Genomic DNA, 87500 nt, shown 5'->3' with positions numbered 1-87500 from the left:
GTTGGTTAGAGCGCGCGCTTGATAAGCGTGAGGTCGGAAGTTCAAGTCTTCCCGGGCCCACCATTTCTCCACCGTTCGAAAGTCCGGTCGGGGGCGTAGCTCAGTGGGAGAGCACCTGCTTTGCAAGCAGGGGGTCGTCGGTTCAATCCCGTCCGCCTCCACCATCTTCGAAACACGAAGTATGGCAGGCGTTATCGGTTGACAGGACCGACCGCTCGACCTAGAAAGCCGCCCCGGCAAAAACCGGGCTGGTGAAAAGAGATGCGCTGCACAGCAGCGCGTCGGCGGATCTTCAGGAAGTTTCCAGATCCAGGGTAACCTGGTTAAGGAGTTGGCGAGTTCGCTCGCCGCTCCGGTGCTGTTTGACATGGTGAAGAGAGATATGTTGATACGTTCGCAAGATCGTATCTGCGCAATATGACGGGGTTCCCACCCCGTCGGTGAGAGGGTTCGCCCTTGAGCCGGTGTGCAGGTTCGTTTGCGACGAACGAGTTAACGTGTCTGATCGAGAATTCAAAAAGAGCGTTGGGTTGGGTTTCCGGTTCTAACCATTCCGGGAATTTCGACTCTGCGCGCGATACTGAGCGCCCTGGGCAAGTTGCCTAGACGAACCCAGGGTTGACGACGACACTGACTCTGACCGGCCGTCGCAAGACAGTCGGACAGCGTCGACAAAGACGAAGATCAAGTATGACAAGGGCATTTGGTGGATGCCTTGGCGGTAAGAGGCGATGAAGGACGTGGCACGCTGCGTTAAGCCGCGGGGAGATGCGAGCGATCGTTGATCCGCGGATTTCCGAATGGGGCAACCCCATCCGCAAGGATGATCCCATCCTGAATACATAGGGGTGTGGAAGCAAACCCGGGGAACTGAAACATCTAAGTACCCGGAGGAAAGGACATCAACAGAGACTCCGTTAGTAGTGGCGAGCGAACGCGGACTAGGCCAGTGATCACAGCATAAGAACCGGAACGCTCTGGAAAGGGCGGCCTCAGTGGGTGATAGCCCCGTACGGGTAGAAAATGCTGGGATCCTCGAGTAAGGCGGGACACGTGCAATCCTGTCTGAACATGGGGGGACCACCCTCCAAGCCTAAGTACTCCTTACCGACCGATAGCGAACAAGTACCGTGAGGGAAAGGTGAAAAGCACCCCGATAAGGGGAGTGAAATAGACCTGAAACCGGATGCCTACAAGCAGTGGGAGCGGGACACGCGGTTCGCCGTGTGGATCCGTGACTGCGTACCTTTTGTATAATGGGTCAGCGAGTTAGTTTCAGTGGCGAGCTTAAGCCGTTAGGTGTAGGCGCAGCGAAAGCGAGTCTGAATAGGGCGAATAGTCACTGGGATTAGACCCGAAACCGGTCGATCTAGCCATGGGCAGGTTGAAGGTGCGGTAACACGCACTGGAGGACCGAACCCACTTCTGTTGCAAAAGCAGGGGATGACCTGTGGCTAGGGGTGAAAGGCCAATCAAGGCCGGTAATAGCTGGTTCTCCGCGAAATCTATTGAGGTAGAGCGTCGAGTGATTACCCTCGGGGGTAGAGCACTGGATGGGCTAGGGGGGCGCGAGCCTTACCAAACCTAACCAAACTCCGAATACCGAGGAGTACAGCTCGGCAGGCAGGCAGTGGGTGCTAAGGTCCATTGCCGAGAGGGAAAGAGCCCAGATCGCCATCTAAGGTCCCCAAGTCCTGGCTAAGTGGGAAAGGATGTGGGACGGCTTTGACAACCAGGAGGTTGGCTTAGAAGCAGCCATCCTTTAAAGAAAGCGTAATAGCTCACTGGTCAAGCTGTCCTGCGCCGAAAATGTAACGGGTCTCAAGCCAGGCACCGAAGATGCGAGTGTGCGCAAGCACGCGGTAGCGGAGCGTTCCGTAAGCCTGTGAAGGTGGACCGTTAGGTCTGCTGGAGGTATCGGAAGTGAGAATGCTGACATGAGTAACGACAAACAGGGTGAGAAACCCTGTCGCCGTAAGTCCAAGGGTTCCTGCGCAAGGTTAATCCGCGCAGGGTAAGCCGGCCCCTAAGGCGAGGCCGAAAGGCGTAGTCGATGGGAACCTGGTTAATATTCCAGGGCCTGCTGGGTGTTGACGGAAGCGTAAGTTTGTTTGCGGTTATTGGATTCCGCGGGCGGATGATGCTTTCCAGGAAATAGCCCCAGCGTATAGACCGTACCCGAAACCGACACTGGTGGACTGGTAGAGTATACCAAGGCGCTTGAGAGAACGGTGTCGAAGGAACTAGGCAAATTACCCTCGTAACTTCGGGAAAAGAGGGACCCGCCTATGCGCAAGCATTGACGGGTGGCACAGAATTGGGGGTGGCGACTGTTTACTTAAAACACAGGGCTCTGCGAACACGTAAGTGGACGTATAGGGTCTGACGCCTGCCCGGTGCTGGAAGGTTAAAAGGAGAGCTGAAAGGCTTGAATTGAAGCCCCAGTAAACGGCGGCCGTAACTATAACGGTCCTAAGGTAGCGAAATTCCTTGTCGGGTAAGTTCCGACCTGCACGAATGGCGTAACGATCTCCCCACTGTCTCCGGCACCGGCTCAGTGAAATTGAATTCTCCGTGAAGATGCGGAGTACCCGCGGTTAGACGGAAAGACCCTATGAACCTTTACTGTAACTTCGCAGTGGTATTAGGAAATGGATGTGTAGGATAGGCGGGAGCCTATGAAGCTGGGGCGTCAGCTCTGGTGGAGGCAACGGTGAAATACCGCCCTTACGTTTTCTGATATCTAACTTCGTCCCGTTATCCGGGATAAGGACCCTGCGTGGTGGACAGTTTGACTGGGGCGGTCGCCTCCCAAAGAGTAACGGAGGCGCGCGATGGTGGGCTCAGGCTGGTCGGAAATCAGCCCTCGAGTGCAATGGCATAAGCCCGCCTGACTGCGAGACCGACAGGTCGAGCAGAGACGAAAGTCGGCCATAGTGATCCGGTGGTTCCACGTGGAAGGGCCATCGCTCAACGGATAAAAGGTACTCTAGGGATAACAGGCTGATGATGACCAAGAGTCCATATCGACGTCATCGTTTGGCACCTCGATGTCGACTCATCACATCCTGGGGCCGGAGCAGGTCCCAAGGGTTCGGCTGTTCGCCGATTAAAGTGGTACGTGAGTTGGGTTTAGAACGTCGTGAGACAGTTCGGTCCCTATCTGCCGTGGGTGTAGGAAGCTTGAGAGGATCTGTCCCTAGTACGAGAGGACCGGGATGGACGTACCTCTGGTGTACCGGTTGTCGCGCCAGCGGCATAGCCGGGTAGCTATGTACGGAAAAGATAACCGCTGAATGCATCTAAGCGGGAAACTTACCTCGAAACAAGGCTTCCCTGAGGATCGTGATAGACCATCACGTTGATAGGCCGGGTGTGTAAGCGCAGTAATGCGTTGAGCTTACCGGTCCTAATCATCCGAATGGCTTGATCTCCTTAGTCGTCGTTATATCGCGCGCAGCGTCGAGCTTCCCTTCGGGAACTCGAAAGCTCGCTTGAATTCTCGATGGCACGTAAATCTCGATCGAAAAACACGATCAACATATCTCGAAGCAACGTTCCGGTCGGACGGCCCGGTGGTCTTAGCGAGAGGTGCTCCACCCGATCCCATTCCGAACTCGGCCGTGAAAACTCTCAGCGCTGATGGTACTGCGTCTCAAGACGCGGGAGAGTAAGTCGCCGCCGGGCCTTCCGACCGGAACGTTGCTTCGATCTCTCTTCCATCCATGTCCAACACGCCCGCTTCGTGCGGGCGTTGTCTTTTGGGCAGCATCGAACGTCTTGGCGCGGGGTGGAGCAGCCCGGTAGCTCGTCAGGCTCATAACCTGAAGGTCACAGGTTCAAATCCTGTCCCCGCAACCAACACATCAAACCCGCCGACTCGCAAATGCGAATCGGCGGGTTTTTTTGTGCGCAACAATTCATCAACCGATTCATGAAGATTTAATAGTTACCTTGATATAACCAAAATACTAGGAAGCCCTTTTTCCTGGGGCCGCTGCCGCATTCGGCTGGTCGTTTTTCAATTAGATTTCCGAGGGAAATATGGATTGGTTCAACAACCTTCGCATCCGCGCAAAGATTTCACTGCTAGCGAGCTTCCTCGCATTGGTGTCATTGGGCATCGCGGGCTTTGCCGTCGATACGATGCGCAAATACAATGATTATAACGACGCGACCGTCGCGGCATCGCGCCGTGCCTTGAGTGCCGAACGCGTGAACGGGCTCATTAACGCCACTGTTATGGAGTCGCGCGGCGTCTATATGTCGCAGACCACGGCGGAAGCGACCCGCTTCGGACAAGGCATTGCTGCAGTGCTGAAATCGCTTGAAACCGAAATGGAAAAATGGCGGCAATCCGTCGAGCCGGAACAGCGCGCCATTTTCGAAAAGGCGCTCGCGGAGACAAAAAAGTTTATCGATGTACGGACGGAACTCGCCCGCCTTGGTCGCGAAGTCAGCCCTGCCGCTGCGCGCGTCTTTGGTGACAACGACGCGAATCGGGCGAATCGCCAAGCCTTGAACAAGTTCATTGAAGAAGTGGCGAGCGCCGACCAGATCCTGATCGCGAAACTCGACCAAGAGCTTTCCGATTTTTACCAAACTCGCTTTGCCCAGTTGCTCGTCGGTTCCCTCGCCTTGATTGCGATCGGTCTTGCTTTTGCCTTGTTCGCGGCCAGCCGGGCGATCGCGGGCCCTATCAATCGACTTGGCACGACGATCGAAAAGCTTGCAGCCGGCGACACGAATGTGTCCGCCGAAGGGATCGAACGGAAAGACGAGGTGGGAATGATCGCCCGAACCATTTCGGTCTTCCGCCAAAGCTTGATCGACCAACGCGCGGCCCAAGAAAAAGAGCGTGCCGACGTGGCCCAGCGCGAAGCGCGCACGAACAAACTGATGGTTATGATCGAACAGTTCCGCGCCGACGTTTCCGGCAGGCTCAACATCGTCGGCACTTCGGTCGAAGGCCTCAATAGGTCTGCCGAGGTGATGAATTCGACCGCTGGCGACACGCTCCAAAAAGCGGTCGCCGTCGCTGCAGCAGCCGAAGAGGCGTCCGCGAACGTGCAGACCGTCGCTTCGGCGACCGAGGAACTGACGGCCTCGATCCGCGAAATTTCAGGCCAAGTCTCCTCGTCGTCGGGCATTGCCCGCAAAGCCGTCGAAGAGTCCGAGCAGACGAATGCCAAGGTAAAGGGCCTTGCCGAGGCGGCGCAGCGCATCGGCGCGGTCGTCCAGCTCATTAACAACATCGCGAGCCAGACGAACCTGTTGGCGCTCAATGCAACGATCGAGGCAGCCCGCGCGGGCGACGCCGGCAAAGGCTTTGCTGTTGTGGCCTCCGAGGTGAAGAACTTGGCAAGCCAGACAGCCAAAGCCACCGATGAAATCGGCCAGCAGATCTCGGAGATTCAGGAAGAGACGACATCCGCGGTGGCGGCAATCGGCTCGATCGGCGGCACAATTCGGGAGATCGATCAGATCACCACGGCGATCGCAGCTGCGATCGAGGAGCAGACTTCGGCGACGCAGGAGATCTCGCGCAACGTTCTGCAGGCCTCGGACGGAACGCGCGAGGTATCGGTCAACATAACCGGGGTTAACGACGCAGCCGACAAGAGCGGCCGCATTGCCGACGAGGTGCGTTCGGCCGCCGGCGAGTTGACGCAGGAGGCTGTGGCACTCCGCCAGCGGATCGATACCTTCCTGACCGAGGTTGCGGCCGCCTAAACCCGCGTGGTCAGAGTCACGTCGACATTGCCCCGAATCGCGTTCGAGTAGGGGCAAATGGTATGTGCCCCGGCGGCAAGCGCCTTGGCCGCCGTCTCGGCGTGGCCTGGCAGATAGGCTTCGGGTTAGACGGCGAGGCCAAAGCCGCCGGCGTCGCGCTGGCCGATGCCGGTCTTCGCGGTGATGGCGGTGCCGGCGACGTCTATTTTTTGTCGCGCGCGACATAGTCAAGCGTACTGCCGAAGCAGGCCGCGTAACCAGTCGCAAAAAGATGCTCGGGCGTCGTTGTCCCCGGCTTGCCGGGGCCGACCATTTCCTTCGGGATCGACAGATCGACCGACCCGCTCTTGTCGGCTGCTTCGGAATGGCCGTTGCGGCCGCCAACGGCGATCGCCTGTGCCGTGAACAGAATTTTCATTGAAGCTACTCCGGAGTTTATTTGAGGACACTATCAGCTTGCGGGATAGATATTGCCGTTTGAAGTCGGCTGCGAATGATTGTTGGCGCCCGGCATTGCAGGATCGGAATCTACCCAGCTGGTCCAATCCGTATTGTGTCCCACGCTTGCATTGCGCTAGAGCAATGCGCCGCCTTCGCGAATTCGGCAAGCTTCACACGCTTCGCGCCGACATTTCGAAGGGACATTCCGCCCATGGCTGCCGCATCTGCCGCCGAACGTACCGGCCTTACGGCCGCCGAAGCCCAGCAGAGGCTCGCAACAGACGGGCCCAATGCCCTGCCGCAGACGGCCCGCCGAACCGCGCTGCGCATCGTATCCGAGGTTGTGCGCGAGCCGATGCTCGCCCTGCTTATCGGCGGCGGCGTGGTCTATCTGGTGCTTGGCGACGTCCAGGAAGCGATCCTGCTGCTCGTCTTCGCCGGCATGTCCGTGGTCATCACGGTGGTGCAGGAAGCGCGCACCGAGCGCGTGCTCGAAGCGTTGCGCGATCTCACAAGCCCGCGTGCCCTCGTGCTTCGCGACGGCACGCGCCAGCGCATCGCCGGCAGCGAAGTCGTGCGCGGCGATCTCGTCGTGCTTGCCGAAGGCGATCGTATCCCCGCCGATGCGCGGCTCGTCGAAGCGCAGGATTTGCAGACGGACGAGTCGCTGCTCACGGGCGAGTCGGTACCCGTGCGCAAAGTTCCGTCCGTGCAGGCGCAGGATGCGCCGAAGCGACCGGGCGGCGACGATCTGCCGTTCGTCTATTCCGGCACGCTCGTCGTTCGCGGCTTGGGCCTTGCCGAGGTTCTGGCGACGGGGCCGCGCAGCGAAATCGGCCGCATCGGACGTTCGCTGGGCGAGCTTGAAACCGCAGCCCCGCATCTGCAGATCCAGACGCGCAAGCTCGTGCGCGTCTTCGCGCTGGTCGGTGCCGCCGTAAGCGTGCTCGTGGTCGTGCTGTACGGCACGCTGCGTGGCGGCTGGCTCGATGCTGTCTTGGCTGGCATTGCCGTGGGCATGTCGATGCTGCCCGAGGAGTTTCCGGTCGTGCTCGCCGTTTTCATGGCGATGGGGGCCTGGCGCATCTCGCAAGTGCGCGTGCTCACGCGGCGCGCAAGTGCGATCGAAACGCTCGGGTCGGCGACGGTCCTGTGCACCGACAAGACCGGGACGTTGACCGAGAACCGCATGGCGATCGCCGAGTTGCGGCTTGCCGACGGGACGGTCGCGACACTTGCTGCGACGCCGGCAGCGCTCGGCGAGCCGTTCCAGCATTTGGTACGTGTGGGCGCACGCGCCAGCACGCCCAAGCCCTTCGATCCGATGGAAAAGGCGATTTTCGACATTGCCGACAACGCCGTCTTGGTCGCACCGCTTGCCGACGCAGCGGCCGTGTCGGCACCGCTGAAAAGCTATGCGCTGCGGTCCGAGTGCTTGGCCATGACGAATGTCTGGCCCGGCACAGATGCCTCTGCCCCGTATGTCGCTGCGGCAAAGGGAGCTCCGGAAGCGATCGCGGCCCTCTGCCGTCTCGATGCCGAGGCGCGCGCGCGTCTCGAAAAATCGGTCGAGGAAATGGCAGCGGCGGGGCTGCGCGTGTTGGGCGTGGCGCAGGCCGAATTCGCCGATGCCGCGTTTCCGGAGACGCAAGAGGGGTTCGCCTTCGTCTTTATCGGGCTTTTGGGCCTGTCGGATCCGCTGCGCGCGAGTGTACCCGCAGCGGTCAAAGAATGTCGGGCCGCCGGCATTCGCGTGGTGATGATCACCGGCGACTATCCGGCAACCGCGCTTGCGATCGCGCGGGCCGCCGGGCTTGAGGGTACTGATATCGTCGCGGGCGACGCGCTCGCAACGCTTTCGGACGCCGACCTCGCTAAGCGTGTCGCAACTGCCACGGTCTTTGCGCGCGTGATGCCGGAGCAGAAGCTGCGCATCGTGCGCGCTTTGCAGGCCAATGGCGACGTCGTGGCGATGACCGGCGACGGTGTCAACGATGCGCCCTCGCTCAAAGCTGCCAATATCGGCGTCGCGATGGGAAAGCGCGGCACGGACGTTGCGCGCGAGGCGTCGTCGATCGTGCTTCTCGACGACGATTTTGGCTCGATCGTCGCGACCGTCAAACTCGGTCGGCGCATCTACGACAATCTGCGCAAGGCGATGAGTTTCATATTGGCAGTGCATGTGCCGATCGCGGGTCTCGCTTTGCTGCCACTGCTTTTCGGGTTGCCGATCCTTTTGGGGCCGGTGCATATCGCGTTTCTGGAAATGGTGATCGACCCGGTCTGCTCGCTCGTGTTCGAAGCCGAGACGGCCGAGGACGATTTGATGCGCCGCCCGCCGCGAGATCCCGTCGAGCCGTTGTTCTCGCGCGCGATGGTGGTCTGGAGCGTGCTCCAGGGCGTCTTCGCGTTCGGGCTTGTGGCGGCCATCTTCGTCGTCGCGTTCAAGCGCGGCATGCCGGCCGACGAGGTGCGCGCCCTTGCCTTTTTCTCGCTGGTCACGGTGATTGTCGCACTCATTCTCGTCAACCGCTCGGCGAGCGCTTCGCTCTTGCAGGCGATCCGGCGGCCCAATCGCGCCCTTGCGATCGTGCTGCCTTTCGTCGTTCTGATGCTGGGGGCCACGCTGGCCATTCCGGCCCTGCGCGATCTGTTCCGCTTCGGCCCGCTGCATGCCGACGATCTTCTGCTGACCGTCGGTGCTGGGCTGTTGGTTCTGGTCGTGCTCGAGATCGCCAAGCCGCTGCTGCGCAGGGCGATGGTGCCAGTCAGGCGCGCTTGAGGAGGCCCGCCAGTAGATTCTCGGTTGCCGCCTCGATCGCGCGGGCGGGTTCTTTCCACGGAAATTGCGGCATCGAAACCGTCAGCATGATCATGCCGTGCCCAAGCATCCAGATCGTCTCCGCGATCGCCACCGGATCGCGTGCGGCAAAGGTGCCTGCCGCGACCAAGCGCTCGACCAGGGCGAGCAGACGGCCGAAAAGCTGCGGGCCGACATTGCCCGCAGCCTCGTTCGGGCTTGCCTCGAGATGCGTGGCTGCCCCAATTCCTTGGCTCTTGATCGAAAATACCATGCGATAGGCGTCGGGATGCGTTTGGCCGAACAGCACATAGGCGGCCATGAAGCCTTTGAGCTTTTCGAGATCGTTTGCGTGCGTGGCGTCGAGCGCATCGAATTGGACCAGCAACTCGCCCATCGTGCGGTCGCACAAGGACAGCAGGATCGCATCGCGCGTCGGGAAATAGACGTAAAGCGCCGTCGAAGACGTGCCGATTTCGGCAGCAATGGCGCGGACGGTTACGCGCTCGATGCCGTCGCGCAGCAAGATGCGCTGGGCGGCATCGAGAATCTCGGCTCGCCGCTCATGCCCGGAGCCTTTTGGCTTTCTTTGTAAAATCAATGCCTTGGACACTTCCTGCGCCTCGATCGATAAAACGCGCCTTGACAGATAAGTTATCAATGATAACTTATCATACATAAGTTAACAACGATCACTTTCTTCCGACTCCAGCCTTTCGCGAGGTCGAATATGCCACGGATTTTGTTTGCGCTGATGGGCTTCGCCGCAATGGGCACGTTGGCCGCCTGCGGCGAAGCACCGGCCCGGCCGGAGGAAATTCGGCCCGTGCGCCTGATCGATCTGCAGCAAAGCCCGCGCGAAACGACACTGCAGTTTTCGGGCGAGATCGTGCCGCGGATCGAAACGGCACTGGGTTTCCGGGTTGCGGGCAAAATGATTGAAAGGCGGGTCGATCTGGGTGCGCGCGTCGAAGCTGGCCAGATCCTGGCGCGGTTGGATGCGCGCGATCTTGCCTTGTCCGAACGCAGTGCCCGGGCCGGCGTCGCGGCGGCCCAGTCGCAACTCGAACTCGCAACGGCCGATTTAGCGCGCCAGCGTGCGCTGCTCGAGCGCGGCCATATCGCGCAATCCCAGTTCGACCGGTTCGAAACGCAGTATCGCGCCGCCAAAGCAGCACTGGACCAGGTCGAATCGCAAGCGCGCGAACGCGCCAACCAGACCGGCTACACGAATCTTGCGGCCGACGCTGCCGCGATCGTCACTTCCGTCGAGGCCGAACCCGGTCAAGTCTTGGGTGTCGGCCAAACCGTGTTCCGCCTTGCACGGCTCGATGGCCGCGAAGTGGCAATCGCGGTTCCCGAATCGCAGGTCGATCTGTTTTTCCCCGGCGCTGCCGTAAAGGTCGATCTGTGGGCCGCTGCCGGTGCTGCAATTGACGGGCGGGTCCGCGAAATCTCCGCGATGGCGGACCGGGCCACGCGCACCTATCGCGTACGCATCGCGATCCCCGATGCTCCGCCCGCCTATCGGCTCGGCATGACGGCGAACGTGTCGTTTGCCGTACCCGCTGCGATCAGCGGCGTGGAAGTGCCGCTGTCGGCCGTGATTGCCAAGGGACCCGAGAAATACGTCTGGATCGTGCCGGTCGGCAGCGACGTCGCAACGCCGCGCATCGTCGAGGTCGCGGGAACGCGCGGCGAAAATCTCGTTGTTGCGGGTGACCTTTCCGCCGGCGACCGGATCGTTGCGGCGGGTGCCCATCTGCTGCGCGACGGCCAGCGTGTGCGCGTGGCCGCGGTGTTGCCGTGAGCGCGCAACGCTTCAACCTGTCGGCCTGGGCGATCGCGCACGCGTCGTTCACGCGCTTTGTCGTGGTACTGCTGATGGCGGCAGGCATCCTCGCCTTCTTCAAGCTAGGCCAGAAAGAAGATCCCGATTTCACGTTTCGCGTGATGGTGTTGCAAACCGCGTGGCCGGGGGCGACCGCCGACGAGGTGCAAAACCAAGTCACGGCCCGCCTCGAGCGCAAACTCCAGGAAGTGCCCTATCTCGATTTCACGCGCTCCTCGTCGCGGCCGGGCGAATCGCTGATCTTCGTCAATCTGCGCCAGGACGTGCCGCCCAAACAGGTGGCCGACATCTGGTACCAGGTCCGCAAGAAAATCGGCGACATCCGCGCGACCTTGCCCGCGGGCGTGCAAGGTCCGTTCTTCAACGACGAATTCGGCGACACCTACAGCGCCATCTACGCGCTGACCGGCGAGGGCTACGGCTTCCGCCAGCTCAAAGACCAAGCCGATCTGCTGCGCGACGCGCTGCTGCGCGTGCGCGGCGTGGAGAAGATCGACGTGATCGGCGAACAGGCGGAGCGCGTCTTCGTGACCGTTTCCAATCGGCGTCTGGCGCAACTTGGCATCGACGTGGATGCGATCGCGCGCGCGGTCGGCGGCCAGAACGATGTCGAGCCGGCAGGTACGGTCAACACGGCGGCGCGCGACGTGCGCTTGCGCGTCGAAGGCGGGGTGGACCGCATGGCGGAGATCGCCGAGATCAGGCTGCGCGCGGGCGACGCCACAATCCGGCTCGGCGACATCGCCGAGGTTACGCGCGGCTATGTCGACCCGCCGATCTTCCGCATGCGTTTCCAGAATCGCGACGCGATCGGGCTGGGCGTCGTCATGGCGCGCGACGGCAACGTCGTCGAACTGGGCCCGCGCCTCGACGCCGCGATCGCCGCGGCAGGCGCGCAAATGCCGCTCGGGATCGAGATCGGCAAGGTCGCCGACCAGCCGCAGATCGTCGGTCGCTATATCGGCGAGTTTCTGACCACGCTGCTCGAGGCGATCGCGATCGTGCTGGTCGTGAGTTTTCTAAGCCTCGGGCTTCGCACCGGCATCGTCGTGGCGCTCACGATCCCGCTCGTGCTGGCGATCACGTTTCTCGCGATGGATTATTTCGGCATCGCCCTCCAGAAGATTTCGCTGGGTGCTTTGATCATCGCGCTTGGCCTGCTCGTCGACGATGCGATGATCGCAGTCGAGATGATGGCCCGCAAACTCGAAGAGGGCATGGACAAGGCGGCCGCTGCGACCTACGCCTTCACCTCGACCGCCATGCCGATGCTGACCGGCACGTTGATCACGGTCGCGGGCTTCCTCCCCGTCGGCCTCGCCAAATCGACGGCGGGCGAATACACGTTTTCGATCTTCGCCGTGGTCGGGATAGCCCTTGTCGTTTCGTGGTTCGCGGCCGTGTTTTTCACGCCGTATCTGGGCTACGTGCTGCTCGCCGAGCGCAAGGCGCACGGGGCGCACAACGTGTTCGACACGCGCTTCTACAAGGGTTTACGCAGCTTCGTCGATGGGTGCCTGCGCTATCGCTGGCTCGTGATCGGTGCCACGGGCTTCTTGTTCGCGGCCGGCATCGCCGGGCTCGCCGTCGTGCCCAAGCAGTTCTTTCCGGCCTCGAACCGCGCCGAGGCGATGGTCGAGCTTTGGCTCCCCGAAGGCAGCGGATTTGCCGCAAGCGAAGCGGCGGCCAAGCAGATGGAGCGCGCGCTCGCTGGCAACCCCGACGTCGTCAATATCGCGACCTATGTCGGCGGCGGCAGCCCGCGCTTCTATCTGCCGCTTGACCAGCAGCTGCAATCCTCGAACTTCGCCCAGCTTGTCGTATTGACGGCCGACCTCGAGGCGCGCGAGCGCGTGATCGCGCGTATTCGCACCGAGCTCGGCGCAAATGCGGCAGGCGTGCGCGGCCGCGTCGATCGCCTCAATAGCGGCCCGCCGGTCGGCTGGCCCGTGCAGTTTCGCGTGCGCGGCGACGATCCGGCGGTGCTGCGCAAATTCGCCGACGCCGTCAAAGACCAGGTGCGCGCGCATCCCGCGACGTTCGACGTGCACGACGATTGGCGCGAGGCTGTGTCGAGCTTGCGCATCGCGATCGACCAAGACCGTGCGCGTGCCCTCGGCATCACTTCGCAGACTGTGCGGCGCACGCTGGCAGGCGTGACCGCCGGTGTCGCCATCGGCGGCTATCGCGAAGACGATGCGATAATCCCGATTCTGCTGCGCGCACCAGCCGACGAGCGCACGGCCTTGGCGACACTCGGGCAGGTCTATGTGCGCGCCGCGAACGGCGTTTCCGTGCCGCTCGCGCAGATCGCGCGCCTTGTGCCCGACAGCGAGGCCGGCATTGTGTGGCGGCGCAATCGCATGCCGACGATCACGGTGCAGGCCAATCTGCCGGACAGCGTGCAGCCGCCCGACGTGTCCAAGGCGATCGACGCGGCCCTTGCCCCGCTGCGTCGCCAATTGCCGGCCGGCTACACGATCGAGGCGGGCGGGGCGGTCGAGGAGAGTGCCAAGTCGCAAGCCTCGATCTTCGTCAATCTGCCGCTGGTCGCGGTCGCGACCCTGGTGCTGCTGATGCTGCAGCTGCATCATTTCGGGCGCGCGATGCTGGTTTTCCTGACCGCCCCCTTGGGCATCATCGGGGCCGCAGGCGCCTTGCTGATTTTCCAGCTGCCGTTCGGCTTTACGGCGATCCTGGGCGTGATTGCGCTCTCGGGCATGATCATGCGCAATTCGGTCATTCTGGTGGACCAGATCGAGCGCGAAATTGCGGCCGGCCACGATTCCTGGACCGCGATCGTCGAGTCGACCGTGGCACGGTTCCGGCCGATTATGCTGACTGCTGCGGCCGCGATCCTGGCGCTCATTCCGCTTACCCGCAACGTGTTCTGGGGGCCGATGTCGGCCGCCATGATGGGTGGGCTCGTGGTCGCAACCCTGCTCACGGTCACGTTCCTGCCGGCCCTCTATGCGGCCTGGTTCCGCGTGAAACGGCCCCATCCCGTCGCCGAACCCCTCCCCCAACTGGCGGCTGCGGCAGCCGAATAGGGTTTTGGCGCCAAGCCCCCTGGCGGCAGCGCCATGGCGCCGCCATAATCGTTCGTAACTTGTCGCTTCGCGGTTGCGAAACGCCAAGGGGAATCCACGGGGGACCAATGGAATCGATCTACTACGTCGTGAGCTGGGCCTGCCATCGGCGCTGCAAACATTGCTACGAAGAGCGCTTCCGGCCCTACAATGCCGAGGAGATGAAGGGCGTTCTGGCCGAAGCGGTTGCGGCCTTCCCGCGCATCGTCGATGCATTGCCCGAGCGCCTGGTCTATCGCGACCGAACGGCCCCGAACGCCGACGGCAGCCTGCCCGAGAAAGTCGGCCGCGTGATTCTCTCGGGCGGAGAATCGCTGCTCGATCCGATCCGCGAGAACGTCACCTACAAGGTCATCGAGCGGCTGCAGGCGCGCTATCGCGACAATGGCGGCGTTAAGGTCGTCGTGCAGACGACCGGCGATCTCGTGACGCCGCGCATCCTCGACGACCTGCTTGAGCGCGGAATCTGGATGCTCTCCTGCGCTGGGCTCGACGATTTCCACGTCAATATCGATCCCGAACGCCTCAAGGACGAGCTCACGCGATTGTTCGAATCGCGCGGCATGGCGGTCTCGGGCCTTGCAGCCCAGAACCGCAATTGGCTCGACGAGACCGGGCCGCTCTTCAGCTTCTTCGGCGCCACACCCGATGCCTGGATCGGCAAAATCTGGCCGCGCGGCCGAGCGTGGACCAACGGACTTTCGACCGCAACGCTCGACGACAATTTCTGCGGCCGCTGGTCTGGCGGTCTCGATTTTCTGCGCCACGGCTATTCGGGTGCTGAAGTGTCGATCGAGCCCAATGGCGACGTCTATCCGTGCTGCATGAAAACCAAAATGCCGATCGGCAATCTGCAGCAGGACACGCTGATCGAGATACTCGACTCGCTGGCGGGCGATCCGGCCTTCCAGGCGATCTCGGCGGGCACGCCCGACCGCATGGGGCTCGCCGATGGCTGGTCGGTCGAAAAATTCCGCGCCAAATCCGCGACCACGACGCCGACTGGCAAGCCCTACGCCAATCTTTGCATCGGCTGCGATCGTTTCCATGAAGAAGTGCTCGCACCGCGCCTTGCGGCCGCCGCCGAACGCCGGCGCGTCGCACGGATGGCGGCAGCCCAATGAGGATCACGCGTCGGCATTTCGTCGCTGCGGCAGCCTCTGCTGCCGTTTTTCCGTCGCCGCGTGCAAGCGCGCAAGCGGCGTGGGGGCAAACGCTGGCCCAAGCGCGCGGCAAGCCAGTGTTTTTCAATGCCTGGGGCGGGGACGAGCGCACGAACGCCTTCATCGAATGGACGGCGATCCGCTTGCGCGCCGAATTCGGCATCGAGCTGCGCCATGTGCGTTTGCGCGACACAGCCGAGGCTGTGCAGCGCGTGATCGCCGAGAAGTCGGCGGGCCGCGATGCAGGCGGGGCGGTCGATCTTGTGTGGATCAACGGTCCCAATTTCGTCGCCATGAAAGAACGCGGCCTTCTGTTCGGGCCGTTTGCGCAGGAATTGCCGAATTTCCGCTATGTCGATACGGTCGGCAAACCCTCGACGATCGTCGACTTCACGGTGCCCGTCGAAGGTTATGCGGCTCCTTGGCGCATGGCGCAGATCGTTTATGTGTACGATGCGGCACGGCTCGCAAACCCGCCGCGTTCGATCCCGGCTTTGCGCGACTGGGCGCTTGCCAACCCGGGGCGCACCACGCATCCGGCTGTGCGCAATTTTCTTGGGGCGACGTTCCTCAAGCAGGCCCTGTTCGAGCTTGCACCCGATTCCGCGGTGCTGCAGCGCGAGGCAGGCGGCGAATACGAAGCAAGCGTTGCCCCCTTGTGGCGCTGGTACGATGCGCTGCGCCCGGCTTTGTGGCGCCAGGGCCGCCAATTTCCCGACAGCGGGCCCGCCCAGCGCCAGCTTTTGAACGACGGCGAGATCGATCTGATGGTGTCGTTCAATCCGGCCGAAGCGGCCGTGTCGATCGCCAACGAATTGCTGCCCAAAACCGCGCGCGTCTATACGATGGCGGCGGGCACCATCGGCAATACGAGTTTTGTGGCGATCCCCTACAATGCCGCCAACCGCGCGGCTGCCATGGTTGCGTCGGATTTTCTGATGGGGCCGGAGGCGCAGGCGCGCATGAGCGATCCGCGCCAACTCGGCAATCCGAGCGTGCTCGACATCGCGAAGCTGCCGGAAGAAGCGCGCCGTTTCTTCGCCGCCGTTCCGCCGATCGCCGGCATGCCGACGCAAGCCGAGCTTGGCCGCGTGTTGCCCGAGCCGCATCCAAGCTGGATGACGCGCATCGCCGCCGATTGGGAACGGCGCTATACCGGCTGACATGGCGCTTGGTGTCGTCCCTTATCTGACGCTTGCGTTGTTTTTGGGGCCGGTTGCGGCGGGTCTTGTTTTCACGCTGCTGCCTGCCTTCGGCTATCTGCCTGCTCTGGGCGAAACGCAAATCGGTTTCCGGGTTTTCGAACGCCTGTTCGATCAGCCGGGTTTGGCGGGCAGCGTTGTATTGACCCTCGGCACCGGGTTTGCCGCAAGCCTGATTTCGCTTGGGCTTGCCTTGGGCTTCTGTGCGGCGGCCCATGGAAGGCCAATCTTCCGCAGCGCCGAGCGATTGCTCGCACCGCTGCTGGCCACGCCGCACGCGGCGATCGCACTCGGCTTTGCGTTTCTGATTGCTCCCTCGGGCTGGCTCGTTCGGCTCGTGTCGCCGGAACTCACCGGCTGGACGCGCCCGCCCGATTTCGCGAGCGTGGGCGATTCAGCGGGGATTGCGCTCGTGCTGGGCCTGGTACTCAAGGAAGCGCCCTATCTGCTGCTGATGGCGGTTGCCGCCCACGGGCAGATCGCGGCGACAGCCACAATGGCAACGGCGCGCACGCTTGGCTATTCGCCGTTTGCCGCGTGGCTAAAGGCGATTCTGCCGCAGCTCTATCCGCAGATCCGTTTGCCGATCTACGCGGTGCTGGCGTTTTCGCTGTCTGCGGTCGATGTGGCGTTGATCCTCGGGCCGTCGAACCCGCCGCCTTTGGCTGTACTCGCCGTGCGTTGGGCCAACGATCCGCTGCTCGATCTGTTTTTGCCGGCAATGGCGGCGGCCAGTCTTCAGCTGTTGCTTGTTGCCGGTGCGATCGGCCTTTGGCGGCTCGGCGAAGCGGCAGTTGCGCATCTGGCACGTCCGTGGCTTGCCGACGGCACGCGGGGCCGCACCCTCGAACATGCGGCACCGGTCGCCCGTGCCACGCTGGTCGCCGTTGCCGCGATCAATGCCGTTTGCGTTGCGGCGATGGCACTGTGGTCGGTCGCAACGGCGTGGCGCTTTCCGCACGCATTGCCCGAACGCTGGAGCTTCGACAACTGGATGCGCGCAGCCGGACGCCTTGCCGAGCCTGCCGCCACGACCTTGTCGGTCGCGGCGGCGGCGACCGTCGCTGCACTCGTGCTTGTTTGTCTGTGCCTTGAAAACGAGACGCGCCGCCAGCGTGCGGCGGGGCCTTCGGCTTTGTGGGCGCTCTATCTGCCGCTGCTGGTGCCGCAGATCTCGTTCCTGCTCGGCGCGCAAAGCCTCTTGGTGCGGCTGGGCTGGGACGGCACATGGGCGGCACTCGTATGGTTCCATCTGCTGTTCGTGCTGCCGTATGTGTTTCTGGTGCTGGCCGATCCGTGGCGCGCACTCGATCCGCGCTACGCCAAGCTCGCCGCGTGCTTGGGTGCAGCCCCATGGCGCGTGTTTTTCGCCGTGCGCTTGCCGCTGCTGCTGCGCCCGCTCTTGGTCGCCGCCGCCGTCGGCTTTGCGGTCAGCGTCGGGCTTTATCTGCCGACTGTGCTGGGCGGCGGCGGCAGGCTCACGAGCCTTGCGACCGAGGCCGTGTCGCTCGCCTCGGGCGGCGATCGGCGCATCGTCGGCGTCTATGCGTTTTTGCAGGCCCTGCTGCCGCTGCTGGCTTACGGCTTGGCGCTGGCCGTGCCCGCGTTCTTGTTTCGCGATCGACGGGGGCTGAGATGAGCGGCCTTGTATTCGAACATGTGCGCTTGGCGGCAGGGCCGCGCGTGCTGGTCGCTGATTTCTCGCTCGCCATCGCACCCGGCGAAATCGCGACTGTGATGGGCGCTTCGGGGACAGGCAAATCGAGCCTGCTCGCCTATGCCTGCGGCACCCTGGCGCCGGGCCTTGCAGCGCGCGGCTCGGTGCGGCTCGACGGCGTCGAGATCAGCGCCTTGCCGCCCGAGCGTCGCCGCATCGGCATCCTGTTCCAGGACGATCTCTTGTTTCCGCATCTGTCGGTCGGCGCCAATCTCGGTTTCGGTCTGCGCGCCGACGCAAACGACCGCCGTGCCCGCATCGAAGAAGCGCTTGCAGCCGCAGGCCTCGCTGGCTTTGCCGTGCGCGATCCGGCGACTTTGTCGGGCGGCCAGCGCCAGCGCGTGGCGCTCATGCGCGCGTTGCTGGCCGAGCCTGCGGCGATCCTGCTCGACGAGCCGTTCGGCAAGCTCGACGCCGATCTGCGCGCGCAGATGCGTGAATTCGTGTTTGCGCATGTGCGCGAGCGCAAGCTGCCGTGCCTCATGGTTACCCACGACAGCCAAGATGCCGTTGCGGCGGGCGGCGTTGTGCGCACGCTCGAGAATTTCGCCTGACGCGAAAGCTTCCGTCAGTAGATCGCCGGCACGTACATCTCGCGCGGCACGGGCCCGCGAATATAGTCGGGATTGTAGACGCGGGCGGGCAGTTCGACCGGCTCGTGCTGCACCTCGCCGTACGGGATTTGGCTCAGCAGATGGCTGATGCAGTTGAGGCGCGCGCGCTTCTTGTCGACGGCCTCCACGACCCACCACGGCGCTTCCGGAATATGGGTGTGCTGCAGCATCGCTTCTTTGGCCTTCGTGTACTGCTCCCAGCGCACGCGCGACTGCAGATCCATCGGGCTCAGTTTCCACTGTTTCATTGGATCGTGGATGCGCATTTGGAAGCGCAGATGCTGCTCGCTGTCGGTGATCGAGAACCAGTATTTGACGAGCACGATGCCCGAGCGCACGAGCATGCGCTCGAATTCCGGCACGGTGCGGAAAAATTCTTCGACCTGCGCTTCGTTGCAGAAGCCCATCACGCGTTCCACACCCGCCCTGTTGTACCAGGAGCGGTCGAACAGCACGATTTCGCCGCCCGCCGGCAGATGCGACACGTAGCGCTGGAAATACCATTGCGTGCGTTCGCGCTCGTTGGGGGCGGGCAGGGCCGCCACGCGGCAGACGCGCGGATTGAGGCGCTGGGTGATGCGCTTGATCGCCCCGCCCTTGCCGGCCGAATCGCGCCCTTCGAAGATCACGACGATCTTGAGCTTCTTGTCGACGACCCAATCCTGCAGCTTCACAAGTTCGCTCTGCAGCCGGAACAGCTCGCGGAAATAGATGCGCCGGTCGATCGAGTTCTGCTCCGGATGTTCGGACATGCCGTCCATGATCGCGGCCAAGCGGCCATCGTCGATCTCGAGTTCAAGCTCCTCGTCGAAGCTGTCGGCCATTTCGGCCATCACGCGTTCGTGGATGGTTTTGGCGTCGTTCCGGTCGCTGCTCATGGGGGCCTGCCTCGTCGTTTCCGGTTTCCCGAAACTTTACGCGGCAGCCCGCGTCACAATTATGACGCCGAGCCTGACATTGGAGCCAATGGCTTGCGGCAGAAGGAGAATTGGCTGGGGCGCTAGGATTCGAACCTAGGTATGTCGGTACCAAAAACCGATGCCTTACCGCTTGGCGACGCCCCAGCAAGGACTTTCAAGGCCCGCGTTTTTAGACCGCCCGCGCGCCCTTGTCGAGAGGGTCAGGCGGCCTTCGCGGCGACGTTTTCGACGTACCAGCGATAGGCGTCGGCCAAGCCCGTTTCGAGGTCGATCTTGGGCCGCCAACCGAGCGCCATCAGCCGCGACGGGTCGGTCAGTTTGCGCGGCGGGCCGTTCGGGCGCGACGTGTCGAACGCGAGCGTGCCCTTGTAGCCCGCTACTTTGCACACGGTCTCGACGAAGGTCTTGATCGAAACGTCGGTGCCCACGCCGACATTGAACGCGTCGAGGCCCGAATAGTTGCGCATCAGGAACACGCACGCATCGGCCATGTCGTCGACATGCATGAATTCGCGCAAGGGCGTGCCGTCGCCCCAAACGGGGATGTTCGGCTCGTTGTTGCGTTTGGCGCGGTGCACCTTGACGATCGTGGCGGCCGGCACATGGCTCATTTCGAGGTCGTAATTGTCGTTGGGGCCGTAGAGATTGGTCGGCATGCAGGCGATGAAATCAACGCCGTACTGCTTTTTGTAGGCCTGGCACATTTTGAGGCCCGCGATCTTGGCGATCGCGTACCATTCGTTGGTCGGCTCGAGCGGGCCGGTCAGCAGCGAATCTTCGTGGATAGGCTGCGGCGCCATGCGCGGATAGATGCAGGTCGAGCCCAGGAACAGGAGTTTGCGGACGCCCGCCTTGTAGGCACCGTCGATGACGGCGTTCTGGATCGCGAGATTCTGATAGAGGAATTCGGCCGGTCGCGTGTTGTTGGCGTGAATGCCGCCCACGCGCGCGGCCGCCAGAAACACCGCATCGGGCTTCTGGGCGGCAAGCCAGCGTTCGACCGCGTCCTGGCGCGTGAGATCGAGCTCGCTCTTGGCCACGGTCAGCACCGTGCAGTCTTCGCGTGCCAGCCGGCGCACGATGGCCGAACCCACCATGCCGCGGTGGCCGGCGACGAAGACGCGTTTTCCCTTGAGGTCGAACTCAGGCGTTGCGGTCATTGCGATGGCTCTCGCGCTCGACGAGTTTGAGGTCCGAGGCAACCATTTCCTCGACCAGCTGTTTGAAGCCGATCTTGTGCTTCCAGCCGAGCTTGGCGCGCGCCTTCGACGGGTCGCCCAACAGGAAATCGACTTCCGTCGGCCGGAAATAGCGCGGATCGATCTCGACGAGGACCTCGCCGGTCTTGGCGTCCACGCCCTGTTCGTCCACGCCCTTGCCGCGCCATTCGATGGGCCGGCCGATCTGCGCAAACGCGATATTCACGAATTCGCGAACGGTTTGGGTTTCGCCGGTGGCCAGCACGTAGTCGTCCGGTTCGGCCTGCTGCAGCATCAGCCACATGCCTTCGACGTAGTCGCGCGCATGGCCCCAGTCGCGGTAGCTGTCGATGTTGCCGAGATAGAGCTTCTTCTGGAAACCGAGCTTGATGGCGGCAACCGCACGCGAGATCTTGCGCGTGACGAAGGTTTCGCCGCGCGTCGGGCCTTCGTGGTTGAACAGAATGCCGTTCGAGGCGTGCATGCCGTAGGCTTCGCGGTAGTTGACCGTGATCCAGTAGGCATAGAGCTTGGCGGCGGCATAGGGGCTGCGCGGGCGGAAGGGGGTGGTTTCCTTCTGCGGGCGCTCTTGCACGAGGCCGTAGAGCTCCGAGGTACTCGCCTGATAGAAACGCGCGGTCTTTTCCATGCCGAGGATGCGGATCGCTTCGAGCAAGCGCAGCGTGCCGATTCCGTCGGAATTGGCCGTATATTCGGGCGTTTCGAAGCTCACGGCCACATGGCTCTGGGCCGCGAGATTGTAGATCTCGGTCGGCTGGGTCTGCTGGACCAAGCGGATCAGGTTCGTGGCGTCGGTCAAGTCGCCGTAATGCATGAAAAACCGCACGCCGTGCTCGTGCCGGTCGGCATAGAGATGGTCGACGCGCGCCGTATTGAACGACGAGGACCGGCGCTTCACGCCGTGGACGATATAGCCCTTCTGCAGCAGCAATTCGGCCAGATAGGCGCCGTCTTGGCCGGTGATCCCGGTAATGAGTGCCACGGGTTTCGACATGATTTTTTCCAGCAAAGATACGTGGGAGGGGAGGGGTTTAGCATCAAGGATGGCGGGCGACAACGGCGCTTGCAGACCCCTTATGCCACCCCCCAGAGGCGGCCCACCACCCGGCCGGAATCGCGGCTTTGAGGGGGGCCAAAGCCGCTTCAGCTGCCGCCCGGCTGGCAAACAGCGCAAAACACGTGGCCCCGCTGCCGGACATGCGGGAAAGCAGTGCGCCCGGCAGGGAAGCAAGCTGGCCGCGCAAGGCCGCAATCTCGGGCACGCAAGCCTCGGCAGCCTCGGTGAGGTCATTGTCGGTCGCGGCCAGGCTTTGCGCCAAAGCGGCCGCCGTCAGCGGAATCGCAAAGCGTTTGGGTGCCGAAAAGCCGCCGCTGCGGCGCTGGAACACAAGCGGCGTGGCCAGCGCAATGCCCGGATTGGCAAGGATCAGCCCTGCTTCGGGCAACTCGGGGAGTGGGTCGAGAATGTCGCCCACACCCGCAATCCAGCAGGGCTGGCTCGCCAGGCACATCGGCACGTCCGCACCGAGGCGTGCTGCGATCGCATGCAGCTGGCTTGGCGACAGGTCGAGGCGCCAGAGACGCTGGAGGGCGCGCAAAGCGGCGGCGGCGTCTGCCGAGCCGCCGCCAATGCCGCTGGCGACGGGCAGGTTCTTGACCAACCGCAGGGCGGCTGTGCTTGTGTCCGCTTCCAAGGCGGCGCCCGCGCGCAGCACGAGATTGTCCGGCCCCGCCGATAGGCCGGCCGCAAACGGGCCCTCGATCGCAAGACTTGTCGCGTCGGCCGCTTCCGCCGCAACGACGTCGCCGATATCGGCAAAGGCGACGAGCCCGTCGAGCAGATGGTAGCCGTCGGCGCGTCGGCCGACGACCTGCAGACTGAGATTGAGCTTGGCCGGTGCCGCTTCGACGATCATCGCGTGCGCGCAAGCTCGGCGGCGGCAGGTGCGGCGCGCGCCCGGGCGCGGGCCCGCTGCCGCGTGGGTGCGGGCGCATAAAGCGTTTTGCTCGCTTCGACGATCGTAACACCCGCGAGTGCCGGAAACAGCCGTGCGCCTATTCGCTCCCACGCGCGCGCCGAAGACAGCCACAGGCTTCCCGACAGCGGCGGCACGAACAGGCAATTGCGCGTCTGCTGCGGCACGAACAGATTGTCGCGCAGCAGGCGCTGCAGCTGGCCGGAGGTGTAAGGGTGGCCGTGGCCGAACGGCGTGCGGTCGAGGCGCGCCCAGATGCCGCGCCGGTTGGGCACCACGATCAGCACGCGCCCGCTGCCCGACAGCACGCGCCACACCTCGCGCAGAAACGGCCGCAGCGATTCCGCATGCTCGATCGCGTGCACGAGCAGCACGCGGTCGACCGACATGTCCGCCAGCGGCAGCGCTTCTTCTTCGACGAGGCTCGTGGCGTTGGGCCCCTCGGGCGGCCAATGCAGCACGCCCTGCGGGGCCGGCATCATGGCAAGGCAGCGTGCGGCGTTGCCGCGCCAATTGCGCAGATAGGGGACCGCATAGCCGAGCCCGAGGACCGCTTGACCGGCCGCGTCGGGCCAAATCTCCTGTAGGCGCGCGTCGATGAGCCGACGCGCGGTACGGCCCAGGGGGCTTGCGTAGAAATCCCGCAAATCGACGACGTCGGACCACATGACGGGCGCAGTTTCTGCCGTCAGCCGCACAAGGGCAAGTGTCGGATCAAGTACGGCTCCCAATTTCGGCGCAATCGCGTCTAGGATGTGCGCGGGAGGCGGAAAGGGACGCAAACGTGGAGCAGATCAACCAAGCGATCTTGTTGGGCGGATTTCTGGTGGTGCTCAGCATCCTGGCCGGCATGTTCTCGTCGCGCCTGGGGGCACCGTTGCTGCTCGTGTTTTTGGGGCTCGGCATGCTCGCGGGCGAAGACGGGCCGGGCGGCGTTGCGTTCGGCGATTTCAAGCTCACCTATCTCGTGGGCTCGGTGGCGCTTGCGATCATCCTGTTCGACGGCGCGTTGCGCACCTCGCGCCAGACGATCCGGCTTGCGGTCAAGCCGGCCTTCGTGCTCGCCACGCTCGGCGTGGCGATAACCGCCACCATCGTGGGCGCCGTCGCGTTCGTCACGCTGTCGATGTCGCCGATCGCGGCGTTTCTCGTGGGTGCGGTCGTCGCATCGACCGATGCGGCGGCCGTCTTCCTGCTGCTCAACGCGCGCGGGACCGAAATCAACAAGCGCGTGGCCGCCACGCTCGAGGTCGAAAGCGGCCTCAACGATCCGATGGCGGTGTTTCTGACGATCGCGTGCGTCGAATATCTGCTGCATCCGGCCCCGCTCGATTGGACGCTCGGCCTGTTCTTCCTCAAGCAGATGCTGGGCGGGGCTGCGATCGGCATTGCAGGCGGCTTCGTGCTCGTCTGGCTCGTTAACCGCGCCGAACTTGCGGGCGGGCTCTACCCGGTGCTGTGCGCTGCTTTTGCCGTGTCGATTTTCGCGGCCGCCCAATCGCTCGACGCGTCGGGCTTCCTGGCCGTCTATCTTGCGGGCCTCGTGCTTGGCAACCGGCGCCACCGTGCGCAGGCGACGATCCTGCGTTTCCACGACGGGCTCGCCTGGATATCGCAGATTGTGATGTTCCTGATGCTGGGCTTGCTCGTGACTCCATCGAAGCTGTTGCAGCATGTAGGGGCCGAGATCGCGATCGCTGTGGCGCTGGTGCTTATTGCCCGCCCGGCGGCGGTATTTTTGTGCTTGCTGCCCGCGAAATTCGACTGGCGCGAAAAGACCTTCATCTCGTGGGTGGGCTTACGCGGCGCCGTACCGATCTTTCTCGCCTCGATCCCGGTCATCGCAGGCGTGCGCGACGCCGAAATATTTTTCAACGTCGCCTTCGTCGTCGTGCTCGTTTCGCTCGTGGTGCAGGGCTGGACCGTCGGCATTGCCGCTCGCTTTCTGGGGCTCGCATTGCCGCCGCAGATCGACAAGACCGAGCGCACCGACATCGACCTGCCGCTGGTGGCCGACCGCGACGCGGCAAGCTGGCGCGTGGCCGAGCACAGCCCGGCCCTCGACCGGCCCTTCACGGATCTGCCGCTGCCAAGGCGTGCCCGCATCATCGCGGTGATCCGTGCGGGTACGCTGCTCAATCGCCAAGAACTCGAGCGGCTCAGCGTCGGCGACCAGATCATCGCCCTCGTGCCGCCCGAACAGTCGATCGATCTCGATCGGCTGTTCGCACCGCGCCCGGTGCGGCGCAAGAATATCGACGACATGGGCGAGTTCGTGTTTGCGGGCGACGTGAAGCTTGGCGTTTTGTGCGCGCAGTACGGCGTGCCGTTCGAAGCGCCCAACGCCGAGCAGACGCTCGCCGATTTCCTCGCCGAGCGCCTCGGCCCCGACGCTATCCCTGGCGACCGCGTCGCACTGGGGCCGGTTGAACTCGTCGTGGGTGCCATCGCGCGCGGCCGCGCGACCAAAGTCGGCCTTGAACTCGAAGCGCCCGACGAGCGCCTGCCGGTGTTGCGCGCTCTGCAGCGCTTGGCCAATGCTTGGCGCAGCCTGCGCGGTCAGCCGCGCGCGCCGTAAGGGCCCATCGTTGAAGCCGGAGCCCTAAACGCCTAAGCTCGGGCGTTTTCCGCCGATCCACAAAACGGAGTTCCCATGAAACTCGCCTTCAGCGGTGCCAGCCCCTATGCCCGCAAAGTCATGCTCGTCGCGCACGAATGCGGGCTTGCCGACCGTATCGAAAAGGTCGTTACAAGCGTGCGCCCCGACCAGCCCAACCGCGATCTGGGCCGCGACAATCCGCTGATGAAGGTGCCGACCCTGTGGACCGACGGCGGCGAAGCGCTTTACGACAGTCGCGTGATCTGCGCCTATCTCGATTCGCTGCATGGCGGGCGCAAGATCATCCCGGAGGCGGGCGGTGCACGCTGGCAGGCCCTGCGCATCGAAGCTTTGGCCGACGGTGTGGCCGATGCGGGCATTCTCTTGCGCTACGAAGGTGCTTTGCGCCCCGAAGCGTTGCGCTGGAAGGAATGGATCGACGGCCAGACCGCCAAGGTGCAGCAAGGGCTCGACCAGATCGAGCGCGATGCGGCTCTGCTCGATGGCGAATTCGGCATCGGCCAGATCTCGGTCGTCGCCGCCGTTGGCTGGCTGCAATTGCGCGCGGTCGTGGGCGATGCGTATGCCGGTCGCCCGAAGCTTGCTGCCTGGATGCAGAAGATCGCAACCCGCCCGTCGGTCGCCGCCACGATGCCGGTGGCGTAAGCGTTGGACAGTGCTGCTTCGATCATCGCCGCCCTCGAGTTGCGTCCGCATCCCGAGGGCGGCCATTATCGCGAGACCTTCCGCCATGTCGATCCGGCGGGTGCACGCGGGGCCATGACGGCCATCTACTATCTGCTGGCCGCAGGCGAGTTTTCGCACTGGCATCGCGTCGATGCGGCGGAGATTTGGCATTGGTATGCGGGCGCACCGATGGTGCTGACCCTTTCGGCCAACGGCCACGATGCGGAGGCCAAAATCCTCGGTCCTGAAATTCTCGGCGGCCAGCGCCCGCAAGTCACCGTCGAAGCGGGCGTGTGGCAAACGGCGACGAGCCTGGGGGCGTGGACGCTCGTGGGCTGCACGGTGGGCCCGGCTTTTGCGTTCGACGGCTTCGAACTCGCGCCGCCCGATTGGCGCTCGCAGCCGCGTCCTAGAAGCGGCTGAGCATCCGCGCGCGCCACATGAGTCCCGCGACGATCGCGACATTGAGGATGTTCCACGCAACCCCATTGACGAACGCCAGCGCATAGCTGCCGGTCCAGTCGAAGATGGCGCCTGAGAGCCAACCGCCCAACGCCATGCCCACGAGGGTCGCCATTAATACGATGCCGACGCGCATGCCCGCTTCCGAGGCCGGATAGATCGCGCGCACCACAAGCGCGTAGCTTGGCACAATTCCGCCTTGGAACAGGCCGAACAGGGCCGAGATCACGAACAGCGAGGCAAGCCCGTCGAAAAACAAATAAAGTGCGAGCGCCACCATTTGCAGAAACGAGCCGAGCAGCAAGGTCGCAAAACCGCCGATGCGATCGGCGAGCAGGCCCGACAAGATGCGGCTGGCAACGCCGCATGCCAGCATCAGCGACAGCATCTCTGCCCCGCGCGCCGCGCCATAGCCGAGATCGGCGCAGTAGGCGACGATATGGACTTGCGGCATCGCCATGGCCACGCAGCACGCAACACCGGCGACCACGAGCAAGGTCTGGATCGTGCCGCTCGACAAGCCGAGACGAAGCTGCGCCGCCGTCTGAAACGCCTGTGTGCCTTCTGCCTCGTCCGCGGCCGATGGCGGCTTGGCGCGCAGCAGGAGGACCAGCGGCAGCATCGTTGCGAGCACGATCACGCCGATGCCGATATAGGTCTGGCGCCAGCCGAGCGTGTCGAGAAAGGGTTGCATGGCCGGCGGCCAGATCGCCCCGGCCAGATAATTGCCGCACGCGCACAGCGACACGGCGATGCCGCGCCGCCGGACGAACCAGCGCGAGATGTCGGCCATCAGCGGCCCGAACATGGCCGAGCTGCCGAGGCCCGCGATCGCGATTCCGTGCAGAAGTGCGAAGACGACGAGGCTGTCGGCGAAGCCCGCTAGAACATAGCCCGCCGCCATCACGAGCGTGCCGCCGAATACCGGCAACATCGTGCCATAGCGGTCGCACAAGCGCCCCATGACGACGCCGCCGACGGCAAAGCCGATCATCGTCGCGGTGTAGGCGAGCGAGACGTCGGCGCGGCTGGCGCCGAATTCGGCCTGCACCTGCGGCAGCACGACGATGACCGACCACATGCCGACGCAGCCGAGCGTCGAGAGCGCGATCGCAAGGGCAAGCCGCCGCCAGCTCTGCGGCCCGTCGAGCGTTCGTGTGGGGTCGGTCAAGCGGCGCGCCGCGTCGGGCTGACGCAGCCAATCTCGAAACGGGCGTTCACGCGGTGTCTCTCCCGATAGTTGTTGCGGCGACGATAGCGCGTTGCCGCCGCCGTTACGAGCGCGCCGCCAGCAGCCGTCCCGCATTGTCGACGAGGCGGGCGACGGCCGCATCGAGCGTTTCGTATTTCTTGGCAAAGCAGAAACGGATCGTACTGCGCATGCCGGCATCGGCATAGAAGGCCGAAACGGGGATGGCGGCCACACCGGCATCGGCGACCATGCGGCGGCAGAAGGCGGCATCGTCGTCGAGTCCCATCGGCCCGAGATCGACATTGAGGAAATATGTGGCCGCACTCGGCAGTACCGCGAATCCGGCCTGCGCCAAGCCGGTGGCCAGATGGTCGCGCCGTGCCTGTAGGTCAGCGCGCATCGCGTCGAAATGTTCGGCCGGTTTGGCAAGCCCGTAGGCGACCGCACTCTGCAGATTGGGCGGCGTGGTGAAGGTGATGTATTGGTGCGCTTTGGCGAGCACCTTCAGCAAAGAAGGTGCGGCCACGACGAAACCGACTTTCCAGCCGGTCAGATTGAAGATCTTGCCAGCCGAGCCGATCTTGATGCTGCGTTCGCGCAGTTCGGGGATGGCCAGTACCGACACGTGCCGCTGCCCGTCGAACAGCACATGCTCCCAAACTTCGTCGGCGATCACGATCGCGTCGGTGCCGTCGAGCGCTTGGGCGAGGATCGCGAGATCGGCCGCGTCGTAAACGCAGCCCGCCGGGTTCAGCGGATTGTTGAAAAGCACGGCGCGCGTGCGTGGGCCCACTGCGGCCTTGAGCTGCGCCAAATCGAAGCGCCAGTCGGGCGGGCGCAGCTTCACGAATTTCGGCACGCCGCCGGCCCGCTTCACAAGCGGCAGATAGGCGTCGTAGGCAGGCTCGAACAGCACCACCTCGTCGCCGGGTGCGATGCACGCAAGCAAAGCGCCCGCGATGGCTTCGGTCGCACCCGAGGTCACCATCGTCTCGCGCTCGGGATCGATCGCGAGATTCTGGTGGGCGGCATAGTGCGCAGCGATGGCGCTGCGCAATTCGGGCAAGCCCATCATCGGCGGATACTGGTTCCAGCCATCGACGACGGCCTCGGCCGCTTTCTGGCGCACATCGGCCGGGCCCGGATCGTCGGGAAAACCCTGACCGAGATTGATCGCCGCATGCTGGCGTGCGAGCAGCGACATCTCTTCGAAAATCGACGTCGATAGATTGGCGAAGATCGGGTTCAAGGGAGATGCCATACCGGCCAAAGGGACGCGAAGGCGGGCAAAATGCCCAAGGCCGCAGGTCAGGTCAAATCAATTGAATTCCTGCCGCGTTGATGGCATTTTGAGAGGAGTTGAAGTTGATCTTTCCCATTTCCCGTGTTCCTCAGAAAATTTCGACGGCTTAAATGACCAAAAGAACGACGCGTAACGACTCCGCCCCTTCCGACAGCGATTTTCAACCGGCCTTCCTGATGCGCCCGCCGCGCGCAACGTCCGGCGCTGCGCCCGCAGCTTCCCCGGCTGCTGCGGCACCGACACGTCGGGCCCCGGCGTCGCGACAAACAGCGCCGCAGGCCGAAGCCCCGCAATCGCCCGTCTCGCAATCGCCCGTCCTGCAATCCCCCGCCCCGCAACCGGCTGCTGCCGACCCATGGGCGGCCCCGCAGCCGAGCATGTATTCGCCGGCCGTCCCGCTCTACGATTCGCCGCAAGCAACAGCTCCGAGCGCGCCGCCACCGCCGCCGCGCCTGTCCGCCGAAGGGCCGGTGCACGGTATCGTCAAGTGGTTCAACCACGCCAAGGGATTCGGTTTCATCCTGCTCGACGACGGACGCGAAGTGTTCGTGCACAGCAATCGGCTCGACCCCAGCCTGTCGCGCGATCTGAAGCCCGGCCTTGATGCCGATCTGATGATCGTTCCGGTCGCCAAAGGGTTCGCTTGCCAGGAGCTGCGGCGTCTCGGCAGCGATGCCACGCAAGCCAATCTCGAGCGCGTCGGCTGGAAGCCGCAGACCGAGATCAAGCGTGCGGCGCCGAGCGGCCATCAGACTGTGTCGGCGGTCGTAAAGTTCTTCAATGCGCAAAAAGGCTTTGGCTTTGCCGCCCCGGACATGGATCTCGGGCGCGACATCTATCTGCCCGCCCGCGTGCTCGAAGCGGCCGGGCTCGCCGGTCCGCAGAGTGCGGGCATGTCGGTCGAGATCGACTACGTGAAAACCGAGCGCGGTTTCGAGGCGATCGCATTGCGCGCGCTGGCGCAAGCCGCACCGCAGGCGAACCACGGCATGCACGGTCAGGGCTATTCCACGGGAAGCGACGCGTTCGACGCCTACCCGCCGATGCCCGACGAGCCGCCGCACCGTGTGCTGGGGCCTGGCGATTTCGTGGAGCCCTGGCGCCCGGCCTGACGGCCAGTTTGCGGGCGCCGCATTCGGAGGAGTTCGATGCGACGCGCGCTTTTTGGCTTGACGGTTCTGGTGGTGCTCCTTGCGGGGCTGCGGCATCCCGCCTTTGCCGTACCGGTCGATCTCGAGCTCGTTCTGGCGGTCGATGTATCCTACAGCGTGGACGCCGACGAAGCGCGCCTGCAGCGCGAAGGTTATTTTGCGGCCCTGCGCCATCCGCGCGTGCTGCAGGCCGTTTCGTCGGGCCCGCATCGCGCCATCGCGGTGACCTATGTCGAGTGGGCGGGCAGTTTCTACCAGCGCGTGGTCGCGGACTGGACCGTGCTGCGCGACGCAGCCAGCATCGAGAATTTCATCGCGCGCATCGCGGCCGTACAGCAGCAGCCCGCGAGCCGCACCTCGATCAGCGGCGCCATCGATTTTTCGGCCCGTCTGTTCGACGACAACGGCTACGAAGGCACGCGGCTGGTGATCGACGTTTCGGGCGACGGGCGCAACAATCACGGTCGCCCGGCGCGCGACGCGCGCGACGCGGCCGTGGCCAAGGGCATCACGATCAACGGCCTGCCGATTCTGAGCGGCAACGAGAATTTCGGCCGTCCCGCCGAAGACGGGCTCGAGGAGCATTACCGCGAGGAAGTGATCGGCGGTCCCGGCGCGTTTGTAATACCGGCCGAGTCCTTCGCCAATTTCACGAGTGCGATTCTCTCGAAGCTCGTGCGCGAGATTGCGGGCACGACCACGCAACTCGCCAGTCCGCTCCCTTAAGCGCCTTCCGTCGGCACGAATTTGAGTGCCACCCCGTTCATGCAGTAGCGCAGGCCCGTGGGCCGAGGGCCGTCTTCGAACACATGGCCCAAATGGCCTTTGCATCTGGCGCAATGCACCTCGATGCGCGTCATGAAGAATTTGCGGTCCTCGCTGCGGCCGCACGCGTCGGGCAGCGTGTCGGTGAAGCTCGGCCAGCCGGTGCGGCTGTCGAACTTCTTCTTGGAATCGAACAACGGCGCGTCGCAGCCCGCACAGTGGAAAACGCCGACGCGTTTTTCGCGATCAAGCGGGCTCGAGCCTGCGCGCTCGGTGCCATGGCCGCGCAGCACCGCATATTGCTGCGGCGTAAGCACGCGCCGCCATTCTTCGTCCGACCGCTCCATGCGTGTGTTCCTTAAGGGGGCTTCAGTTCGCCAGCCAGACGCCGGCGAGGTCTTGGTTGAGATAGTGCGAGGGCAGCGCTTTCCAACCCTGGATGCGTTTGTCGTAAACCACGATGCGGTGCCACCACAAGAGCGGTGCGGTCATGCTGCGCGACAGATAGCGGTCTTCGAATTCCCGGATGAGGCGCCTGCGCTCGGCCGCGTCGCTGGTGCGGCGCTGGCGCTCGAACAGCTCGTCGAGCGTTGCGTCCTCGTACAGCGAGAAGTTCGTGGGCGAGCGCGTGCTCGACACGTAGAGGCGCAGCATCTGGTTGGGGTCGTCCACGTCCACGCAGTTGGAGTCGAGGCCGACTTCGTGGTTGCCGGCGATGTAGGTCGCTTTCTGCTGGGCCACTTCCATCGGCGTGTTCTCGACCGTGACGCCGACCTGGCGCCACTGGTCGATGAGCCACACGGCCATCGGCTGGAACGGCATCGGCACGTTGCGCGTGACGAGCTTGAAGCGCAAATTGCTCTGCCCCGCCTCCTGCAGGAGGCGGCGCGCTTCGGCTTTGGCGGCAGCGCCGTTGCGCCCGAAGCCCGGATATCTCTCGATCTCGGCATCGCTCATCGCCAAAGCGTCGCCGGGGCGCAGCGACGCCCCCACCGCCTTCACGAACGCGGTGCGCGACAAGGCGGCCGAGCCCGTCCAACGGTCGATGGCCAAAGTCAGGGCGCGGCGCACGCGCTCGTCGTCGAAGGGCGGCTTGCGATGGTTGAAATAGACGTCCATCTTGCACACCCACGGCGACTCTTCGACCTTGAAGCGGTCGGGGGCGGCGGCCACAAGGCGGTCGCGCTCGGCGGGCGTGAGGCCACGGAACTCGGCCATGATCTGGCCGCCCTGCAGCGCGTTGACCATCGCAGCACCCGACATGAAGACGATGCGGAAGCCGTCGAGATAGGGTTTGCCGGGTTCGAAATATGTCGCGTTGCGCTGTCCCGTAAGATGCGAGCCGCGCGAATGCTCGCCGAGCCGGTAGGGGCCGGTGCCGTTGATGGCGCGTTCGGGCGCGCGCGGATCGCGCGCGAGGTCGGCGGCGCGCATCACGCAGTTCCAGGGGCTCGCAAAGTTGAGCAGCATCGAGGCGTTGGGTGCCGTCAGCCGGAAGACGACCGTGCGCGCATCCGGCGTTTCGATCGAAGCGATGTCTTCGTAGTCGGACTGGCGCACCGAGACGATGCCCTGCGTCGGGCGGCGGATGCGCTCGAACGTCGCGCGAACGTCATCGGCGGTGAGCTCGGCGCCGTCGTGGAATTTCACGCCGCTGCGCAGGCGGAATGTATAGGCGCGCCCGTCGGCCGAAACGCTCCAACTTTCCGCGAGGTCGCCGCGGATTTCTGGAAACTTGTCGGGGTCGTATTTGAGCAGCGTCGAGTAGAACGGGCTCAGCGTCTGCATGGCCACGAAGGTAGTGGTGTTGATGCAGTCGTAGCTCGGCGGTTCGGAATTGACCGCGAACACGAGCGTGCCGCCGCGCTGCGGCGTTTGCGCCGCGGTGGGTGCGCTTGCAAAAGCGGCGAGCGCGCCGACGAGGCCGCACACGGCCAGAAGCATCCGACGGATGGGCATTTCGACTTCTCCCTGCATTCGTTTTGCTTGTCTTTGAATGCAAGGCTAACGCGCCGCGTGCGCCTTGGGAAGGGCGGCTTCTATTGCGCCGTCTGCGTTGCCCGCCAGGCACGGTAGGCGGCCAGCGTTTCGGCGTTCGGCGGATAGGTCCCCTCCAGCGGCGCGCCCGACTGCACGCGCGCGAGGATGAAGGCTTCGAGTGCTTCCTGCTCGACGGCCGCGTCCGCGACGGCGTCGGCGATGTCGCGTGGGATGCAGACGGCACCGTTGGGATCGCCCACGATGATGTCGCCCGGGAACACAGCCACGTCGCCAATGCCGATCGGCAGCCCGTGGTCGGCCACCATGACCTTGGCGAAGGACGAAACCGGGGCCGAGCCCGTGCAGACCAGTGGGAAGGCCATTTGGGCGATAAGGTTGGCATCCGACACGCCGGTATCGACGACCGCACCGGCCACACCGCGGACCATGAGCGAGGTGGTCATGATGTCGCCCATCACGGCGACGTCGGGATGTCCGCCGGTGCTGCAGACCAGCACCGACCCTGCAGGTGCCGCGTCAAACGCCAGCCTGTTGAGGCTCGGCAATTCGCCCGACGCGATTTTGGCGCGCAGGTCCTCGCGCACCGGGATGGCGCGCACGGTCCAGGCCGGGCCGCAGAACCGGCTAGCCTTCTCCGAGAGCGGCTGGAGGCCCGCGAAAAAGCGGCTGTTGAAGCCCTTCTTGAACAGCACGGCCGAAATCGTCGGCACGGCGGCCGACAGGAGGCGGGATTTGAGATCCGCCGGAATGTCGCCGAACGCTTTTTCCATGGAACCCTCGCAATTGCTGCTCAGCAGCCTGATTTCGGTTTCACACCGTCTTCGAAAACAATAGCCTTTGATCGGTCTCGTGCCGAAGTCCAATTGCGACGATGGAGAAAAAAAGTTGAAGATCGCCTCGCTCGAAATGCTCGAAGCCGCCGTCGCGCGCGATCTCGAACTGGTGGGATATCCCGAGGGCGCTTGGGTCCCGGCCCGGCGGCACGGCGAAGCGCCGGTTCTCGACGTGGTGATCGCGGGCGGCGGGCAAAGCGGGCTTGCGGTCGCGGCCGAACTCAAGCGCGCGCGCGTGGCGAACATTCTGGTCGTCGATGAAGCCGCAGCGGGCGGAGAGGGCATCTGGCGACGTTTCGCGCGCATGAAGACGCTGCGCACGCACAAAAAAGTCACGGGCCCCGACATGGGCATGCCGAACCTGACCTTCCAGGCTTGGTACGAAGCCCAGCACGGCGCTGCCGCGTTCGCCACCCTCGGCAAGATTGACAAGGGCGACTGGCAGACCTATCTCGCCTGGTTCGCGCGCGTTCTGGCTTTGCCGGTGCGCAACCGCACGCGCTTCGAAGGTGCCACACCCGATGGCGCCTTTTTGCGCATCGCGCTGACATGCGACGGGCGATCCGAGACCGTCTATGCGCGCAAGCTCGTGCTCGCGATGGGCATCGAGTCGAGCGGCCGCTGGTGGATGCCGCCCGAGATCGAAGCCTTGCCGCAGGATTTGCGCGCACACGCGGCCGACGCGATCGATTTTCCAAAGCTCACCGGTAAACGCGTGGCGGTGATCGGGGCGGGGGCTTCGGCCTTCGACAATGCGGCGACGGCCCTCGAGCACGGAGCGGCCGAAGTGGTGGTGCTGTGCCGCCGACCCGAACTGCAGCGCGTGCAGCCCTACAAGATCATCGCCAATCCGGGCTTCCTCGGCAATTTCGCGAGCCTGCCTGATGCGATGCGCTGGCGTCTTGCCAACCATCTGCTGACCGTGCGCGAGGCCTTTCCCAAAGAAACCTGGGAGCGGGCGCGCAGCCATTCGAATTTCCGGCTGGTGACCAACGCAGGCGTTTGGGCCGCGCGCGCGCAAGACGGCTGCGCCATGCTGACAACGCCTGTCGGCGACTTCGTTGCCGATTTTGCGATCGCCGGAACCGGGTTCGACGTCGATCTGGCGCTGCGCCCCGAACTTGCCGGCATTGCCGAACATGTCGCGACCTGGGGCGACTGCTATGTGCCGCCCGCCGAACTCGCCAATCCGCGGTTGGCGCGCTACCCGTATCTGGATGCGGGTATGGCGTTCACGCAGAAGGTGCCGGGTGCGGCACCGTGGCTCGATCGCATCCACTGCTTCAATTTCGGTGCGACCGCCAGTTTCGGGCCGTCGGGCTCTTCGATCAGCGCCATGAAGTTCGCAGCCCCGCATCTGGCGCGCGCCCTCGTGCGCGATCTGTTTTGCGCCGACATCGCGCACCACGCCCAAGTGCTGCTCGACTATTCGACGCCCGAGTTCGATCCGCGCTGAAAGCTGGCTCTAGAGCGGGCCTGCGCGCGAGGCTTCGGCGATCTGCCCGGTTGCGTCGAGCGGATCGGCGCCCAGCAGCAGGATCACATCGACAGTTTCGCCGTCCTCGGCGAGCGGCAGATAGAGGCGCGGTGGCGTGTAGGTGCGCATATCCACGCATGGCAGATTGTCGCGCCGATAGCGCGGCAAACGCGCGGCGCAAATGTCGCGCAGATTTTCGAGCATCGCTTGGCGGTCGCTGGCGAGCCCGGATTCGGAAACGAGTTGTCCGGTCGGATCGATGTTGTGGTAGCGCACGAAATTCGTGCCCACGAGCCGGTATCTGAATTCGTGGTCGGCTGGCGCTGCGTTCGCCACGACGTCGTACATCGCGATCCAGCCGAGCCAGGGTTTCAATTCGGCAATGTCGAAATCGCGCCGCGACGGCAGCAGGCGTCCCACCCGTTTGGCGTCCCACAGTTCATAGAACTCTGCGATCCGCGCGCCGCAGACCGCGAGAAGGCCCGGGCCGTCGATCAGGCCGGGCAGCGTTGGCGACGCGGTGGAAACGGGAGCGACCACTTTGGTTTCCTGGGCGACCGGGACGGACCGAATATCCGCCGCTTTCGAACGCGATCACTTTTTATACAGCGTCCGCGAAATCAAGATCAAGGCGCGCTGGCCCCGGTCCGCGCGTTCACCCGTATGCGAAAGCCCGTACCCTGATCGACCTTCGCTATCCGCACGCCAGCGGCGGGCCGTCATGAAAGTCGGCAATCCTCGCCCCGTGGTCATCGTCCACAGCGAGGCGTTCGAGATCCTGGAGTCGATTACGATTTGTCTGTTCACTACGGATCCCGCCGAGTTGCCGCTGTTTCGTCTCGATGTCGCCCCGACGGGCGCGAGCGGCGTGCGCGCCTTCTCGCGCGTTATGGTCGACAAGGTGAGCACCATCCCGAAGACGAAGCTTGGAGAACGGATCGGATAGCTTGCCGACGCCGATGTCGTGCGCATCAATCGCGCGTTGATCGTCTTTCTCGGGCTTGCCGGCTGATCCATTCTATTCGTCGATCGCTTGCCCATGTCGGAAACGCAGCTCCCAGCTTAGCGACGATGCGATCCGCCCAGGATGGGCGCGGCGACAATCCTTTGCCTCGTTTACGGTAGCGCCATGAAAACGAGCCGCCGAGATTTCATACTTGCTGCGGACGGCGGGCGTTTCGGAATTCCCACCGTGAGCCAAGCTACGCAAAAAGTGGAACCGATCATCGATGTATTTGCCGTTACCGCCTATGGGACAAACTGAGCAGTTTGTGTACTGCGAAATTCCGCAACAAGCTCAACCAAGCGCATGCTGCCGACGCTGCAAGGCGCGCGATACCATGATCGCCCAAATTGCGAGCGTGGCCGCGCCGAGAATGCCAGCGATGGGGCGCTGGAAAAACACCAGGAACGAACCGTCTGACTTGATCATCGATGTCATGAAGCTCTGCTCGAGCAATTCGCCCAGCACAAGACCAAGAATGAGCGGCGCGACGGGAATGCCATTCTCCTCCATCAGCCAGCCGACCACGCCAAATATTAGCATCAGCAGGATGCCGTAGGGGCTATTCGTCATCGCAAACGAGCCGACGATGCAGAACAATAGGATGGTGGGCAGCAGGATGTTCTTTGGCACCGCAAGCAGATGTCGCGCGCCGCGGATTGCGGCGTAGCCAAGGGGCAGCATCAGCAGGTTCGCAAGAATGAAGATGATAAAGACGGCATAGATGAACTGCGGGTTCTCGAGGAATACGGCCGGGCCTGGGTTCATGCCCTTCATATAAAGTACGCCAATGACGATGGCGGTAATCGAATCGCCAGGAATGCCAAAAACGAGGGCTGGAATCCAAGCGCCTGCGACCGCCGAATTGTTGGACGAAGTGGATTCGACGACGCCCTCGATATGGCCGGTGCCGAATTTTTCAGGCTCCTTGGAAAAGCGCTTTGCCATGGCGTACGACACCCAGGCAGCGATATCCGCGCCCGCGCCTGGTAGGGCGCCAATCAGCGTCCCGAGGGCGGAACCGCGCAGGCAGTTCTTCCAGTATTTCCTCGCGACAGCGCCAAGCCCCCTGAACAGCGCGCCGACTTTGTCCTGCGCGAACTCCCCAACTTTTTCGATGCTCATCACGCCGCGCATCAGCTCGGAGACGGCAAAAATGCCGATCATCGTGGGGATAAAATTGATGCCGGACATCAGGTCGATATTGCCGAACGTGAATCGCGGATAGCCCGCAGCAGGGTCGATTCCGATGCAGCCTACGGCAAGGCCGAGGAAGAGTGAGAGAAAGCCTTTTACAGGATCCGCCGATGAGATGAAAATCGCGCAGGTAAGGCCAAGACAGGCAAGCCAGAAATACTCGAAGGTAGAAAAATTAATGGCGAGTTCCGCCAGCATAGGTGCAGCGATAATCAGCACCATCACGCCGAATATGCCGCCCACCGCCGAAAAAACCAGGTTGGCCCCAAGGTTCAGCTCAAGCTGACCCTTCTTTGCCATCGCGTAGCTCTCGTCGGTATAGGCGGCGGAAGCGGGCGTGCCGGGCATCCGGAGCATGGCGGCTGGAATATCGCCCGCGAAAATCGCCATCGCCGTCGCCGTCACGATGGCGCCAAGCGCGGGTACGGGGCTCATGAAAAACGTGATCGGCACAAGGAGAGCCGTGGCCATGGTCGCCGTCAGGCCAGGCATGGCGCCGACGAACAGGCCAAACACGGCGGACGCGAGTATGACAAAAAGAACATACGGGTCGAATACGAGTCCGAAGGCCGTGAGGATGGCTTCGCTCATCTCTCAACCCCCGTAAAGGATTTGCATGAAAAGGCCGCGTGGCAGCGGCACGCGCATCATCGAGCCGAAAAACCACTGCATTGCGCCGGTGATGACAATTGCAAGCACAAGCGCAAGAGCGGGCCGCACGCGGAACCAAAGGAAAAGGCCGACCATCAGCATGAAGGCGGTCGGAATGAAGCCCAGCCGCTCTGCCAGCAGGAGATAGAAAACGATGCCGCCCGGTACGAGCAGGAAGGAAACCAATCGCCCGCCTTGGCTGAAACCGGGATCAAAGACGAAGATTCGTCGCATGCCGCTGGCAAGGGAACTCTGCCAGCCGCGCCACAGAATTAGTGCGCCGCAGATTGCGATGCCAATGCCGAGGATACGGGGAAACAGCGAGGGGCCGTACTTTTGGCCTGGGAAGGCCGGGAACGTGCCAGCATAGACGAACATCGCCACAGCGAGGGCAATGAAGAACAGGCCAAGCCCTAGGTCATGTATGCGCACGCCAACGCCCCGCTGCAAGCCCGAGGAAAAGCGGGGCGTGGCCAAGGGCCCCGCCCCGCAACGAGAAGCGCCTTCAGGCTTTTTTGGCGAGCCCAGCGGCGGCCATGGCCGAGCCCATGGCCTTATCGCCTTCTGCCATATACTTTGCAAAGCCCGCCGGATCGGCCCAAGTTGTCCCGAACCCGCGTGCGGCCATAAAATCCTGAAACTCCTTGGAATCGTAAGCTTTTTTCAGGGCCGCGACCAAAGTGGCATTGACACTCTCAGGGATGCCTTTGGGGGCCGCGATGCCACGCCATGCGCCCACGGAGTAGTTGATCGCCAACGCTTCGTTCAGCGTTGGCACGTCCTTGAACGTGGGGTTACGCTGTGGTGCCATGATAGCGAGGCTTCTGGCCCTGCCAGCATCGATCATCGCCTTGGCTTCCGGCACTGAGCAGGTGACTATATCGATCCCGCCGGCCGCAAGATCCTGCATGGCTGGTGCGGCGCCGTTTGAGGGTACCCAGGCCACGTGATCGGCTTTCAGGCCCATCGCCTGCAACCAGCCGATCAACGCAAGATGCCAGATGCCGCCTTGGCCGGTGCCCGAGGCCTTGAACCTGCCCGACGGCGCTGCCTTGATGGCATCGGCAAGCGCCTTAACGTCTTTGTAGGGCGAGGCCGCATTCACCTGCACGCCCGGTGGATCGACATTCATCAGCGCAAGCGGAGTATAGCTTTCGGGCTTGAGATCCGTAAGGCCCTGATGGTGCATCATGGTAATTTCAACCGTGATCATCCCGATCGTGTAACCGTCGGGCGCCCCCGTCGCGATCGCCGAATGACCCACAACCCCGGAGCCGCCAGTGCGGTTCACAACATTGAACGGTTGGCCGAGATCCTTCTCGAGAATCGCAGCAACAATACGTGCCGTTGCATCCGTGCCGCCGCCCGCACCCCACGGACAAACCAACGTGACGGGACGATTGGGATATCTTGCTTGCCCAATGGCCGAGAAGGGCAGGGAGGCCGCAGCACCTGCAGCCGCAATCCCGGAAAGAACGTGACGCCGATTGATGGACATGGTCGATTCCTCCAGAGTTTATGAGAGCGCTTCTTTCGTCGCCCATACTAACCGGTGCAAAAAAGTATCGATTTTTGCCCAGCATTTGCAACGATATCGGATATTACGCGATTGCATTTGGCAAGCGGAAACTGAAATCGCCGTTGAACCCGTGTTTCCCAGATTGACCATTGAACTTGGCCCGTACCAATTCGCTTTAGGCTACAAGAATCAGCATCAAGCTTTATTCGATCGAGGCAGTGCCTACCCAATCAAAAGTTATCTACGCCGTCAGCGCCCGTGCTCTGCCTCCTTCAGTGATCCTGGCCCTTTATTCGGGTCCAAAGGTTAAGCGAGGATTTGGCCCATCTTCTCGGAAAGAGGAGTGTGCGGAATGCCTAGAAAAGGTATCAGCGAAGAACAGATCGCGTTTGCCTTGCTGCAGGCGAAGAGCGGCACGCGGGTAGGCGAGACCTGCCGAAGACTCGAGATGAGCGCGCAAGGCTTCTATCGGTGGAAGAAGCAGTTTGCGGGTATGGGGATCTCGGTGGTCCGCCGTCTGAAGCATCTCGAAGACGAGAACACAAAGTTGAAGCGGCTGGTCGCGGGTCTGTCGCTCGACAAATTTATTCTGCAGGATGTCCTTCGAAAAAAGGTGCAAGGCCCTCCGCGAAGCGCCAGGTCGTCGATCATTTCATGGCGGCCTACGGCGTCAGTGAGCGGAGGGCCGTTCGTGTCGGCGGCTCAATAAGGTCGACCTACCGGTACCGATCGGTCCGGGATCCTCAAACGGCGCTGCGGATGCGGCGGATCTCGCGGACATGATGCTCGGCGGTGCCGTTCGGCGGGGTCTGTTTCATCGGTCTCACCCTCATCCCTTTCACGGTGACGATGAGCCGAAAACACTCCGATACGCAAATTACTCAATCTGTCCTATAGGCCCTGACGGCGAACAGGTTTAACTCTGGCGCTAGCTCCTACTCCGGCAAGATCCCACGCGACAATCGCGCACATAGAAACGCGGGTTCTTGCCCGCAAATTCGGGCAGAAACAGCGCTTCAGAGAATATTGGAACAAGGTAGTAATGGGCGAGAAGCGCCGTGTTTGCGGGCTTCTCGGCACCCGCAAAACCCCACTGTTGGTACTCGTGGGAAGGAATGGCGGAGGGGATGAGATTTTCGCCTTCGCCGCGTCGATGTTGCAAACTCAAGGCCTTAGCGAGCACGTCGGTCTGTCGTGTATACCAGACACGTCGTCCATTGTAACCCGCAGCATAGACCATGAAAGTGCGGCGAGACAGTTTCGCCATCTATTTGACTAAAAAAGCAACTGTTCCACTGTACGCAAGCCGGGCAGAACAGCTATATCGCTAGACACTTGTTTTCTTCGGTGAGTTGCACAAACTTAGGAGGATAAAATGATTGGTATTAAAGTAGGCCCAGACGAAGAATTGTTGTGCCCGCACTGTGGGTCAATCAGCATTCATCATGAGCATGTAAAAGTGTTCAGCCGATCTGAGGACGAGGAGAAGGTCGCTGTTACGACAATCACGCCAACAACGCGCGAGGCGGCAAGCATCACCTCTGTACAGACTACGGCCGGTAAAGGTAATCCCAGCTCACGTCGGCACGGTTTGAGCATTAGCTTCCGCTGCGAACAATGCCCCGAGAAATTTGAACTGGATATCGCCCAACACAAGGGCAGTACCTATGTCAGTTGGAAGAGGTGACTGCGAAGCATAGGCGCATCGCTCGTCTAGTTACCTTCCTCTCGTGTCATGCGACCATCGTGCCCGTCGTCAAGCCGAGCCTGTCTGATCCTTCAGCAAATATTTGACGCGCTCATGGGAAGTGCCCATCCTTATCGCCGCGTTCAAGCGTTCCCCCCTCCGGGGGTGCCTCGGGCCGTACCTTAGGCGAGACGAGGGGGCGGGGTGGGGCTGCCACCGCGCCACCCTCTCCCGCATTCACGCAGCGTGCGCAGCAGCCCCGGCCCGCTGGCCTGTAACCACACGCCACGGCGATAGCGCCACGCTGCACCCGAACAAGCGAGCCGCGACTTGACCACGGTCGTCGCGCTCAATCCACCAGCCCGCACCGATCTTGTCCCGCACGATGCACGCCTCGCCAACGTGCGGCAGGCGGATGAACACGAGGCCACGGGTGTCCAGCTCAAAGCGTCTGATCTTCAACATGGGTGCTCCTATGGGGAAGCAGCGCGGCCCCAGCGGCCACGCAACACAGAGCATATAGCGCCGCTACCGCAGAAGTAGAAGCAGTGCGGGATAACTACTCCTGTTAGGGAGGAGACGTGCCGGGCGTGCCGCTTGACATGCGCCGTCGATAGCTGTTACGTTTCAGTCAACGTCCGTAGACAGGAGCGTAAAATCATGCGAGCAGTCGCCTACTATCGCGTCTCCACCGACAAGCAGGGCCGTTCGGGCCTTGGCCTCGAGGCCCAACGCGAGGCCGTGCGCCGCTTCCTCGGCAATGACTTCCCGCCCGTTCGGGAATTCAAGGAAGTGGAGAGTGGCAAGCGCACCGACCGGCCGGAGCTGGCCAAGGCCGTCGAGTTTGCGAAGCTCCACAAGGCCGCCTTGGTGGTCGCCAAGGTGGACCGCTTGGCGCGCAACGTGGCCTTCCTCGAGACGATCCTGGCGAGTGGGGTGGAGGTCGTGTTCTGCGATCTTCCCTCGGTACAGGGCGCAATGGGCCGCTTCATCATCCAGCAAATGGCGGCCGTCGCGCAGCTCGAGGCTGGCCTTGTGTCGGAGCGCACCAAGGCGGCATTGCAGGCCGCGAAGGCGCGAGGCGTTAAGCTCGGTGGGTTTCGCGGCGTGAAGGTCGATCCGTCGCTCGGCACCGAGGCCCGCCAACAGCAGGCCCGCGCGCAAGCCAAGGCCATCGCCCCGACCATCGCGGAGATACGCGCGGCGGGCTTCGTATCGCTCAACGGGATTGCCCAGCAGCTCAACGCGCGGGGCATCCCGTCGCCTCGTGGCGGGAAGTGGCAGGCGGTTTCTGTGTCGCGGGTGCTTGAGCGGAGCACGGCCGCCGCATAGCCGTCGCCCCAATTAACCCTCACTTGAGCCTAGGCACCCAATTTGGACGCACTATAGCCGAGCAAGCCAATTGCCCCGCACTATAGCCAACACCGCCAATTAACCCGCACTTAAGCCCACCCCCGGTGTAGCCCTATTAGGTAGAACCTTAGGGGGCACCTTAGGGGCTACTCTTCTGCCGATGCGTTCGGGACGGTGTAGCCCCCCTTCTTGGTCGTCGTCGTGGTCGATCAAGTTGGGTGGCTCCCTATGCCCGCCACCGTCCGCCACCAGCCCGCCCGTCCTCCGCAGTGCCGTCCCGGTGCCCCCTCGGGAGTGCCGCACGCGTTGAGGATGGGCGGGCGTTTCTTTTTGCACACCCCACACACCTCACAACTGGAAGGCCAACCAATGCCCCACGTCACCAGCGCAACCGCGCGCGGGTTCTCGCTCGATCCCCGCGCCCTCGATCAACTCGAATGGCTCACCGTCACCGGCGCGCGCACCATCGGTGCCGCCGTGCCCAAGTCCGTCTTCGTCCGCTTCGCCATTGACCAGCTCACGCGCCGCATGTCGCAGCTCGTGAGCGTCGGAGACGCAGCGACAGTGCGGCAGGCCCTCGAGACACTGCCCGCGTTCGCCCGATGCGCCCCCGCTGGGGCACCGCAGGTGTCTGCCGGGGAGTGCGGCGCGCCGTGGGCGGATGCGACTGACGCGGCACGGGAAGGGCAGCGGACATGAGCAAGGCCACTCTGCCCACCATCGCCGCGATGCTGGACAAGCGTGAGCGCACGCCCCAGCAAGGCACTGTCGATCCAGCCCAGTTCCCCGACGGGATCGTCTGGAATGAAGCGTTCATCAGCGAAGACGGCGCAATCGACTACGAGACACACCACATCGACGCCGAGACTTGGAACCGGGACCACGCGTGGTCCCCGGCCGAGGTAGCCAGTTTCCGGGCTACGAACGAAGCAATGAAGGCGAGGCCGTTCACGTTCGTCCCTGACGAGCTGCTACGGCAGGCATTCGCAGAACGCAACCACGCCAGCGCCGTTTTTAAGGAGTTGGCGGGACGCAGCACGATCGATCTTAACTACTGCCTAGACGCGTTGAAGGACGGGCCTGCCCCGTTGTGGGCACGCAAGAAGCTGCGGCACGGCCTTCGTCTCCTCGCGACCGAGCTGGCAATCCAGCGGGAAGGCAACCTCGCACTGCGCCACCGCGTGGCGGAGCTTGAAGCGGAGCTTAAAGCGGCCCGCAGTCGCCCGGCGGAGTCCACCTAGAGGCTGCTCGAGGGCGGAGGCGGGTGGGGCAGCTCGATCAAGGCTGCTCCGCCAGCGCCCACCGCAACGCGATTGCGTCGATCCGCGTCACCAAATCTCCCGTCCCTAAAATTTAGCGCGTCTGTCCGGGGTACCTCCCGGCCACCGCCTCACCGAAAGGAACTCACCCATGACCTGTTCAGTTCAGGGGTGCCGTGCGGCGCGTAGCCGTATCGGTCCCCTTTGTCGAAACCATGTCGCCCGCAAGCGGCGGCACGGCCACCCCGAGCAGACACCCGTGTCGAGCCTCGAGCTTCGCCCCTATCGTGCGGCGGCCCGCGCCGTTATCGCACGCTGGGCAAACCACGATGCCATCAAGATCACGGCGGAGCGGTGGGAGCGCCTGTGCGAACAAGCACGCGCCTCCGTCGCGATGGCGGAGAGTGGGCGGCCCTTCAATAAGATGGACCTAAGGGCAGCTCGAGCGCTCCTGAAGATCGCCGACGCGGCTCCCTTCGACACGGTGCTCGAGGTCGCCGCCGCCCTGGTGCTCCTGCGGGACACCGAGGGACACCGCGTCAAAGGTGACGGGGCGTTCGTCATCCAGCTCGCCCGGTGCCTACGAAAGCTCGGGCGCGTTGACGTGGCAACCTACTGGGATCGGCAGGCCAACCGGGTGCGGGGTGTCTATCGCGACTTTCCCGTTCGCGCCGCGATGCTCCTCGCGAGCCGCACGCTTGACGCCATCGGCCCCACCGCAGGGCGCATCGTTGCCACCGTGAAGGCAGCGGCGGTGCGCGAGGAGAGACTTGAGGGGCGCTATCGGGCGGCCCTTGCCGAGCTGCACTAGAGCGGCGGCGGCGCATTCAACAACCAAACCACGACACAGGACCACGACACCTATGGAACACCAGACAGAACTACGGGGGACTGCGGGGGGACTTGAGGTCCACCCCGTGGCCGTTGCCGCTATCACCGCCGATGCAAGCTTTCAGGTGCGCGCGAAGATCGACGGCGGCAAGGTCCACGAGTACGCCACCGCCATGCGCGTTGGTGCAGTGTTTCCGCCGGTGCGCCTCGCTCGCATCAACGGCGCTTTGTTCCTCATCGATGGATGGCACCGTCTTGCAGCACAGGAACGGCGTGCTTTCCTCACCAAGGACCGGGAAGAGGGGCGAGGCCTCGAGTTCATCGCAGCAACCATCGAAGACATGAGCGAGAAGGACGCGCGCTTTGCGGCCGCCACGGCAAACCTCAAGCACGGCTTGCCGATGAAGCCGCGCGAGAGGCGCAAGGTCTTCGCGCTCTACATGCGCCAGCAGCGCTATCGGAATGCGATGGGGCAACCCAAGTCCACCCGCAAGATCGCCGAAGAGCTGGGGGGTATCGCCGCACATACCACCATCTGGACATGGATCAAGCGGGGCTACCCCAGAGTGGCAGAGCAGATGAAGAACCCCGAGACGCAGCGCCGCGCTGGGGTGGAACCGCCAAGGCCCTTTGTTCCACCATCGTTGTTCCCCAAGGACGCGCGCGGACACCTTGAGGCGGCCCGCAAGGCGGTGCGTGGCGTGGTCGATCCCGAGGAGCGGCGGGCGATCCTCGAGGAGGTGCGGCAGCTCGATGCGGAGCTGAGGGGGGAGTGGACGGGGATTGAGGTGGAGCCTGAGGACTTCTAGGCGCTAACCCTCTGATGCGATGCACTGTCTTGCCCATGCTGTTCAATTTGAACAGCAGAGGCGACAAAGTGGGCCATAGCGGCCCGGTCTACTTGGATTATTTGCAGTTCGACACTGAACACCACACCCGTCCGAGGTCACCCCTCGGGCGGGCGCCCCTATCGAGGCGGGGAAATCGGCAAGAAGGAGTGCTGCATCGGTGGTGGATAAATGCGCCTTACACTTAGAACGTTCCTCTCTGCAATCGTCCAAACACCGCCTTTGAATTCCTCGACGACCTGAAGAACAATGTCCATCTCGATACCACCGGCCAAGGGCGCCCCTACATTTCCCTGGACCAAGTTATCGAGGAACTCTTTATCCAGGACGGGCGCGCTAAACGCACCAGTCCGCCCTGCGAATTTCCACTTTCTTTCGGACTGTAGCAAGACCGGGCTGATAAGACGAACTCGCTCGTCACTGATAGTCTTGCGCCTACTGAACTCCGGCACGTCAACTAGTTCGGTCGAGAGCCCACGTTCTTGAAACTCCGAACGTGGCACAATATGAAGCGGTTTCTGCTTGTGACTAAGAGAAGACCCAACGCCAGAAACCGCAGTATCGCGCTCAAGCTCTCTGTAAATCTGTTGAACCTGCGGCTCCGCTACACGTTTCTCAACCGTCGCAGCTACTCGATCCGCGATACGCTGAACATCGGTGTCAGAAAGGCTAATTGTCTGCTGAGCGTTCTGATTGGTCAGGTAGTCCATGATTTTGCCGACCGTCCAGCTCCCAACATGATCGCCAAACCACAAAGTAAAGTAGATCACGATTACCTTTAAAGTCGCTTCGTCTTCAATGCCGGTCTTCTCTTTGAGCCACCCAATCAAAGCGTTGAGACGGATGCTACCTTCCGGCGCGCTAACTAGCTCTATACGCACCTCGGCAAACGGGTCGTGAATGGCAGCGATAGCGCGCACTGCCGCAGCGAATGCAAGCGAAGTCCGCGCAACGACCTCAAGGTCTGCCTTCCGGCCGGTTTCGAGAGCGATGTAGAGGCTTATAGGTGCCGACATGTTTGTCTCGCAGTAAAGAATTTATTGTAATCTTAAGATAGTAAGTATCTAAAGTCGATAAGATTTGCATGACCGCCGATGCGTCACCGAAAGGATTTCCGGGCGGCCGGTGCTTGAGGTGGGCAAGGGATAAGCCTTCGTATCCAATGCGCGCCATCACTTCCACAAGCGGCTGGAGCTTCTGAGGCGTCGGTCAACGAGGTGTGGGCCAAGGCGCTGAAGAAGGCCCTTGGGCTGGAAGGGGTCGGGGGCGACACCTTCACAAGGGCACGGAACAGAGCAACCAAAGCGGCCCCTTGGAAGATCGAGGACCGCACCTTTGTGCGGCTCATTCGGGACGACTGAGATAGTCCGCACCCCCTACTAGGGATACCTCTTTCTATAGGGGGTGCGGCTTATCCGGTCCTAGGTCGTTACGCCCTTGTCTTCCTGAGTTTCCATCATTTGAGCGGAACATGTGCGGCGGGTTTGGTATGCTCCCCCGAGCACAACCGAAGGAACAGGCAGGAGCGCCGCGTGAAGAAATGGGCAACTATCCTTATCGGCATTTATCTGCTGTTGGCCGCCCCAGCCGCAGCTATCTACCTAGGTACTGCCGTGGCCACGTTTGTCGTCGTGGGTGGCTTCGCATGCGCCATGCTTCTGAGAGCTGATGAGCTGGTCGAGGTTACGATTGGCCCTCTGAAGGCCCGTCTCGAACGCCAAGTGGCACAAGCCACCGCTACTCTGGAGCAATTGCGAGGCCTGGCAGCAACATTTGGAGAGGTAATCTTGGCTGTCCTAGCTGGGGAAGGGCGCATGGGCGGCATGGGCTACAAGTCCAAAATGGCTTTCAAGGGTCAGGTTGATGAACGACTAAGGCAACTCGGTCTTAGCGATGAACAGCTCTCACAGACCCGGAAGACCTGGCGCAAATACCTTGTCTACGATCATGCAGTGAGGATTTGGAAGTCGTTGCCAGTGGCGGTGCATGAAATGTCCCCAGAACTTAGGGGGCTACTCGGTGAGCGAAACTTGATCCCAGCAACACCCGACGAATGGCGGGCTGCACTCCAAAGGATCAATCTAGCGAGAGGAGACGCGGCAGAGGCGCTTGCTGATTACGAGCACTTCTTGGAAACTGACAATATCCGGCGTCCTGAGCTATGGGGGCTAGACGCTTGAGCAATAGCATTGGCCTGTCGTGTGGGTCTCGTCGTTGCTAAGGTCCACGACTACCTTTCATTGCCCCCAAATTTGCCCAGTTGGACGAAGTGGGGCGGGATCGGTAGGCTATCTTCATGGCTAAACCCACCTTTTGGCAAACCACCCCAGCCCGCGAATTGATCAAATGGGCTATCTGGTATGCCGTCACTTTTCCGGCACTTTGGATGCTGATGTCACTTGCCCGCCTCATATGGGTTGGCAGCGAAAGCTTGATCGATCAAATCAACGACGTTGAGAAGGCAGCAAGCGTGCAGGCGTGGGCCACGCTGGCGGGAAGCTTCGGTGGTGCGTTCTTGGCGGGCTTACTTGCCGTCGGATCGTTCATGCTGCAACGCTGGTGGCATCGGCAAGATACGGAAGAGAAAGTCAGACAACTTCTCCGGCGCGCGTTACCGCGGCACATTAGCCCGCCTTGGATACTTGAGTTTTCGTTCGTGCCACTAGCAGAGAACTTGGCCAACGCTCGACACCACGCAGGACTACGGGACATGCTAGCCGATCAATTTCCGTGCGCGTTTGACCTAAGTGAGCGAGTGGAGGGGAGTATCGCCACCGAAGTTCCGGACATAATTGCCTTAATCCACGATATAAAGAAAAGTCGAGAGAGTCTCGTTGAGGCAGTACAGAGGGCCAAAACTCAGCGTCTTGAAGGGTCAGAGCTGCACTTCCAAAGATGCCGTGCAATGAACGCGCTCATGGACATTTGGGTTCGTAACCACTCAATCTGCCAAGAGCTGATTAAGCGCGATGTTATCGCGATAGATCAGTTTGAAGAAAACGCTAAACGTGTCTTTGAAAAGCTCATCGCGCTATATGGAAAGGCGATGGTGTTTCAAATGACACCGCCAGAGGCAAGCCCGTTGGCGGGTAATTAGTCACCCCGCCGCGCGCCGCCTTCATTTGCTCCTTCGCCGAGCGGCTTTCCGTGTGGCCGGTGCTTGAGGTGGACAAGGGGCAAGCCCTCGTGCCGAATGCGCGCCATCGCTTCTACGAGTGGCTGGAGCTTCTGAGGCGTCGGGCTCGATCCGCCATAGCGCGCCTTGCTCCCACTCTCCTTGTGACCCAAAAGCGCATCGCTTGACCTGGCGCTTATATCCGCCGCACGGCAAGCGTCCTCGAAGTTGTGTCGGAACGAATGGAAAGCGTTCTTGTTGCGCTTGATCTCAAGGATACGCAGCCAACGCGCGAAGCTCTTTGAGAAAGGGGAGCTGTAGTAACCGTCCTCTCCCTTCTTTAACTCGGGAAACAGCCGGTCGCGTCCCGCCTTGCCCTGTTGCTCAACGAACTGGAGCAACCCAAGCTCTACCAGCAATGGATGGACCGGGGTGAACCGCGCAGACTGCGGCGTCTTCAGTCGCATGTCGTCTTCGTCAGCATGAATTTTGAAGACCCAATAGTCACCAATCTGCTGAACATCCCGCGTGCGGAACTGCACAATCTCACCCAGTCGTGCGCCCGTGAGCAACGCAATGAGCGGCACCCAATAGACGCCCTTGTCGCGGGGAACATAGGTGCCGGGAGCGTTGAGGCGGTTCGGCCCTTCGCACCCGGTGAAGCGTGGTGCATTGAAGATCGCTTGCAGTTCGGCAGTCGTGAACGGGTCACGCTCGGCGCGGGCATCGTGGCGCGTCTCCAGCTTCAGCCCCTCGAAAGGATTGACCGTAACCTCGTCATACTGCTTGCGCGCCCACAACCAAAACGAACTGACATAGCCAAGAAGTTTGTTGATGTTCTTGTCACTCATCGGCGGGAGCTTCAATCGCCGCGCCTCCTCTGCTGCCTCTGCGACCCCACGGTCTCGAAGTGCAGGGTGCTTGGTCCAGTTCTTCGGCAACGAGACGAGCACGTCGCGGAATGCCCGCCCGTCGGCTTTCGCGTAAGCGGGGATGGGGCGGTTACCGCACACGGTTTGGAAGTGCTTTGTCCAGACGCGATGCTCGTGTTCAGTCTTCGGTACCCAGCGCCGTGCCGCCTTTTCTGTCAGCCACCGTGAGGACACCTCGGAGAACATCGGGCCTTTGGCGGTGGGAGCTTCGATGATCCTGTCGAAGTCGAGCGACTCATGCGCAAGCACGCGATCAACCAGCGTCAGAGCCTCTCGCTTAGCGGATATCAGGGCATCGCAAAGGCGGCGGAATTCGTCGGACTTCCAAGATAGGGAAAGCCCTCTATCGGCAAGAAGCTGCGTCACCTCCGGGGCAACGGCGCGGAACCCTTCGTTCCCCGCCTCGCTCAAACTGTCGGCGAAGATGTCGCGTGTGGACGGCCTCGCATCCCGGTCGGCTTCATCGCGGATGGAGAAGGGGTCACGCCCTACGCTCCACAAGACTTCCCGCCGCCACTCCGCACCGATTGCGTTCACCTGATCCTGTGAGACCTTGTCCACTGGCTTGATGTGATGCGCCTTGCGAAGGTAGTCCATACGCCGGTCAAACGCGTCTGCCTCGGCTCGCACACGCGGCTTTGCTTCCTCGAGAACGGGCGTATCGAGGGACTGCTTGAAGAAACGTCCGAGCGGCTTCTTGTCGGGGCGTGTGATGTCCGGTTTGCCCACGAGGTCTTTGGGCACGCGCCGATAGAAGACGTAAACCGCCCCACGGCGGCAGAGATAATTGATACCGGGCACCTGCTTCATACCCCCGTGTATACCAGCCATGTATACCAACGGGAACCCGCAGAGCCTTGAGAACGCAGCGAAAGCCTTCAATCACTGGCTTTCGTGAGACGGTGGCGGAGGGGATGAGATTCGAACTCACGATGGGGTTTCCCCCATACACGCTTTCCAAGCGAGCGCCTTAAACCACTCGGCCACCCCTCCGCACGCGTGCGGTTCTATAGCAAAGACGCGCGGTTTCGTCCAAGCCTGGGATCGGGGGCGGTTTTCAGCGCCGATATCCCAGCAATTTGGCGCCGATCTGCAGGCAGGCCACAAGCGCCAGAATGCCCAAAAACAGCTGCACGACGGCCCCTTGCGTGAAGATCGCGTAGTCCCCCTGCGAGATCGTCAAAGCGCGCCGGAAGCCCACTTCCATGCGGTCGCCGATCACCATTGCGAGCAAGAGCGGGGCGACGTCGTAGCGGAATTTGCGCAAAAGATAGCCCGCGATACCGGCGACAGCCATGACCGTCAGTTCGAAGGACGACGCCTTCACCGAGAACACGCCGATCATACATACGACCATGACCAAGGGGGCGAGATAGCCCATCGGCGTGCGCAGCAGCGACACGAACAGCCCGACGAGCGGCAGGTTCAAGAGCAGCAGAATAGCGTTGCCGATATACATCGACGCCACGAGTCCCCAGAACACGTCGGGCCGCTCGACGAGCAGCAGCGGTCCCGGCTGCACATTGTGCACCATCATGGCCGACAGCAGAATCGCGGTAGCCGGAATGGCGGGGATCCCAAGCACCAGAAGCGGGATCATCGCCGCCCCCGTGGTGGCATTGTTGGCCGTTTCGGGGCCTGCGAGGCCCGCGACGGCACCCTTGCCGAATTGCTCGGGATGTTTCGAGAGGCGTTTTTCGACCGCGTAGGACACGAAGGTCGAAACGATGTGGCTGACGCCGGGGACGAGGCCGAACAGGAACCCGATGCCGGAGCCACGCAGGACGGCCGGGGCCGCTTCGCGCGCTTCGGCCGCCGAGGGCAGAAGCTCGCGCAAGGTCGGCGTTTTCGGGCGCTGCAAGAGCCGTTCGTCGAGCGACAGCAGCAGCTCGGAAATGCCGAACAGGCCGATCGCAAGGGCGACGAAGCTCATGCCGTCGATAAGCTCGAGACTGCCGAACATGAAGCGCGGGCTGGCCGTGAGCTGGTCGAGGCCGATGGTGCCGAGTGCCAAACCCGCGAGCACCATCGCGAGCGTTTTGATCGCCGGCCCCGTCGATACAAACGCGACGACGAGCAGGGCCGTGGCCATCAAGACGGCTTCGGCGGCGGGCCCCACTTTGAGCATTGCTTCCGCGAGCAGGGGGGCTGCGACCATGAGGCCCACGATCGATAGCGAGCCGCCGATGAAGCTGCCGACGGCGGCGATGGTGAGCGCACTGCCGGCCCGGCCTTTGCGCGCCATCTCGTGGCCATCGATGCAGGTGACGATCGAGGCTGCTTCGCCGGGGACGCGCAGCAGAATCGAAGTCGTCGAGCCGCCATACATCGCACCGTAGAAGATGCCGGCCAACATGATGACCGCACCCGCAGGATCGAGCCCGAAGGTTAGCGGCAGCAGAAGCGCCATGCCCGCGAGCGGCCCCAAGCCCGGTAGCACGCCCACGATGGTGCCCCAGAAGCAGCCCACGAGGCACAAGAGCAGATTGGTCGGCGTGAGGGCGACCGCAAAACCGTTCATCAGATAGCCGAAAGATTCCACGCTAGCCTCCCATTCCGAGAAGGCCCGCAGGCAAGCCCACGCCGAGGGCGAAGCTGAAGAGGCTCCACAAAATCGCGGCGCCCGCCGCCCCCGCGAATACCGCCGCGATCGGCTTCAAAACGCCCAAGCGCCAGAACACGAAGCCCAAGAACAGTGCCACCGTTGGCACGAAGCCGACCGGTTCGAAGGCGAAGCATGCTGCCAGCAGTGCGATGGCGCAGGCCAGCGCATTGCGCTCCCACAACGCGACGATTGCGGCTTCGTCTTCGGCCCTTCGCGCGCGCCAGGCGCGCAGCGTGCAGCCGACGCCCACGACGATCAACGCCATCCCCAAAAAGCGCGGCAAGGCGCCGGGCCCCGGCTCGCTTGCCGCCTTCGGCAGCGCCTGCGCGAGCCACAGATACGAGCCGCCTGCGGCAGCGAGGACGATCCCCACCGCCGCATCGCCGACCCATTGCCGAATTTGGGGTGCCGGCATCGCCGCCTCTATTGGCGCTGGATGCCGAGCGCCTGGGCGACCTTGCCCAACGCGTCGAGCTCGCCGCGGATCATCGCGCTCGTTTGCGCCGAGCCGCGTACGCGCACGCTTGCCCCTTGGCTGGCCATCGCTTCGCCGAACTTGGTGCTGCTGGCCGCAGCCGAGAACGCGGCCTCGAGCCGGTCGAGGATGGGCTTGGGCGTGCGGGCGGGTGCGATGAGGCCCCACCACAAAACGGTTTCTTCGGCGCCCATGCCGAGCGAGCCGAGGCCTGCCGCATTGGGCAGCGACGGATTGCCTTCGGCCGAGGTGAGCAGCGGGCATTTGGCGCGGCCCGCCTGCACATGCGGGAGGATCGGCGGCAGCGAGCCGCCATAGATGTCGACATGGCCGCCCAGGAAATTGCGCGCCGTTTCGCCGGCCCCGCCGAAGGGGACGGGCCGCACGCGCGCCCCTGCGGCGGCGAAGATGCGCTCGGCCGCGAGCTGCATGGTGCCGCCCACGCCGTCGTTGCCGTAGGTGTACTTGCCGGGATTGGCTTTCACTTCGGCGAGGAACTGCGCGCCCGTATCGGCCGGGAAGCTCGGCTGCACGCACAGCACGTAAGACGAGAAGCCGATCGACATGATCGCGGCGTAGCGGTCGGGCGTGTAGAGCACGTTCAGCGAATGCGGGCTCGTGGTCAGCGGCGAGTTCCAGATGAAGCCCAGCGTGTAGCCGTCGGGCTGGGCCGCGACGATCTGCGTGACGCCGACCGTGCCGCCGCCGCCTGCGCGGTTCTCGACGACGAGCTTCTGCTTGAACTCGGCCTCGACGATTTCGGCGAGCTGGCGGCCGAACAGATCCGTGCCGCCGCCGGGCGGGGCGGGCACGATGAGCGTGATCGGCCGTGCGGGATAGGCTGGCTGCGCTGCGGCTGGCAGGGCTGCAAGGGCCGCGACGGCGATCGCGGCGAAGGTTCTGGCGGATGCGAACATGGGCTTTTTCCTCCGTTTGTTTGTTTCGCTATTTTATGTCGATCGTGTAGCTGAAACGCTCGGCCGCCCCGTAGGAGACGCGGAATTCGAGCGGATGGCGGTCGGCCGCGAACACCGTGCGCTCGACGATCGCGACCGGCGCTTTGGGGGCCAAACACAGCGCCTTGGCGATGTGCGCGGGTGCTTGGCCGAAGCGCAGATGTTCGCGCGCCTGCACGACGATCTGGCCGCACGCCGTTTCGTAGAGCGGATAGAGCAGGTCGCCGAACGCATCTTTGGCAAGATCGAGCAGAGGGGCGAAGCGCCGATAGGGCACGACGATCTCTTCGGCGAGCATGGGTGCGCCCTCGATCAGGCGCAGCCGGAACAATTCGATCGTCGACGTGCCCGCCGGAATCGCGAGGCGCCGTGCTGTCGCGGCGTCGGCCTTGTTTTTGCGGCGGGCGAGCAGTTTTGCGGTGGGGCGCAGCGGCGTGCCGTCCGCATGCGTGTGCCGGAAAAAGCGGAACAGCATGTTGCCGAAATCGGCGCGCCGCACGAAGGTGCCGCGGCCCTGGTGGCGCTCGAGCCGGCCTTGCGCCACGAGCCCTTCGATGGCTTTGCGCGCGGTCCCCACGGCCGCCCCGAAGCGCTTGGCGAGCGCTTCTTCCGCCGGAATCGCCTCGCCGGGGCGCCATTTGCCGGCGGCGATGTCGGCCGCCAGCGCGTCCTGGATGCGCAGATAGATCGGCAGGCGCCGGTCGGATGCCAGCATTTGTCCCTCCCAAAGTCCTCTATAAGACTAGAGGATTGCCAGGACCGCTTCAACCGCTTTGGCGGTACTCGCGCAATTCCGCCAAATCGACTAACCTTTGCGCCACGTCGTCGGTCGGGGAGCCGCTTTTGGTGCTGCTGCGCGTTTTGGGGTGGGTTTTGCTGGCGTTCGCGCTGTGGTTTTGCGTGCGCGACGGGCTTGCTGTGCTCGATACGGGCGGCTTCGATCCCACGCCGCTCGGCCAGGTCTGGGCCGACATCCACCGCGATTCGCTTCTTCTGCTCGAGCCCGGGATCGTGCGGCACGTGCACCCGGCTTTGTGGGAGTACGTCGTGTTCCCGCTGCTGCAGTCGCCCGCAGCACTGATTTTCGCCGTTGTCGGACTGGGGCTGGCTCTTGCTGCGCGCAGCCAGACCCCGCGCCGCCGCCGCCGTCCCGGCTGGCGCTAAAAGTGCGCTTCAGTCGTCGCGGGCTTTGAGGGCCGCCAAAAACGCCGATTGCGGAATCTCGACCTGGCCGAATTGCCGCATGCGCTTTTTGCCTTCTTTCTGCTTGTCGAGCAGCTTGCGCTTGCGCGAAACGTCCCCGCCATAGCATTTCGAAAGCACGTCTTTGCGGAGCGCCGAAATCGTTTCGCGCGCCACGATCTTGCCGCCGATCGCGGCCTGGATCGGGATCACGAACATCTGGCGCGGGATCAGCTCCTTGAGCTTCACGCACAAAGCGCGCCCGCGGCTCTCGGCCTGGGTGCGATGCACGATGATCGCAAGCGCGTCGACCGGCTCGGCGTTGACGAGGATCGAAAGGCGCACGAGTTCGTCTTCGCGGTACTCCGACATCTGGTAGTCGAAGCTCGCATAGCCGCGGCTGACCGACTTCAAACGGTCGTAGAAGTCGAACACCACCTCGTTGAGCGGCAGGTCGTACACGACCATGGCGCGGCTGCCCACGTAGGTGAGGTTCTGCTGGATGCCGCGGCGGTCCTGGCAGAGCTTGAGGATGGCACCCAGATGCTCGTCGGGCACCAGGATCGTGGCCTTGATGCGCGGCTCCTCGATGTGGTCGATGCGCACCGCGTCCGGCATGTCGGCGGGGTTGTGCATGTCGAGCACGCTGCCGTCCGTCATGTGGATTTTATATACAACCGAAGGCGCCGTCGCGATGAGGTCGAGGTCGAATTCGCGCGACAGGCGCTCCTGCACGATTTCGAGATGCAGGAGGCCCAGGAACCCGCAGCGGAAGCCGAAGCCCAAGGCCGCCGAGCTTTCGGGCTCGTACACGAAGCTCGCGTCGTTGAGGCGCAGCTTGCCGAGGCTCTCGCGCAGATGCTCGAACTGCGCTGGATCGACCGGGAACAGGCCGCACCACACCACGGGCAGCGACGGCTTGAAGCCCGCGAGCGGCTCGGCCGCACGCCGGCGCTCTTCGGTGATCGTATCGCCGATGGCGACGTCCGCGACCGCCTTGATGCCGGCGGTCACGAAGCCGATTTCGCCGGGCCCCAGCGCCGGAAAATCCGTGAGCTTGGGCTTGAACACGCCCACGCGCTCCACGTCGTGCGTCGAGCCGCCGTTCATCATGCGGATCTTCATGCCCTTGGCGAGCTTGCCGTCTTTGATGCGCACGAGAAGCACGACGCCCAGATAAAGGTCGTACCACGCATCGACCAGCAAGGCCTTCAAGGGTGCGGCCGCATCGCCGGTCGGGGCGGGCAGGCGCTTCACCAACGCTTCGAGTACCAGATCGATATTGAGCCCGGTCTTGGCCGAGATGGGGACGGCGTCCGACGCGTCGAGCCCGATCGTGTCTTCGATCTGCTTTTTGACGCGCTCGGTGTCGGCGGCCGGCAGATCGACCTTGTTGAGCACGGGCACGATCTCGTGGCCCACGTCGAGGGCCTGGTAGACGTTGGCCAGGGTCTGCGCTTCCACGCCCTGGCTTGCGTCCACGACCAGGATCGAGCCTTCGCATGCTGCGAGCGACCGGCTCACCTCGTAGGCGAAATCGACATGGCCCGGCGTGTCCATGAGATTGAGCACATAGTCGGTGCCGTCTTTGGCCTTGTAGTCGAGACGCACGGTCTGCGCCTTGATCGTGATGCCGCGCTCGCGCTCGATATCCATGGAATCGAGCATCTGCTCCTGCATGTCGCGCAATTCGACCGCCCCGCAGAACTGGATCAGCCGGTCGGCGAGCGTGGATTTGCCGTGGTCGATATGGGCGACGATCGAGAAATTGCGGATGCGCGAAAGTTCGGTCATGGCGCCTGCAGCGGTTGGAGCAAAACCCGGCACGGGCGGGGGGCAAGGCCGGGTGCGGGAACATAGGTGGCTCGAGGCCGCGAGGCAACAAACTTGCCGCAACGCAACAGGTGCAGCGCTCGAAATAGGTTACCAAACGCGACAAACCGCGACCGTCTCCGGTTTAAAGCATTGATATTCCTCGCATGTAACCACAATGACGATTCATGGTTACCTGTTGCGGGGGCAAACGCGATGCGTCTGCGTTCCGGTTCGTATTTCTTCACTTATCAAACAGCGCACGAAGCCGGGTACGACCCCGACGGCGATGGATGATTCGAGCATAAAGACGAGTATATTTCAAGAACTAAGCTAATTTTCTTTTTATTGAAAAATAGCTTTTATCTTTAAAAGATCCAGGTACGAAGTTTTCTTGCTGCGCATTCGATTGCGCAACCGACGCGGACGGTACCGGGCGAGAAGCAAGGGCTCGCTTGCCCGGCGCCGTCGCGTGGGCTCAGCTGCGCCCGTTGCCTGGCAGCATATTGCGCAGCACGTCGTCGCGGCGCACGAAGTGATGCCAGAGTGCCGCAAGCGCATGGATGCCGGCGAGTACGAGGATCGCCGAAGCTGCCGTTTCGTGGATTTCGCCAAACATCTTGGCCAGCGCCCGGTCGGGCGCCAAAGGCGAGGGCAGCATCACCATACCGAAGAAGTCCGATGCGCGACCGCGCGCCCATTGATTGCCGAGCCCGGCAAGCGGCGTTGCAAACATCAGCGCATAAAGGGCCGCATGCATCGCGCGCGCACTCCAGCGGCCGAAGGCCGACCCAGTCGTGGCCGCGGTAGGCCGCACGCCGAGGCGTACCAACAGTAGGGCCACGAAGAGCAGACCGAAGGATTGATCCTCTCTTTCGACCGCGCAAACTCCGTCCTTTAGGGCGGAGTTTGCGGACGCGTAACCATATCGGCTTGCCGTTGAAATTAACAACCTAATTTAAAAAATTATACTTAACAATTCATCTTAAAGTATTATAAATTGCCTCATGCTCCGCCGCCAAGCCTATCGCTACCGCATCTACCCAACGCCTGCCCAGGAAGCGTTCTTCCGGCAGATCGTCGGTGCGTGCCGCTTCGTCTACAATCTGGCACTCGAACAGCGCGAGCGTTTCAGTCGGCGCGGCCGCGCCATTGGCTATGTCCCGCAAGTGAATGAGCTACCCGCTCTAAAAGCCGAAGCGCCTTGGCTCAACGACATCCCTTCCCACTGTCTGCAGTCGGCGCTGCGCGACCTTGATCGCGCTTTCGCGAATTTCTTCGACGGCCGGGCCGGCTATCCGCGCTACCGCCGCCGCGGCAGAGCCGAGAGCTTCCGCTTCCCTGATCCCAAGCAATTTCATGTCAACGTGACGTCGCCAGCGCTGATCGCGCCGAAATTCGGCAAAACTAGAAAAGACTTCGGCGCTCTCGCGATCCGTCTTCACCGTCCGCTTTGCGGAAAAATCAAAAATCTCACAATTTCGCGCGATGGCGCAGCCTGGTACGCGTCGTTTTCGGTCGAAAGACAGGTCAAGCCGGCGTCGCAACGCTCCGCGCAAGATCCGCTGGCGACAGCCATCGGCATCGATCGCGGCGTGGCCTCCCCGTTCGTTTTCTCGACGGGTGAAGCCCATGGCCAAACGACCGAAGGTCCGCGTGAGCAGTTGCGCTTGCGCCGTCTGCAGAAATCTCTATCGCGCAAGAAGCGCGGTTCGAATAACCGCCGCAAGGCGATTCAACGAATTGCGGGGCACAAGGCGCGTATGGCGCGTCGACGCAAGGACATGCTGCACAAGTTGACGCATCGGATTGCCAAGAGCCACGGCCTGATCGTCCTCGAAAAGCTTGATGTAGTGAAAATGACGGCCTCTGCTGCGGGAACTGCAGCAGAGCCAGGACGGAATGTCGCTCAGAAATCCGGCCTCAACCGCGCCATCCTCGACAAAGGATGGGGTGAGTTTCGGCGCCAGCTCGGCTACAAGGCCGAATGGCATGGATGCCGAGTAGTCGAAGTCGATCCGCGTTTCACGTCGCAGACCTGCTCGGAATGCGATCACGTCGATACAGCCTCGAGGCTGTCGCAGGCAGATTTCCGCTGCGTTGCGTGTGGCTTCGAGGCGCATGCCGATGTGAATGCGGCGAATGTTGTTCTCAAGCGCGGCCTTGCCGCGTATGTCAACGAAACCACTGGCGGAGGACTTCCGCTGGCAGTCTGTGGAGACCTCGCCAATAGGCGGTCTGCGAAGCAGAAACCAATAGGCGCAAGCCTCAAGAAGGTTGCGGCGTGAGCCGAAGGGCCGCGTCAGCGGTCTTTCGCGCGAAGTGCGAACCGAAGCCCCGTATTTCGGGACGGGGAGGAGTCACGCAGCATCATGCCGAAATCGCGCGCCGATCCGCGCGGGAACTCTTCGAGCGCACTGCCGAGCGCGAAGAGACCGAGGATCATGGCGGCCATGATCCAGTGGAAGAGACGGGCAAGATTGCCGGGCACGGCAGATTGGGGCGTTGCAAACATGGGCGGTACTCCCGAGCGTGGCGGTTGGTCCCGGCGCCGGTCAACCCGGCGCCGGGGCTGAAGGCTCAACGGCGATCGCCGCCGTCGCGGCGCTCGCGCGTACCCGACCGGCGCCCATCGTCGTCGGGGGAAAACGCACCTGTGTTGCCGTCCACGCGGATCGAGGTGCGACGATTTTCGGCGTCGATCGCCTTCACTTCGTAGCTGCCGTCGCGTTTCAGTTCGATGCTGCGAACGGCCAAGTAGCCGTTTTCGCGGACTCGGGGATCGACCTCGCCCAGCGTGAGCTTCGGGGCGGCGGCGGGCGCGCTGCGCTCCCGCTCCGATGCGAAAGAAGGTGCGGCGAGCAGCGACAAAGCGACGAGTCCAAAGGCAAAACTTGTTTTCATGGCGGCGATCTCCGGTCTATTCGCCCGGCGGAATGCCGGGGAACGACGCGAATATGCGCGCTTGCGACTGAACGGGGCGTGAGTGCGCCGTTCATCTGCCGTTCAGATTCGGGACTGCAATATGCAAGGATGAATTCGATGTTTTGCAGGTTGCTTGCATTGATGGCGATGGTCGCGTTGCTTGCGTCGGCAGTCCCCGCCTTTGCCGACGGAGACCACGAGCGTGCGCGCCGGGCGCGCGAAGCCGGCGAGATTGTGGGGCTCGACAAGCTGCTTGCAGCCGTCGCGCGCGACGCGCCGGGCCGGGTTGTCGATGTCGAGCTTGAGCGCAAAGGCGGGAGCTACGTCTACGAGATCAAGCTGCTTGCGCCCGACGGCAATCGCCGCAAGCTGTACTACGACGCCCGAACGCTCGAACGCCTCGCCCGCTGATCGGAGTACGCTTCCACCCATGCGCATTCTTGTCGTCGAAGACGACCCCACTCTCTCAACACAGGTCGCAGCCTCCCTCAAGGCCGCCGGCTATGCCGTGGACTGTGCGGCCGACGGCGAGGAAGCGGCGTTTTTGGGTGCGACCGAACCGTTCGACGCAGCGATCCTTGATCTCGGCCTGCCGAAGATCGACGGTCTGACGGTGCTGCGGCAATGGCGGCGGGCCGGAAACCGCATCCCCGTGGTCATCCTCACGGCGCGCGCAGGCTGGACCGAAAAGGTCGAGGGGATCGATGCGGGCGCCGACGACTATCTTGCCAAACCTTTCCACATGGACGAGCTGCTTGCGCGGCTGCGTGCGGTCGTCCGGCGCGCGGCGGGCTTGGCGAGCGCCGAAATGAGCTGCGGACCGATCCGTCTCGACACGCGCAGCGGGCGCGTCGATGTGGACGGCATGCCGGTCGCGTTGACGGCGCAGGAATACAAAACCCTTGCGTATTTGATGCATCGTCCGGGGGCCGTTGTCTCGCGCACCGAACTGACTGAACATATCTACGCGCAGGATTTCGACCGCGACAGCAACACGATCGAAGTGTTCGTGGGGCGCCTGCGGCGCAAGCTCGGCGTCGATGCGATCGAGACGGTGCGCGGGCGCGGATATCGGCTGCGCGCGCCGCCGGAAGGTGCCTCGTGAACAAGGCGGGGTCGATCCAGCGCCGTCTTGCCGCCGCCGCACTGCTGTGGCTGTGCGCAGCGCTCGTCGGGGCGGGTTTCGGCCTCGTCGAGATCTTTCGTGGGCAGGCAGCGTCGATCCTCGAGTCGCACCTGATCGACGACATGGACCATGTCGTCGCAGCGATCGAGGCCGTGCCCGACGGCACGGTTCGTCTCTCGCGTGCACTGCCTGACAGCCTCTACGACCGTCCCTATTCCGGACGCTATTGGCAGATCGAGGTTGCCGGTCGGCCGATGCTGCGGTCCCGTTCTTTGTGGGATTTCACGTTGCCGAATCCACCGGACGAACTGAAGCCTGGGGAAATCCACCGCCATCGTCTTGCGGGACCCGACGGCCAGACGCTGATTGCGGTCGAGCGCAGCGTCGGCTTGGAAGGCCTCGAGCGGCCGGTGCGGCTTGTGGTCGCTTCGGACGAAAATGAACTGGCGCAAGCGCTTGCCTCTTTCCGGACGGCGCTGGCGTTTTCGCTCGCAGCCCTTGGCGCAGGGCTGGCACTGGCGGTCGTGTTGCAGATCCATTTCGGCCTCGCGCCGCTGCGGCGGCTGCGGGCGGCGGTTTTGGAATTGAAACGCGGACGCGAAGCTGCACTCGACGAGGTCTGGCCGCGCGAAGTCGCACCGCTCGTGGCCGACCTCAAAGATGTGATTGCGCGCAATCGCAATCTGGTCGAACGCGCACGCGCGGAAGCCGACAATCTTGCGCATGCGTTGAAGACGCCTCTGGCAGTGCTGCGCAACGAAGCCGACGGCGGCGCGCCGCCCTCGGCCGAAATCGTGCGCGTCCAAAGTGCCGCGATGCAGGGCCATATCGAACGCCATCTTGCGCGCGCGCGCGCGGGTGCGGCGAGCGCGCAAAGCGGCCTGCAGACCGATGCGCGTACGGTCGTTCTGCGCCTGGCGGATGCGCTGGGCCGCGTGCATCGCGACCGGACGATTCGCACGTTGCTTCGCGGTGCCGATTTGACTTTCGCCGGAAGTCCCGACGACCTGTCCGACATCGTCGGCAACGTGCTCGACAACGCGCTCAAATGGGCGAAGCGCGATGTTCGACTGTCGTTGACGCGCAGCGGTCCGCAGCTGCAATGCGTCGTCGAAGACGACGGGCCGGGCATTGCGCCCGAAGCGCGCGCCGAGGTCTTGCGGCGTGGTGCACGGCTCGACGAAGCGATGCCCGGTACCGGCTTCGGCCTGGCGATCACCGACGAGCTCGTTGCTTTCTACAAGGGCAGCGTGGCGCTTGAAACTTCGGAATTGGGCGGGCTAAAGGTCGTGCTTCGGCTGCCTGCGCCGGCTTGAGCGAAGCGACGCTTTACGTCGCTTTCTTCGCGCGCGGATTGCGGCTGAGGCCCTTGGCAGCAAGGGCCGCGAGATATTCGACATAGAGCCGCTCTTGGTTCGTGCCGAGCTCGTAGAGATAGTCCCACGAGAAAATGCCGGTGTCGTGCAGATCGTCGAACTTGATGCGGATCGCGTAGTTGCCGACCTGCTCGAGTCCGAGAATGCCCACTTCCGCCCGGCCCGCCACGATCTGCTTCTGGCCCGGCCCGTGGCCCATCACTTCGGCCGACGGGCTTTCCACGCGCAGCAATTCGGCGGGCAGCGAAAAGCGCTTGCCGTCGTCGTAGTCGATCTCGAGGCGCTTGTCGGCTTTCTTGAGCCGAATTTCGAGCGGGCGATGTTGGACCGAAAAACTCAAAACGCCTCTCTTGTCGGAACGGGGCGCACTACAACGGGCTGCCGCGTGCCGAATCGATGCGGCGCGCTTCGTCCACGAGCATGATCGGAATGCCGTCGCGGATCGGATAGGCAAGCCCCGCCGCTTCGCTGACAAGCTCGCCCGCATCCGCATCGTAGCGCAGCGTGCCCTTGGTCACGGGGCAGACGAGGATTTCGAGCAGTTTGGGATCGACCGCATTGGTGCCGGGCATGGTTTGGGGGCTCCTCAGTGCAGTTTGCTGCCGGGCGGCTTGCCGCCCGACGGGTCGCTTGAGCCCGAGGCCGCCGCTGCCGCACGCGCTTCGCAGAAGCCCGTCATCGCCTTGGCGCGCTCGGCCAAAGTCGTGCATTCGAGCAGGCTTTGTTTTTCCTCGGCCGTAAACGGGCACAGCATCGCGAGCGTGCTGACGATGCGTTCGTCGGGCGCTTGGCTGATCGAATCCCAATCGCCTTCGAGGCCCTCGGCCGCGAAATAGGCTTTGAGGCCCGCCAGCAAACGCTTGCGGTCGAAGCCGCCGCGTTCGGGCTCGCGGAAATCGGCTTCGAAGCGCGAAAAATCCGGGCGGACGCGCCGATAGCCGCGCATCGTCGCGATCTCGTCGCCGAGTTCGAAGCGCGCAATGCCGGCAAGCTGGATCAGATAGCGGCCGTCGTCGGTCTCCGACCAGCTCACGAGGCGGCCCGCACAGCCGATCGGATAGAGCGCTTGCGGCCGGCCGCTCGGCTCTTTTTCGGTCGGCTGGATGATGCCGATGAGCTTGTCGTGGCTTGCAAGCGCGTCTTCGACCATCGCCAAATAGCGCGGTTCGAAAACATTGAGCGGCAAGCGGCCGCGGGGCAGCAGCAGAACGCCCGACAGCGGAAAGATCGGCAATGTGGCCGGCATGTCGCCAAGACCGGTGCGGGCGAGGGTCACGGCCACTTAACGAGCCGCGCTCAAGCGAACATCAGCGACGAGAGGCGACGGCGCCCCTGGATCGTCGCCGGATGGGTGTTGCCAAGCGCCTCGAAAAATTTGACGAGCTGGGCGCGTGCGGCCCCGTCGTTCCAGTTGCGGTCGCGCTTGTAGAGATCGAGCATCTGGTCGATCGCCTCTTCGGCCGCACCGCCTGCGAACAGCGCCAGCGCCAAGGCCACACGTGTTTCGTGGTCGGCGGGGTTCGCCTCGAGCTTGGCGCGCAACGGGGCCACGTCGCCGGCCTTTTCGCCTTGGCGCGCCACATCGAGAGCCGTTTTCGCGGCGGCGATTTCGGCGTCTTTGGCAAGCTCGGGCGGCAGATCGGCCAGCATCGCGGCTGCTGCGTCGAGATCGCCCGCGGCGATCTGGCACTTCACGAGCCCCGCAACGGCTTTGGCGTTGCCGGGTTCGTGCTGCAGGATCTGCGCATAGAGGGCGGCGGCCGTAGCCGCGCCGCCCGCGTCGAACGCTTCTTTGGCCTGCTCGAGCGCTTGCTCGATCGGCGACGGACCCTTGTCGCCCATAAGCTTCTTCACGAATTTGCGGATGTCGCCTTCGGGCAAAGCGCCCAAAAACGCATCGACGGGGCGGCCCGCCTTGAAGGCGAACACCGCCGGGATCGACTGCACGCGCAGCTGCTGCGCGAAATAGGGATGCTCGTCGATATTGATTTTGACGAGCTTGACGGCCCCCTTGGCCTCGCGCACGACCTTCTCGATGGCCGGGCCCAATTGTTTGCACGGCCCGCACCACGGCGCCCAGAAATCGACGATGACCGGCGTTTTGGCCGACGCGGCGATCACGTCCTTTTCGAAGGCCTCGTCGGTCGAGTCGACGACGATGTCGCCGCCGGCCGCATTGGCCTTGGCGGCCCCGATCAGTTGGTCCATAGGGGTTCTGTCCGTGCTTGGTTTGGCGAGATGAAGGGAAAATGGCGCGTTTCGGGCGCCAAAACAACCCCCCTGACCCGGCAAATCCCCGGCGCCGCCGCGCTTTGGCCTCGGTAACGTTTTTGTCTTGCAATTGCAGCGACCCGGCCTATTATCGCGCCGCTTTCGCTATGGGCGCGCGGGCGGGAATAGCTCAGTGGTAGAGCATCACGTTGCCAACGTGAGGGTCGAGGGTTCGAATCCCTTTTCCCGCTCCAGCCGCCCTTAGAATGCGCAGCAGCGCGCCAGCTTCGCAAAAAGCGGGTCGAGCGGCCGCAACCGCCCAGGGGCGCGACGGCGACCAGCGAATGCAGCAATCTCCCTCCCTTGTATCGAACGTCCGACTGTGGCGATGAAGCGGCTTCTGTCGATCTTCGGAACGGTGCTGGCGATTTTCGCGATCGCCTGGTGGGTCGGGCTCGATAAGATCGTCGAAGGCTATGCCGATCTCGATTGGCGCTGGACCGGTGCCGTACTGGCGCTGATGGCCGTCAATCTCGTTGCGGTGATTTTCCGCCTGCATCGCGTGCTCGCACATTTCGGCTGCGCCGTTCCCTGGGCCGTCACAGTGCGCGCGAGCGTCTCGGGTTTTGTTTCGAGCTTGTTCGTGTTCAACCTATTCGGTTCGATCCTCGGCCGCCAATTGGTGTTGCGCCGCCATAATGTGCCGGCCCCGGCCCTTGTGGTCGCCTCGGGCTACGAGCGTTTCGTTATGGCGCTCGTGGGTTTGGCGGCGGCGGCGGCAGGATTCGTCGCCGTGTTCGGCAGCCACACGGTGGCCGAGGCGCTTGCGCGCACGCCACTCGTGCAGGCCGCAATCGTGGTGCCGCTCGCTTTGGCGTTGAGCTTCGCCATGGCGGGGGCGCGCCATGAAGCAGCCTTGTTGCGCAAGCTCCTGTCGGGTCCGGCCTTGGCGCGCTTCGGGAGCGTTGCGGCGATCAGCTTCGGCGCCAATCTGCTCGTGTTTGCGGCCTATGTGGCGGCCCTCGATGCAGTCGGCGTCGATCTGCCGTTCTGGCAGGCGATGGGGGCGGCCGCGATCGTGACCTTCGCCGCGAGTTTGCCGATCAGCGTCAATGGCTGGGGTGTGCGCGAAGTGGCGGCGATCTATGCGTTCGGCGCTTTGGGCGTGTCGTCGCACGATGCGGTTGCGGCCTCGGTGCTCGTGGGCTTGTGCGCGACACTCGTGGTGCTGGCGACGGCCCCGCTTCTGGCGCGCCGCGCGCCTGAGGCCGTTGCAACCGTGCGCGCGGCCGTGCCGGAAAATGCGCTGCCCGATTTCGATCGCCTCGCCGGGCTGCTGCTCGCACACCTCACCGCCTTCTTCCTGTTCTTCCAGATCCAGGCCTCGGTTGCGGGCGGCTGGATTTCGCTGAACCTCGCCGATCCGCTGGCGGTGCTCGCACTGTGCCTCGTGCTGGCGCAGCTCGCCTTCACGCGCCGCCTGCCGGTCGCCCTTGCCAAGCCGTTTGTCTATTGGCTCGGCGCTTTGAGCCTGCTGTTCGCCTTTGCGTTTGCGCGCGGCTATTTTTCGTTCGGCTTTTCGAGCTGGGCGTTCGGCAACCGGCTGGTCGGCTGGCTCGTGCTGCTGGGCTATGCCGCGTGCGGGGCTTTGATGGTCGCATCGTTCGGCGGGCAGGGGCGGCGACGCTTGGCCGAATCGCTGATCGCCACGGCCGTCGTCGTGATCGCGGTCTATTCGATCGAACGCACCTTGCTGAGTTTCGGGGCACTCAATTATTTCATCTCGACCAATTTCCAGGGCTATTCGGGCAACCGCAACACGTTCTCGTTCCAGCTGTTGGTGTGCATCTGCTTTGCCCTTGCCTATGCGGGCGTGCGCTTGCGCGCCGGCACATCCGGGCTGTGGTGCGCGATCCTGGGCGTGCTGCTGCTCGGCATATGGCAAGCGGGTTCGATCGCGGGGCTTGCGGCAACGTCGATGCTGCTGGCCTTTACGCTGTGGCGCTGGCCGGCGCGCCGCATGCTGCTGGTGCAGGCCGGTGCGATCGCGCTCGTGCTTGCCTTCGTGTGGTGGGCGATCCCCAATTGGTTTTCGCCGCCGGTCGCACGTCTGCTGGCCGAAAACGGCGCCATCTTCGATCCGAGCGAAGTTTTGGCGGGCTCGTCGACCGCCGAGCGCTGGAACACGATCCGCGCCGGGCTTGCGATGTGGGGCGACAATTTTCTTGTCGGCGGCGGCCTCGGCGCCATCGTGCGCCTCAATCTCGGCGCCTCGGGGGCGGCCTTGGTGCTGCATTCCACGCCGGTCTGGATCCTGGCCGAGCTCGGGCTCGTCGGCGCACTCGTTGCGGCAAGCCTGCCGCTGTGGCTTGCGTGGCGCTATCGTGCGATGTGGGCCAAAAGCAGTGCGCCGCCGATCGTCGCTTCTCTGCTGCTGGTCGCGTTTTTCGCGGTCTTCTCGACCGTGCACGACGTCGCCTTCCAGCGCATCTGGTGGCTCGTGCTGGGGGCTTTGGCGGCGCGGGTTGTTTTGGCGCAGGCAAAGCCTGTAGCCTCGCCCCCTGCGATGGGAAATCCCGGATGACGGCGGATCTTGCGAAATATCTGCGCCTGCTGGGCGTGCTGGCGCTGGGCGATCGCGCATTGCTGCGGCCCGGCGGACCCGGTGCGGTGGCGCGGCTGTTTGGCCTCAAAGCGCCGCGTTATGTGCCGCATCCGTACATGCTTTACACGCTCAACCGCAGCTGGGTGTCGGCCGACGGGCGCACGCGCCACAACGCGCTTGGCTTTCGCGGTGCGGAAATCGCAGCGGAAAAACCGCCCGGCAGCCTGCGCGTCGTGTGCATGGGCGAATCCTCGACCTACTGCACCGGCATTGTGGACGACCGCGACACCTATCCCGCCCGCCTGCAAGAAGCGCTTGGCGCCGCCTTGCCGGATCGCGCCATCGAGGTGGTCAATGCGGGCATCGGCGGCTACACCACGGCCGAGAACGTTTTTCGCTGCCTGTTCGACGTGGTGCCGCTGCAGCCCGACCTTGTCGTCTACTACTACACGCACAACGACGTGCATGCGCGCCGTCTGCCGCATCTGTCGCGCGACTATCGCGAGTTCTCGCGGTCGTGGTTCGAGCCGCACGGGGCGGGCGGGTTCGTCGCGGCGCTGCGGCGGCGCGCGGTCTTGGCGCTGGGCGACATCGGCGAACTCGTGCGCCGCACCGAATCCCATGGCGGCCGCCGGCCTTCGGCCAATGTCGCCAACAATCCGCCCGACGCGTTCGCTGCGAATATGGCGGCCCTCGCGGCCCTCGCGCGCGACGCAGGCGCTCGGCTGCTGTTCGTGAACCCGAACTATCGCGATCTCGAGCGCAACGACGCCGCCGACCCGGCGCTGCCGCCGGCCACCAACCTCGCTTTCCGCGCGGTCTGGGAGCATCGGCGGATTTTGGAAAATCTCGCCAAGCGCCTGGGCGAGGGCCTGGTCGATTTGCGCGGCCAGATCCTGTATCCCGAGACGCGCGACGGGTTCCCGACGGCCGACTATCTCGATCCGGTCCATTTTGCCCCGGCGGGTGCTGCGCGCGCCGCGAAGATCGTGGCGCAGGCAATTTTGGCGCAAAATCTGCTCAGGCTTTCGTCCCCGGAAAGAGGAACCTGAAATGGAGTGGCTTTGGATCGGCGGTGTCGCGTTGGTTTTGGTGCTCGGGATCGGCGCCGTGCTGCGCGCGCGCGCCAAACGCAAAAGCAAGGAAGAGGCGACAAAAGATATTTATCCCATGTGGTAAGTCGTTACTCCCAGCACTTTCCTTTATAGCGGTTCCAAACTACATTATCGCGTCGAAGAGTGGACAAACCGTTCCCCCCCCGCACCAAGTGATCGCCATGGCCTTGCCGCTGCACGCACCCCTCCCGGATTTTGCGCCCAAAATCCTCCCGACGATGCTCGACCAGTTCCACCGGTCGATCACGCTGGTGATCCCGCCCTCGTCGTTCCTTTTGGACGAGCGCGTGTTCGTGAGCTTGGGCGTGCTGAAGGTCGCGGCGGCCCTTGAGCGCAAGGGCATCCATGTGAACCTGCTCGACCTGTCGGGCATCGCCAATTATCTCGACGCGCTCGAGACCTACGCGCGCAAGACGCAAGACACCGTGTTCGGCATCACCGCGACCACGCCGCAATTGCCGGCCGTGGCGTTGATCGCCCAGCGCCTGCGCGCCGTGCGCGACGATCTGCGTCTGGTGCTGGGCGGCCCGCACGTGACGCTGACCTATGCGGCCGTGAAGCTCGAAAACAAGTTCGGGCGCACCTCGTTCGGCCGTGCGACCAAAGCCGCCAAGCAGCTCGAAGACATTTTCGACGTGATGGTGGCGGGCGACGGCGAGCTTGCCGTGTTCAGCGCGATTACGCTCGCCCAGCCCCCCAAGGTCGTCGATGGCGACGACATGAAGGGCGGCTTCTTCATGAACGACGAGATCTACACGCGCACGCCGGAGCCGGCACGCCATCTCGTCGATTTGAAGAGCTACAAATACACGGTCGAATCCTTCCCGGCCACGAGCCTCATCGCCCAGCTCGGCTGCCCGTTCAATTGCGGCTTCTGCGGCGGGCGCAACTCCAAGAGCCTGCGCGTGATCCGCACGCGCCCGACCAAGGCGATCGTCGACGAGGTCGAGCGTCTCTATCTCGACTACGGCTACACCGGCTACATGTTCTACGACGACGAATTGAACGTGAACAAGTCGATGGTCGAGCTCATGAACGCGCTCACCGACTTGCAGATGAAGCACGGCGTGGAGTTCCGCCTGCGCGGCTTCGTGAAGTCGGAACTGTTCACCGACGCGCAGGCCGAAGCCATGTACCGGGCGGGCTTCCGCTGGCTGCTGTGCGGCTTCGAAGCCGCCAACCCGCGCATCCTCGAAAACATCGAGAAGCGCGCCTCGCTCGACGACAACACGCGCGCGGTCGAGATCGCCAAGCGCCACAATCTCAAGATCAAGGCGCTGATGTCGGTCGGCCATCCGGGCGAATCCGCCCAGTCGATCCAGGACATCGAAGATTGGCTCATCAAGATGCAGGTCGATGATTTCGACTGCACGGTCATCACCACCTATCCCGGCACGCCCTACTACGATCTCGCGGTGCCGCACGAGAGCCAGAAGGGTGTGTGGACCTTCACGCAGAGCAAGCACGGCGACCGGCTGCATTCCTACGAGGTCGACTTCATGACGACGCCCGAATACTACAAGGGCGATCCGAACGGCGGCTACCGCGCCTTCGTGTTCACCGACCATCTGTCTTCGGAAGAAATCGTCGCCCAGCGCAACAAGCTCGAGACGCGCGTGCGCGACGTGCTGAACATCCCGTTCAATCCGGGCCGTGCGGCGATGCGCTTCGAGCATTCGATGGGTCAGGGCCTGCCCGACTTCATCCTGCGCAACACGGCGGCCCAGGGCCAAGCCGTCGAGTAAGCCCTAAAGCCGGTCGGGGACTGCCAGCAGCACCTGGCCCATCGGGATTTCTTCGGTGACCGGGCGACGTGCGCCGAACTCGACTTGATACGCGGCGTAGCCGAGTTCCTTGAAGAAGCGCACCGCGTCCATCAGGCACAGCGACTGGCGTGCCCAGTAGGACGGCTCCCACAGGAAGAAGATTTTCGGGCGGTAGCGCTTGATCGTCTCGATGCCGCCTTGCAGCGCGTTCCATTCCTCGCCCTGCGCCAAGAGCTTGATTACATCCAAGCGCGGGATCGGGTTGGCGGCGACGTAGTCGTCGAGCGACCAGACTTTCATGTCGATCGTCGTGGTCGAGCGGCCGACATTTGCGGCCTGCAGCGAAGCATTGGCAAAATTGCCGATCGTGTCGTCGTGCAAGAAGAGCTGGCGCGTTTCCGTGCGGCTCGAAATCGCTGCCTGGTTCAACACCACGTTGGCAAGGCCGTTCAGATTCATGTTGGCTTTGAGCCGGCCCATCGGATGCGGATCGGGCTCGAACACGTGCACTTGGCCCGTGGGCCCCACGCGGTTGGCCATGATCATCGCATGCATGCCGATATTCGAGCCGATGTCGAACGCGACCTGGCCCGGGCGCAGCATGCGGTTCAAAAGCTTCGAGATTTGCGGGCGGAAGGCGCCGTAAAAATAGATGTACCACTCGAGAAACGAGTGCGTGTCGATATTGATGACCATGCCCTGGTCGTAGTTGAGCACGGTGCGCACCGGCCGCGCGTTGCCGGGCGGATGGAGTGCACGCACGACGCGGTCCGTGCCCTTCGGATGGAAGCGGCGCGTGCACCACGCCAACAGCGGGACCCAGGCAGGGGACGTCGGATCGGCCGATGGGGGCAGGTTTGCGGACAAAGGCGGGTGCTCTTGCGACTGGCTGTTTGCCTTAAGTAACGTCATTTTTGCCCTCAATCTACCCTTTCCGGACCCCCAGCAACGGCTTTTCGCGCCCCTATATTCCACCCCCAGAGTGGGATAGTTACGGCGAAAATGCCCGAGCTTTTGCCCGGCCGCAACAATTCGGCCTATGATGTCGCAGAAATATCACGGTCCCAAGTGTAAAATCGGGATTCATCCGGGGAGCTGCCATGCCGATCCGCGCCGAAAGCCGCAAGACCGAGATCCTCGCGCGCGTGGCAAGCCTTGCCCGCCAGCGCATGTCCGGGGCCGCCGCCGATACGGCCGAGGCTTTCATCAAGCGGTTCTACGCGAATGTCGCGGCCGACGACCTCGCCGAGCGCAGCCCCGAGGATCTCTACGGCTCGGCGCTGGCTCTGTGGTCGTTTGGGCGCGCGCGCGGGCCCGCCAAGGCCAAAGTGCGCGTCTACAATCCGCGCCTGTCCGAACATGGCTGGCACTCGAACCACACGGTCGTCGAGATCGTCAACGACGACATGCCGTTCCTGGTCGATTCGATCACGGCCGAAATCAACCGGCGCGAATTGTCCGTTCATTTGGTCATCCACCCGGTCGTTGCGGTCGTGCGCGACGAGGGCGGGGCGGCCCTCGGCCTCGGCGAGGAGGGGGGGCGCGAAAGCTTCATGCATGTCGAGATCGACGCGCAAGGCGACCAAGCCCAACTCGAGACTATCCGCGACGGCATCCAGGACGTGCTCGACGACGTGCGTGCCTGCGTCGTTGATTGGCGCACGATGCTGGGCCATGTGCAGAGCGTCGTCGACGGTTTTGCGGCAGCTCCGCCGCCCCGCGAGGCCGCCGAAATCGCCACCACGCGCGATTTCCTCGCGTGGCTTGCGGCCGACAATTTCACCTTTTTGGGATATCGCGAATACGAATACCACGGCGAAGGCACGACCTTCCGCAGTGTGGTAAAGGCGGGCTCCGGCCTCGGGCTTGCGCGCACCGAAAGCTTCGTGGTGTTCGACGTGCTGCGCCGCATCGCCGAACTGCCGGCCACTTTGCAGCATTTTGTGCGCGCGCCCGACCTGTTGCGCGTCGCCAAAGCCAACCGCCGTTCAAGCGTGCATCGGGCGGCCTATCTCGATGCGATCGGCATCAAGGTCTACGACGCCGACGGCACGGTCGTTGGCGAAAAAGTGTTTTTGGGCCTGTTCACCTCGGCTGCATACATGCAGCGCCCGCGCGAAATCCCGCTGCTGCGCGACAAGGTCGCGTCCGTCGTCGCCAAGGCCGATTTTGCGTCCGACGGGCACAATGCCAAGGCGCTCCAGCACATCCTCGAGACCTATCCGCGCGAGGAGCTGTTCCAGAGCACGGTCGACGAGCTCTACGAGACGGCCCTCGGCATTCTGCGTCTGCAGGAGCGCCAGCGCATCGCCCTCTTCCTGCGCCGCGATCCGTTCGACCGGTTCGTGTCCGCCCTCGTCTATGCGCCACGCGACCGCTTCAACACCGAGCTGCGCGACAATTTCCACACGATCCTCGCCAAGGCCTATGCGGGCCGCAAATCGGCCTTCTACGTGACCTTGGCCGACGACAGCGCTCTTGTGCGCTGCCATTTCATCGTCGGCACCACGCCGGGAGCGATCCCGGAAATTCGCGTGGAAGACGTCGAAGCACAGCTCGTCGAGGCCGGGCGCGGTTTTGCCGACCGTCTCAAAGACGTGCTTGTGGCAGCCGCCGGCGAAGAGCGCGGCCTTGCCAAGCTGCGCCGCTTCCAATCGGCCTTTCCGGCCGCGTATCGCGAGCATTTCACGCCCGAGCAGGCGGTCGCCGATATCGCTTCGATCGAAGCGGTCCTCGCCGGCGAAACCACGCTCGCCCTCAATCTCTATCGCAGCGTCGAAGCGGCCGAAAACGAATTGCGCTTGCGCATCTTCCACCGCAACTCGCCGGTCCCTTTGTCCGACGTGTTGCCGATGCTCGAGAGCATGGGCCTCAAAGTGATGACGGAAGAGCCGTTTCGTATCCAGCCGCTCAACGCCGCCGCCGCACGCGCGGCAGGCGACGTCTACATGCACGATCTCTCGCTTGTGGTGCATGCGGGCAGCGTCGTCGATTTGGCGCGCGTGAAGCCGCTGTTCGAGGAGGCGTTTGCCGCCGTGTGGGCCGGCAATGCCGCGTCCGACGGCTTCAACCGGCTCGTGCTGTCGGCCGCCATGTCGACGCGCGAGGTCACGGTCTTGCGCGCTTTGGCCGCCTATCTGCGCCAAGCGGGCATTCCGTTCAGCCAGCCTTATATGGAAGACACGCTCGCCCGCCACCCGAAGATCGCGCGCCGCTTGGTCGACTTCTTCATGGCGTGCCACGACCCGGCTTTTTCGGGCGACCGCGATACGACCGTGCGCGGCATCGTCGTCGAAATTGCGCATCTGCTCGACGACGTCGCCAATCTCGACGAAGACCGCATCCTGCGCCGCTTCCTCAATCTGCTGCAGGCGGCGTTGCGCACCAACTATTTCCAGGCCGGGCCGGACGGTGCGGCCAAGACGTATCTGTCGATCAAGTTCGACAGCCAGAGGATCGACGAACTGCCGCTGCCGCGCCCGCTCGTGGAAGTGTGGATCTATTCGACGCGCGTGGAAGCCGTGCATCTGCGCGGCGGCAAGGTCGCGCGCGGCGGCATTCGCTGGTCCGACCGGCGCGAGGATTTCCGCACCGAAATCCTGGGTCTCATCAAGGCCCAGATGGTCAAAAACGCCGTGATCGTACCCGTGGGCTCGAAGGGCGGCTTCTTCGTGAAGCGCCCGCCGCCGGCCGAAGCGGGCCGCGAGGCCTACATGGCCGAGGGCATTGCCTGCTACCAGACGCTGATGCGCGGGCTCCTCGACATCACCGACAACATCGTGGCCGGCAAAATCGTGCCGCCCCGAAGCGTCGTGCGGCGCGACGGCGACGATCCCTATCTCGTGGTCGCGGCCGACAAAGGGACGGCCACCTTCTCCGACATCGCCAACGCGATATCGATCGAATACGGCCATTGGCTCGGCGACGCCTTCGCCTCGGGCGGGTCGGCGGGCTACGACCACAAGGGCATGGGCATCACCGCGCGCGGGGCTTGGGAAGCGGTCAAGCGCCATTTCCGCGAAATGGGCATCGACACGCAGAGCCAAGCGCATACCTGCGTGGGCGTTGGCGATATGTCGGGCGACGTGTTCGGCAACGGCTTGCTGCGTTCGCGCTTCACGAAGCTCGTGGGTGCTTTCGACCATCGCCACATCTTCATCGACCCCAATCCGGACGCCGAGGCGGCGTTTGCCGAGCGCGCGCGCATGTTCAAGCTGCCGCGCTCGTCCTGGGCCGATTACGACACGAAGCTGATCTCCGAGGGCGGGGGCGTGTTCGACCGCAAGGCGAAGTCGATCAAGCTCACCCGCGAGATCAAGCAGCTATTCGGCATTGCGGCCGACAGCGCCACGCCGTTCGAGCTCATGAAAGCGATGCTGCTGGCCGAAGTCGATCTCCTGTGGTTCGGCGGTATCGGCAACTACATCAAAGCCTCGAGCGAAACCAACGCCGAGGCGGGCGACCGTGCGAACGATGCAATCCGCGTGAACGGGGCCGACATCCGCGCGCGCGTGGTGGGCGAAGGGGCCAATCTGGGTGCAACACAGCGCGGTCGCATCGAATACGCGGCCAAGGGCGGGCGCATCAACACCGACGCCATCGACAATTCGGCCGGCGTCGCTACGTCCGATCACGAGGTCAATATCAAGATCCTGCTCGGTGCCGTGATGGCGCAGGGCGACATGACGCTCAAACAGCGCGACGTGCTGCTCGCCGAGATGACCGACGAGCTCGGCCTGCAGGTCTTGCGCGACAATTATCTGCAGACCCAGGCGATCAGTTTGGCCGAGGCCGAGGGGTCGGCCGGGATCGAACGCATTGCGCGGTTGATGCGCCATCAGGAGAAGACCGGCCGCCTCAATCGGGCGATCGAGTTTTTGCCCGACGACGAGGCGCTGGCAGCACGCGCGGCGGCGTCCAAGGGCCTCACGCGGCCCGAGCTTGCCGTGATGCTCGCCTACGCCAAGATGGGGCTCTACGAGGATCTGTTGGCAAGCAGGCTGCCGGACGATCCGTATCTTGCCGGCGATCTCGTCAAATATTTCCCGCATGCGCTGCGCCGCGGCCACAAGGACGCGATCCTCAAACATCCGCTACGCCGCGAGATCGTGGCGACGATGGTCACCAACTCGCTCGTCAATCGCTGCGGCATCGGTTTTGCGTTCGACCAGGGCGAGCGCAGCGCGTGCAGCCCCGGCGACGTGGCGCGCGCCTATCTGCTCGCGCGCGACGCGTTCGGGCTGCTCGGCATCTGGGCGCAGGTCGAAGCGCTCGACAACAAGGCTGAAGCAGCGTTGCATCTCGGCATGCTGCGCTCCACGATGGAGATTCTCGACAAGGCCACAACGTGGATCTTGCGCAATCTCGAGCCCGCTTTCGACATTGCGGCAGCTTTGGGCATCTACGGCGGCGGCATTGCCGAGCTCAAGCGCGAGATCGGGGCGGCCCTCGACTACGAGCGCCAGGCGGCATTCGCCGCGCGTTCCGGCAAACTTGTCGCGGGCGGCGTGCCCGCAAGCCTTGCAAGCGACGTGGCCGCCTTGGGCGACCTTGCGGCAGCGCTCGATCTCGTACGCATCCAGCGCCAGACGAAAGCCAGCATGCGCCATGTGGCGCAGATCTACTTCGCATTGGGTGCAAGGCTCGGCTTCGATTGGCTGCGCGAGACGGCCGCCCGCATCCCGGCGCGCAGCACATGGGCCGTGCGCGCGATCGCGGCGACGGTCGACGATCTCGACGCGCAGCAGACGGACCTTGCCGTGCGCGCATTGACCGCCGATCCCGCGGGCGATACCGCCGGCATCGACGCGTTCCTGGCGCTGCACAAAGCCGGCGTGGCGCGCTACGAAGCCGTGCTCGGCGAATTGCGCGCCGGCGGGGCCGCCGATCTTGCGGCGCTCACGGTTGCAGGCCGCGAATTGCGCGCTCTCGTCGCCGGGGCCGGCGCTTGACGAAAAAGACCGTCTTCAGCTGGTGCCTTTACGACTGGGCCTCGTCGGCCTTCCCGGCCGTGATCACGACGTTCATTTTCGCAACGTATTTCACGCAGAACGTCGCGCCCGATCCGGTGACGGGCACCGCCATGTGGGGCCATGCGGCGGCGATCGCGGGCCTCTGCATCGCCCTGCTGGGTCCGATCCTGGGTGCGGTCGCCGACCATGGCGGGCGCCAGAAGCCCTATCTCGCGGCGTTTACGCTGCTGGCGGCATGCGCATGCGCGGGCCTGTGGTGGGCGAAGCCGGATCCGTCGTCGGCGATGCTCGCCCTCGTGCTGTTTGCGCTCGCTACGGTCGCGTTCGAGCTTGCGACGATCTTCTACAATGCGCTGTTGCCGAAGGTCGCCGGCCCCGGCGAGATCGGCCGCGTGTCGGGCTGGGGCTGGGGGCTTGGCTATGTCGGCGGCATCGTGTGCCTGGCAGTCCTCCTGTTCGGCTTCGTGCAGACGGCGACACCGCCCTTCGGGCTCGACCGCTCGGCGGCCGAGCATGTGCGCATCGTCGGCCCGTTCACCGCAATCTGGTGGCTCGTCTTCGGGTTGCCGCTGCTGCTCGTGTTGCGCGAAGGCCCCCCGCAGATGGCGCCGCTTGCGGCCATCAAGAAGGGTTTGGCCGACATGGCCGCGTTGCGCGGCTTCGTGAAAGCCAATCCGGCGATCGGCTGGTTCCTGCTTGCCAACATGATCTATACCGACGGGCTCACGACCCTGTTTGCGTTCGGCGCGATCTATGCCGCGGGCACGTTCGGCATGAAGCTCGAAGAGGTCATCGTCTTCGGCATCGCCCTCAATCTGAGTGCGGGCATCGGCGCCTTTGCGTTTGCGTGGCTCGACGACCACTTGGGCTCGCGCAAGACGATCATGATCGGGCTCGTGTGCCTGACCGCGATCGGGGCGGCCCTGCTTGTGGTCCAATCCAAAACGGCGTTCTGGGTGTTGGGCGTTGCGATCGGTCCGTTCTTCGGTCCCGTGCAGGCCGCCAGCCGCTCGCTTGCCGCACGCCTCGCACCCGAAGCCCAGCGCGGCCAGGTCTTCGGCTTATTTGCGCTGTCGGGTCGCATCACGGCCTTCCTGGGCCCGGCGATCTTGGGCACGGTCACGCTGGCTTTCGAGAGCCAACGCGTGGGCATGGCGACGATCCTGCCGTTTTTCGTGCTCGGCCTTTTCGTGCTGTGGCGCAAAGTGCCCGACATCCGCTAAACATCGGGTCATGAGCCTCGTCTGCCATATCTGCAACGCCGCACCCAAGTGCCATCATCTCGCGCGCGAGATGATGTACGGCACGCGCGAGACGTTCGACTATTTCGAATGCGGCGATTGCGGGGCGCTGCAGATCGCGAAAGTTCCGGCCGATCTCGCGCAGTATTATCCGGCCGCTTATTACTCGCTCGAAGGGGCGTTGCCCAAACGCCCGAGCTTCAAACGGCGCTTGGGTGCTGCTTGGGCGTATGAGCGCAGCGGCGGTCTGCTCGGCTGGTTTTTCGATGGCAGAAAACCCAATCGCGAATTGCGGCTGCTGGGCGAGCTGGGCATTGCGCGCAGCGACGCGATCCTCGATGTGGGCTGCGGCAAGGGTGCACGCGTGGCACGCCTGCGCCAGTTCGGCTTTGCAGCCGAAGGCATCGACGCGCATCTCGACGGCGACGTGTTGCTCGACGGCGCGACGATCGCGCGGCGTGCCACACTCGACGACGTCGGCGGCAGCTACCGCCTCGTGATGTTCCACCACAGTTTCGAACATCTGCCCGACCAGCACGCGGCGATGGCGGCAGCGCGGCGCCTGGTGGCGGCCGATGGGTTTGCGCTGATGCGCGTGCCCACCTGTTCGTCGGCCGCATTCGACATCTACGGCGTGGACTGGGTGCAGCTCGATGCGCCAAGGCATCTTTACTTACACAGCCGCGAGAGTTTTACGCGCCTTGCCAAGCAGCACGGCTTTCGCGTGCTACGGCTCGACGACGATTCTGACGGTTTCCAGTTCTGGGGCTCGGAACAGTACAAACGCGGCATTCCGCTCGCCGATCCGCACGCGCATTCAAAGAAGCAGCCGCTCTTCTCGAAAGCCGAGCTTGCCGCGTTCGACGCACGTGCGGCGAAGCTCAATGCCGAGCATCGCGGCGACCAGTTCTGCGCGGTGTTGGCGCCGGCTTAGTGCCGGAAATGCCGCATCCCGGTCGTGACCATTGCGAGGCCCTTTTCGTCGGCGGCGGCGATGACTTCGGCGTCGCGCACCGAGCCGCCCGGCTGGATCACGGCGGTCGCCCCTGCGTTCGCGGCCGCGAGCAGCCCGTCTGCGAACGGGAAAAACGCATCCGATGCCACGACCGAGCCGATGCAGCGGCTTTGCGCTTCGCCCGCGTCGCGCGCGGCGTCGGCGGCTTTGTGGGCGGCGATGCGCGCCGAGTCCACGCGGCTCATCTGGCCCGCCCCGATGCCGACCGTGGTACCGTTCTTGGCATAGACGATCGCGTTCGATTTGACGTGCTTGGCGACACGAAACGCAAACAGCAGGTCGGCGAGTTCGCCCGGCGTGGGCGCGCGCTTGGTCACGATCTTGAGATCGCTTTCGCGGATGCGGCCCGCATCGCGCGTCTGCACGAGATAGCCGCCCGACACCGACTTCACGGTGAGGCCTGCCGCTTGCGGATCGGGCATTGCCCCCGTCAGCAGCAGGCGCAGATTCTTCTTGGCCGCGAGCACGGCGAGTGCGGCTTCGTCCGCGGCCGGGACCACGATCACTTCGACGAAGAGCTTGGCAAGCTCGGTCGCGGTCGCCCCGTCGAGTGCGCGGTTGAAGGCGACGATGCCGCCGAACGCCGACACAGGATCGCAGGCGAGCGCTTTCAGGTACGCGCTATGGATGTCGTGCCCGCGCGCCACGCCGCACGGGTTGGCGTGTTTGACGATGACGCAGGCCGCGTCCTCGAATTCGGCGACCGCTTCGAACGCGGCGTCGGTGTCGTTGAGATTGTTGTAGGAGAGTTCTTTGCCCTGGATCTGGCGCGCGCTCGCAAGGCCGGGGCGCTTCGAGCCGTCGACATAGAACGCCGCCTGCTGGTGCGGGTTCTCGCCGTAGCGCAAGGCCTGCGTGCGCGTGGCCGTAAGATTGAGCCGCTCGGGGAAGGTCTGGCCGAGTTCGCCCGCAAACCAGCGCGAGATGGCGGCGTCGTATGCGCCCGTGCGCGCATAGGCAGCGGCGGCAAAACGCTTGCGCAGATCGAGGGGCGTCGCGCCCGCGTTCGCGTCCATCGCCGCGCCGAGTTCAGCGTATTGCGAAGGTTCGACGACCACGACGACGAATTCGTGGTTCTTGGCGGCCGAGCGGATCATGGCCGGGCCGCCGATATCGATGTTTTCGATACAGTCGTCGAACGCGGCCCCTTTGGCGACGGTCGCCTCGAACGGATAGAGATTGACCACGACGAGATCGATGGGAGCGATTTTGTGCGCTTCCATCGCCTCTGCGTGGTCCTTCACATCGCGCCGCGCGAGGATGCCGCCATGCACCGTCGGGTGCAGCGTTTTGACGCGCCCGTCCATCATCTCGGGAAAGCCCGTATGCGTGCCGACGTCGGTTACGGCAAGGCCTGCGTCGCCAAGCGCCTTGGCGGTACCGCCGGTCGACAGAATTTCCACACCGTGCCGGGCAAGCGCGCGGCCGAATTCGACGAGGCCGGTTTTGTCGGAAACGGACAAGAGAGCGCGGCGAATGCGGACCTGCGACATGGCGACTCCGGGATAGGCTGGTCGGAGCCGTTTCCCTATCACGAAGCGCTGCGGCGCCCCAGCGATTCTGGACTCGCCGCGACGGCCATGGCGGCCAGCAGCCACAACGTGGCGAACCACCAGCCCTGCCACATGCCGTAGCTCAGCGACGCGATGACGACGGCCGTGACCAACGTGGCCCCCAGCACGGTGCGCCGCAGCGGCGGGCCGTTGCAATTGATTGCAAGGAAGCCGAGCAGGGCGGCCATCAGGGCCGCCCCGACGCCGCCGAGTTCGAGCCAGATCTGCAGCGGCGCATTGTGCGGATGCAGCGGGATCTTCTCGGCCTGGCCGTCGATCTTGTCGTGGCCCCCCGGCATCGTGCGCGAAGCATGCATGCCCCAGCCGAAGACCGGCTTGTCGGAAATACGTTCTCCCACGAATTGCCAGATCGCCGCACGATGGTAGATCGACACGGTCAGATCGCGGCGCTCGGCGAGCGAGTCGAGAGTCGGCAGTTTGGTCGCAAGCGGTGCCGCCAGCACGCAGGCGACCAGGATTGCGGCGATCGCGCGCGGCCCGACGAACCGGAACGCGACTGCACCGCCAAGGGCGGCCGCGAGGGCGAAGGCCGCAGCCATGCTTTCCCCCACCACGAACGCGAAAGCGCAGCCTGCGGCCAGAGCCGCAGGAGCAAGCGGCCCGATACGCCGCCGTGCTATAGCGAGGGCAAGCGGTAGCAGCAGCGCCAGCACGGTTTTAGGTCGGTTGAGAAAGGCATCGCTCGCTGCAGGCTCGCCGAACAGTCGAACGAATATCGAATCGCGCGGCTGCATCATGAGTCGACTCACCATCTCTACGAGCACGATCGCGAGGCCGATGCAGAAGCCGCCCAGGAGTGCCGTTTTGAACCGTTCCGTCTGGACGCTGTCGAGGCGCAGCGCCTGCGACAGCACGGCAAGACCGGCAAGGCCGGCCGTCGCCGAGCGCGCGATTCCGTCCAGCCCCTCGAACGGATTGGGTGCCCACAGGCACGAGGCGAGTGCAAGCGCCAACAGGGCTGCAAAGATCACGAGAATTGAACGCGGCACCCCAGTCAGGCGCCGCGCTTGGGAATCGAAAAGTGCTATGAGGGCGCCGGCAACGGCAAGCAGCACGGCCAGTCCGTTGGGCGCAAGGACCGCAATCAGTGGCATTGCGGCCGCTGCTGCGATCAGCACCGAATCGGCGACGGCGGGCCGGTTCATGCCGCTGCGGCAAGCCTATGGGCTGCGACCAGACGCACGACCGTGTCGGCCACGAAGTCGAGCTCGGCTTGGCTTATCGACGTCGAGGAGGGCAGGCTGAGCCCGTTGGCTGAGACGCGCGCCGAGACCGGAAATCCGCGGTTGCCGGCAAAACCCTTGTAGGGCGGCATGTCGTGCATGCAGTAGAAGATCGGGCGCGTGTCGATGCCGGCTGCCGCGAGCTTGGCCATGAACGCGTCGCGCGAAATGCCCAGTGCGGCGCAGTCGAGCACGATCGTGTAGACCCAGTAGGAATTTTCGAAGCCGTCGCGGATGGTCGGGCACTCGATTTCGGCAATGCCGGCAAAGCGGCGATTGTAGTGCGCCGAGAGCTGCTTCTTCGCTTCGAGAAAGCCCGCGAGCTGCTCAAGCTGCGCGCAGCCGATCGCCGCCTGCAGATTGGTGAGGCGATAGTTGAAGCCGACTTCGTCGTGCCAGTAGCGGCGCTGCGGGTTCATGCCGTGGTCGCGCAAGCGCCGCGCGCGCGCGGCGATCGCGTCGTCCTTGAACACGACCATGCCGCCTTCGCCGGTCGTCATGAGCTTGTTCGAGAAAAAGCTGAACGTGCCGCAGTCGCCGATCGCCCCGCACGCAATGCCGTTCCATTTCGCACCCACCGCCTCGGCCGCGTCTTCGACGACGACAAGGCCGCGGCGCTTGGCGAGTGCGAGGATCAGTGCCATGTCGGCGGGCTGGCCGTAGAGATGCACCGGCATGATCGCCTTGGTGCGCGGCGTGATGGCGGCGGCGACCGCATCGGGATCCATGTTCCAAGTGTCGGGGGCGACGTCGACCAGCACGGGCGTGGCACCGGTGTAGATCACGGCATTGAGCGTGGCTGCAAAAGTGAGATCGGGCACGATGACTTCGTCGCCCGGGCCAATGCCGTAGGCGGCGAGGGCCAGATGCAAGGCGACCGTGCCGTTCGACACGGCGAGCGCATGCGGCACGCCGAGCAGGGCCGCGAACTCGGTCTCGAAGCGGCGCACGAAGCTGCCCTGGCTCGAGATCCAGTTCGTGGTCACGCATTCGGTGACGTATTTGAGCTCGTTGCCGCCCAGCGTGGGTTCGGCGATCGGCACGCGGCGCGCATCGGCCGGGGTTGCGAGCTTCAAGGGCCGGCCGTCTGCGTCCAACTCCAATGCGATGGGGCCGGCGACCGTGCCCGGCAGGCACGCGTCGCCTGCCGTGCGGGCTGCGGCATTCGCCGCGAGATCGCCTGCGGCAAGGTGGCCGCGAATGCGGCCCGCCGCATCGGCGACGAACAGCAGCCCGTAGCGGCTTTCGGCCAGCCGTTTGGCGGTATCGCCCAGCGGGGCCGTGTCGCGGATCAGAAATTCGTCGAGGGCAACGGGTGACGGCACGGCTTTGGCGACCTTTTTGCGGGAGGCAGGAAGTGTTTGGGCAACGCGTATTCAGCTATGCCATAACGCCAAAGAGCGCAACTTAGTTCCGTGCGTTTTTGGCATCTCCGCCCAGCCGCCCTGGGCCGTGCGCGCATTGGGGTACGGGCGCTGTGGAATCCCATCCTATCATTTGACCCTTGCCCCCTGTTTCGCGTACCAAGTTCGGCGGAGATGGCACGCCTTTGAAACCCAATTCCACGCCGATGGCTGCCCGTGCGGCACCGCTCGCCGATCGCCTGAGGGCGTCCGACGGGTTGGTGGGGACGCGAACGCGCGTGCGCCTGTTCGCGCCGAGCGACATCGATGCGGCCTATCTGGGCTGGCTCAACGATCCTGAGGTGGTGCGCTACAGCAACCAGCGCTTCGTGCATCACACGGCCGAGAGCGCTGCGGCGTTTCTGGCAAGCTTCGCCGGTTCGGAAAACCTGTTCTTGAGCATTCGCCGCCTGGCCGACGACCGCGCTGTCGGCACGATGACGGTCTATCGCGCCGTGCCGCATGGTACAGCCGATCTCGGCATTCTGGTCGGCGACAAGCAGGTCTGGGGCCAGGGCTGCGGCCGCGAAGCGTGGATGCTCATGCTCAACTGGCTGGACTCCCAACGGGTCGTGCGCAAATTCACGTGCGGGACGGCAGCCCCCAATCGCGCGATGCGGCGCTTGGCCGAAGCGTCGGGCATGGAACTCGAAGCAACAAAATGCCGGCACGAGATCGTCGACGGCGTGCCGGTCGATCTGCTGTTTTTCGCGCGTTTTGCGGCCGCCTAGGCGTTGTGCACGCGCAGCGCCTCGATCAAATCGAGTTGCCAGGCCACCACTTTGGCTTCGTCGTAAAGATCGTGTGCGCGGGCAAGGCCGGCTGCTCCGATCTTTGCCCACAAGACCGCGTCGTCGTCCAGCTGGGCGAGGGGGGCGGCCAGCGCCTTTGAGCGCACGCGACGACGGCATTCAGGATGGCACGACCATCAGCCTGTTTTGGCGACAAAGCTTTCGATCTCGGTGGCGACACGGGCCGTGCTTGCGCGGAAAAGATCGCGGAAACCGTCCGCAGGACTCGGTTTCTCTTCCAGCGCGGCAATCAACCCGTCGGCGCCCGACACGCATCGCACGAGGCCGCGCCGCGAGGGCTCGAACAAGTTGCCTTCGGGAAGCAACGGCTGGACGCTGACGACGCGCCGCCCGCCCAGATAGGCGCTGACCATGGGTGCCGCGAAACTGCCGATGACTGTGGCGCAACGCAAAAGGCCCGCACCGGTTTCGACGCGCTCGATCCCGCCGGGCATTTTTGTTTCCCCCGGATGTGCCGCGTAGAGAAGCTTCGGCAGGAGATCGGGGCGCTTGGCCGCGGCCGCCGCGACGATTTCAAGGCAGTCATCCTGGTCGTAGCCGAGCGTGTCGCCCATTATTTCGCGCAGCGGACTCCCGAGAACCAAAACGGCAGTGTCGTCCGTCTCGGGAAGCAGCGGTGCGCGCTCGAATGCCGGGTGGCCGACGGCGACGAAGCGTTCGCGCGGCAATCCGAGCGCGACTGCGTTTTCGATCGCCGTGTTGTCGATCATCAACACGTGGTCGGCGATTTCGAACTTCCCGTCGCGCTCGAAGCGGTAGGGCATGCTGTTCCAGGCATCGACGAACTGCAGCGACGGAAGCCCGCGGCGTCTGGCGGAACGCAGCGCGTAGGTTTCGATCATGCGCGAGCGGCCGGCCGACGCGACGAGTGCGCGCGTACCCTCGAGCAGGGGCGATATGTCGGCATTCGCGTCCGGCGCCACGGTCATTTCGGGTTCTACGGCCGGCACCGTTGCCAAGAGCCGCGTTGCGGGGACCGGTGCGGCGACAACGTGCCACGCGAACGGCGGCGGGCGGTTGCCAAGCCATTCGCCGAGCAGGGGGGCGATGAAATCGGCAGCGCCGGCCTCCGCGACAACCAACAGTATCTGTCCGCTACGCGACATTAGAGCGCGTTGCCGCGCGATTCGAGCAGGGCAATCTGGCGTTCGACGATCTTGGCTTCGTCGTAAAGGTCGCGGGCGCGTGCGAGGCCTGCGGCTCCCAGCTTCGTGCGCAAAGCCGGGTCGCCGGCGAGGCGCTGCAGGGCGGCCGCCAGCGCTTTTGCGTCGCGCAACGGCACCAGCAGGCCGGTCTGCCCGTCGATCACTTCCTCGCGGCTGCCGCGTATATCGGTCGCCACGACCGGCAGACCCGAGAGCATCGCCTCGATGATCGAGCGCGGCATGCCTTCGCGGTGCGAGGGCAGCGTGAAAATATCGGCCGCACGCAAGAGTTCGGGCACGTCCGAGCGGTAGCCGAGCAGGCGGATGCGGGATTTCAAGAGCGGATCGTTTTCGGCGGCGTGAAGTGCCGCATCGACACTGTCGGCATGGTCGGACGCCAGCCGTGCACCCACGATCCACAATTCGGCATCGACGTTGCGCATCGCTTCGACAAGTTCGGGATAGCCCTTTTCGGCGACGAGGCGCCCGACCATCAAGATCACGGGCCGGTCCGGCGGCGTTCCCATCTGCGCGCGGATATCGCCGCGCATGGTCTCGTGCGGCAAGGCAGGGCGGAAGCGCGCAGGGTCCGAGCCGTTGCCGATCGCATGGATGGGGCCGCGCGCAAGGCCCAAGCGGCGGGCGGTTGCCGCATCCTCTTGCGCTTGCGTGAGCAAGAGATCGGTCGTGCGGCCCGCCAGCCATTCGAGACCGATATGCGCGAAGCGCTTGGGCCAAGGCATATGTTCGTGGAAATAGAAGCCGTGTGCTGTGTAGACGATTTTAGGCACGCTTTCGCACCATGCGGCCAGGCGCCCGGCAAGCGCTGCGACGGGCGTGTGCACATGCACCATGTCGAATTTTTCGGCGCGCAAGGTCGCCAGGATCGCGCGATAGCTGCGCCACAAAGCAAGCGGATTGGCCGAGCGGCGGATCTGCACGTCGATCACGCGGAACCCTTCGGCCTCGATCTTGGCCACGAGATTACCGTGTGCGCAGGCACCCACGACCTCGTGCCCGGCGCTGCGCAACCCGCGCATCAGCGGAAGCAGGAAATGGTAGAGCGTGAAGTCGACGGCACAAAGCTGCAGGATGCGCATGGCGCTTGATGCCCTATCCCCAGCGTTTCTGCCAGCTTCGGAACATCAGCACGGTCCACAAAGCATAGGTGCGGTCCTCGCCCGCCTGGTGGGCGGCCCATGCGGCCGCGATCGGGGCGGGTGTCAAGATGCCGTCGGCAGCGATGTCGGCGGGATCGAGCAGATCGGCCGCCCAGTCGCGAAGGGACCCCCGCAGCCATGCACCTATGGGCACGGCAAAGCCCATTTTGGGCCGCTCGAACAATTCGCGCGGCACGTAGCGCGCCAGAATCTCGCGCAAGATCCATTTGCCGTCGCCGCCGCGCAGCTTCATATGCGGCGGCAAGCGCCACGCGGCTTCGACCACGCGATGGTCGAGCAGCGGATTGCGCCCTTCGAGACCCACCGCCATCGTGGCGCGATCGACTTTCGTGAGCACGTCGTCGGGCAGATAGGTGAGCGTATCGAGAAGCTGCATGCGCGCGGCGAATTCCGGCATGTCGGCCGCGATGCTTTTGTCCCAGATCGGGCCGTCGGGCTCGACGGCACCCGGCACCAACGCGCGCGGATCGGGCCATTGGCTCACGAGCCCGCGATAGATCGCCGACGGATCGTCCGCGCGCAGCAAGGCTGCCATCTTCGCCGCTTTTTCGGCCGGGCGCACCGGCCGCTTGGCAGCGGGCAGCAACGCGCTCAAGAGCCGATAGCCGGTTTCGCCGGGCAACGTCATGGCGGTTGCCGCCGTCCGCCTGAGCCAGCGCGGCAAAAAGCGCAGATCGCTTTCCAAGCGGTCGGCCCAGACATGGCGATTATAGCCCGCAAAACTCTCGTCGCCGCCGTCGCCGGACAGAGCCACGGTCACGTGCTGCCGCGTCATCTGCGCCACGAGATAGGTGGGGATTTGCGAGGCGTCGGCAAACGGCTCGTCGTAGAACTCGGCGAGTTTCGGGATCACGTCGCGCGCTTGGTCGGCCGTGACGTAAAGCTCGGTATGCGCGCAGCCCAGATGTGCGGCGACTGCTTTGGCGTGTTTGGCTTCGTCGTAGCCGGCCTCGTCGAAACCGATCGTGAAGGCGCGTATCGGCGTGCTGCTTTGCGCCTGCATGAGCGCCACGACGAGCGAGGAGTCGATGCCGCCCGACAGAAACGCGCCGAGCGGCACGTCCGCGATCATGCGTTTTGCGACCGCATCGCGCAGCAGAATGTCGAGTTTCTCGATTTCTGTCGCGTCGTCGACGGGCGCTGCCCAATGTGTGCGGCCTACGACGGCCACGTCCCTTGCCGACCAGTAGGTCTCAATGTGCGGTTCGCTGCCCTCTTGCCATTCGAGCATTGTGCCCGGCGGTAGTTTCTTGGCCTCGCGATAGATCGTGACCGGGCCGGGTACATCGGCATGGCGGAAATAGGCCACGAGTGCTTCTCGATCCAAGGTCGGTGCGAAATCGGGCGCTGCGCGCAGCGCTTTGAGCTCCGAGCCGAAGATGAGCCGAGTGCCGTCGCAGGCATAATAGAGCGGCTTCACGCCGAGCCGGTCGCGGATCAGCCATAGGCTTTTCGACTGTCGATCCCACAGGGCGATCGCGAACATGCCGACGGTTTTTTCGATCGTGGCACGCACCCCCCATCGCGAAAAACCTTCGAGCATCACTTCCGTGTCGGAGGTACCGCGAAAGCGCACGCCCGTCGCTTCGAGTTCGGCGCGCAATTCGCGGAAATTGAAGATCTCGCCGTTGTAGGTGACGACAAAGCGCCCGTCGGCCGAATGCATCGGCTGTACGCCGGTCGGCGACAGATCGACGATGGCGAGGCGCCGATGGCCAAGTCCAATGCCGGCGGCTTCGTCGGTCCAGATATCCGCCCCGTCCGGGCCGCGATGGGCGAGCGTGTCGTTCATGCGGCGCATATGGGCCGCCAATTCGTCGGCCCTGAGGCGCAAGCGTCGGTCGAGCAAGCCTGCGATGCCGCACATGAAAAGCCAGTCTCCTTCTGCCTCGTTCATTTTGTAAACGGAAAAGGGCCAAGAGGTCCGAAGGACGACCTCATATGATGCTAATACACTGATTTCAATTAATGTTCAATTTTTGAACGCCGTTGACGTTCAGTTCGTGAACGCGGTATGGTGTTGGCCTGATGAGAAATCCGCAGCCCTCCAAAATCGACCGCGATTCGACCGCCCTGTTGCTGGGCGTGCTGTCGGCGGTCGAGCATAATTCGAACGTGACCCAGCGTTCGATGTCGAGCGAATTGGGCGTGGCCCTTGGGCTTGCCAATGCGGTGCTCAAACGCTGTG

General features: G+C 63.7%; 76 protein-coding genes, 6 tRNA genes and 2 rRNA genes (1 of these 84 running past the window's edge). 43 read left to right on the top strand and 41 right to left on the bottom strand.

What is annotated here, in order from left to right; all coding sequences use genetic code 11:
- The 6 genes from O9320_14270 to O9320_14245 form a co-directional block, all read left to right on the top strand.
- Positions 1 to 63 (top strand) — tRNA-Ile (locus O9320_14270); it begins 14 nt to the left of the window's first position.
- A 26-nt stretch (positions 64 to 89) separates the two neighbouring features.
- A tRNA-Ala gene (locus tag O9320_14265) sits at positions 90 to 164 on the top strand.
- Positions 165 to 682: 518 nt separating this feature from the next.
- Positions 683 to 3434: ribosomal RNA gene (locus O9320_14260) — 23S ribosomal RNA — on the top strand.
- A 137-nt stretch (positions 3435 to 3571) separates the two neighbouring features.
- Positions 3572 to 3687, top strand: a 5S ribosomal RNA gene (gene rrf / locus O9320_14255).
- Positions 3688 to 3784: 97 nt separating this feature from the next.
- A tRNA-Met gene (locus O9320_14250) sits at positions 3785 to 3861 on the top strand.
- A gap of 183 nt (positions 3862 to 4044) precedes the next feature.
- Positions 4045 to 5733: a HAMP domain-containing methyl-accepting chemotaxis protein gene (locus tag O9320_14245; protein MCZ8312007.1), complete on the top strand. Its 1689-nt coding sequence runs from the start codon at positions 4045 to 4047 to the stop codon at positions 5731 to 5733.
- 202 nt (positions 5734 to 5935) lie between these two features.
- On the opposite strand, the gene O9320_14240 is transcribed toward O9320_14245, so the two are convergent.
- A complete protein-coding gene (locus tag O9320_14240; protein MCZ8312006.1) occupies positions 5936 to 6151 on the bottom strand; it encodes a hypothetical protein in 216 nt (71 codons plus the stop codon).
- 234 nt (positions 6152 to 6385) lie between these two features.
- Here O9320_14240 and O9320_14235 point away from each other — a divergent pair, with 234 nt between their 5' ends.
- A complete protein-coding gene (locus O9320_14235; GenBank protein MCZ8312005.1) occupies positions 6386 to 8956 on the top strand; it encodes a cation-translocating P-type ATPase in 2571 nt (856 codons plus the stop codon).
- Here O9320_14235 and O9320_14230 read toward each other — a convergent pair.
- A complete protein-coding gene (locus O9320_14230; protein ID MCZ8312004.1) occupies positions 8943 to 9575 on the bottom strand; it encodes a TetR/AcrR family transcriptional regulator in 633 nt (210 codons plus the stop codon). The two genes, O9320_14235 and O9320_14230, sit on opposite strands and share 14 nt — an antisense overlap.
- A 129-nt stretch (positions 9576 to 9704) precedes the next feature.
- Between O9320_14230 and O9320_14225 the strand changes: the two genes are divergently transcribed.
- The 6 genes from O9320_14225 to O9320_14200 all read left to right on the top strand — a co-directional run bounded on the left by O9320_14225 (position 9705) and on the right by O9320_14200 (position 18551).
- A complete protein-coding gene (locus O9320_14225) occupies positions 9705 to 10784 on the top strand; it encodes an efflux RND transporter periplasmic adaptor subunit (protein ID MCZ8312003.1) in 1080 nt (359 codons plus the stop codon).
- Positions 10781 to 13876, top strand: coding sequence for an efflux RND transporter permease subunit (locus O9320_14220; protein ID MCZ8312002.1), 3096 nt, complete (start codon positions 10781 to 10783; stop codon positions 13874 to 13876). Before O9320_14225 ends, O9320_14220 begins: the two co-directional genes overlap by 4 nt.
- A 107-nt stretch (positions 13877 to 13983) precedes the next feature.
- Positions 13984 to 15039, top strand: coding sequence for an SPASM domain-containing protein (locus O9320_14215; protein MCZ8312001.1), 1056 nt, complete (start codon positions 13984 to 13986; stop codon positions 15037 to 15039).
- Positions 15036 to 16241 carry an ABC transporter substrate-binding protein gene (locus tag O9320_14210; protein ID MCZ8312000.1) on the top strand — a complete coding sequence of 402 codons (1206 nt, stop codon included), beginning with the start codon at positions 15036 to 15038 and terminating at the stop codon, positions 16239 to 16241. Before O9320_14215 ends, O9320_14210 begins: the two co-directional genes overlap by 4 nt.
- 1 nt (position 16242) lies before the next feature.
- Positions 16243 to 17919: an ABC transporter permease gene (locus tag O9320_14205; GenBank protein ID MCZ8311999.1), complete on the top strand. Its 1677-nt coding sequence runs from the start codon at positions 16243 to 16245 to the stop codon at positions 17917 to 17919.
- A complete protein-coding gene (locus O9320_14200; GenBank protein ID MCZ8311998.1) occupies positions 17916 to 18551 on the top strand; it encodes an ATP-binding cassette domain-containing protein in 636 nt (211 codons plus the stop codon). Before O9320_14205 ends, O9320_14200 begins: the two co-directional genes overlap by 4 nt.
- Positions 18552 to 18565: 14 nt before the next feature.
- Here the strand turns inward: O9320_14200 and ppk2 are convergent, their stop codons facing one another.
- The 6 genes from ppk2 to O9320_14170 form a co-directional block, all read right to left on the bottom strand.
- A complete protein-coding gene (gene ppk2, locus O9320_14195; protein ID MCZ8311997.1) occupies positions 18566 to 19489 on the bottom strand; it encodes a polyphosphate kinase 2 in 924 nt (307 codons plus the stop codon).
- 111 nt (positions 19490 to 19600) lie between these two features.
- A tRNA-Gln gene (locus O9320_14190) sits at positions 19601 to 19675 on the bottom strand.
- A gap of 56 nt (positions 19676 to 19731) precedes the next feature.
- Complete coding sequence (locus O9320_14185; GenBank protein MCZ8311996.1) at positions 19732 to 20691, bottom strand: GDP-L-fucose synthase; 960 nt, start codon at positions 20689 to 20691, stop codon at positions 19732 to 19734.
- The gene (gmd, locus tag O9320_14180) at positions 20675 to 21745 is read right to left on the bottom strand and encodes a GDP-mannose 4,6-dehydratase (GenBank protein MCZ8311995.1); all 1071 of its coding nucleotides are present in this window, start codon (positions 21743 to 21745) and stop codon (positions 20675 to 20677) included. The genes O9320_14185 and gmd overlap by 17 nt, the downstream gene beginning before the upstream one ends.
- 43 nt (positions 21746 to 21788) lie before the next feature.
- Positions 21789 to 22667 (bottom strand): 4-(cytidine 5'-diphospho)-2-C-methyl-D-erythritol kinase, encoded by an 879-nt coding sequence (locus O9320_14175; GenBank protein MCZ8311994.1) that lies wholly within the window; start codon positions 22665 to 22667, stop codon positions 21789 to 21791.
- Positions 22664 to 23395, bottom strand: coding sequence for a methyltransferase domain-containing protein (locus O9320_14170; protein MCZ8311993.1), 732 nt, complete (start codon positions 23393 to 23395; stop codon positions 22664 to 22666). Before O9320_14170 ends, O9320_14175 begins: the two co-directional genes overlap by 4 nt.
- A 116-nt stretch (positions 23396 to 23511) precedes the next feature.
- Here O9320_14170 and O9320_14165 point away from each other — a divergent pair, with 116 nt between their 5' ends.
- The 3 genes from O9320_14165 to O9320_14155 all read left to right on the top strand — a co-directional run bounded on the left by O9320_14165 (position 23512) and on the right by O9320_14155 (position 26436).
- Positions 23512 to 25305 (top strand): potassium/proton antiporter, encoded by a 1794-nt coding sequence (locus O9320_14165; GenBank protein MCZ8311992.1) that lies wholly within the window; start codon positions 23512 to 23514, stop codon positions 25303 to 25305.
- 75 nt (positions 25306 to 25380) lie between these two features.
- Positions 25381 to 25992, top strand: coding sequence for a glutathione S-transferase (locus O9320_14160; GenBank protein ID MCZ8311991.1), 612 nt, complete (start codon positions 25381 to 25383; stop codon positions 25990 to 25992).
- A gap of 3 nt (positions 25993 to 25995) precedes the next feature.
- Complete coding sequence (locus O9320_14155) at positions 25996 to 26436, top strand: cupin domain-containing protein (protein ID MCZ8311990.1); 441 nt, start codon at positions 25996 to 25998, stop codon at positions 26434 to 26436.
- On the opposite strand, the gene O9320_14150 is transcribed toward O9320_14155, so the two are convergent.
- Positions 26423 to 27646, bottom strand: a complete 1224-nt coding sequence (locus O9320_14150; GenBank protein MCZ8311989.1) for an MFS transporter — start codon at positions 27644 to 27646, stop codon at positions 26423 to 26425. The two genes, O9320_14155 and O9320_14150, sit on opposite strands and share 14 nt — an antisense overlap.
- Positions 27647 to 27749: 103 nt before the next feature.
- Positions 27750 to 28928, bottom strand: a complete 1179-nt coding sequence (locus O9320_14145) for an aminotransferase (GenBank protein ID MCZ8311988.1) — start codon at positions 28926 to 28928, stop codon at positions 27750 to 27752.
- Between the two features lie 419 nt (positions 28929 to 29347).
- On the opposite strand from O9320_14145, the gene O9320_14140 reads away from it, so the two are divergent.
- The gene (locus O9320_14140; protein ID MCZ8311987.1) at positions 29348 to 30082 is read left to right on the top strand and encodes a cold shock domain-containing protein; all 735 of its coding nucleotides are present in this window, start codon (positions 29348 to 29350) and stop codon (positions 30080 to 30082) included.
- Between the two features lie 36 nt (positions 30083 to 30118).
- Entirely contained in the window at positions 30119 to 30847 is a 729-nt protein-coding gene (locus tag O9320_14135; protein ID MCZ8311986.1) for a DUF1194 domain-containing protein, read from the top strand.
- On the opposite strand, the gene msrB is transcribed toward O9320_14135, so the two are convergent.
- The 3 genes from msrB to O9320_14120 form a co-directional block, all read right to left on the bottom strand.
- Positions 30844 to 31233 carry a peptide-methionine (R)-S-oxide reductase MsrB gene (gene msrB / locus O9320_14130; GenBank protein ID MCZ8311985.1) on the bottom strand — a complete coding sequence of 130 codons (390 nt, stop codon included), beginning with the start codon at positions 31231 to 31233 and terminating at the stop codon, positions 30844 to 30846. The genes O9320_14135 and msrB overlap by 4 nt on opposite strands.
- Positions 31234 to 31255: 22 nt before the next feature.
- Positions 31256 to 32845, bottom strand: a complete 1590-nt coding sequence (locus tag O9320_14125) for an ABC transporter substrate-binding protein (GenBank protein ID MCZ8311984.1) — start codon at positions 32843 to 32845, stop codon at positions 31256 to 31258.
- Positions 32846 to 32925: 80 nt separating this feature from the next.
- The gene (locus tag O9320_14120) at positions 32926 to 33657 is read right to left on the bottom strand and encodes a ribonuclease activity regulator RraA (protein MCZ8311983.1); all 732 of its coding nucleotides are present in this window, start codon (positions 33655 to 33657) and stop codon (positions 32926 to 32928) included.
- 115 nt (positions 33658 to 33772) lie between these two features.
- Between O9320_14120 and O9320_14115 the strand changes: the two genes are divergently transcribed.
- The gene (locus O9320_14115; protein ID MCZ8311982.1) at positions 33773 to 35176 is read left to right on the top strand and encodes an NAD(P)/FAD-dependent oxidoreductase; all 1404 of its coding nucleotides are present in this window, start codon (positions 33773 to 33775) and stop codon (positions 35174 to 35176) included.
- A 9-nt stretch (positions 35177 to 35185) separates the two neighbouring features.
- Here the strand turns inward: O9320_14115 and O9320_14110 are convergent, their stop codons facing one another.
- Positions 35186 to 35737 carry a PAS domain-containing protein gene (locus tag O9320_14110; GenBank protein MCZ8311981.1) on the bottom strand — a complete coding sequence of 184 codons (552 nt, stop codon included), beginning with the start codon at positions 35735 to 35737 and terminating at the stop codon, positions 35186 to 35188.
- Between the two features lie 181 nt (positions 35738 to 35918).
- Here O9320_14110 and O9320_14105 point away from each other — a divergent pair, with 181 nt between their 5' ends.
- A complete protein-coding gene (locus tag O9320_14105; protein MCZ8311980.1) occupies positions 35919 to 36143 on the top strand; it encodes a type II toxin-antitoxin system PemK/MazF family toxin in 225 nt (74 codons plus the stop codon).
- Positions 36144 to 36494: 351 nt separating this feature from the next.
- Here the strand turns inward: O9320_14105 and O9320_14100 are convergent, their stop codons facing one another.
- From O9320_14100 to O9320_14090, 3 genes are read right to left on the bottom strand one after another with little or no spacing between them, the layout of a single operon-like run.
- A complete protein-coding gene (locus O9320_14100) occupies positions 36495 to 37988 on the bottom strand; it encodes a tripartite tricarboxylate transporter permease (GenBank protein MCZ8311979.1) in 1494 nt (497 codons plus the stop codon).
- A gap of 3 nt (positions 37989 to 37991) precedes the next feature.
- A complete protein-coding gene (locus O9320_14095) occupies positions 37992 to 38525 on the bottom strand; it encodes a tripartite tricarboxylate transporter TctB family protein (GenBank protein MCZ8311978.1) in 534 nt (177 codons plus the stop codon).
- 28 nt (positions 38526 to 38553) lie between these two features.
- The gene (locus tag O9320_14090; protein ID MCZ8311977.1) at positions 38554 to 39546 is read right to left on the bottom strand and encodes a tripartite tricarboxylate transporter substrate binding protein; all 993 of its coding nucleotides are present in this window, start codon (positions 39544 to 39546) and stop codon (positions 38554 to 38556) included.
- 373 nt (positions 39547 to 39919) lie between these two features.
- Here O9320_14090 and O9320_14085 point away from each other — a divergent pair, with 373 nt between their 5' ends.
- Complete coding sequence (locus tag O9320_14085; GenBank protein ID MCZ8311976.1) at positions 39920 to 40276, top strand: transposase; 357 nt, start codon at positions 39920 to 39922, stop codon at positions 40274 to 40276.
- A 666-nt stretch (positions 40277 to 40942) separates the two neighbouring features.
- Positions 40943 to 41254, top strand: coding sequence for a hypothetical protein (locus O9320_14080; GenBank protein MCZ8311975.1), 312 nt, complete (start codon positions 40943 to 40945; stop codon positions 41252 to 41254).
- A 237-nt stretch (positions 41255 to 41491) separates the two neighbouring features.
- On the opposite strand, the gene O9320_14075 is transcribed toward O9320_14080, so the two are convergent.
- The gene (locus tag O9320_14075) at positions 41492 to 41719 is read right to left on the bottom strand and encodes a hypothetical protein (protein ID MCZ8311974.1); all 228 of its coding nucleotides are present in this window, start codon (positions 41717 to 41719) and stop codon (positions 41492 to 41494) included.
- Between the two features lie 195 nt (positions 41720 to 41914).
- Between O9320_14075 and O9320_14070 the strand changes: the two genes are divergently transcribed.
- The 5 genes from O9320_14070 to O9320_14050 all read left to right on the top strand — a co-directional run bounded on the left by O9320_14070 (position 41915) and on the right by O9320_14050 (position 45506).
- The gene (locus tag O9320_14070; GenBank protein ID MCZ8311973.1) at positions 41915 to 42586 is read left to right on the top strand and encodes a recombinase family protein; all 672 of its coding nucleotides are present in this window, start codon (positions 41915 to 41917) and stop codon (positions 42584 to 42586) included.
- 390 nt (positions 42587 to 42976) lie between these two features.
- Positions 42977 to 43306 (top strand): hypothetical protein, encoded by a 330-nt coding sequence (locus O9320_14065; GenBank protein ID MCZ8311972.1) that lies wholly within the window; start codon positions 42977 to 42979, stop codon positions 43304 to 43306.
- On the top strand, positions 43303 to 43848 hold the full coding sequence (locus tag O9320_14060; GenBank protein MCZ8311971.1) for a hypothetical protein: 546 nt from the start codon (positions 43303 to 43305) through the stop codon (positions 43846 to 43848). Before O9320_14065 ends, O9320_14060 begins: the two co-directional genes overlap by 4 nt.
- Positions 43849 to 44125: 277 nt before the next feature.
- On the top strand, positions 44126 to 44677 hold the full coding sequence (locus O9320_14055) for a hypothetical protein (protein ID MCZ8311970.1): 552 nt from the start codon (positions 44126 to 44128) through the stop codon (positions 44675 to 44677).
- Positions 44678 to 44783: 106 nt separating this feature from the next.
- Complete coding sequence (locus tag O9320_14050) at positions 44784 to 45506, top strand: hypothetical protein (GenBank protein MCZ8311969.1); 723 nt, start codon at positions 44784 to 44786, stop codon at positions 45504 to 45506.
- A gap of 158 nt (positions 45507 to 45664) precedes the next feature.
- On the opposite strand, the gene O9320_14045 is transcribed toward O9320_14050, so the two are convergent.
- Complete coding sequence (locus tag O9320_14045) at positions 45665 to 46561, bottom strand: hypothetical protein (GenBank protein MCZ8311968.1); 897 nt, start codon at positions 46559 to 46561, stop codon at positions 45665 to 45667.
- A gap of 516 nt (positions 46562 to 47077) precedes the next feature.
- On the opposite strand from O9320_14045, the gene O9320_14040 reads away from it, so the two are divergent.
- Positions 47078 to 47725, top strand: a complete 648-nt coding sequence (locus tag O9320_14040) for a hypothetical protein (protein MCZ8311967.1) — start codon at positions 47078 to 47080, stop codon at positions 47723 to 47725.
- Positions 47726 to 47841: 116 nt separating this feature from the next.
- Entirely contained in the window at positions 47842 to 48642 is an 801-nt protein-coding gene (locus tag O9320_14035; GenBank protein ID MCZ8311966.1) for a hypothetical protein, read from the top strand.
- On the opposite strand, the gene O9320_14030 is transcribed toward O9320_14035, so the two are convergent.
- From O9320_14030 to O9320_14005, 6 genes are all read right to left on the bottom strand, one after another.
- Complete coding sequence (locus tag O9320_14030) at positions 48639 to 50402, bottom strand: site-specific integrase (GenBank protein ID MCZ8311965.1); 1764 nt, start codon at positions 50400 to 50402, stop codon at positions 48639 to 48641. The two genes, O9320_14035 and O9320_14030, sit on opposite strands and share 4 nt — an antisense overlap.
- A gap of 93 nt (positions 50403 to 50495) precedes the next feature.
- Positions 50496 to 50585 (bottom strand) — tRNA-Ser (locus tag O9320_14025).
- Positions 50586 to 50649: 64 nt separating this feature from the next.
- Positions 50650 to 52134, bottom strand: coding sequence for a tripartite tricarboxylate transporter permease (locus O9320_14020; GenBank protein MCZ8311964.1), 1485 nt, complete (start codon positions 52132 to 52134; stop codon positions 50650 to 50652).
- Between the two features lies 1 nt (position 52135).
- Complete coding sequence (locus tag O9320_14015) at positions 52136 to 52612, bottom strand: tripartite tricarboxylate transporter TctB family protein (GenBank protein MCZ8311963.1); 477 nt, start codon at positions 52610 to 52612, stop codon at positions 52136 to 52138.
- Between the two features lie 8 nt (positions 52613 to 52620).
- Complete coding sequence (locus O9320_14010) at positions 52621 to 53589, bottom strand: tripartite tricarboxylate transporter substrate binding protein (GenBank protein ID MCZ8311962.1); 969 nt, start codon at positions 53587 to 53589, stop codon at positions 52621 to 52623.
- 28 nt (positions 53590 to 53617) lie between these two features.
- Positions 53618 to 54343 carry a GntR family transcriptional regulator gene (locus O9320_14005; protein ID MCZ8311961.1) on the bottom strand — a complete coding sequence of 242 codons (726 nt, stop codon included), beginning with the start codon at positions 54341 to 54343 and terminating at the stop codon, positions 53618 to 53620.
- Positions 54344 to 54474: 131 nt separating this feature from the next.
- On the opposite strand from O9320_14005, the gene O9320_14000 reads away from it, so the two are divergent.
- The gene (locus O9320_14000; GenBank protein MCZ8311960.1) at positions 54475 to 54792 is read left to right on the top strand and encodes a hypothetical protein; all 318 of its coding nucleotides are present in this window, start codon (positions 54475 to 54477) and stop codon (positions 54790 to 54792) included.
- Positions 54793 to 54801: 9 nt separating this feature from the next.
- On the opposite strand, the gene lepA is transcribed toward O9320_14000, so the two are convergent.
- Together lepA and O9320_13990 are read right to left on the bottom strand one after the other, a co-directional pair.
- Positions 54802 to 56604 carry a translation elongation factor 4 gene (lepA, locus tag O9320_13995; GenBank protein MCZ8311959.1) on the bottom strand — a complete coding sequence of 601 codons (1803 nt, stop codon included), beginning with the start codon at positions 56602 to 56604 and terminating at the stop codon, positions 54802 to 54804.
- A gap of 496 nt (positions 56605 to 57100) precedes the next feature.
- The gene (locus O9320_13990) at positions 57101 to 57574 is read right to left on the bottom strand and encodes a cytochrome b (protein MCZ8311958.1); all 474 of its coding nucleotides are present in this window, start codon (positions 57572 to 57574) and stop codon (positions 57101 to 57103) included.
- 55 nt (positions 57575 to 57629) lie between these two features.
- On the opposite strand from O9320_13990, the gene O9320_13985 reads away from it, so the two are divergent.
- Positions 57630 to 58910, top strand: coding sequence for a transposase (locus O9320_13985; GenBank protein ID MCZ8311957.1), 1281 nt, complete (start codon positions 57630 to 57632; stop codon positions 58908 to 58910).
- A 14-nt stretch (positions 58911 to 58924) separates the two neighbouring features.
- On the opposite strand, the gene O9320_13980 is transcribed toward O9320_13985, so the two are convergent.
- Positions 58925 to 59137, bottom strand: coding sequence for a hypothetical protein (locus tag O9320_13980; protein MCZ8311956.1), 213 nt, complete (start codon positions 59135 to 59137; stop codon positions 58925 to 58927).
- 65 nt (positions 59138 to 59202) lie between these two features.
- A complete protein-coding gene (locus O9320_13975; GenBank protein ID MCZ8311955.1) occupies positions 59203 to 59526 on the bottom strand; it encodes a PepSY domain-containing protein in 324 nt (107 codons plus the stop codon).
- Positions 59527 to 59664: 138 nt separating this feature from the next.
- Here O9320_13975 and O9320_13970 point away from each other — a divergent pair, with 138 nt between their 5' ends.
- The 3 genes from O9320_13970 to O9320_13960 are packed head-to-tail and all read left to right on the top strand — an operon-like array spanning position 59665 to position 61989.
- Positions 59665 to 59958 (top strand): PepSY domain-containing protein, encoded by a 294-nt coding sequence (locus O9320_13970; GenBank protein ID MCZ8311954.1) that lies wholly within the window; start codon positions 59665 to 59667, stop codon positions 59956 to 59958.
- Positions 59959 to 59977: 19 nt separating this feature from the next.
- A complete protein-coding gene (locus O9320_13965) occupies positions 59978 to 60652 on the top strand; it encodes a response regulator transcription factor (protein MCZ8311953.1) in 675 nt (224 codons plus the stop codon).
- Complete coding sequence (locus O9320_13960; protein MCZ8311952.1) at positions 60649 to 61989, top strand: sensor histidine kinase; 1341 nt, start codon at positions 60649 to 60651, stop codon at positions 61987 to 61989. Before O9320_13965 ends, O9320_13960 begins: the two co-directional genes overlap by 4 nt.
- 13 nt (positions 61990 to 62002) lie before the next feature.
- On the opposite strand, the gene O9320_13955 is transcribed toward O9320_13960, so the two are convergent.
- Genes O9320_13955 through trxA form a run of 4 tightly spaced genes read right to left on the bottom strand, consistent with a single transcriptional unit; the run spans position 62003 to position 64257 of the window.
- Entirely contained in the window at positions 62003 to 62389 is a 387-nt protein-coding gene (locus O9320_13955) for a DUF971 domain-containing protein (GenBank protein ID MCZ8311951.1), read from the bottom strand.
- A 28-nt stretch (positions 62390 to 62417) separates the two neighbouring features.
- Positions 62418 to 62621 carry a Trm112 family protein gene (locus O9320_13950; protein MCZ8311950.1) on the bottom strand — a complete coding sequence of 68 codons (204 nt, stop codon included), beginning with the start codon at positions 62619 to 62621 and terminating at the stop codon, positions 62418 to 62420.
- Positions 62622 to 62635: 14 nt separating this feature from the next.
- Positions 62636 to 63331 carry an LON peptidase substrate-binding domain-containing protein gene (locus tag O9320_13945; GenBank protein ID MCZ8311949.1) on the bottom strand — a complete coding sequence of 232 codons (696 nt, stop codon included), beginning with the start codon at positions 63329 to 63331 and terminating at the stop codon, positions 62636 to 62638.
- 14 nt (positions 63332 to 63345) lie between these two features.
- Positions 63346 to 64257 (bottom strand): thioredoxin, encoded by a 912-nt coding sequence (trxA, locus tag O9320_13940; protein MCZ8311948.1) that lies wholly within the window; start codon positions 64255 to 64257, stop codon positions 63346 to 63348.
- Between the two features lie 182 nt (positions 64258 to 64439).
- Between trxA and O9320_13935 the strand changes: the two genes are divergently transcribed.
- From O9320_13935 to O9320_13915, 5 genes are all read left to right on the top strand, one after another.
- Positions 64440 to 64514, top strand: a tRNA-Gly gene (locus O9320_13935).
- Positions 64515 to 64648: 134 nt separating this feature from the next.
- On the top strand, positions 64649 to 66844 hold the full coding sequence (locus tag O9320_13930) for a lysylphosphatidylglycerol synthase transmembrane domain-containing protein (GenBank protein MCZ8311947.1): 2196 nt from the start codon (positions 64649 to 64651) through the stop codon (positions 66842 to 66844).
- The gene (locus O9320_13925; GenBank protein ID MCZ8311946.1) at positions 66841 to 67917 is read left to right on the top strand and encodes a GDSL-type esterase/lipase family protein; all 1077 of its coding nucleotides are present in this window, start codon (positions 66841 to 66843) and stop codon (positions 67915 to 67917) included. Before O9320_13930 ends, O9320_13925 begins: the two co-directional genes overlap by 4 nt.
- Position 67918: 1 nt before the next feature.
- A complete protein-coding gene (locus tag O9320_13920; GenBank protein ID MCZ8311945.1) occupies positions 67919 to 68044 on the top strand; it encodes a hypothetical protein in 126 nt (41 codons plus the stop codon).
- A 97-nt stretch (positions 68045 to 68141) separates the two neighbouring features.
- A complete protein-coding gene (locus tag O9320_13915; GenBank protein ID MCZ8311944.1) occupies positions 68142 to 69725 on the top strand; it encodes a radical SAM protein in 1584 nt (527 codons plus the stop codon).
- A 3-nt stretch (positions 69726 to 69728) separates the two neighbouring features.
- Here the strand turns inward: O9320_13915 and O9320_13910 are convergent, their stop codons facing one another.
- Positions 69729 to 70658: an FkbM family methyltransferase gene (locus O9320_13910; protein MCZ8311943.1), complete on the bottom strand. Its 930-nt coding sequence runs from the start codon at positions 70656 to 70658 to the stop codon at positions 69729 to 69731.
- Positions 70659 to 70846: 188 nt separating this feature from the next.
- On the opposite strand from O9320_13910, the gene O9320_13905 reads away from it, so the two are divergent.
- The 3 genes from O9320_13905 to O9320_13895 are packed head-to-tail and all read left to right on the top strand — an operon-like array spanning position 70847 to position 77893.
- Complete coding sequence (locus tag O9320_13905; protein ID MCZ8311942.1) at positions 70847 to 75697, top strand: NAD-glutamate dehydrogenase; 4851 nt, start codon at positions 70847 to 70849, stop codon at positions 75695 to 75697.
- Positions 75694 to 76941 carry an MFS transporter gene (locus O9320_13900; GenBank protein ID MCZ8311941.1) on the top strand — a complete coding sequence of 416 codons (1248 nt, stop codon included), beginning with the start codon at positions 75694 to 75696 and terminating at the stop codon, positions 76939 to 76941. The genes O9320_13905 and O9320_13900 overlap by 4 nt, the downstream gene beginning before the upstream one ends.
- Before the next feature lie 10 nt (positions 76942 to 76951).
- Positions 76952 to 77893, top strand: coding sequence for a class I SAM-dependent methyltransferase (locus O9320_13895; protein ID MCZ8311940.1), 942 nt, complete (start codon positions 76952 to 76954; stop codon positions 77891 to 77893).
- Here the strand turns inward: O9320_13895 and purH are convergent.
- From purH to O9320_13880, 3 genes are read right to left on the bottom strand one after another with little or no spacing between them, the layout of a single operon-like run.
- On the bottom strand, positions 77890 to 79467 hold the full coding sequence (gene purH, locus O9320_13890) for a bifunctional phosphoribosylaminoimidazolecarboxamide formyltransferase/IMP cyclohydrolase (GenBank protein MCZ8311939.1): 1578 nt from the start codon (positions 79465 to 79467) through the stop codon (positions 77890 to 77892). The two genes, O9320_13895 and purH, sit on opposite strands and share 4 nt — an antisense overlap.
- A 38-nt stretch (positions 79468 to 79505) precedes the next feature.
- Positions 79506 to 80693: an O-antigen ligase family protein gene (locus O9320_13885; protein MCZ8311938.1), complete on the bottom strand. Its 1188-nt coding sequence runs from the start codon at positions 80691 to 80693 to the stop codon at positions 79506 to 79508.
- Entirely contained in the window at positions 80690 to 82096 is a 1407-nt protein-coding gene (locus tag O9320_13880; GenBank protein MCZ8311937.1) for a DegT/DnrJ/EryC1/StrS family aminotransferase, read from the bottom strand. Before O9320_13880 ends, O9320_13885 begins: the two co-directional genes overlap by 4 nt.
- Positions 82097 to 82320: 224 nt before the next feature.
- On the opposite strand from O9320_13880, the gene O9320_13875 reads away from it, so the two are divergent.
- Positions 82321 to 82905, top strand: coding sequence for a GNAT family protein (locus O9320_13875; protein ID MCZ8311936.1), 585 nt, complete (start codon positions 82321 to 82323; stop codon positions 82903 to 82905).
- Here O9320_13875 and O9320_13870 read toward each other — a convergent pair.
- Genes O9320_13870 through asnB form a run of 4 tightly spaced genes read right to left on the bottom strand, consistent with a single transcriptional unit; the run spans position 82902 to position 87179 of the window.
- The gene (locus tag O9320_13870; protein MCZ8311935.1) at positions 82902 to 83072 is read right to left on the bottom strand and encodes a hypothetical protein; all 171 of its coding nucleotides are present in this window, start codon (positions 83070 to 83072) and stop codon (positions 82902 to 82904) included. The two genes, O9320_13875 and O9320_13870, sit on opposite strands and share 4 nt — an antisense overlap.
- Before the next feature lie 30 nt (positions 83073 to 83102).
- The gene (locus O9320_13865; protein MCZ8311934.1) at positions 83103 to 84092 is read right to left on the bottom strand and encodes a hypothetical protein; all 990 of its coding nucleotides are present in this window, start codon (positions 84090 to 84092) and stop codon (positions 83103 to 83105) included.
- A complete protein-coding gene (locus O9320_13860; protein MCZ8311933.1) occupies positions 84092 to 85231 on the bottom strand; it encodes a glycosyltransferase family 4 protein in 1140 nt (379 codons plus the stop codon). The genes O9320_13865 and O9320_13860 overlap by 1 nt, the downstream gene beginning before the upstream one ends.
- A gap of 13 nt (positions 85232 to 85244) precedes the next feature.
- Positions 85245 to 87179 (bottom strand): asparagine synthase (glutamine-hydrolyzing), encoded by a 1935-nt coding sequence (asnB, locus tag O9320_13855; GenBank protein MCZ8311932.1) that lies wholly within the window; start codon positions 87177 to 87179, stop codon positions 85245 to 85247.
- Between the last annotated feature and the right edge of the window lie 321 nt (positions 87180 to 87500).

The sequence above is a fragment of the Magnetospirillum sp. genome (assembly GCA_027532905.1).
GTDB lineage: Bacteria > Pseudomonadota > Alphaproteobacteria > CACIAM-22H2 > CACIAM-22H2 > Tagaea.
The sequence above is the reverse complement of the archived record's forward strand: the minus strand, read 5'-3'. Positions and strand labels throughout refer to the sequence as shown.

Excerpts from the sequence above, each read along its gene's own strand:
- lepA (MCZ8311959.1), bottom strand. The coding sequence starts at position 56,604 with ATGACCGAACTTTCGCGCATCCGCAATTTCTCGATCGTCGCCCATATC.
- O9320_14090 (MCZ8311977.1), bottom strand. The coding sequence starts at position 39,546 with ATGTCCATCAATCGGCGTCACGTTCTTTCCGGGATTGCGGCTGCAGGT.
- O9320_14045 (MCZ8311968.1), bottom strand. The coding sequence starts at position 46,561 with ATGTCGGCACCTATAAGCCTCTACATCGCTCTCGAAACCGGCCGGAAG.
- O9320_14010 (MCZ8311962.1), bottom strand. The coding sequence starts at position 53,589 with ATGTTCGCATCCGCCAGAACCTTCGCCGCGATCGCCGTCGCGGCCCTT.
- O9320_13980 (MCZ8311956.1), bottom strand. The coding sequence starts at position 59,137 with ATGTTTGCAACGCCCCAATCTGCCGTGCCCGGCAATCTTGCCCGTCTC.
- O9320_14245 (MCZ8312007.1), top strand. The coding sequence starts at position 4,045 with ATGGATTGGTTCAACAACCTTCGCATCCGCGCAAAGATTTCACTGCTA.
- O9320_13910 (MCZ8311943.1), bottom strand. The coding sequence starts at position 70,658 with ATGACGTTACTTAAGGCAAACAGCCAGTCGCAAGAGCACCCGCCTTTG.
- O9320_14235 (MCZ8312005.1), top strand. The coding sequence starts at position 6,386 with ATGGCTGCCGCATCTGCCGCCGAACGTACCGGCCTTACGGCCGCCGAA.
- O9320_14200 (MCZ8311998.1), top strand. The coding sequence starts at position 17,916 with ATGAGCGGCCTTGTATTCGAACATGTGCGCTTGGCGGCAGGGCCGCGC.
- O9320_13965 (MCZ8311953.1), top strand. The coding sequence starts at position 59,978 with ATGCGCATTCTTGTCGTCGAAGACGACCCCACTCTCTCAACACAGGTC.
- O9320_14030 (MCZ8311965.1), bottom strand. The coding sequence starts at position 50,402 with ATGAAGCAGGTGCCCGGTATCAATTATCTCTGCCGCCGTGGGGCGGTT.
- O9320_13975 (MCZ8311955.1), bottom strand. The coding sequence starts at position 59,526 with ATGAAAACAAGTTTTGCCTTTGGACTCGTCGCTTTGTCGCTGCTCGCC.
- asnB (MCZ8311932.1), bottom strand. The coding sequence starts at position 87,179 with ATGTGCGGCATCGCAGGCTTGCTCGACCGACGCTTGCGCCTCAGGGCC.
- O9320_14120 (MCZ8311983.1), bottom strand. The coding sequence starts at position 33,657 with ATGGAAAAAGCGTTCGGCGACATTCCGGCGGATCTCAAATCCCGCCTC.
- gmd (MCZ8311995.1), bottom strand. The coding sequence starts at position 21,745 with ATGTCGAAACCCGTGGCACTCATTACCGGGATCACCGGCCAAGACGGC.
- O9320_14125 (MCZ8311984.1), bottom strand. The coding sequence starts at position 32,845 with ATGCCCATCCGTCGGATGCTTCTGGCCGTGTGCGGCCTCGTCGGCGCG.
- purH (MCZ8311939.1), bottom strand. The coding sequence starts at position 79,467 with ATGTCGCAGGTCCGCATTCGCCGCGCTCTCTTGTCCGTTTCCGACAAA.
- O9320_14105 (MCZ8311980.1), top strand. The coding sequence starts at position 35,919 with ATGAAAGTCGGCAATCCTCGCCCCGTGGTCATCGTCCACAGCGAGGCG.
- msrB (MCZ8311985.1), bottom strand. The coding sequence starts at position 31,233 with ATGGAGCGGTCGGACGAAGAATGGCGGCGCGTGCTTACGCCGCAGCAA.
- O9320_13860 (MCZ8311933.1), bottom strand. The coding sequence starts at position 85,231 with ATGCGCATCCTGCAGCTTTGTGCCGTCGACTTCACGCTCTACCATTTC.
- O9320_14100 (MCZ8311979.1), bottom strand. The coding sequence starts at position 37,988 with ATGAGCGAAGCCATCCTCACGGCCTTCGGACTCGTATTCGACCCGTAT.
- O9320_14145 (MCZ8311988.1), bottom strand. The coding sequence starts at position 28,928 with ATGGCATCTCCCTTGAACCCGATCTTCGCCAATCTATCGACGTCGATT.
- O9320_14210 (MCZ8312000.1), top strand. The coding sequence starts at position 15,036 with ATGAGGATCACGCGTCGGCATTTCGTCGCTGCGGCAGCCTCTGCTGCC.
- O9320_13905 (MCZ8311942.1), top strand. The coding sequence starts at position 70,847 with ATGCCGATCCGCGCCGAAAGCCGCAAGACCGAGATCCTCGCGCGCGTG.
- O9320_14170 (MCZ8311993.1), bottom strand. The coding sequence starts at position 23,395 with ATGTGGTCCGACGTCGTCGATTTGCGGGATTTCTACGCAAGCCCCCTG.
- O9320_14175 (MCZ8311994.1), bottom strand. The coding sequence starts at position 22,667 with ATGATCGTCGAAGCGGCACCGGCCAAGCTCAATCTCAGTCTGCAGGTC.
- O9320_14070 (MCZ8311973.1), top strand. The coding sequence starts at position 41,915 with ATGCGAGCAGTCGCCTACTATCGCGTCTCCACCGACAAGCAGGGCCGT.
- O9320_13915 (MCZ8311944.1), top strand. The coding sequence starts at position 68,142 with ATGGCCTTGCCGCTGCACGCACCCCTCCCGGATTTTGCGCCCAAAATC.
- trxA (MCZ8311948.1), bottom strand. The coding sequence starts at position 64,257 with ATGGACCAACTGATCGGGGCCGCCAAGGCCAATGCGGCCGGCGGCGAC.
- O9320_14075 (MCZ8311974.1), bottom strand. The coding sequence starts at position 41,719 with ATGTTGAAGATCAGACGCTTTGAGCTGGACACCCGTGGCCTCGTGTTC.
- O9320_14215 (MCZ8312001.1), top strand. The coding sequence starts at position 13,984 with ATGGAATCGATCTACTACGTCGTGAGCTGGGCCTGCCATCGGCGCTGC.
- O9320_14065 (MCZ8311972.1), top strand. The coding sequence starts at position 42,977 with ATGCCCCACGTCACCAGCGCAACCGCGCGCGGGTTCTCGCTCGATCCC.
- O9320_13930 (MCZ8311947.1), top strand. The coding sequence starts at position 64,649 with ATGAAGCGGCTTCTGTCGATCTTCGGAACGGTGCTGGCGATTTTCGCG.
- O9320_13950 (MCZ8311950.1), bottom strand. The coding sequence starts at position 62,621 with ATGCCCGGCACCAATGCGGTCGATCCCAAACTGCTCGAAATCCTCGTC.
- O9320_14240 (MCZ8312006.1), bottom strand. The coding sequence starts at position 6,151 with ATGAAAATTCTGTTCACGGCACAGGCGATCGCCGTTGGCGGCCGCAAC.
- O9320_14205 (MCZ8311999.1), top strand. The coding sequence starts at position 16,243 with ATGGCGCTTGGTGTCGTCCCTTATCTGACGCTTGCGTTGTTTTTGGGG.
- O9320_13895 (MCZ8311940.1), top strand. The coding sequence starts at position 76,952 with ATGAGCCTCGTCTGCCATATCTGCAACGCCGCACCCAAGTGCCATCAT.
- O9320_14060 (MCZ8311971.1), top strand. The coding sequence starts at position 43,303 with ATGAGCAAGGCCACTCTGCCCACCATCGCCGCGATGCTGGACAAGCGT.
- O9320_14225 (MCZ8312003.1), top strand. The coding sequence starts at position 9,705 with ATGCCACGGATTTTGTTTGCGCTGATGGGCTTCGCCGCAATGGGCACG.
- ppk2 (MCZ8311997.1), bottom strand. The coding sequence starts at position 19,489 with ATGAGCAGCGACCGGAACGACGCCAAAACCATCCACGAACGCGTGATG.
- O9320_14085 (MCZ8311976.1), top strand. The coding sequence starts at position 39,920 with ATGCCTAGAAAAGGTATCAGCGAAGAACAGATCGCGTTTGCCTTGCTG.
- O9320_13970 (MCZ8311954.1), top strand. The coding sequence starts at position 59,665 with ATGTTTTGCAGGTTGCTTGCATTGATGGCGATGGTCGCGTTGCTTGCG.
- O9320_14135 (MCZ8311986.1), top strand. The coding sequence starts at position 30,119 with ATGCGACGCGCGCTTTTTGGCTTGACGGTTCTGGTGGTGCTCCTTGCG.
- O9320_14160 (MCZ8311991.1), top strand. The coding sequence starts at position 25,381 with ATGAAACTCGCCTTCAGCGGTGCCAGCCCCTATGCCCGCAAAGTCATG.
- O9320_14005 (MCZ8311961.1), bottom strand. The coding sequence starts at position 54,343 with ATGCTGGCATCCGACCGGCGCCTGCCGATCTATCTGCGCATCCAGGAC.
- O9320_14015 (MCZ8311963.1), bottom strand. The coding sequence starts at position 52,612 with ATGCCGGCACCCCAAATTCGGCAATGGGTCGGCGATGCGGCGGTGGGG.
- O9320_13865 (MCZ8311934.1), bottom strand. The coding sequence starts at position 84,092 with ATGTCGCGTAGCGGACAGATACTGTTGGTTGTCGCGGAGGCCGGCGCT.
- O9320_13885 (MCZ8311938.1), bottom strand. The coding sequence starts at position 80,693 with ATGAACCGGCCCGCCGTCGCCGATTCGGTGCTGATCGCAGCAGCGGCC.
- O9320_14185 (MCZ8311996.1), bottom strand. The coding sequence starts at position 20,691 with ATGACCGCAACGCCTGAGTTCGACCTCAAGGGAAAACGCGTCTTCGTC.
- O9320_13925 (MCZ8311946.1), top strand. The coding sequence starts at position 66,841 with ATGACGGCGGATCTTGCGAAATATCTGCGCCTGCTGGGCGTGCTGGCG.
- O9320_14080 (MCZ8311975.1), top strand. The coding sequence starts at position 40,943 with ATGATTGGTATTAAAGTAGGCCCAGACGAAGAATTGTTGTGCCCGCAC.
- O9320_14140 (MCZ8311987.1), top strand. The coding sequence starts at position 29,348 with ATGTATTCGCCGGCCGTCCCGCTCTACGATTCGCCGCAAGCAACAGCT.
- O9320_13920 (MCZ8311945.1), top strand. The coding sequence starts at position 67,919 with ATGGAGTGGCTTTGGATCGGCGGTGTCGCGTTGGTTTTGGTGCTCGGG.
- O9320_13985 (MCZ8311957.1), top strand. The coding sequence starts at position 57,630 with ATGCTCCGCCGCCAAGCCTATCGCTACCGCATCTACCCAACGCCTGCC.
- O9320_14035 (MCZ8311966.1), top strand. The coding sequence starts at position 47,842 with ATGGCTAAACCCACCTTTTGGCAAACCACCCCAGCCCGCGAATTGATC.